This window comes from Streptomyces sp. Ncost-T10-10d (genome assembly GCF_900091955.1).
In the GTDB taxonomy this organism is placed as follows: Bacteria; Actinomycetota; Actinomycetes; order Streptomycetales; family Streptomycetaceae; genus Streptomyces.
Genome location: NZ_FMDF01000183.1, coordinates 1 through 105,049 on the forward strand (window position 1 = coordinate 1; position 105,049 = coordinate 105,049).

The 105,049-nt window shown below is 69.6% G+C and carries 101 protein-coding genes, 3 pseudogenes and 1 riboswitch; of the genes and pseudogenes, 34 read left to right on the forward strand and 70 right to left on the reverse strand.

All coding sequences use genetic code 11. The annotated features are described in order from the left end of the window. From GA0115254_RS33620 to GA0115254_RS33655, 8 genes and pseudogenes are all read right to left on the reverse strand, one after another. Positions 1-756: carbohydrate binding domain-containing protein (locus GA0115254_RS33620; RefSeq protein ID WP_176740393.1), on the reverse strand; the 756-nt coding region annotated here is incomplete at its 3' end. Between the two features lie 186 nt (positions 757-942). Continuing rightward, positions 943-1,352, reverse strand: a pseudogene (locus GA0115254_RS46825) (hypothetical protein); the annotation flags it as partial. A 61-nt stretch (positions 1,353-1,413) separates the two neighbouring features. Then, on the reverse strand, positions 1,414-2,829 hold the full coding sequence (locus GA0115254_RS33630) for an NAD(P)/FAD-dependent oxidoreductase (RefSeq protein WP_093899057.1): 1,416 nt from the start codon (positions 2,827-2,829) through the stop codon (positions 1,414-1,416). A 24-nt stretch (positions 2,830-2,853) separates the two neighbouring features. Further along, positions 2,854-3,654: an ABC transporter permease gene (locus tag GA0115254_RS33635; protein WP_093899058.1), complete on the reverse strand. Its 801-nt coding sequence runs from the start codon at positions 3,652-3,654 to the stop codon at positions 2,854-2,856. Further along, a complete protein-coding gene (locus GA0115254_RS33640) occupies positions 3,654-4,583 on the reverse strand; it encodes an ABC transporter permease (protein ID WP_093899059.1) in 930 nt (309 codons plus the stop codon). Before GA0115254_RS33640 ends, GA0115254_RS33635 begins: the two co-directional genes overlap by 1 nt. After that, on the reverse strand, positions 4,580-5,728 hold the full coding sequence (locus GA0115254_RS33645; RefSeq protein ID WP_093899060.1) for an ABC transporter ATP-binding protein: 1,149 nt from the start codon (positions 5,726-5,728) through the stop codon (positions 4,580-4,582). The genes GA0115254_RS33640 and GA0115254_RS33645 overlap by 4 nt, the downstream gene beginning before the upstream one ends. 55 nt (positions 5,729-5,783) lie before the next feature. Continuing rightward, the gene (locus tag GA0115254_RS33650; RefSeq protein WP_093899061.1) at positions 5,784-7,034 is read right to left on the reverse strand and encodes a polyamine ABC transporter substrate-binding protein; all 1,251 of its coding nucleotides are present in this window, start codon (positions 7,032-7,034) and stop codon (positions 5,784-5,786) included. Positions 7,035-7,076: 42 nt separating this feature from the next. Further along, positions 7,077-8,591 (reverse strand): gamma-aminobutyraldehyde dehydrogenase, encoded by a 1,515-nt coding sequence (locus GA0115254_RS33655; RefSeq protein WP_093899062.1) that lies wholly within the window; start codon positions 8,589-8,591, stop codon positions 7,077-7,079. Between the two features lie 215 nt (positions 8,592-8,806). Between GA0115254_RS33655 and GA0115254_RS33660 the strand changes: the two genes are divergently transcribed. Beyond that, positions 8,807-9,346 carry an NADAR family protein gene (locus tag GA0115254_RS33660; RefSeq protein ID WP_093899144.1) on the forward strand — a complete coding sequence of 180 codons (540 nt, stop codon included), beginning with the start codon at positions 8,807-8,809 and terminating at the stop codon, positions 9,344-9,346. Positions 9,347-9,622: 276 nt separating this feature from the next. On the opposite strand, the gene GA0115254_RS33665 is transcribed toward GA0115254_RS33660, so the two are convergent. Further along, positions 9,623-10,348, reverse strand: coding sequence for a DUF4190 domain-containing protein (locus GA0115254_RS33665; RefSeq protein ID WP_093899063.1), 726 nt, complete (start codon positions 10,346-10,348; stop codon positions 9,623-9,625). Positions 10,349-10,482: 134 nt separating this feature from the next. On the opposite strand from GA0115254_RS33665, the gene GA0115254_RS33670 reads away from it, so the two are divergent. From GA0115254_RS33670 to GA0115254_RS33695, 6 genes are all read left to right on the forward strand, one after another. Continuing rightward, positions 10,483-11,517 (forward strand): adenosine deaminase, encoded by a 1,035-nt coding sequence (locus GA0115254_RS33670; RefSeq protein WP_093899145.1) that lies wholly within the window; start codon positions 10,483-10,485, stop codon positions 11,515-11,517. 22 nt (positions 11,518-11,539) lie between these two features. Then, positions 11,540-12,244, forward strand: coding sequence for a glycerophosphodiester phosphodiesterase (locus GA0115254_RS33675; RefSeq protein WP_093899064.1), 705 nt, complete (start codon positions 11,540-11,542; stop codon positions 12,242-12,244). A 68-nt stretch (positions 12,245-12,312) separates the two neighbouring features. Next, on the forward strand, positions 12,313-13,119 hold the full coding sequence (locus GA0115254_RS33680) for an SAM-dependent methyltransferase (RefSeq protein WP_093899065.1): 807 nt from the start codon (positions 12,313-12,315) through the stop codon (positions 13,117-13,119). A 12-nt stretch (positions 13,120-13,131) separates the two neighbouring features. Next, a complete protein-coding gene (locus tag GA0115254_RS33685; protein WP_093899066.1) occupies positions 13,132-14,325 on the forward strand; it encodes a sensor histidine kinase in 1,194 nt (397 codons plus the stop codon). Further along, positions 14,322-15,014, forward strand: a complete 693-nt coding sequence (locus GA0115254_RS33690) for a response regulator (protein ID WP_093899067.1) — start codon at positions 14,322-14,324, stop codon at positions 15,012-15,014. Before GA0115254_RS33685 ends, GA0115254_RS33690 begins: the two co-directional genes overlap by 4 nt. A 109-nt stretch (positions 15,015-15,123) precedes the next feature. Then, on the forward strand, positions 15,124-16,317 hold the full coding sequence (locus GA0115254_RS33695) for a serine hydrolase domain-containing protein (RefSeq protein WP_093899146.1): 1,194 nt from the start codon (positions 15,124-15,126) through the stop codon (positions 16,315-16,317). Position 16,318: 1 nt separating this feature from the next. Here the strand turns inward: GA0115254_RS33695 and GA0115254_RS33700 are convergent, their stop codons facing one another. The 3 genes from GA0115254_RS33700 to GA0115254_RS33710 form a co-directional block, all read right to left on the reverse strand. Next, entirely contained in the window at positions 16,319-16,864 is a 546-nt protein-coding gene (locus GA0115254_RS33700; protein WP_176740395.1) for a hypothetical protein, read from the reverse strand. 54 nt (positions 16,865-16,918) lie between these two features. Continuing rightward, a complete protein-coding gene (locus GA0115254_RS33705) occupies positions 16,919-18,082 on the reverse strand; it encodes an ABC transporter substrate-binding protein (protein ID WP_093899069.1) in 1,164 nt (387 codons plus the stop codon). Positions 18,083-18,285: 203 nt separating this feature from the next. Continuing rightward, complete coding sequence (locus GA0115254_RS33710) at positions 18,286-19,725, reverse strand: gamma-aminobutyraldehyde dehydrogenase (protein WP_093899070.1); 1,440 nt, start codon at positions 19,723-19,725, stop codon at positions 18,286-18,288. Positions 19,726-19,903: 178 nt separating this feature from the next. On the opposite strand from GA0115254_RS33710, the gene GA0115254_RS33715 reads away from it, so the two are divergent. The 5 genes from GA0115254_RS33715 to GA0115254_RS33735 all read left to right on the forward strand — a co-directional run bounded on the left by GA0115254_RS33715 (position 19,904) and on the right by GA0115254_RS33735 (position 25,178). After that, a complete protein-coding gene (locus GA0115254_RS33715) occupies positions 19,904-20,395 on the forward strand; it encodes an Lrp/AsnC family transcriptional regulator (RefSeq protein WP_176740396.1) in 492 nt (163 codons plus the stop codon). Further along, positions 20,380-21,759 carry an aspartate aminotransferase family protein gene (locus GA0115254_RS33720; RefSeq protein WP_093899072.1) on the forward strand — a complete coding sequence of 460 codons (1,380 nt, stop codon included), beginning with the start codon at positions 20,380-20,382 and terminating at the stop codon, positions 21,757-21,759. The genes GA0115254_RS33715 and GA0115254_RS33720 overlap by 16 nt, the downstream gene beginning before the upstream one ends. 335 nt (positions 21,760-22,094) lie before the next feature. Next, complete coding sequence (locus GA0115254_RS33725; RefSeq protein WP_093899073.1) at positions 22,095-22,832, forward strand: ABC transporter ATP-binding protein; 738 nt, start codon at positions 22,095-22,097, stop codon at positions 22,830-22,832. Next, on the forward strand, positions 22,814-23,998 hold the full coding sequence (locus GA0115254_RS33730; protein WP_176740397.1) for a hypothetical protein: 1,185 nt from the start codon (positions 22,814-22,816) through the stop codon (positions 23,996-23,998). The genes GA0115254_RS33725 and GA0115254_RS33730 overlap by 19 nt, the downstream gene beginning before the upstream one ends. 55 nt (positions 23,999-24,053) lie before the next feature. Next, entirely contained in the window at positions 24,054-25,178 is a 1,125-nt protein-coding gene (locus tag GA0115254_RS33735; protein WP_093899074.1) for an LOG family protein, read from the forward strand. 12 nt (positions 25,179-25,190) lie between these two features. Here GA0115254_RS33735 and GA0115254_RS33740 read toward each other — a convergent pair whose 3' ends face one another. From GA0115254_RS33740 to rpsB, 10 genes are all read right to left on the reverse strand, one after another. Beyond that, entirely contained in the window at positions 25,191-25,643 is a 453-nt protein-coding gene (locus tag GA0115254_RS33740) for an SRPBCC family protein (RefSeq protein ID WP_093899075.1), read from the reverse strand. A gap of 207 nt (positions 25,644-25,850) precedes the next feature. Further along, positions 25,851-26,876, reverse strand: a complete 1,026-nt coding sequence (locus tag GA0115254_RS33745) for an ABC transporter ATP-binding protein (RefSeq protein ID WP_093899076.1) — start codon at positions 26,874-26,876, stop codon at positions 25,851-25,853. A gap of 2 nt (positions 26,877-26,878) precedes the next feature. Further along, on the reverse strand, positions 26,879-28,492 hold the full coding sequence (locus GA0115254_RS33750) for an ABC transporter permease (RefSeq protein ID WP_093899148.1): 1,614 nt from the start codon (positions 28,490-28,492) through the stop codon (positions 26,879-26,881). A 158-nt stretch (positions 28,493-28,650) separates the two neighbouring features. Then, complete coding sequence (locus tag GA0115254_RS33755) at positions 28,651-29,763, reverse strand: thiamine ABC transporter substrate-binding protein (protein ID WP_093899077.1); 1,113 nt, start codon at positions 29,761-29,763, stop codon at positions 28,651-28,653. A 74-nt stretch (positions 29,764-29,837) separates the two neighbouring features. Then, positions 29,838-29,954: riboswitch (TPP riboswitch) on the reverse strand. A gap of 41 nt (positions 29,955-29,995) precedes the next feature. Beyond that, entirely contained in the window at positions 29,996-31,102 is a 1,107-nt protein-coding gene (rlmN, locus tag GA0115254_RS33760) for a dual-specificity RNA methyltransferase RlmN (protein WP_093899078.1), read from the reverse strand. A gap of 101 nt (positions 31,103-31,203) precedes the next feature. Next, entirely contained in the window at positions 31,204-32,289 is a 1,086-nt protein-coding gene (locus tag GA0115254_RS33765) for a phosphatidate cytidylyltransferase (protein WP_093899079.1), read from the reverse strand. Beyond that, positions 32,289-32,846 (reverse strand): ribosome recycling factor, encoded by a 558-nt coding sequence (gene frr, locus GA0115254_RS33770; RefSeq protein WP_093899080.1) that lies wholly within the window; start codon positions 32,844-32,846, stop codon positions 32,289-32,291. The genes GA0115254_RS33765 and frr overlap by 1 nt, the downstream gene beginning before the upstream one ends. Before the next feature lie 180 nt (positions 32,847-33,026). Beyond that, entirely contained in the window at positions 33,027-33,803 is a 777-nt protein-coding gene (gene pyrH, locus GA0115254_RS33775; RefSeq protein WP_093899081.1) for a UMP kinase, read from the reverse strand. 159 nt (positions 33,804-33,962) lie between these two features. Continuing rightward, on the reverse strand, positions 33,963-34,799 hold the full coding sequence (gene tsf, locus GA0115254_RS33780; RefSeq protein WP_093899082.1) for a translation elongation factor Ts: 837 nt from the start codon (positions 34,797-34,799) through the stop codon (positions 33,963-33,965). 102 nt (positions 34,800-34,901) lie between these two features. Next, positions 34,902-35,798 (reverse strand): 30S ribosomal protein S2, encoded by an 897-nt coding sequence (rpsB, locus tag GA0115254_RS33785; RefSeq protein WP_093899083.1) that lies wholly within the window; start codon positions 35,796-35,798, stop codon positions 34,902-34,904. A 277-nt stretch (positions 35,799-36,075) separates the two neighbouring features. On the opposite strand from rpsB, the pseudogene GA0115254_RS47955 reads away from it, so the two are divergent. Then, positions 36,076-36,582: pseudogene (locus tag GA0115254_RS47955) on the forward strand (peptidoglycan DD-metalloendopeptidase family protein); the annotation flags it as partial. Between the two features lie 215 nt (positions 36,583-36,797). Here the strand turns inward: GA0115254_RS47955 and GA0115254_RS33795 are convergent. The 18 genes from GA0115254_RS33795 to proS form a co-directional block, all read right to left on the reverse strand. Beyond that, entirely contained in the window at positions 36,798-37,364 is a 567-nt protein-coding gene (locus tag GA0115254_RS33795) for a TetR/AcrR family transcriptional regulator (RefSeq protein ID WP_093899084.1), read from the reverse strand. 117 nt (positions 37,365-37,481) lie between these two features. After that, positions 37,482-38,318 carry an RNA polymerase sigma factor WhiG gene (gene whiG, locus GA0115254_RS33800; RefSeq protein ID WP_093899085.1) on the reverse strand — a complete coding sequence of 279 codons (837 nt, stop codon included), beginning with the start codon at positions 38,316-38,318 and terminating at the stop codon, positions 37,482-37,484. A gap of 242 nt (positions 38,319-38,560) precedes the next feature. Further along, positions 38,561-39,805, reverse strand: a complete 1,245-nt coding sequence (dprA, locus tag GA0115254_RS33805; protein ID WP_093899086.1) for a DNA-processing protein DprA — start codon at positions 39,803-39,805, stop codon at positions 38,561-38,563. After that, entirely contained in the window at positions 39,802-41,427 is a 1,626-nt protein-coding gene (locus tag GA0115254_RS33810; protein ID WP_093899087.1) for a YifB family Mg chelatase-like AAA ATPase, read from the reverse strand. Before GA0115254_RS33810 ends, dprA begins: the two co-directional genes overlap by 4 nt. After that, a complete protein-coding gene (locus GA0115254_RS33815) occupies positions 41,427-41,786 on the reverse strand; it encodes a YraN family protein (RefSeq protein WP_093899088.1) in 360 nt (119 codons plus the stop codon). Before GA0115254_RS33815 ends, GA0115254_RS33810 begins: the two co-directional genes overlap by 1 nt. A gap of 136 nt (positions 41,787-41,922) precedes the next feature. Then, on the reverse strand, positions 41,923-42,231 hold the full coding sequence (locus GA0115254_RS33820; protein ID WP_003965949.1) for a DUF2469 domain-containing protein: 309 nt from the start codon (positions 42,229-42,231) through the stop codon (positions 41,923-41,925). A 64-nt stretch (positions 42,232-42,295) separates the two neighbouring features. Then, complete coding sequence (locus tag GA0115254_RS33825; RefSeq protein ID WP_093899089.1) at positions 42,296-42,784, reverse strand: NUDIX hydrolase; 489 nt, start codon at positions 42,782-42,784, stop codon at positions 42,296-42,298. Next, positions 42,774-43,520, reverse strand: coding sequence for a signal peptidase I (lepB, locus tag GA0115254_RS33830; RefSeq protein WP_093899090.1), 747 nt, complete (start codon positions 43,518-43,520; stop codon positions 42,774-42,776). Before lepB (GA0115254_RS33830) ends, GA0115254_RS33825 begins: the two co-directional genes overlap by 11 nt. Before the next feature lie 51 nt (positions 43,521-43,571). Next, a complete protein-coding gene (gene lepB, locus GA0115254_RS33835; protein WP_093899091.1) occupies positions 43,572-44,486 on the reverse strand; it encodes a signal peptidase I in 915 nt (304 codons plus the stop codon). After that, entirely contained in the window at positions 44,386-45,462 is a 1,077-nt protein-coding gene (lepB, locus tag GA0115254_RS33840) for a signal peptidase I (RefSeq protein WP_093899092.1), read from the reverse strand. Before lepB (GA0115254_RS33840) ends, lepB (GA0115254_RS33835) begins: the two co-directional genes overlap by 101 nt. Next, positions 45,455-46,225, reverse strand: a complete 771-nt coding sequence (lepB, locus tag GA0115254_RS33845; protein ID WP_093899093.1) for a signal peptidase I — start codon at positions 46,223-46,225, stop codon at positions 45,455-45,457. Before lepB (GA0115254_RS33845) ends, lepB (GA0115254_RS33840) begins: the two co-directional genes overlap by 8 nt. Positions 46,226-46,270: 45 nt before the next feature. After that, complete coding sequence (gene rplS, locus GA0115254_RS33850) at positions 46,271-46,621, reverse strand: 50S ribosomal protein L19 (protein ID WP_093899094.1); 351 nt, start codon at positions 46,619-46,621, stop codon at positions 46,271-46,273. Positions 46,622-46,751: 130 nt separating this feature from the next. Beyond that, positions 46,752-47,573 (reverse strand): tRNA (guanosine(37)-N1)-methyltransferase TrmD, encoded by an 822-nt coding sequence (gene trmD, locus GA0115254_RS33855; protein WP_093899095.1) that lies wholly within the window; start codon positions 47,571-47,573, stop codon positions 46,752-46,754. Next, positions 47,573-48,157, reverse strand: a complete 585-nt coding sequence (rimM, locus tag GA0115254_RS33860) for a ribosome maturation factor RimM (RefSeq protein ID WP_093899096.1) — start codon at positions 48,155-48,157, stop codon at positions 47,573-47,575. The genes trmD and rimM overlap by 1 nt, the downstream gene beginning before the upstream one ends. A 79-nt stretch (positions 48,158-48,236) precedes the next feature. Beyond that, positions 48,237-48,476 (reverse strand): RNA-binding protein, encoded by a 240-nt coding sequence (locus tag GA0115254_RS33865; RefSeq protein WP_005311361.1) that lies wholly within the window; start codon positions 48,474-48,476, stop codon positions 48,237-48,239. A 2-nt stretch (positions 48,477-48,478) separates the two neighbouring features. Continuing rightward, positions 48,479-48,922, reverse strand: coding sequence for a 30S ribosomal protein S16 (gene rpsP / locus GA0115254_RS33870; RefSeq protein ID WP_093899097.1), 444 nt, complete (start codon positions 48,920-48,922; stop codon positions 48,479-48,481). 157 nt (positions 48,923-49,079) lie between these two features. After that, entirely contained in the window at positions 49,080-49,673 is a 594-nt protein-coding gene (locus GA0115254_RS33875; RefSeq protein ID WP_030928573.1) for a hypothetical protein, read from the reverse strand. Positions 49,674-49,888: 215 nt separating this feature from the next. Beyond that, positions 49,889-51,304 carry a proline--tRNA ligase gene (gene proS / locus GA0115254_RS33880; protein WP_093899098.1) on the reverse strand — a complete coding sequence of 472 codons (1,416 nt, stop codon included), beginning with the start codon at positions 51,302-51,304 and terminating at the stop codon, positions 49,889-49,891. Positions 51,305-51,541: 237 nt separating this feature from the next. Here proS and GA0115254_RS33885 point away from each other — a divergent pair, with 237 nt between their 5' ends. Continuing rightward, positions 51,542-52,402 (forward strand): methyltransferase domain-containing protein, encoded by an 861-nt coding sequence (locus tag GA0115254_RS33885; protein ID WP_093899149.1) that lies wholly within the window; start codon positions 51,542-51,544, stop codon positions 52,400-52,402. Positions 52,403-52,433: 31 nt separating this feature from the next. Here GA0115254_RS33885 and ftsH read toward each other — a convergent pair whose 3' ends face one another. Continuing rightward, on the reverse strand, positions 52,434-54,347 hold the full coding sequence (gene ftsH, locus GA0115254_RS33890) for an ATP-dependent zinc metalloprotease FtsH (RefSeq protein WP_176740398.1): 1,914 nt from the start codon (positions 54,345-54,347) through the stop codon (positions 52,434-52,436). A gap of 166 nt (positions 54,348-54,513) precedes the next feature. Here ftsH and yhfZ point away from each other — a divergent pair, with 166 nt between their 5' ends. From yhfZ to GA0115254_RS33930, 8 genes are all read left to right on the forward strand, one after another. Continuing rightward, positions 54,514-55,452, forward strand: coding sequence for a GntR family transcriptional regulator YhfZ (gene yhfZ, locus GA0115254_RS33895; RefSeq protein ID WP_093899100.1), 939 nt, complete (start codon positions 54,514-54,516; stop codon positions 55,450-55,452). Positions 55,453-55,538: 86 nt separating this feature from the next. Then, positions 55,539-55,925, forward strand: a complete 387-nt coding sequence (locus GA0115254_RS33900; RefSeq protein ID WP_093899101.1) for a PRD domain-containing protein — start codon at positions 55,539-55,541, stop codon at positions 55,923-55,925. 67 nt (positions 55,926-55,992) lie between these two features. Then, entirely contained in the window at positions 55,993-56,349 is a 357-nt protein-coding gene (locus GA0115254_RS33905) for a DUF2620 domain-containing protein (protein ID WP_093899102.1), read from the forward strand. 41 nt (positions 56,350-56,390) lie between these two features. Continuing rightward, positions 56,391-57,725 carry a YhfT family protein gene (locus GA0115254_RS33910; RefSeq protein WP_093899103.1) on the forward strand — a complete coding sequence of 445 codons (1,335 nt, stop codon included), beginning with the start codon at positions 56,391-56,393 and terminating at the stop codon, positions 57,723-57,725. A gap of 35 nt (positions 57,726-57,760) precedes the next feature. Then, positions 57,761-58,717: a phosphotriesterase family protein gene (locus GA0115254_RS33915; protein WP_093899104.1), complete on the forward strand. Its 957-nt coding sequence runs from the start codon at positions 57,761-57,763 to the stop codon at positions 58,715-58,717. Between the two features lie 2 nt (positions 58,718-58,719). Beyond that, complete coding sequence (locus GA0115254_RS33920; protein ID WP_093899105.1) at positions 58,720-59,835, forward strand: aminotransferase class V-fold PLP-dependent enzyme; 1,116 nt, start codon at positions 58,720-58,722, stop codon at positions 59,833-59,835. A 2-nt stretch (positions 59,836-59,837) separates the two neighbouring features. After that, the gene (locus tag GA0115254_RS33925) at positions 59,838-61,001 is read left to right on the forward strand and encodes an alanine racemase (RefSeq protein ID WP_093899106.1); all 1,164 of its coding nucleotides are present in this window, start codon (positions 59,838-59,840) and stop codon (positions 60,999-61,001) included. A 26-nt stretch (positions 61,002-61,027) separates the two neighbouring features. Further along, positions 61,028-62,269 (forward strand): phosphopentomutase, encoded by a 1,242-nt coding sequence (locus GA0115254_RS33930; RefSeq protein WP_093899107.1) that lies wholly within the window; start codon positions 61,028-61,030, stop codon positions 62,267-62,269. Positions 62,270-62,326: 57 nt separating this feature from the next. Here GA0115254_RS33930 and ffh read toward each other — a convergent pair whose 3' ends face one another. The 5 genes from ffh to GA0115254_RS33955 form a co-directional block, all read right to left on the reverse strand. Further along, positions 62,327-63,877 carry a signal recognition particle protein gene (ffh, locus tag GA0115254_RS33935; RefSeq protein WP_093899108.1) on the reverse strand — a complete coding sequence of 517 codons (1,551 nt, stop codon included), beginning with the start codon at positions 63,875-63,877 and terminating at the stop codon, positions 62,327-62,329. A 132-nt stretch (positions 63,878-64,009) separates the two neighbouring features. Further along, positions 64,010-66,469, reverse strand: coding sequence for a [protein-PII] uridylyltransferase (locus GA0115254_RS33940; protein ID WP_093899109.1), 2,460 nt, complete (start codon positions 66,467-66,469; stop codon positions 64,010-64,012). A 29-nt stretch (positions 66,470-66,498) separates the two neighbouring features. Further along, the gene (locus GA0115254_RS33945) at positions 66,499-66,837 is read right to left on the reverse strand and encodes a P-II family nitrogen regulator (RefSeq protein WP_093899110.1); all 339 of its coding nucleotides are present in this window, start codon (positions 66,835-66,837) and stop codon (positions 66,499-66,501) included. After that, positions 66,834-68,192 (reverse strand): ammonium transporter, encoded by a 1,359-nt coding sequence (locus GA0115254_RS33950; RefSeq protein WP_093899111.1) that lies wholly within the window; start codon positions 68,190-68,192, stop codon positions 66,834-66,836. Before GA0115254_RS33950 ends, GA0115254_RS33945 begins: the two co-directional genes overlap by 4 nt. Before the next feature lie 370 nt (positions 68,193-68,562). Continuing rightward, the gene (locus GA0115254_RS33955) at positions 68,563-70,038 is read right to left on the reverse strand and encodes a transcriptional repressor NsdA (protein ID WP_093899112.1); all 1,476 of its coding nucleotides are present in this window, start codon (positions 70,036-70,038) and stop codon (positions 68,563-68,565) included. A gap of 422 nt (positions 70,039-70,460) precedes the next feature. On the opposite strand from GA0115254_RS33955, the gene GA0115254_RS33960 reads away from it, so the two are divergent. Further along, the gene (locus tag GA0115254_RS33960) at positions 70,461-71,120 is read left to right on the forward strand and encodes a bifunctional DNA primase/polymerase (RefSeq protein WP_093899113.1); all 660 of its coding nucleotides are present in this window, start codon (positions 70,461-70,463) and stop codon (positions 71,118-71,120) included. 165 nt (positions 71,121-71,285) lie between these two features. Here the strand turns inward: GA0115254_RS33960 and ftsY are convergent, their stop codons facing one another. Continuing rightward, positions 71,286-72,497, reverse strand: coding sequence for a signal recognition particle-docking protein FtsY (gene ftsY, locus GA0115254_RS33965; protein WP_093899114.1), 1,212 nt, complete (start codon positions 72,495-72,497; stop codon positions 71,286-71,288). A 109-nt stretch (positions 72,498-72,606) separates the two neighbouring features. Here ftsY and GA0115254_RS33970 point away from each other — a divergent pair, with 109 nt between their 5' ends. Together GA0115254_RS33970 and GA0115254_RS33975 are read left to right on the forward strand one after the other, a co-directional pair. Next, the gene (locus GA0115254_RS33970) at positions 72,607-74,007 is read left to right on the forward strand and encodes a purine-cytosine permease family protein (RefSeq protein WP_093899115.1); all 1,401 of its coding nucleotides are present in this window, start codon (positions 72,607-72,609) and stop codon (positions 74,005-74,007) included. A 58-nt stretch (positions 74,008-74,065) separates the two neighbouring features. Then, positions 74,066-75,031, forward strand: a complete 966-nt coding sequence (locus tag GA0115254_RS33975) for an LLM class flavin-dependent oxidoreductase (RefSeq protein ID WP_093899116.1) — start codon at positions 74,066-74,068, stop codon at positions 75,029-75,031. Positions 75,032-75,106: 75 nt separating this feature from the next. Here the strand turns inward: GA0115254_RS33975 and GA0115254_RS33980 are convergent, their stop codons facing one another. The 4 genes from GA0115254_RS33980 to GA0115254_RS34000 form a co-directional block, all read right to left on the reverse strand. Beyond that, positions 75,107-76,525, reverse strand: a complete 1,419-nt coding sequence (locus tag GA0115254_RS33980; RefSeq protein ID WP_093899117.1) for a sugar porter family MFS transporter — start codon at positions 76,523-76,525, stop codon at positions 75,107-75,109. Between the two features lie 230 nt (positions 76,526-76,755). Further along, a complete protein-coding gene (gene smc, locus GA0115254_RS33985; protein WP_093899118.1) occupies positions 76,756-80,376 on the reverse strand; it encodes a chromosome segregation protein SMC in 3,621 nt (1,206 codons plus the stop codon). A 317-nt stretch (positions 80,377-80,693) separates the two neighbouring features. Then, positions 80,694-80,906, reverse strand: coding sequence for a hypothetical protein (locus tag GA0115254_RS33990; RefSeq protein ID WP_018551753.1), 213 nt, complete (start codon positions 80,904-80,906; stop codon positions 80,694-80,696). Between the two features lie 438 nt (positions 80,907-81,344). After that, positions 81,345-81,626: an acylphosphatase gene (locus GA0115254_RS34000; protein ID WP_093899119.1), complete on the reverse strand. Its 282-nt coding sequence runs from the start codon at positions 81,624-81,626 to the stop codon at positions 81,345-81,347. Positions 81,627-81,771: 145 nt separating this feature from the next. Between GA0115254_RS34000 and GA0115254_RS34005 the strand changes: the two genes are divergently transcribed. Together GA0115254_RS34005 and GA0115254_RS34010 are read left to right on the forward strand one after the other, a co-directional pair. After that, positions 81,772-82,707, forward strand: a complete 936-nt coding sequence (locus GA0115254_RS34005; RefSeq protein WP_093899120.1) for a CAP domain-containing protein — start codon at positions 81,772-81,774, stop codon at positions 82,705-82,707. A gap of 74 nt (positions 82,708-82,781) precedes the next feature. Beyond that, positions 82,782-83,210: a winged helix-turn-helix transcriptional regulator gene (locus tag GA0115254_RS34010; protein ID WP_093899121.1), complete on the forward strand. Its 429-nt coding sequence runs from the start codon at positions 82,782-82,784 to the stop codon at positions 83,208-83,210. Here GA0115254_RS34010 and mutM read toward each other — a convergent pair. The 9 genes from mutM to GA0115254_RS34055 all read right to left on the reverse strand — a co-directional run bounded on the left by mutM (position 83,183) and on the right by GA0115254_RS34055 (position 92,427). Then, positions 83,183-84,052, reverse strand: a complete 870-nt coding sequence (mutM, locus tag GA0115254_RS34015; protein ID WP_093899122.1) for a bifunctional DNA-formamidopyrimidine glycosylase/DNA-(apurinic or apyrimidinic site) lyase — start codon at positions 84,050-84,052, stop codon at positions 83,183-83,185. The genes GA0115254_RS34010 and mutM overlap by 28 nt on opposite strands. A 93-nt stretch (positions 84,053-84,145) precedes the next feature. Next, positions 84,146-84,970, reverse strand: a complete 825-nt coding sequence (gene rnc / locus GA0115254_RS34020) for a ribonuclease III (RefSeq protein WP_093899123.1) — start codon at positions 84,968-84,970, stop codon at positions 84,146-84,148. Between the two features lie 19 nt (positions 84,971-84,989). Beyond that, a complete protein-coding gene (gene rpmF / locus GA0115254_RS34025) occupies positions 84,990-85,163 on the reverse strand; it encodes a 50S ribosomal protein L32 (protein ID WP_003965982.1) in 174 nt (57 codons plus the stop codon). Positions 85,164-85,165: 2 nt separating this feature from the next. After that, positions 85,166-85,843 carry a YceD family protein gene (locus GA0115254_RS34030; protein WP_093899124.1) on the reverse strand — a complete coding sequence of 226 codons (678 nt, stop codon included), beginning with the start codon at positions 85,841-85,843 and terminating at the stop codon, positions 85,166-85,168. Between the two features lie 141 nt (positions 85,844-85,984). After that, positions 85,985-87,058 carry a cell division initiation protein gene (locus tag GA0115254_RS34035; RefSeq protein ID WP_093899125.1) on the reverse strand — a complete coding sequence of 358 codons (1,074 nt, stop codon included), beginning with the start codon at positions 87,056-87,058 and terminating at the stop codon, positions 85,985-85,987. A gap of 99 nt (positions 87,059-87,157) precedes the next feature. After that, positions 87,158-87,637, reverse strand: coding sequence for a pantetheine-phosphate adenylyltransferase (gene coaD, locus GA0115254_RS34040; protein WP_218105600.1), 480 nt, complete (start codon positions 87,635-87,637; stop codon positions 87,158-87,160). A 26-nt stretch (positions 87,638-87,663) separates the two neighbouring features. Next, a complete protein-coding gene (gene rsmD, locus GA0115254_RS34045) occupies positions 87,664-88,248 on the reverse strand; it encodes a 16S rRNA (guanine(966)-N(2))-methyltransferase RsmD (protein WP_093899127.1) in 585 nt (194 codons plus the stop codon). Positions 88,249-88,344: 96 nt separating this feature from the next. Further along, on the reverse strand, positions 88,345-90,615 hold the full coding sequence (gene recG / locus GA0115254_RS34050; protein WP_093899128.1) for an ATP-dependent DNA helicase RecG: 2,271 nt from the start codon (positions 90,613-90,615) through the stop codon (positions 88,345-88,347). A 198-nt stretch (positions 90,616-90,813) separates the two neighbouring features. Then, on the reverse strand, positions 90,814-92,427 hold the full coding sequence (locus tag GA0115254_RS34055) for a DAK2 domain-containing protein (protein WP_093899129.1): 1,614 nt from the start codon (positions 92,425-92,427) through the stop codon (positions 90,814-90,816). A 258-nt stretch (positions 92,428-92,685) separates the two neighbouring features. Between GA0115254_RS34055 and rpmB the strand changes: the two genes are divergently transcribed. After that, on the forward strand, positions 92,686-92,871 hold the full coding sequence (gene rpmB / locus GA0115254_RS34060) for a 50S ribosomal protein L28 (RefSeq protein ID WP_030928661.1): 186 nt from the start codon (positions 92,686-92,688) through the stop codon (positions 92,869-92,871). 172 nt (positions 92,872-93,043) lie between these two features. Here the strand turns inward: rpmB and GA0115254_RS34065 are convergent. Continuing rightward, positions 93,044-93,296, reverse strand: a pseudogene (locus GA0115254_RS34065) (bifunctional hydroxymethylpyrimidine kinase/phosphomethylpyrimidine kinase); the annotation flags it as partial. 10 nt (positions 93,297-93,306) lie between these two features. Then, positions 93,307-94,278, reverse strand: coding sequence for a thiamine-phosphate kinase (locus tag GA0115254_RS34070; RefSeq protein WP_093899131.1), 972 nt, complete (start codon positions 94,276-94,278; stop codon positions 93,307-93,309). A gap of 336 nt (positions 94,279-94,614) precedes the next feature. On the opposite strand from GA0115254_RS34070, the gene GA0115254_RS34075 reads away from it, so the two are divergent. After that, entirely contained in the window at positions 94,615-94,848 is a 234-nt protein-coding gene (locus GA0115254_RS34075; RefSeq protein ID WP_093899132.1) for an Lrp/AsnC family transcriptional regulator, read from the forward strand. Positions 94,849-94,867: 19 nt separating this feature from the next. After that, positions 94,868-95,356 carry a DUF3515 domain-containing protein gene (locus GA0115254_RS34080; RefSeq protein WP_256102911.1) on the forward strand — a complete coding sequence of 163 codons (489 nt, stop codon included), beginning with the start codon at positions 94,868-94,870 and terminating at the stop codon, positions 95,354-95,356. A 52-nt stretch (positions 95,357-95,408) separates the two neighbouring features. Here the strand turns inward: GA0115254_RS34080 and GA0115254_RS34085 are convergent, their stop codons facing one another. The 3 genes from GA0115254_RS34085 to GA0115254_RS34095 form a co-directional block, all read right to left on the reverse strand. Then, positions 95,409-96,566, reverse strand: coding sequence for a D-alanine--D-alanine ligase family protein (locus GA0115254_RS34085; RefSeq protein WP_093899134.1), 1,158 nt, complete (start codon positions 96,564-96,566; stop codon positions 95,409-95,411). Positions 96,567-96,683: 117 nt separating this feature from the next. Continuing rightward, positions 96,684-97,694, reverse strand: a complete 1,011-nt coding sequence (locus GA0115254_RS34090; RefSeq protein ID WP_093899135.1) for an NAD(P)H-dependent glycerol-3-phosphate dehydrogenase — start codon at positions 97,692-97,694, stop codon at positions 96,684-96,686. Next, complete coding sequence (locus GA0115254_RS34095) at positions 97,691-98,443, reverse strand: lysophospholipid acyltransferase family protein (protein ID WP_093899136.1); 753 nt, start codon at positions 98,441-98,443, stop codon at positions 97,691-97,693. The genes GA0115254_RS34090 and GA0115254_RS34095 overlap by 4 nt, the downstream gene beginning before the upstream one ends. A gap of 149 nt (positions 98,444-98,592) precedes the next feature. On the opposite strand from GA0115254_RS34095, the gene cofC reads away from it, so the two are divergent. Beyond that, positions 98,593-99,276 (forward strand): 2-phospho-L-lactate guanylyltransferase, encoded by a 684-nt coding sequence (gene cofC, locus GA0115254_RS34100; protein WP_093899137.1) that lies wholly within the window; start codon positions 98,593-98,595, stop codon positions 99,274-99,276. Positions 99,277-99,286: 10 nt separating this feature from the next. Next, on the forward strand, positions 99,287-99,490 hold the full coding sequence (locus tag GA0115254_RS34105; RefSeq protein WP_093899138.1) for a hypothetical protein: 204 nt from the start codon (positions 99,287-99,289) through the stop codon (positions 99,488-99,490). Positions 99,491-99,581: 91 nt separating this feature from the next. Here GA0115254_RS34105 and GA0115254_RS34110 read toward each other — a convergent pair whose 3' ends face one another. From GA0115254_RS34110 to leuC, 4 genes are all read right to left on the reverse strand, one after another. Continuing rightward, on the reverse strand, positions 99,582-100,250 hold the full coding sequence (locus GA0115254_RS34110) for an HU family DNA-binding protein (RefSeq protein WP_093899139.1): 669 nt from the start codon (positions 100,248-100,250) through the stop codon (positions 99,582-99,584). 143 nt (positions 100,251-100,393) lie between these two features. Beyond that, positions 100,394-100,621, reverse strand: coding sequence for an SCO5555 family protein (locus GA0115254_RS34115; protein WP_072487271.1), 228 nt, complete (start codon positions 100,619-100,621; stop codon positions 100,394-100,396). A 104-nt stretch (positions 100,622-100,725) separates the two neighbouring features. Continuing rightward, positions 100,726-101,319: a 3-isopropylmalate dehydratase small subunit gene (leuD, locus tag GA0115254_RS34120; protein WP_093899140.1), complete on the reverse strand. Its 594-nt coding sequence runs from the start codon at positions 101,317-101,319 to the stop codon at positions 100,726-100,728. A 5-nt stretch (positions 101,320-101,324) separates the two neighbouring features. Further along, positions 101,325-102,749 (reverse strand): 3-isopropylmalate dehydratase large subunit, encoded by a 1,425-nt coding sequence (gene leuC, locus GA0115254_RS34125; protein WP_093899141.1) that lies wholly within the window; start codon positions 102,747-102,749, stop codon positions 101,325-101,327. Positions 102,750-102,923: 174 nt separating this feature from the next. On the opposite strand from leuC, the gene ndgR reads away from it, so the two are divergent. Continuing rightward, a complete protein-coding gene (gene ndgR / locus GA0115254_RS34130) occupies positions 102,924-103,640 on the forward strand; it encodes an IclR family transcriptional regulator NdgR (protein WP_030928691.1) in 717 nt (238 codons plus the stop codon). A 54-nt stretch (positions 103,641-103,694) separates the two neighbouring features. Here ndgR and GA0115254_RS34135 read toward each other — a convergent pair whose 3' ends face one another. After that, positions 103,695-104,192, reverse strand: a complete 498-nt coding sequence (locus GA0115254_RS34135; RefSeq protein ID WP_093899142.1) for a DUF4188 domain-containing protein — start codon at positions 104,190-104,192, stop codon at positions 103,695-103,697. 92 nt (positions 104,193-104,284) lie between these two features. Here GA0115254_RS34135 and GA0115254_RS34140 point away from each other — a divergent pair, with 92 nt between their 5' ends. After that, positions 104,285-104,926, forward strand: a complete 642-nt coding sequence (locus GA0115254_RS34140) for a MerR family transcriptional regulator (RefSeq protein ID WP_093899143.1) — start codon at positions 104,285-104,287, stop codon at positions 104,924-104,926. The last annotated feature ends 123 nt before the right edge of the window (positions 104,927-105,049 follow it).

Here is a 105,049-nt window from a genome sequence, read left to right on the forward strand (position 1 = left end):
GGACTTGGCGGACTCGCCCGCGGAGTTGGCCGCGGCGACCTGGAAGCTGTACGCGGTCGACGCGGCCAGGCCCGTCACGGTGGCGGAGGTGCCGGTGACCGAGAGGACCTTTGTGCCGCCCTGGTAGACGTTGTAGCCAGTGGCCCCCGTGGAGCCGGTCCAGGAGAGGGCGACCGAGGACGCGGTGGTCGTGCCGGTCTTCAGTCCGGTGGGGGTGGCCGGAAGCGCGACCGGGTCGCCGCCGGGGCCGACCAGGGTGAGGTCGTCGGCGTAGTAGGCGGGGGTGCCGTACCAGCCATGGGTGTAGACGGTCACCGAGGTGGTGGACGGGCCGGTCTTGAACGTGGTCGTGAGCTGCTGCCAGCCGGCCGCCGACTGCGTCCAGGTGGACACGTCGGTCGTGCCGGTGCCGTCCGCGCCGAGGTAGACGTAACTGCCCTGCACCCAGGCGCTCAGCGTGTACGTGGAGTCCGGCTTGACGGTCACGGACTGGGAACACTTGGCGTTGTCGCTGCCGGCCGGGGTCGCCCTCAGCGCCGAAGTGCCGCTGTGGACCGGTGTGCTGACGGCGGCTCCGCTACCGCCGGTACAGCTCCAGCCGTCCAGGCCGGCCTCGAAGCCACCGTTGCGCGCCAGATCGGAGTCGGCAGCGGCGGCGGACGGTGCGGTGGCGGCCAGGCCGCCGGCGGCGAGCAGGACCGCCGAGAAAGCGGCCAGAAGTCCGGTAAATCGGGCGGGGGGTCCCGTGCGTTCCACAACGGCCTCCGTGCATGGGGGAATCGAGTGCGGCGGCCACAACATGGTCCAGACCAATCAGGTTGTCAAGACCTCTGGCAGCATCCCGGGCCCGCCGGGGTGCCGGCGGCGTCCGCCGTTCCCGATGCCCGATCCCCCGCGGCCCCTGTCTCCGGCCCCGCCGTTCCCCGTCGATCCCCGTCGGTCCCCGGCGCTCTCGGCCCTCCCGGCCGCCGCCTCATGGATCACAAGCTCCGGAAGTGTCGCGTCGGTGAGCGTTCCCGAGCCGTCCGACGGGATCATCCGGCGCACCCCGCCCGCGGCCTCCCGCCCTGGATACGGCACGACTGTCCAGGTCCCCCGCCCCGCTCCCCGTACACCGGTGCCGACCCAGCGGGTGACGGCGCCCGGCGGCATGAAGAAGGCCATGCGGGCATCGCCGAGATCGGCGAGAAGCGGCCCGGGGCGGTCGATGAGACGGGTGAGCACATCGAGCGTGGGACAGCCCAGCTCCCCGGAAGAATCAGCACGTCCCGGCGCCGGCCGACGGGAAGGAGCGCGACCCCCTGGGGATCGCGCTCCCACTCCCGCCGCCAGGCGTCCGGCTCCGGTGCCACCGATGCGAGCCACTCGACCGCTGCTTCGACCCCCGCCCCTGAGGGCGGGGGTCCGCCGTGCTCAGCTGTCGAAGCCGAGCCCCAGCCGGTCCATCGTCCGCAGCCACAGATTACGGTGCCCGCCGTTGCTGTCCGCCCTGGCCAGGGACCGCTTGGTGAGCTCGATCCCGGCCCAGGCGAAGGGCTCCGGCGGGAACGGCATCGGCTTGCTGCGGACCATTTCCAGAGCGGTCCGCTCATTCTGTTCGCCCGCCAGCAGATCGAGCATCACATCGGCGCCGAACCGGGTGGCTCCGACACCGAGTCCGGTATATCCGGCGGCATAGGCGACCCGGCCCTGATGGGCTGTACCGAAGAATGCGGAAAAGCGGGAACAGGTGTCGATCGCCCCGCCCCAGGCATGGCTGAAACGGACACCGGCCAACTGCGGGAAACAGTCGAAGAACTGGCCCGCGAGCTTGAGGAAGGTCTCCGGGCGCTGATCGAGATCTGCGCTCAGCCGCCCCCCGTAGGGATAGATCGCGTCATATCCGCCCCACAGAATCCGGTTGTCGGCCGACATCCGGAAGTAGTGGAACTGATTGGCGCTGTCGCCCAGTCCCTGCCGGTTCTTCCAGCCGATCGAGGCGAGCTGGTCGGCGGTGAGAGGCTCGGTCATCAGCGCGTAGTCGTAGACCGGCACGGTGTACGGGCGTACCCGCTTGACCAGCGAAGGGAAGATGTTGGTACCGAGGGCGACACGGCGTGCGAAGACCCTCCCGTACGGCGTGCGGACCGCCATTCCGGTGGTCGACCTGGCCAGTTCGAGGCCCCGGGTGTGCTCGTACATCCGCACCCCGAGACCGAGGCAGGCCTGCTTCAGCCCCCAGGCCAGCTTCGCGGGATGCAGCATGGCGACTCCGCGCCGGTCCCAGAGCCCGCCGAGGAAAGTGGGCGAGTCGACCTCGGCGCGCAGCGCGTCCCGGTCCAGGAATTCCACCCCCGTGAAGCCGAGCCTTTCGGCCTCCTGGTGCCATTCCTGAAGCTCTGCCAGCTGGTGGGGTTCGGTGGCGACATCGATTTCGCCGGTGCGCTCGAATTCGCAGTCGATGGAGTAGCGGGCGACGGCGGCCTCGATGGCGTCGAGGTTCCGCTCGCCCAGCTCCTCCAGCTTCCTGATTTCGTCCGGCCAGCGCTCCAGGCCGTTGGGCAGGCCATGGGTGAGGGAGGCGGCGCAGAATCCGCCGTTGCGGCCCGAGGCGGCCCAGCCCACCTCGTGGCCCTCGATCAGTACGACGTCCCGCTCCGGGTCGCGTTCCTTGGCGATCAGCGCGGTCCACAGTCCGCTGTAACCGCCACCGATGACGAGGAGATCGCAGTGCTCGTCGCCGGTGAGCGCGGGCAGAGCTTCGGGCCTGCCGGGGTCGTCGAGCCAGAACGAGACCGGCTTGGCGTCGGAGAGTGATTGTGCAGCAGTACGCATGGCAGCTGGGGCCATGGTTTCCAACTCCTTCAGGGCTTTCTATCGTGCGGTGTTCTTCCGCCGGTTCGCGATGAGCTGACCGACGACAACCACCAGTACCGCAATGATGAACATCGCCGTACCGATGACGTTGATCTGCACGGGCGTGCCGCGCTGTGCCGATCCCCAGACGAACATGGGGAAGGTCACGGTGGAGCCCGCGTTGAAATTGGTGATGATGAAATCGTCGAAGGAGAGCGCGAAGGCGAGCAGCGCTCCCGCCGCGATTCCGGGGGCGGCGATCGGCAGCGTCACCCGCAGGAAGGTCTGCACGGGTCCCGCGTACAGATCGCGGGCCGCCTCCTCCAGCCGTGGGTCCATCGACATCACACGCGCCTTGACGGCCGTCACCACGAAGCTCAGGCAGAACATGATGTGCGCGATCAGGATCGTCCAGAAGCCCAGCTGCGCGCCCATGTTGAGGAAGAGCGTGAGCAGCGAGGCCGCCATGACGACCTCGGGCATCGCCATCGGCAGGAAGATCAGCGAGTTGATCGCGCCGCGCGCCCGGAAGCGGTAGCGGACCAGCGCGAAGGAGATCATCGTGCCGAGGACGGTCGCGCCGACGGTGGCCCAGGTGGCGATCTGCAGGGACAGGGAGAGCGAGCCGCACATGTCGGCGACGCCGCAGGGGTCCTTCCAGGCGTCCAGCGAGAAGTGCTGCCAGGCGTAGTTGAAGCGCCCCTTCGGCTTGTTGAACGAGAACACCATCACGACGATGTTCGGAAGGATCATGTAGGCGAGGGTCAGCAGACCCGCGATGACGATCAGATTCCGGCGGATCCAGCGCAGTACGGGCATCAGACCAGGTCCTCCGTCCCGGAGCGGCGGATGTAGACGGTGACCATGATCAGGACGACCGCCATGAGGATGAAGGAGAGCGCGGCCGCCGTCGGATAGTCGAGGACGCGCAGGAACTGGGTCTGGATGACGCTGCCGACCATCTTGGTGTCGGTGGAACCCAGCAGTTCCGCGTTGACGTAGTCACCGCTGGCCGGGATGAAGGTCAGCAGCGTTCCGGAGACGACACCCGGCATGGAGAGCGGGAAGGTCACCTTGCGGAAGGTGGTGGCGGGGGTGGCGTACAGATCGCCGGCCGCCTCGTGCAGCCTGCCGTCGATCCGCTCCAGCGAGGTGTAGAGCGGCAGGATCATGAACGGCAGGAAGTTGTACGTGAGACCGCAGACCACCGCCATCGGCGTGGCCAGCACCCGGTTCGACTCGGTCCAGCCGAGCCAACTGGTGACGTCCAGGATGTGCAGGGTGTTCAGTACGTCGACGACCGCGCCGCCGTCCGCGAGGATCGTCTTCCAGGCGAGCGTACGGATCAGGAAGCTGGTGAAGAACGGCGCGATGACCAGCACGAGGACGACATTGCGCCAGCGCCCGGCCTTGAAGGCAATGAGGTACGCGAGCGGATAGCCCAGCAGCAGGCACAGGATCGTGGCGGTGCCCGCGTACAGCAGGGACCGGATGAACTGCGGGTAGTAGTCCTTCAGCGCGTCCCAGTAGGTCTGAAAGTGCCAGGTGACCTCGAATCCCTTCTCCAGGGATCCCGTCTGTACGGAGGTCGATGCCTGGTAGACCAGCGGCAGCGCGAAGAAGACGACGAGCCACAGGATGCCGGGGAGCAGCAGCCAGTAGGGGACGAGGCGCTTGCGGGTGGCGGCCTTGCGCACTTTCAGCTCTGCGGCGGGCGCGGCGGGTGGCGCCTCCTTGGTGACGGTCACGCCGCGTCCTCCACCGTCTCCACACCCGCGTCGATGTCCTGGGCGGCGTCCAGACCGAAGGTGTGGGCCGGGTTCCAGTGCAGGACGACCTCGGCACCGGGGACGAGCCGGGTGTCGCGCTCGATGTTCTGCTCGTACACCTGCAGCGCCTTGCCTGCGGGGCTCTCCACCACGTACTGCGTGGACACTCCGATGAAGCTGGAGTCGACGATCCGGCCGGTGACCCGGTTGCGGCCGTCGGCTATCGCGTCCGCGTCGTCGGCGTGCGCGAGCGAGATCTTCTCCGGGCGTACGCCGAGCAGCAGCTTGCCGCCGTCGGCGGTCGGGGCCGAACATCGCTCGGTGGGCAGCCGCAGCTTTCCGCCGCCGGCCGCCACGACGATGTCCGTGCCCGCGGAGACGATCTCGCCCTCGATGAGGTTGGACGTGCCCAGGAAGTTGGCGACGAAGGTCGTCTTCGGGTTCTCGTACAGATCGGCGGGGGCGCCGAGCTGCTCGACCCGGCCCCCGTTCATCACCGCGACGGTGTCGGCCATGGTCATGGCCTCCTCCTGGTCGTGGGTGACATGGATGAACGTGATGCCGACCTCGGTCTGGATGCGCTTGAGCTCCAGCTGCATCTGGCGGCGCAGCTTGAGGTCGAGGGCGCCGAGCGGCTCGTCGAGGAGGAGTACCTGCGGGTGGTTGATCAGGGCGCGGGCGACGGCGACGCGCTGCTGCTGGCCGCCGGAGAGCTGGTGCGGTTTGCGCTTGGCGAAGTCGCCGAGCTGGACGAGCTCCAGCATCTCGTCGACCTGCTTCTTCACCGACTTGATGCCGCGCCGGCGCAGACCGAAGGCGACGTTCTCGCTGATGTCGAGGTGCGGGAAGAGCGCATAGCTCTGGAAGACCGTGTTGACGGGCCGCTTGTACGGGGGCAGGTCGGTGATGTCCCGGCCGCCGAGCGAGACGGTGCCGGTGGTCGCCTCCTCCAGGCCCGCGATCATCCGCAGGGTGGTGGTCTTGCCGCAGCCGGACGCGCCGAGCAGCGCGAAGAAGGAGCCCTGCGGGACGGTCAGATCGAGCGGTTTGACGGCGGCGAAGGAGCCGTACGTCTTGCTGATCCCGGTGAGGCGGACGTCGCCGCCGGTCTGCTGCTGTGTCATGGATCGCGGTCCCATTGGTGTCAGGGGAGATCGGGGATAGGAAAACGCGCGGCGGTCAGGCACCGATGAGCTTGGCGAACTTCTCCTCGTACGCCGTCTCTTCCTCGGCCGTCAGGGAGCGGAAGGCGTGCGACTTGGCCGCCATCTCCTTGTCCGGAAGGATCAGCACGTTGTCGGCCATCGCCTTGTCGATCTTCGCCAGTTCGTCGCGGACTCCGTCGACCGGACAGACGAAGTTGATGTACGCGGCGAGCTGGGCGGCGACCGTCGGCTCGTAGTAGTAGTCGATGAGCTTCTCGGCGTTGGTCTTGTGTCTGGCCTTCACCGGGACGAGCAGGTTGTCGCTGGATATGACGTATCCGGCGGCCGGGACGGCGTACTTGATGTCCGGGTTTCCGGCCTGGAGCTGGATGATGTCACCGGCCCAGGCGACACAGGCGGCGATGTCACCCTTGTCGAGGTCGGCCGTGTAGTCGTTGCCGGTGAACCGCCGGATCTGGTTCTTGTCGACGCCCTTCTGGAGCCGGCCGATCGCGGCGTCGTAGTCGGCGTCGGTGAAGGTGCCGGGGTCCTTGCCCATGTCGAGCAGGGTCAGACCGATGGAGTCGCGCATCTCCGAGAGGAAGCTGACCCGTCCCTTGAGCTTCGGGTCGTCGAGCAGCTGGCTGACGGAATCGACCTTGCGGCCGCCGGTCGCCTTGGAGTTGTAGGCGATGACGGTGGGAATGCCCGCCCACGGGTACGAGTAGGCGCGGCCGGGGTCCCAGTCCGGGGAGCGGAACTGGGCCGAGAGGTTGGCGTAGGCGTGCGGCAGGTTCGACGCGTCGAGCTTCTGCGCCCAGCCGAGGCGGACGATGCGGGCGGCCAGCCAGTCGGTGACGCAGATCATGTCGCGGCCGGTGTCCTGGCCGGCCGCGAGCTGCGGCTTGATCTTGCCGAAGAACTCGACGTTGTCGTTGATGTCCTCGGTGTACTTGACCTCGATCCCGGTGCGTTTCGTGAACGCCTCCAGGGTGGGCCGGTGCTTGCCGTCGTCGGTGACGTCCATGTACTCGGTCCAGTTGGAGAAGTTGACCTGCTTCTCCTTGGCCGAGTGGTCGTCGGAGGCCGCCGCGGCGTCCCCCTCCCGCTTCGCCGGCGGGATGCCGCAGGCACTCAGCGTGCCGAGACCGCCGATCGCGAGCGCCCCCAGGCCGGAGGCGCGCAGCAGCGATCGGCGGGTCAGGGCGCCCCGGCCCCCGGTCAGACTGCGTCGCATCGCGGCCAGTTGGGCCGCGGAGAGACGCTCGGGCTCGTACTGCTCCATGTGCGTTGCCCTTTCGGGTGTGTGTGGCCGGGGTCGGCCGGGTTATCGGTCCCCGAAGATCGTGCGGTGCCAGTCCTTCCGGGCGACCGCGGTGTTGTCATACATGACGTGCTTGACCTGCGTGTACTCCTCGAAGGAGTACGACGACATGTCCTTGCCGAAGCCGCTGGCCTTGTATCCGCCGTGCGGCATCTCGCTGATGATCGGAATGTGGTCGTTGATCCAGACGCAGCCCGCCTTGATCTCGCGGGTGGCGCGGTTCGCCCGGTACAGGTCGCGGCTCCAGGCGGAGGCGGCGAGTCCGTACGGGGTGTCGTTCGCGAGGCGGATGCCCTCGTCGTCGGTATCGAAGGGCAGCACGACCAGGACGGGGCCGAAGATCTCCGACTGGACGATCTCACTGTCCTGGGCGGCACCGGCGACCAGGGTCGGCCGGTAGTAGGCACCGGCCGCCAGTTCGCCGCCGGGGGCCTCGCCGCCGGTCACGACGGTGGCGTAGGCGCGGGCTCGCTCGACGAATCCGGCGACCCGGTCCCGCTGGGCGTGGCTGATCAGCGGGCCGAGGTCGGTCGACGGGTCGAAGGGGTCGCCGAGCCGGACGGTTTCCATCAGCTCGGCGACGCCCTGCACGAAGGCGTCGTAGAGCGGGCGCTGGACATAGGCGCGGGTGGCGGCGGTGCAGTCCTGGCCGGTGTTGATGAGCGCTCCGGCGACCGCGCCGTGGACCGCGGCTTCGAGGTCGGCGTCGTCGAAGACCACGAAGGGAGCCTTGCCGCCGAGTTCGAGGTGGAGGCGCTTGACGGTGGAGGTGGCGATCTCTGCGACCCGCTTGCCGACAGCGGTGGAACCGGTGAATGAGGTCATGACGACGTCCGGGTGGGCGACGAGATGCTCGCCGGCCTCCTTGCCCGCTCCCGTGACGATGTTGATCACGCCGTCGGGGATACCCGCCTCCGTGGCCGCCTGGGCGAACATCAGCGAGGTCAGCGGGGTGATCTCGGCGGGCTTCAGCACGATCGTGTTTCCCGCGGCGATGGCCGGGAGGATCTTCCAGGCGGCCATCTGGAGCGGGTAGTTCCAGGGCGCGATGGAGCCGACGACGCCGATCGCCTCACGGCGTACGTACGAGGTGTGGTCGCCGTCGTACTCGGCGGCCGACTTGCCCTCCAGATGGCGGGCGGCGCCCGCGAAGAAGGAGGTGTTGTCGACGGTGCCGGGCACATCGAACTCGGTGGAGAGCTTGATCGGCTTGCCGCACTGGAGGGACTCGACGTGGGCGAAGTCGTCGGCCTGCTCGGCGAGGACGGCTGCGAAGCGGTGCATCGCCTCGGCCCGCTCCGCCGGAGTCGCACCCGACCAGCCGGGGAACGCCTCGCGTGCGGCGGCGACGGCCGCGTCGACATCGGCGGTGCCCGCCAGTTCGTAGGTGTAGACGGTCTCACCCGTTGCCGGGTTCACCACCTCGTGATGACGTCCCGATGTGCCGGACCGCAGCTTTCCGCCGATGAATTGTGCGCCGTCCGCGAAGCGGTCCCGCACCTGGATGCCGTTGCCCATGACGCTCTCCTCCGCCGCAGTCCCTGGAATGTGGGGCGGCGTAGCCTTTGCTCGATTTGAGTGCCGATCCTGACAGAGCGGATCGACCCCAACAAGTGATTCCGTTGTTGCCTTTTGGTTACGCGACGGAATCTGTCGACCATGTGTCGCGTTCTTGCGGAATTCCCCGTACGGAGTGTCAGTGGCGGATGTCAGACTCGCGTGTCATGGAACACATGCACGATCTCCTGGCTCGGACCGAGCGCGGCGAGAAGGTGAAGTATCTGCGCTTCTGGGGACACCGCCCGCGGCCCGACGGCAGCATCGGTGCGAGCTGTCTCAGTCAGTGGTGGCCGGCCCCCTTCACGGTCGACGGGGTGACGTATGCGTCGGCCGAGCACTGGATGATGGCCGCCAAGGCGCGGCTCTTCGGCGACGCGGAGTCGGAGGCCGAGGCCGTGTCGGCGAAGAGCCCGGCCCAGGCGAAGAAGGTGGGCCGGCTGGTCCGCGGTTTCGACGAGACGGTGTGGGCGCGCGAGCGGTACGCACTGGTGGTGGTCGGCAGCGTCCACAAGTTCGCCCAGGCACCGGAGCTGCGGGAGTTCCTGCTGAACACCGGGGACCGGGTGCTGGTCGAGGCGAGCCCGACGGACCGGATCTGGGGGATCGGGCTGGCGGCGGACGACCCGCGTGCGGAGAATCCGGCGACCTGGCGGGGGCTGAATCTGCTGGGGTTCGCGCTGATGGACGCGCGGGCGGAGCTCCGCGCTCCCTGAGAGCCTGTCGGGTGACCTTCGATCGGATAGCGGACGCGGTCTGGTGCGTGCGATTCCAAGGCGGCGGGATGCCCTCGTAGCGGAGCTACTAGGGCATTTCGGTAACGCGGGAAGCGTGCGTGCCAGGGCGTGGCCGCCCGATCAGAGGTCACCCGACAGGCTCTGAGGCGGCCGGAATGACCGACGGCCGGGCGGGCCGGAGTCCGGCCCGCCCGGCCGTCGGGTGGGATACGGCACCGGCGCCGCAGCGGTTCCGGCACCGGCGCTCGACGTCGGCTATCGCGCGACGTCGACGACCAGAGACGTGGAGTACGGGTCGTCGTTGTACGTGTTGTCGTCGAATTCATCGGCGTGGGTGACGAACAGCCAGATGAAGAAGCTGATGATCGCCACACCGAAAACGATGCCGATGGACCCCATGATGATCCCGGCAAGCGCCTGACCGCTGTTGGTCGCCTCACCGCGCTGCGCCCGCTTGCGGCCCAGGATGCCGAAGATCAGGGCGAGTGCGCCCAGGATCAGGCTGGGTATCCCGTAGATGCAGAACAGGCAGACGGCCAGGATGCCGAGCACCATGGCCGCCGTACCCATGCCGTTGGACGGCGTGGTTCCGCCCCAGGGTGCCTGGTTGTAGCCGGTGTACCCCGGGTAGCTGCCGTACTGCGGGGCCGGCGGGGCCGGGTAGCCGTACTGCCCCGCGGCCGGCGGGACCTGCTGGCCTGGACCATTCGGTGCGATCGGCGGCGGCGGCACCTCACCGGGGCCGAACCCGGCCCCGTAGCCGGACACCGGCCCGGTCTGTCCTGCCGGACCGAACCCCGGTCCCGTGGCCGGCGCGGGACCGTCCTCCGCACCCGGCATCGAGGCCATGGTCGGCTGATCGTGCACAGCAGGCGGCCGGGGATCACCGGCCGGCTTCTCCAGCGGCACCCTGCTGTCCGGCGGAGCCCACGGATCGCGCGGCGCGGCCCCGCCCGCGGGCTGCTCTGTGTTGTCTGACATGGGCCTCCCCCATCGTGATCCCGTCATGCTACGGCCCACCACCGTCCGGCAGGACCCGGCCTACGATGATCCCCGTCCCCTGCCCGGCCGACCGCGCCCGGCATCCGAACCGTCCCACGCCCCCGGAGTATCCGATGACCGATCTGCACCCCTTCATCGCGGGGCTGCCCAAGGCGGAACTGCATGTCCACCACGTCGGGTCCGCCTCGCCCCGTATCGTCGCCGAGCTGGCCGCACACCACCCCGACTCCAAGGTCCCCACCGACCCCGAGGCGCTGGCCGACTACTTCACCTTCACGGACTTCAGCCACTTCATCGACGTGTATCTCTCCGTCGTGGACCTGATCCGCACCCCGGAGGACGTCCGGCTGCTGACCTTCGAGGTCGCCCGTGACATGGCCCGGCAGAACATCCGTTACGCGGAGCTGACCGTCACCCCGTTCAGCTCGACCCGGCGCGGCATCCCGGAGCAGGGGTTCATGGAGGCGATAGAGGACGCCCGCAAGGCCGCCGAGGCCGAGCTCGGGGTCGTTCTGCGCTGGTGCTTCGACATTCCCGGCGAGGCCGGGCTCGAAGCAGCCGAGGAGACCACCCGGCTCGCCGTGGACCTGCGTCCCGAGGGGCTCGTCTCGTTCGGGCTCGGCGGCCCGGAGGTCGGCGTGGGGCGCCCGCAGTTCAAGCCCTACTTCGACCGGGCGATCGCCGAGGGCCTGCACTCCGTGCCGCACGCCGGGGAGACCACCGGGCCGCAGACCGTCTGGGACGCGCTGACCCATCTGCGCGCCGAGCGCATCGGCCACGGCACCAACTCCGTCCAGGACCCGAAGCTGCTGGCCCACCTCGCCGAGCACCGCATCCCGCTGGAGGTCTGCCCGACGTCGAACATCGCGACCCGCGCGGTGGCCGACATCGAGCAGCACCCGGTCAGGGAGATGGTGCAGGCGGGCGTCCTGGTCACCATCAACAGCGACGACCCGCCGATGTTCGGCACGGACCTCAACAACGAGTACGGGGTGGCCGCCCGTCTCCTCGGTCTGGACGAGCGGGGTCTCGCGGCGCTGGCGAAGAACGCGGTCGAGGCGTCGTACCTCGACGCGGCCGGCAAGCGGACGCTGGCCACCGAGATCGACACGTACACGACGAACTGGCTGGAGCGCACCGGCCGCTGACCCCCATGGCCACAATGACCTCATGGCCACCACTGTCACCGCCGTAGCCCATCGCGGCGATCCGTACCGTGTCCGCGAGAACACGCTGCCCTCGATCCGCTCCGCCCTCGAACGGGGGGCGGACGCGGTCGAGGTCGATGTGCGAGTCACCCGCGACGGTGTACCGGTCCTGCTGCACGACTCCACGCTGCAGCGCCTGTGGGGCCATGACGTGCGGCTCGACCGACTGACCCACGAGGAACTCACCGAGCTGACGGCGGGCGGTGTGCCCACATTGCGCGACGCGCTGCTCGCCGCCGGGACGCACCGCGTCATGGTCGATCTGCCCGGCTCCACCGATGATTCGGTACGCAGGATCGTCGGCGTGGTGCGCGAGTGCGGGGCCGGTGAGCGGGCGTACTACTGCGCGGGCCCGGATGCCATGCTGCGGGTGCGCGCCGCCGACCCGTCCGCGGAGATCGCCCTGACCTGGACGACACTCGCGCCACCACGCGCCGCACTGCTCGACGCGGTGCGGCCGAGGTGGCTGAACTACCGGTTCGGCCTGGTGGACCGAAAGCTGACGGACCGTCTCCATCAGGACGGACTGCTGGTCTCCGCCTGGACGGCCGACACCAGGCGCACCATGCGCCGCCTCGTCCGGCTGGGGGTCGACTCGATCACCACCAACCGGGTCGACGCCCTGCAGAGGGTGCTCACCAACTTCTCGGCCACCGGCTCCACTTGATCGGTCCGGCATCATGGACAGCGCCGCATCCGCCGTGATGCCAGGCCGGGAGCCAGAGGAGCAGAGACGTGACCGAAGCCCGCACCACCCCTCTCAACGACCGCATCCGTTCCGACATCGCCCACAACGCGCGGGTCTGGAACTACTGGCTCGGCGGCAAGGACAACTACCCGGTGGACCGCGCTGTCGGCGACCGGGTCACCGGCATGTATCCGAGCATCGGCGAAGTGGCGCGCGCCGACCGGGCGTTTCTGGGGCGGGCCGTCCGGTATCTCGCCGGTGACGCGGGGATCGGCCAGTTCCTCGACATAGGCACCGGCCTGCCGACCGCCGGCAACACACACGAGGTCGCCCAGCACACCGCCCCCGGCTCCCGCATCGTGTACGTCGACAACGACCCGACCGTGCTGGTGCACGCCCGCGCGCTGCTCACCAGCTCACCGGAGGGCGCGACCGAGTACATCGAGGCGGACGCGCACCACCCGGAGCGGATCCTGCGGGCCGTCGAACCGACGCTGGACCTGAAGAAGCCGGTCGCGGTCATGCTGCTCGGCGTCCTCAACTTCGTCCTCGACACGGACGAGGCGCAGCGCATCGTCAGGACGCTGATGGACGCGATGCCGTCCGGCAGCCATCTGGTGCTCACCCACCCCACGCTGGAGCTGGGCGGCGAGGGCAACGAGGCGGCGATGCGGTTCTGGAACGAGAACGCCACCCCGCCGATCACCGCCCGCAGCCGCGCCGAGTTCGCCGCGTTCCTGGAGGGTCTGCAGCTCGTCGATCCCGGCATCGTGTCGTGTGCGCGCTGGCGCACCGGCCCGGGCTCCAGCGCGGCCGAGGTCGCCCAGTTCGGCGCAGTGGCGCGGAAGCGCTGACAGCGCCGCCCGATGCGGATACGGGACATCGGAGAGAGGGTGCTCGGGGACGGCCCCCGGGCCGTCGACCTCCTCATCGCTCTGTTGGTACAGGCGGCCATGACCATGCCGTTCGTCGTGCCGCGCGCGCCGGAGCTGCCCGACGCCACGTGGACGGCGTACGGGTTGACGACCCTGATGGTGCTGCCGCTGGTCGCCCGCCGCCGGGCGCCGGTCGCGGTCCTCATCGCCGTGCTCGCGGCCGGCGGTCTGTACAAGTTCACAGTCGACGGCCCGGGCCAGCCGCTTCCGTACACCGGCCTCGTGGCGTTCTACACGGTGGCCGAGCTCTCCTCGCCGCGGAAGCGGACCGGGATCGCCGTGCTCACGACACTGGCGGTGCTGTGCTCGGTCGGGCTCGACAGCAACGACATCAGGGAGCTGCTCTTCTCCCTCTTCGTGTTCGCCGCGGCCTACGCCTTCGGCCGGCTCGCCGTGACGCGCAAGGCCTATCTGCGTGCGGTGGAGGACCGGGCCCGTCAGCTGGAGCTGACGCACCGTATCGAGGCCGAGCAGGCCGCGGCGCGCGAACGGGCCCGGATCGCACGGGAGATGCACGACATCCTCTCCCATGCGGTGAGCCTGATGATCGTGCAGGCGGAGGCCGGCCCGGTGGCGGTGCGCACGGCACCGGAGCGCGCCGAGGCTGCGTTCGACGCGATCTCGGAGACGGGGCGGGACGCCATGGTGCAGCTGCGCCGGATGCTCGGCGTGCTGCGCGAGAACGAGAGCGCGCCGGGCGCACCGCGCGAGCCTCAGCCCGTACTGGACGAACTGCCCGGACTGGTCGAGCGGGTACGCGGCAGCGGTCTGAAGATCTCGTACGAGGTCACGGGCCCGGCCCGCCCGCTCGGCCTGGCTGTCGAGGCCACCGTCCACCGGATCGTGCAGGAGGCCCTGACGAACGTGGTCAAACATGCCGCCGCCGACACGGTCTCCGTTCGCCTGGATTACGGGACGAGAGCGTTGACCATCACGGTCACCGACGACGGGTGCGGTTTCGCGGGCGGCGTCGGCATGGGTCTGATCGGCATCGGGGAACGCGCCGCCGCACACAGCGGCACGGCCGAAACCGGCCCGGGCCCGGGCGGCCGGGGGTTCCGGGTCCGGGTGACGATTCCGCAGACCCAGCCCCAGACACAGACACAGACAGGAGTGGGAAGTTGACGATCCGCGTGGTGGTGGCCGACGACCAGGAGCTGGTGCGCAGCGGCTTCGCGATGATCCTGGACGCGCAGCCGGACATCGAGGTGGTGGCCGAGGCGGGCGACGGGGCCGCGGCGGTCGACGCGGTGCGGCGGCTGGGCCCCGAGGTGGCGCTGCTCGACATCCGGATGCCCGGCACGGACGGCATCGAGGCCTGCCGCACCATCAACGCCGAGACCGGCTGCCGGACGGTCATGCTGACCACGTTCGACTCCGACGAGTATGTCTACGAGGCGCTGCACGCGGGCGCGAGCGGTTTCCTGCTCAAGGACGTGCGCCGCGACGACCTGGTGCACGCGGTACGGGTGGTGGCGGCCGGGGACTCGCTGCTGGCGCCGTCGGTGGCACGGCGGCTGATCGAGGAGTACACCTCGCGTCCGGTCGCCTCGGCCGTGGGACCGTCGGCGCGCCTGGACATACTGACCGCCCGGGAGCACGAGACGCTGCTGCATCTGGCCCGCGGGCTGTCGAACGCGGAGATCGCGGCCGCGCTGGTCGTCAGCGAGCACACGGTGAAGACCCATGTCGGCAATGTGCTGTCCAAGCTGGGCCTGCGCGACCGGATCCAGGCGGTGATCTGTGCGTACGAATGCGGTGTCGTGACTCCCTCTGCGGCGGGACAAGCGCCCCCGTCTCCCCCGCACAGGTGAGAGGAGCTCGTGCCGAGGACCGCTCGGCCGGGTGATCCGCCGGGGCCTTCGGATCAACAGGATGGAGTCCAGCAGCAGTTACGGATTCCACGCCCAGGAGGCCCCGGACATGAACACCCGCACTTCCCGTACCGTCGCCGCCGCCGCTCTGGTCCTCGGCATGGCCGCCGTCCCGGCCGGACCGGCGCTCGCGGCGGCCAGCGCTCCGGTGTCCGCCGTCACGGCCATCCAGGAGGCCCCGGACGCCGAGGTGTTGCGCGCCGCGATCGCCGGGCTGCCGAAGGCCGACGCCACGGCCGCACTCGTCCGGGTCGCGGGCACCGACGGCAACTGGCGGGGCAGTTCCGGCGTCCACGACCTGGAGTCCGACCGTCCGGCGGACCGGGACGGCCGCTTCCGGGCCGGTTCGGTCACCAAGGTCTTCACTGCCGCCGTCGCGCTCCAGTTGGCAGGTGAGGGCAAGCTCGACCTGAACCGCCCTGCCCGGCACTATCTGCCGGAGCTGATCCCGGCGAGCTATCGGAAGGTCACGGTGCGCCAGCTGCTGAACCACACCAGCGGCATCCCGTCCGTAGGCTCCGGCGGCGACACTCTCGACGAGTGGTACGCGCACCGCTTCGACCTGCACGACGCGGCGGACACGGTACGCGAGGCCACGTCCCACGAGCCGGACTTCGCGCCCGGTACACAGCAGCACTACGCCAACATCGGATACACCGTGGCGGGCCTGCTGATCGAGAAGGTCGCCGGCCACCCCTACGCGGCGGAGGTCTCCCGCCGCATCCTGGAGCCTCTGCATCTGAAGGACACGTACTTCCCCGGCACCGACCCGACGATCCGCGGCCCGTACAACCACGGCTACCAGCTCTTCACCGGGACCGACGGGACCGGCGAGCTGCGCGATGTGTCGGTGTGGGGGGCGACGGACGCCTGGGCGGCGGGTGACCTGATCTCCACCACCGCCGACCTGGAGCACTTCACCCGGGCGCTGTTCCGCGGGCAGGTGGTGCGCGGTCCGCTGCTGGAGGAGATGTTCACGCTGCCCGGCGCCTCGGTGCACGAGTACGGTACGGGCGGCCCTGCCGCGTACAGCGTGGGTCTGTCGGTGATGAAGCTGGGCGGGCGCGAGGTCTGGGGCAAGACGGGTGGCCGCTGGGGCTACAACACGGCCATTGCGGCCACCCGTGATCTCTCCCGGACACTCGTCTACAGCGTCAACGCGACGGACGCGAAGGGTGAGGGCATGAATCCCACGGCGATGAACATCGTGGTGGCCGCCTTCGGCGCCCCGTCGTCCGGCTGACTCAGACCGCCGGTTCGGCCGTCGGGGCGGGCACCGGCTGCGGTGCCCGCCCCATGGCCTCCAGCCGCTTGATCTTGCGGTGCACCACCAGCAGCGGAATCACCCCGAAGACGCCGAACGACATGTCGATGACCGACCACCAGAAGGGAATGTCGCGGATCGGTCCGCAGATCAGGGCGAGCGGGATGATCCCGGCGCAGGCGATCATGCCGAACTCGATGACCCAGGTGTTGCGGACCGGATCGCGGTACGGACCGTAGAAGGCGACCGCGATGACCAGATGGGCGAAGGCCAGCCAGTCGGTGCCGTACAGCACGAAGGGGTACTTCGCGTCGGCCTCGTCGAGTCCGGTCCGGACGCGGGTGATCCACTCCATCAGGGCGGGGAAGTGCTCGGGGACGGGCGAGGCCGAGGAGCTCAGCAGCTCCTCGGCCCAGCGGAGTTCGTGGACGAGCGGGAAGGCGGTCAGCCCGCTCAGTACCAGACAGACGATGAAGACGACCAACCACACGCGTATACGCCTCTGCAGGGCGCGTCGCTCGCTCATGTCCGCAGCGTACGCCGGGATTTACTGGCTCTTTACGCCACCCCTGGCAGGGCTTCACAAGCCGACGATGGAGTTCCACTTCTTGGCGAACTCGGTGCGTTCCTCCGAGGTGATGTCCCGGGCGATCGCCAGCCGTTTGCGCATGGCGTCGTCGGGGAAGATCAGCGGGTCCTCGGCGAGCGCGGCGGCCTCCTCGTCCTTGGAGGAGGCCAGCACCTCGCGGGCGGCCGGGACGGGGCAGACGTAATTGACCCAGGTCGCCAGCTCCGCGGCCACCTCCGGCTCGTAGTAGTAGTCGATGAGCTTCTCGGCGTTGCGCTTGTGGCGGGCGAGGTTGGGGATCATGAGGGACTCGGCCCAGAGTTCGGCGCCCTCCTCGGGCACCACGAACTCGATCTCCGGGTTGTCCGCCTGGAGCTGGATGACATCGCCGGAGTAGGCCTGGCATGCGAGCACATCGCCGGTCGACAGGTCCTTGATGTAGTCGTTGCCGGTGAAGCGGCGGATGTGCCTCTTCTTCACCAGCTTCTCCACCTGGTCGCACACCTCGTAGAAGTCGTCCCGCTTCCAGCGGGTGATGTCGACACCGTTGCTCTGCATCAGAAGGGCGAAGGACTCGTCGAGTCCGGACAGCAGCGTCACCTTGCCGCGCAGATCGTCCGCCCACAGATCGCTCAGGTGCTTGATCTCCCGGCCGAGCTTCTTGCGGTTGTACGCGATGCCGGTGATCCCGGACTGCCAGGGCACGCTGTGCATCCGGCCCTTGTCGAAGGCGGGGGAGCGCAGCTGCGGATCGAGGTACTTCGCCACGTTGGGCTGCTTGGCCCGGTCCATCTCCTGGACCCAGCCGAGCCGGACGAACCGTGCGGCCATCCAGTCGCTGATGACGATCAGGTCACGGCCCGTCTCCTGATGGTTCATCAACGCCGGGCTGATCTTCCCGAAGAACTCGTCGTTGTCGTTGATCTCCTCGGTGTATGTGACAGAGATCCCGGTCCGCTTGCTGAAAGCGTCGAGGGTGGGCCGCTTCGACGTGTCCTCGTCGTCGGTGTCGATGTACAGGGGCCAGTTCGCGAAGTGCAGGGTGTGGTCACGCGCCGATGTGTCGCGTCCGGCGCGGTCACCGGGTTCCACATAGGCGGCGGGCACTCCACAGCCGGCCAGCGTGACACCGGCCGCTGTGGCCCCGAAGGCGCGCAGCAGGGACCGGCGGGACATGGGGTTCTTCGGGGTTCCTCGCACCTGCGCAGGATGCCGGTCGGCCGACGGCGCGGGCAATGGACCAACCGTCCAGCGGTACACGCTCCGTCCGCACACCCTGTCGATGCCGTCGCAGGTGCGGCTGTCGATGACGACGTCGACGCCGGACGGAAACGGCCCCGGGCTCATGCCCGGGGCCGCACACCGCAACTGACCGTGGATCAGTCGTCGAGCGAGGTCATGACGTGCTTGATGCGGGTGTAGTCCTCGAAGCCGTACGCGGAGAGGTCCTTGCCGTAGCCGGACTTCTTGAACCCGCCGTGCGGCATCTCGGCGACGAGCGGAATGTGGGTGTTGATCCACACGCAGCCGAAGTCGAGGTTCTTGGACATCCGCATGGCGCGGGAGTGGTCCTTGGTCCACACCGAGGAGGCCAGGGCGTACTCGACACCGTTGGCGTACGCGACGGCCTGGGCCTCGTCCGTGAACTTCTGGACGGTGATGACCGGGCCGAAGACCTCGTTCTGGATGATCTCGTCGTCCTGCTGGAGGCCGGAGACGACGGTCGGGGCGTAGAAGTACCCCTTCTCGCCGACCCGGTGGCCGCCCGCCTCGACCTTGGCGTGGGCGGGGAGCCGCTCGATGAAGCCGCTGACCTGCTTCAGCTGGTTGGCGTTGTTGAGCGGGCCGTACAGCACGTCCTCGTCGTCCGGCTGCCCCGTCTTGGTGTCGGCGGCGGCCTTGGCGAGGGCGGTGACGAACTCGTCATGGATGGACTCGTGGACCAGGACGCGGGTCGCGGCCGTACAGTCCTGGCCCGCATTGAAGAAGCCCGCGACGGAGATTCCCTCGACGGCCTTGGCGATGTCGGTGTCCTCGAACACGACGACCGGGGCCTTGCCGCCGAGCTCCAGGTGCACCCGCTTGACGTCCTTGGCGGCGGACTCGGCGACCTGCATGCCGGCCCGCACCGAACCGGTGATGGAGGCCATCGCCGGGGTCGGGTGCTCGACCATCGCGCGGCCGGTGTCGCGGTCGCCGCAGATGACGTTGAAGACGCCCTTGGGGAGGATCTGGCCGATGATCTCGGCGATCAGCACGGTCGACGCCGGGGTGGTGTCGGACGGCTTGATGACGACGGTGTTGCCCGCGGCGAGCGCCGGGGCGAACTTCCAGACAGCCATCATCATCGGGTAGTTCCACGGCGCGACCTGCGCGCAGACGCCGACCGGCTCGCGGCGGATGATCGAGGTGAGGCCCTCCATGTACTCGCCGGCCGAGCGGCCTTCGAGCATCCGAGCCGCACCCGCGAAGAAGCGGATCTGGTCCACCATCGGCGGGATCTCTTCGGTGCGGGTGAGCTCGATCGGCTTGCCCGTGTTCTCCGACTCGGCGGCGATGAGGTCCTCGGCGCGCTCCTCGAAGGCGTCCGCGATCTTCAGCAGGGCCTTCTGGCGCTCGGCGGGCGTGGCGTCGCGCCAGGCGGGGAAAGCGGCCGCGGCGGCGTCCATCGCGGCATCGACATCGGCCTGGCCGGAGAGCGGCGAGGTCGCGTAGACCTCTTCCGTCGCCGGGTTGACCACGTCGATGGTCCGCCCGTCAGCGGCGTCCCGGAACTCTCCGTTGATGTAGTTGCGCAGACGGCGCACCTCGGTGGTCACAACCACCCCTCCTGTCGACACGTCCAATGGATGAGATGACCAGCCTAGTCGCTCAGGTGTCGCTTTCGACATGCCCAACCGCCGTGAACTTCGGATTCAGTGAGATCTAGACCCTCAGACAACGAATTTCATCGATTTGGGGTTGCCAGACAGACGAGTCCCGGTGCACAGTGGATGCGTGGCCAGTCGCAGCGCAGACTCCAGGACCGGGAACGGATCGTCCCCAGCAGTCGATGCCGTATCCCTCGCAATCATCGAGCAGCTCCAGGAGGACGGGCGTCGCCCGTACGCCGCGATCGGCAAGGCCGTCGGCCTCTCCGAGGCGGCCGTACGGCAGCGCGTCCAGAAGCTGCTCGACCAGGGCGTGATGCAGATCGTCGCCGTCACGGACCCGCTCACCGTGGGATTCCGACGACAGGCGATGGTCGGCATCAATGTCGACGGCGACCTCGATCCCGTCGCCGAGGCGCTGTCGGCCATGGCCGAGTGCGAGTACGTGGTGATGACCGCGGGCTCCTTCGACCTGATGGTGGAGATCGTCTGCGAGGACGACGACCACCTGCTGGAAACGATCAACAAACGCATCCGGGCCATCCCCGGTGTGCGCTCCACCGAGAGCTTTGTGTACCTGAAGCTCAAGAAGCAGACCTATATGTGGGGAACCCGATAGCCGTGAGCAAGGACCTCAGCCGAACCGCGTACGACCACCTGTGGATGCATTTCACCCGCATGTCGGACTACGAGAACGCGCCCGTTCCCACCATCGTGCGTGGCGAGGGCACCTACATCTACGACGACCAGGGCAAGCGCTACCTCGACGGCCTGTCCGGCCTGTTCGTGGTCAACGCCGGTCACGGCCGTCACGAGCTCGCCGAGGCGGCGTACAAGCAGGGCCAGGAGCTGGGCTTCTTCCCGGTCTGGTCCTACGCCCACCCGAAGGCCGTCGAGCTCGCCGAGCGCCTCGCCGACTACGCACCGGGCGACCTCAACAAGGTCTTCTTCACCACCGGTGGCGGCGAAGCCGTGGAGACCGCCTGGAAGCTGGCCAAGCAGTACTTCAAGCTCCAGGGCAAGCCGACCAAGTACAAGGTCATCTCGCGTGCGGTCGCCTACCACGGCACCCCGCAGGGCGCCCTGTCGATCACCGGCCTGCCGGCCCTGAAGGCCCCCTTCGAGCCGCTGGTCCCCGGCGCGCACAAGGTGCCGAACACGAACATCTACCGTGCCCCGATCCACGGCGACGACCCGGAGGCCTTCGGCCGCTGGGCCGCCGACCAGATCGAGCAGGAGATCCTCTTCGAGGGCCCGGACACCGTCGCCGCGGTCTTCCTGGAGCCGGTGCAGAACGCGGGCGGCTGCTTCCCGCCGCCGCCCGGATACTTCCAGCGCGTGCGCGAGATCTGCGACAAGTACGACGTGCTGCTCGTCTCCGACGAGGTCATCTGCGCCTTCGGCCGTCTCGGCACGATGTTCGCCTGCGACAAGTTCGGCTACGTGCCGGACATGATCACCTGCGCCAAGGGCATGACCTCGGGCTACTCCCCGATCGGTGCCTGCATCGTCTCGGACCGCATCGCCGCGCCGTTCTACGAGGGTGGCAACACCTTCCTGCACGGCTACACCTTCGGTGGCCACCCGGTCTCCGCGGCGGTCGGCCTCGCCAACCTCGACATCTTCGAGCGCGAGGGCCTCAACCAGCACGTCCTGGACAACGAGAACGCCTTCTACACGACGCTGCAGAAGCTGCTCGATCTGCCGATCGTCGGCGACGTCCGCGGCAACGGCTTCTTCTACGGCATCGAGCTGGTGAAGGACAAGGCCACCAAGGAGACCTTCACCGACGAGGAGACCGAGCGCGTCCTGTACGGCTTCCTCTCCAAGGCGCTGTACGACAACGGCCTGTACTGCCGGGCCGACGACCGTGGCGACCCGGTCGTCCAGCTCGCGCCGCCGCTGGTCTCCGACCAGTCGACGTTCGACGAGATCGAGGGCATTCTGCGGACCGTCCTCACCGAGGCGTGGACCAAGCTCTGACCGGCCGTTCGATCGGCTGACCGGCCACGGACCGGGCAGCCGATCGACACCCGTCCGCCCGTCCGCCCGACGGGCCGGGATCCGTCCGGCCGTGATCGGCCGGACGGCCCTGCGGCTTGACCACCGGTTGACCACCGCTTGACCGGCTTCCATCGGTCATTTCATACGGTCCACACGGCCCGGATGCGCCCATTCGAGTGGGATGGAGCGCACCCGGGCCGTGTGCTGTGCCCACACCGCGGTTCGGATCCTTACGGTGCCGAGTGACCGATCGGCCCCCTCTTCGTTCCCCCGTAAGCGGGACGGGACATACGATCTGAACCGAGGTGTACGCCATGGTGGCCCCGCCGGACAACGACGTGATCTGGGCGCGTTCCCTGCACCACTCCCACAACGGCTCACCCGCGCTCGGTGGCGTCTCCATGGGTGTCCACGACGGCGAGATCCTCGCCGTGACCGGCCCCAGGGGCAGCGGCAAGACGACCCTGCTGCACTGCCTCTCCGGTCTGCTGGTGCCCCAGCAGGGCGAGGTGTGGTTCAACAGCGTCCCCGTCCACACCATGGGCCCCCGCTTGCGCGAACGGCTGCGCCGCGACAAATTCGGCTGGATCGCCCCCGAGCCCCAGCTCGTACCGGAGCTGAACACCTGGGAGAACGTGGCTCTTCCGCTGCTGCTGCGCGGCGCCACGAACCGGGAGGCGAAGAAGGCCGGCCTGGAGTGGCTGGAGCGGCTGGACATCGGCGCGTGCGCCAAGAAGCGACCGCACACGCTGCTCCAGGGGCAGCGCCAGCGGATCGCCGTGGCGCGCGCGCTGGCCGCCTCGCCCTCGGTGATCTTCGCCGACGAGCCGACCGCGACCCTGCACCGCACCGACCGGACGCATGTGCTGCGCACCCTCACCAGCGCGGCCCGCTCGCACGGCATCACGGTCGTGCTCGCCACCCACGACGCGGAGATCGCCACCCTCGCCGACCGCACGGTCCCGCTGCTGGACGGCCGCCCCGTCGCCACCGTCGCCCTGCCCGGCGTATCCGATGCGGAGGGCAGGGCGGCGTGCTCGCTCTCCGTCTGACCCGGGGTACCCATCCGCTGGTCCTGATGCGGCGGCTGCTGGTCGCGGCCGCCTCCGCCGGGGTCGGCTTCCTGCTGCTGTGCTCCCTGGGCTACGCATCGGGGCACCCGGCGCACTCCACCGCGGCCGTGCTGCGGCTGCTGTGGTGCTTCGTACCGCTCGCCGCCACCGTGCAGCTCGCGGTCGCGGTGGCCCGTACGGACCCGAGCACCCGGCCACGCTCCGGGCTGTCCGCCGTGGGCCTCGGGCCGGTCAGGCTCACGGTGCTCGCCGCGGTCTCCACAGCCGTCTCCTGCACCCTCGGGTCGATGGTGGCTCTGCTGTTCTTCCTGCATCTGCGCGGCGATCTGTCCGGGCTGCCGTTCGACGGTGCGGCGGCAGGGCTGCTCGACGCGGACGCCCCGCTGCCGCTCGCGGCCGTACTCGTGCTGCTGGCCCTGGTCCCGGTGGCCGCGGCCACGGCGAGCGGGCTGGCGCTGCGCACCCGGCCGGTCTCGGCGACGGTCCCGGACGGCGACTCCTCGGACGACGTGCCGGAGGAGCGGCCGGCCGCTTCGGCGACGCCCCCGACCGGGCTGCCGTGGGGGGTGGCACTGATCGCGGTCGGCCTCGCCGTGGAGGCGTACCTGAGCCACGGCGACGGGCGCAGCCTGCTTCCGCTCCCCGGCCGGTTCGACGCCACCCCGGCCGGAGTGCTGGCAGGGTGGACGCTGACGGCGATCGGCCTGGCCATGGCCGGACCCGGCCTGGCATATCTCTGCGGGCGGCTGCTCCAGGCGGTGCGCCCCGGCGCCGTACGGCTGCTGGCCGGCCGCGTGCTGATGGGCGAGGCGCGCCGGATCGGCGGGCCGCTCGGTGTGGTCTGTGCGGTGCTCTCCGCGGTGATCGCCGCCTACGCGCTGTACGGGGCAGGGCCGCGCCCCTTCGGCCCGCTCACGGCACTGGGCGCGGTGCTCGTCCTCGGCTGTACGTCGGCGACGCTGCTGACCTCGGCGCTGGAGGCGAAGCAGGACCGCACCCGGACGGCGCGGGCGCTGCTGCGGCTGGGTGCCCCGGCCTCGGTGCTGTGGGCCGCGACGGCCCTGCGCGCCGCCGTGCTGCTGGTCGTCTTCGCCCCGTTGACCTTGCTCGTCGCCGAGCTGGCGGCGCTGCCGCTGACGGCCTGAGGACGCCGTGTCCCGGCCACGTCCGTGCGTCTCGGCCGCTACGTAGCATGACAACGTGGACAACCCGGACGACAGCAATCCCGTACCCGGCCCGGAGATCGAGTCGCTCGCCGAATTCGACGCGGTGGTCGCCTCCGGGAGGCTGGCCGGACACCGGGTCCAGTCCGTCGACCTGACGGACCGGGGCGCCGCCCTGCTGGCCGCCGATACGGCCGGTGCCGTCTTCCTCGGCTGCCTGATGGCGCCCGGAACGGCGGCGAAGGTACGGGCCGACGGCGCGTTCGTCTTCCCGCCGGTGCCCGGACTGCCCTTCGATCCTTACCGCGGCCTGCTCTACTCCCCCGACGCGCTCTACGAAGGGCTGACGGACGGCGGCTACGCCGCGACGCCCGATGCCCGCGCGTACCGCTGGTTCCAGGAGACCCGGGCGAGCGGCGACACCTTCGCGTCGATGCTGCGTGCGCTCCACGACGACGCGATCTCCGACGCGCTGGACGAACAACTCGCCGGCGCTTTTGTCGTCGGGGTGATGGGCGGCCATACGACGGCCCGCGGCAGCACGGAGTACGCGGCCGCGGCCCGGCTGGGCCGGGCACTGGCCCGGAGCGGCCTGACGGTGGCCACCGGTGGCGGGCCGGGCGCGATGGAGGCCGCGAACCTCGGGGCGTACGCGGCGCCGCACCCCGATCCGATGCTGGACAATGCCTGCGAACTCCTGGCCGCCACCCCCTCGTTCACCCCGTCGGTCACCGACTGGGCGCTGGCCGCCTTCGCCGTACGGGAGCGCTGGCCGGGCGGCGGCGGTTCGGTCTCGATCCCCACCTGGTTCTACGGACATGAGCCGCCGAACCCGTTCGCGGACCACGTCGCCAAGTACTTCGCCAACGCGCTGCGCGAGGACGGGCTGCTCGCCCGCTCCACGGCGGGCGTGATCTTCCTGCCGGGCGCGGCCGGCACTGTCCAGGAGATCTTCGACAACGCGACACCGAACTACTACGGCTCCCGCGGCGGACCGAGGCCGATGGTGCTGGTCGGCCGCGCCCACTGGACGCGGGATCTGCCCGCGTGGCCGCTGCTGCGCACGCTGGCCGACAGCCGGCCGATGGAGTCCCGCATCGCGCTCGTCGACACGGTCGACGAGGCACCCGAAGCACTCGCCCGACTGACGGAGCAACGGTAGGCCGAAGCCGGCTCAGAGAGACGCGAGACGGGCCACGAGCGCGTCGAAGAAGGCCTCCCAGCCGTCCTCCGCGGCCGCGTACTGTTCTGCCGTGAGGTTGCCGCCGCGCTGCTTGAAGACCATTTCGGTGGTCTTGTCGCCGCGGTCGGTGAAGGTGACGGTGACGGTCTCGCCCTCGGTGTCGGCGGGGGCGGTGGCGTCCTTCAGCGTGAACACCAGCCGCTCAGGGGCAAGGACCTCGCGGTAGACCCCGTGGAAGGGCATCTCGGTGCCCGGCACCACGATGACCAGGCTCCAGGCGCCCCCCGGCCTGACGTCCATCGACACCCGGTCGAGCGGCACCTCGGCGTCCCCGCCGTACCAGGCGGCGAAGTGCTCGGGCGTCGTCCATGCCTCGAAGACCAGTTCCCGCGGGGCGTCGAGGATGCGGGTGATGTCGATGCCCTCGCGTGCTGACTCGGTCATTGTTCCCGTCCTTCTCGGAGTCGTTCCGGATCTGCCGCATGTCCTCCCCCAGCTTGCCCGGACACCCCTGCGCAGACCCGCCGCGTGTGATCGGTCCGGGGCGCTCCAGCAGTTCCGGACACCGGGAGACGGCGGGCACGACCGTCGGATGCTGCTCGGCCGGTCGAGTGAACCTGGCTGCGCCCTCCGCCGGACGCGCGAGGCCGGTCAGAAGACGGCGGGCAGGACGACGGTCTCCGCCGCGTCGAAGCCGACCCCGACCGTAGCGCCCTCGTCCGGGGCGTCCCGCAGCGCACACTCCGCCTCCAGGACCGGACCGCCCACCGGCATCAGCTGTACGGCGACATGGTTGCCCCGGAACGTACGCGTCCCGACCGTGCAGCGCAGCCCCCCGTCCGGGGAGCCGATCCGGACCCCGGCCGGGCGCACCAGCAGATCGCACGCTCCCTGTGGCGATCCCTCGGGCACCGGCACCTTGCCCCACACCGTGTCGGCGGCCGTGCCGGCCACCGTCGCCTCCACCACGTTGTCGAAGCCGAGGAACCGGGCGACGAAGGCGGAGGCGGGCTGCTGCCAGACCTCCAGTGGGGTGCCCACCTGGGCGATCCGCCCGTCGCGCATCACCACCACCCGGTCGGCGAGGGCGAATGCCTCACCCTGGTCGTGGGTGACGGCGAGCACCGTCGTACCCAACCGTCCGAAGAGCGTGCGCAGTTCGACGACGAGCCGTTCACGCAGCCCGCGGTCGAGCTGGCCGAGCGGCTCGTCCAGCATCAGCAGCTTCGGGCTCGGCGCAAGCGCCCTCGCGAGGGCGACACGCTGCTGCTCACCGCCGGACAGCGCGGCAACGGCCCGCCGTTCGGAGCCGGGCAGGCCCACCAGGTCGAGGAGTTCACCGACCCTGCGCTCCTGATCTCGCCGCGACACCCCGCGCATCCGCAGCCCGAAGGCGACGTTGGCGCCGACATCCCGGTGTGGGAAGAGCTGGTGGTCCTGGAACATCAGGCCGAGTCCGCGCCGGTGCACCGGCACCCCGGCCTGGTCCGCGCCGTCCAGCAGTACCCGGCCGCCGTCCGGCGGGTGCAGTCCGGCGACCACCCGCAGCAGGGTCGACTTGCCGCTGCCGCTCGGCCCCAGCACGCACACGATCTCGTGCTCGGCGACCTCCAGATCCACTCTGTCGAGTGCCGCCCGCTCACCGAAGCGGACCGTGGCCGATTCCAGTGTCAGCATCTCTAGAACTCCCCGGATCGGTCCGTGCGGATACGTTCGAGCAGCAGCAGCGAGAGGGCGCAGACCGCCATCAGAATGGTGCTGAGGGCCATCGCCTGGCCGTAGTTGAGCTCTCCAGCCCGCCCGAGCAGCCGGGCCACGGCCACCGGCAGCGTCGGGCGGTCGGGCCGTGCGATGAACACCGTCGCGCCGAACTCACCGAGCGACACGGCGAACGCGAACCCGGCCGCTACCAGCAACGCCCGCCGCACCAGCGGCAGATCGACCTCCCGCCAGGCCCGCAGGGGTGACGCCCCGAGCACCGTGGCCGCCTCCCTCAGCCGGCCGTCCACCGCCCGCAGGACCGGCAGCATGGTCCGTACGACGAAGGGCACACCGACCAGCGCCTGGGCGAGCGGCACCAGAATCCAGGAAGTCCGCAGATCCAGCGGCGGCTTGTCCAGGGTGATCAGAAAGCCGAAGCCGACGGTGACCGCGGACACCCCGAGCGGCAGCATCAGCAAGGCGTCGAAGCCGCGGACGAGCCGCCCCGCGCGCCGGGTCAGCGCCGCGGCGGCGAGCCCGCCGATGACCAGCGCGATGACGGTCGCGACCAGCGCGTACTGCAATGAGTTCCAGATCGCTTCGAGCGGGGCGACCAGGAACGTGCCTCCGCCGGCGTCGGCGGACCGCAGGGCGCGGTAGAAGTCGAAGCCATGGCCGCCGGGTGTGTCCAGCGAGCGCTCGACCAGCACCCCGAGCGGCACCAGTATCAGCACGAGCACGGTCAGCAGCACCCCGCAGAGCAGCGCCCACTGCCCGGCGCCGTGCGGCCTGCGAGCGGTCTGTGCCGGGTCGACCAGCTTCAGCGCGGTCTCCCTGCGCCGTACGGTCCACGCGTGTACGGCGAGGATCGCGCCGACCGCGGCGAACTGCACCAGCGTCAGCACGGCGGCTGTCGGCAGGGCGAGCAGTTGGGCGGTCTGCCGGTAGATCTCCACCTCCAGCGTGGAGTATCCCGGGCCGCCGAGGATCTGCACGACCCCGAAGGAGGTGAAGGTGAAGAGGAAGACCATCAGCGCGGCGGCGGCCACGGCGGGCGCGAGGGCCGGCAGGGTGACCCGCCGCCAGGCGGCGAGCCGTCCGGCGCCCAGCACCCGGGCGGCCTCCTCCTGGCGTGGGTCGAGCTGTGACCACAGCCCGCCCACGGTCCGCACGACCACCGCGTAGTTGAAGAAGACATGGGCGAGCAGAATTGCCCAGACGGTGGTGTCGAGCCGTACGCCCCAGAGTTCGTCGAGGAACCCGCCGCGTCCCAGCAGCGCCAGGAAGGCGGTCCCGACGACGACGGTCGGCAGGACGAACGGCACGGTGACGACCGCCCGCAGCAGTTGTTTGCCGGGGAAGTCGAAGCGTGCGAAGACATAGGCGCCGGGCAGCGCGATCAGCAGGGTCAGCGCGGTCGAGGCGAGCGCCTGCCAGGTGGTGAACCAGAGGACGTCGCGAATGTCCGGCCGGGTCAGCACCTCGCCGATCCGGCCGAACTGCCAGACGCCGTCGGCCTTCAGCCCTCGGCCGACGATCGCGGCGACGGGATAGGCGAAGAACAGCGCGAAGAACGCGACGGGCACGGCCATCAGGCCGAGCCGCACCGCGCTCCCCCGCCACGCCTTTGCGCGCGCCGAGTTCGCGTGCCCGGAGCGGGCGCGCGGCCTCTTCCCGCGCGGTCCCTCCCCGTGCTCGCTCTTCCCGTGCTCGCCCCCGCCCGCGTCCGTTCCGCGTACGGGAGTCTTCGCTACTTCACTACGAGCGAGGACCACGACTGGACCCACTGCTCACGGTTCTTGGAGATGTTGTCGGGGGCGACGGTCGCCGGCCTGTCCACCGTCGCGCCGAACTTCGTGAAGAGTTCCGGCAGTTCCGCGCTCTTGGTGACCGGGTTCACGAACATGTTCAGCGGCATGTCCTCCTGGAACTTCTTGCTGATCAGGAAGTCCAGCAGGGCCTTGCCGCCCGCCTCGTTCTTCGCGCCGTCCAGCAGACCCGCGAACTCGATCTGCCGGAAGCAGGTCCCGGTGGCGACCCCGGTCGGGGCCTCGGCCGGCTGCGGCTTCGCGTACAGCACCTCGACGGGCGGGCTGGAGGCGTACGAGACGACGAGCGGCCGGTCGGCCTTGGCCTTCTTGCCGCCCGCGGAACCGGAGAACTCCTCGTTGTACGCCTGCTCCCAGCCGTCCACGACCTTGACGCCATTGCTCTTCAGCTTCTTCCAGTAGTCCTGGTAGCCCTTCTCGCCGTAGGTGGCGACGGTGCCGAGGAGGAAGCCGAGGCCGGGCGAGGAGGTCGCGGCGTTCTCGGTGACGAGGAGGTTCTTGTACGCGGGCTTCGCCAGGTCGTCGAAGGACTGCGGCGGCGCGAGCTTCTTGTCGGCGAAGTACTTCTTGTCGTAGTTGACGCAGATGTCGCCGGTGTCGATCGGGGTGACCCGGTGCTCGGCGCCGTCCAGCTGCGTGTCGGCCGCCACCTGATCGATGCCCTTCGCCTCGTACGGCGTGAAGAGGCCGCTGTCGAGAGCTCGGGAGAGCAGGGTGTTGTCGACGCCGAAGAACACATCGCCGCGGGGGGAGCCCTTGGTCAGGATCTCCTGGTTGAGCGCGACACCCGCGTCGCCGCTCTTCAGCACCTTGACGGTGTAGCCGGTCTCCTCCGTGAACTCCTTGAGCACATCCTTGGAGGCGTTGAAGGAGTCATGGCTGACGAGAGTCACGGTCTTCGAACCGGAGCTCTTCGTGCCGCCGGAACCGGCGCCCGCGGTGTCGGAACTCCCGCATCCGGCAAGTGCCGTGACGCCGAGCGCGGAGGCGACAGCCGTCGCCGCGAGCCGCTTGGTTCTGCGCGTGGTGCTCATTGTGGATTCCTCCTGGGTTTTGGCCAGGAAGAGACGCGGCCCCGCCCCTGGAGAAGCGGGCAGGGCGCAACAGCATGAGTTGATGACCGAACTTCCTACCCGGAATGACCCGGGCGAGGTTCAGAGGGTCTGCGGCCGACCTGTTCTCGGTGCCGCACTCTCAGCGCTGTGGCGCTCCCCTGTCGGAATATGAAGTTGATTTCGGGCCCAGGTTACACGGGCCGTTCCGGCCTCAGCGCTCGGCCGCCGCCAGCTGCCCACAGGCCCCGTCGATCTCCTGGCCGCGGGTGTCCCGCACGGTGACCGGCACTCCATGTGCTGCGATCGCCTCGACGAAAGCCTTCTCGTCCTCGGGCCGCGAGGCGGTCCACTTGGAGCCGGGCGTCGGGTTCAGCGGGATCAGATTGACGTGCACCCGCTTGCCCTTGAGGAGCCGGCCGAGCCGGTCACCGCGCCAGGCCTGGTCGTTGATGTCCCGGATCAGCGCGTACTCGATGGAGATGCGACGGCCGGACTTCTCCGCGTATTCCCACGCGGCGTCCAGCACCTCGCCCACCTTCCAGCGTGTGTTCACGGGGACGAGCGTGTCGCGCAGCTCGTCGTCCGGTGCGTGCAGGGAGACGGCGAGGCGGCACTTGAAGCCCTCGTCGGCGAAGCGGAGCATCGCGGGCACCAGGCCCACGGTGGAGACGGTGATCCCGCGCTGCGAGAGCCCCAGCCCGTCCGGCTCCGGGTCGGTCAGCCGGCGGATCGCGCCGACCACCCGGTTGTAGTTGGCGAGCGGCTCGCCCATGCCCATGAAGACGATGTTGGAGAGCCGCGCCGGACCACCGGGGACCTCCCCGTCGCGCAGCGCGCGCATGCCGTCCACGATCTGGTGGACGATCTCCGCGGTCGACAGATTGCGGTCGAGACCGGCCTGTCCCGTGGCGCAGAACGGGCAGTTCATCCCGCATCCCGCCTGCGACGAGATGCACATCGTCACCCGCTCCGGGTAGCGCATCAGGACGGACTCGACGAGCGTCCCGTCGTGCAGCTTCCACAGCGTCTTACGGGTGGTGTCGTCGTCACAGCTGATGTGGCGGACCACCGACATCAGGTCGGGGAACATCGCCTCGGCGAGCTTGTCCCGCGAACCGGCCGGGATATTGGTCCACTCGGCCGGGTCGTGCGCGTACCGCGCGAAGTAGTGCTGTGAGAGCTGCTGGGCGCGGAACGGCTTCTCGCCGATCGCGGCGACGGCTTCCTTGCGCTCGGCGGGCGTGAGGTCGGCGAGGTGCCGCGGCGGCTTCTTGGCTCCGCGGGGCGCGACGAAAGTGAGTTCTCCGGGCTTAGGCATGGTTCATCCAGTGTCGCAGACAGAACAGTGAGGGCCCGCCGCCCTGTGGACAACGGACCCTCACGCACAAAAGCCCAGGTCAGGACGGTAGAGCTCGGGGGTCAGCCGGAACCCACGAACAGCACCATCAGCAACCAGACCACCGGGGCGGTCGGCAGCAGCGAGTCCAGCCGGTCCATGATGCCGCCGTGGCCCGGCAGCAGCGTGCCCATGTCCTTGATCCCGAGGTCCCGCTTGATCATCGACTCGCCCAGGTCACCGAGAGTGGCACTGGCCGCGACCGCGAGCCCCAGCAGAAGTCCCTGCCACCAGGAACCACCGTCGATCAGGAACTGCATGCACAGCGCACCGGCGACCATCGCGAAGGCGACGGCCCCGAACAGGCCCTCGCGGGTCTTTCCGGGACTGATGCGCGGCGCGAGCTTGTGCTTGCCGAAGCGCCAGCCGACGGCGTACGCACCCGTGTCGCTGACCACGGTCAGCAGCAGGAAGGTGAGCACCCGCTGCGGCCCGTCGTCCGCGGTCAGGAGCATGGCGACGAAGGTGGCCAGGAACGGTACGTAGAACGCGGCGAACACGCCGGCCGTGACGTCCTTGAGGTAGTCCTCGGGCGGCTCCGTCATCCGCCAGACGAGCACCGCGAGCGCGGTCAGCGCCATCGCGACCCAGGCGCCCTCGGCGCCCCGTGCGTATCCGGCCACCACCATCGCCGCGCCACCGACCGCCAGCGGGATGAGCGGCGCCTTGATGCCCTTGCGCTCCTCCAGCCGGGAGGTGAGCTCCCACAGGCCCACGACGACGGCGACGGCGACCACACCGACGAAGACGGCCTTCACGATGAACAGCGAGGCGACGATGACGGCGCCGAGCCCCACACCGACCCCTATTGCGGATCGCAGATCACGGCCCGCACGTTTCTTCTGCGGGGGCGGTGGCGCGGTGGACATGGGCTCCTGCGGCTTCTCGTCACGGAACAGGGGGCCGCCGCTCAGGCGTGCGGCCCCCTGGTCCCGGTCGTCACGATCGTCAGCGTCTCTACCTGCGTCGGGAACGTCCGGCACTATGGGCATGGGCCGAGTCTGCTGGGCGTCATGCACATCGTATGCAGGACCCGCCGGGGCGGCCTGCGTCTCGGGCGCATCCCAGCGGCCGGCTCCCTGCGGGGCGCCCCAGGAAGAGTCGTTCATCAGACTTCGAGCAGCTCGGCTTCCTTGTGCTTGAGCAGCTCGTCAACCTGTGCGACGTACTTCGCGGTGGTGTCGTCGAGCTCCTTCTCGGCGCGACGCACCTCGTCCTCGCCGGACTCCTTGTCCTTGACCAGCTTGTCGAGCGTCTCCTTGGCCTTGCGGCGCACGGCCCGGATGGAGATCTTGGAGTCCTCGGCCTTCGTCTTCGCGACCTTGATGTAGTCGCGGCGACGCTCCTCGGTGAGGTCCGGGAAGGTCACCCGGATGATATTGCCGTCGTTGCTCGGGTTGACGCCGAGGTCCGAGTCGCGGATGGCCTGCTCGATGTTGCGCAGCGCGCTCTTGTCGAACGGCGTCACGACGGCCATGCGCGGCTCGGGCACCGAGAACGAGGCGAGCTGGTTGATCGGGGTCAGCGCGCCGTAGTAGTCGGCGACGATCTTGTTGAACATCGCCGGGTGCGCACGGCCGGTACGGATCGCCGCGAAGTCCTCTTTCGCGACGACAACGGCCTTCTCCATTTTCTCCTCGGCCTCAAGGAGGGTTTCTTCGATCACCACGTGCTCCTGCGTGTCTTGAGTGGGCCCGGCGTGCTCGGGCCCGGCGGGTCCTGCGTCGCGTCCTCACCTGCACGGTGTCCGACCGGCAGGCCGTTGTCCATCCTTCGGGACCTGTCCAGGGGTGTTCCCCGCAGGCCCCGGACCTTCCCTCGGCTTCCAGGGAAGGTCCCCCGGTTCTCAGGCCCGGGTGCCCTGGTCACTCACGAGCGTGCCGATCTTCTCACCCTTGACCGCGCGGGCGATATTGCCCGTGGCGGTCAGCTCGAAGACGAGGATCGGCAGCTGGTTGTCACGGCAGAGCGTGATGGCGGTGGCGTCGGCGATCTTGAGATCGCGGGCGAGCACCTCGCTGTACTCAAGGGCGTCGAACTTCACCGCGTCGGGGTTGGTCTTCGGGTCGGAGTCGTAGACCCCGTCCACCCCGTTCTTGCCCATCAGCAGACCCTGGGCGTCGATCTCCAGGGCGCGCTGGGCGGCAGTGGTGTCGGTGGAGAAGTACGGCATCCCCATGCCGGCGCCGAAGATGACGACACGGCCCTTCTCCAGGTGGCGCACGGCGCGCAGCGGGATGTACGGCTCCGCGACCTGCCCCATGGTGATGGCGGTCTGGACGCGGGAGTCGATGCCTTCCTTCTCCAGGAAGTCCTGGAGCGCCAGGCAGTTCATGACCGTGCCGAGCATGCCCATGTAGTCGGAACGGGCCCGGTCCATGCCGCGCTGCTGGAGCTCGGCACCGCGGAAGAAGTTGCCGCCGCCGATGACGACCGCGATTTGCGCACCGCCGCGGACGACTGCCGCGATTTCCCGGGCGATGGCGTGTACGACGTCGGGGTCGACACCGAGACCCCCGCCACCGGCGAACGCCTCTCCGGACAGCTTCAGCATGAAGCGCCCGGGTACCTTGCCGTCGTCGCGCTTGTGGTCACCTGTTGCGGCGTCCGCGCCCTTGTTCATGGAGATTCTCCTCGTGCACATACGAAGAAGGCCATTGCCGGTGGGTCTGGTGTCCCTCAGCGGCAATGGCCTCCTCGTCAGATCTGCGGTCGTACGGCATGTGTGCGGCCGACGACTGCACCAGACCCTATCGGGGTCCACCGTTGTTCGCGGACGGACTCAGATGCCGACCTTGATGCGCGAGAAGCGCTTCAGGGTGACACCGGCCTCGTCCAGAACCTTCTGGACGGACTTCTTGTTGTCCTTGGCGAACGCCTGCTCCAGGACGACGACGTCCTTGAAGAAGCCGTTGACGCGACCCTCGACGATCTTCGGAAGGGCGGCCTCGGGCTTGCCCTCCTCGCGAGAGGTGGCCTCGGCGACACGACGCTCGTTCTCGACCGTCTCGGCCGGGACCTCGTCGCGGTTGAGGTACTTCGGGGCGAAGGCGGCGATGTGCTGCGCGACGTCCTTGGCGACCTCGGCGTTCTCCTTGTCGAGCTCGACCAGGACGCCGACCTGCGGCGGGAGGTCGGGCATCGTGCGGTGCATGTACGCAGCCACGTAACCGCCGGTGAACTGCGCGAAGCGGTCCAGGACGATCTTCTCGCCGAGGTTGGCGTTGGCCTCGTCGACGTATGCCTGGACAGTCTTGCCGGCCTCGATCTCGGAGGCGAGCAGCGTGGCCAGGTCGGCCGGGGAGGTCGCGGCGACGTGGGCGGCGAGCGTGTTGGCCACGGCCTGGAACTTCTCGCCCTTGGCGACGAAGTCCGTCTCGCACTTCAGCTCGAGCAGAACGCCGGAGGTCTTGTCCTCGGAGATGAGGGAGACGACGGCGCCGTTCTCGGCAGAACGGCCCTCGCGCTTGGCGACGCCCTTCTGACCCTTGATACGGAGCGCCTCGACGGCCTTGTCGACGTTGCCCTCGGCCTCGTCGAGCGCCTTCTTGCAGTCCATCATGCCGGCGCCGGTCAGCTCGCGGAGCTTCTTGACGTCAGCGGCGGTGTAGTTCGCCATGAGTCTGTGTTTCTCTCTCGAAGTCTGAAAGATCTACGGGTGGACGGCGGGGGCGGCGCTCGTGGCACCGGCCCCCGCCGTCATTCAGCCGTGACGGAGGTGTCAGGCCTGCTCGGCGTCCGCGGCCGGAGCCTCGGCAGCGGGGGCCTCGGCCGGCGTCTCGGCGGCGTCCGCGACCTTCTCGGTCTCGGCAGAGGTCTGCGCCTCGGTGTCGGCCTTCTTGTCGCCCTCGAGCAGGTCGCGCTCCCACTCGGCGAGCGGCTCGCCGGCGGCCTTCTCGCCCGGCTTCGAGTCACCGGTGGCGGCACCGGAACGGGCGATGAGGCCCTCGGCGACGGCGTCGGCGATCACGCGGGTGAGCAGGGTGACGGAGCGGATCGCGTCGTCGTTGCCCGGAATCTTGTAGTCGACCTCGTCGGGGTCGCAGTTGGTGTCGAGGATCGCGACGACCGGGATGTGGAGCTTGCGCGCCTCACCGACGGCGATGTGCTCCTTCTTGGTGTCGACGATCCAGACGGCGCTCGGCACCTTCTGCATCTCGCGGATACCACCGAGGGTCTTCTCCAGCTTGGCCTTCTCGCGGGAGAGAACCAGGAGCTCCTTCTTCGTGAGGCCGGAGGCGGCCACGTCCTCGAAGTCGATGAGCTCGAGCTCCTTCAGACGCTGAAGGCGCTTGTAGACGGTGGAGAAGTTGGTGAGCATGCCACCGAGCCAACGCTGGTTGACGTACGGCATGCCGACGCGCGTCGCCTGCTCGGCAATGGCCTCCTGGGCCTGCTTCTTGGTACCGACGAACATGATGGAGCCGCCGTGGGCGACGGTCTCCTTGACGAACTCGTAGGCGCGGTCGATGTACGACAGCGACTGGAGCAGGTCGATGATGTAGATGCCGTTGCGCTCGGTGAAGATGAAGCGCTTCATCTTCGGGTTCCAGCGACGGGTCTGGTGACCGAAGTGGACGCCGCTTTCCAGCAGCTCCCGCATCGTGACGACGGCCATGGCCGTACTCCTTGAGGTGCTCGGTTGTCGCGACCGCAGGATTGCTGTCGCGCCTGACGCCCCGACGCGCCGTGCCACAAGGGACCGAGGAGCGCGGCCACCGTCCGCAGAGAGGGAGGTGGCGGGGCGTGCGAAGTCGACCCGGTGACCCGGATCGCCATAGGAAGTGTACGGGACAGGTCGGGTGCCGGGTGACGGCGCTGTCCACAACCGGTCGGTAGTCCACAGATCCGGTTCATGATCCCCGCGATTCCGAGCGCTGCGGGACGGTTCTGCCATGCGATGCACACCGGATCCGACCGTTTCCCTTCACCGGCACAGATTCCGCTTCTGCGAGGCCGCGCTCGTGGCAGTGCCGGCCCTTCTCGCCGTGCTGTGCGGCGCGCCGGTCGCGGCAGCCGAAGAGTCGGCGCCTGCTCCCACACCTGCCGCCGCCCCCGCACCCGCTCCCTCACCGGCGCCCCGGCCGGACGGTGCCCGGTTGTGGCCGCTTGCCGGGCGGCCTGCGGTCGTACGGGGATGGGAGCCGCCGGCCAGCGCCTACGGACGGGGCCACCGGGGGGTGGATCTCGCCACAGAGCCGGGCACGGCGGTTCTCGCCGCGGCCTCGGGCCGAGTCTCGTTCGCAGGGCGTGTGGCGGGGCGTGGGGTGGTGGCGATCGAGGTGGCCGGAACCGGCGATCCGCCGCTACGGACCACGTACGAGCCGGTGCGCGCGCTGGTCGCCAAGGACGAGAAGGTGACGGCAGGACAAGTGGTGGCGGTCGTGGAGGCGGGGCCCTTCCACTGCGCATCGGGCTGTCTGCACTGGGGGCTGCGGCGCGCCGACGCATATCTGGATCCGCTGTCGCTGCTGCCGCCGGAGCTGCTGCGACGGGGTCCGTCCCGGCTGCTGCCGGTGTTCGGCGTGCCGGAGTCCCGGCCCTCGACCGAAGGGACCGGGGACGGGCTCGCCGCCCCCGGCGCTCTGTTCGTCGTTGCCGCGGCGCGGCAACGACGTCAGTCCTGTACGCCCTGCACGCCTCGCAGGACCATGGCGACGGCGGTGTCCGCGATCACGGCCGGCTCCTCCGCCACGCCGAGTTCGATACGCCGCACCGCGGCGTCCACCGAGCCCTGCAACAGCATCGCCGCCAGCCTCGGCTGCTCGTGGCCGAGATCGCCGAGCGCCTCGACGATCATGGCGATCAGCCCGCCGTGCGCGGCCCGGATCTTCTCGCGTGCGCCCGCGTCCAGCTCGCTCGCCGAGATCGCGACGACCGCCCGGTGGCGGCGGTCTCCGACGAGGTCGAGTTGCCGTCGTACGTAGGCCTCGATCTTGCCCACGGGCGTGGTGGCCTGCTCCATCGCGTTCTCGACCTCGGCCGCCCAGACGGGGAAGTCAACGGCGCAGAGCTCTTCGACGACAGCCGCACGGGAGCGGAAGTACTCGTAGACGGAGGACCGGGCAAGGCCCGTACGTTCGGCGAGGGCGGGGAAGGTCAGCGCCTCCGTACCCCCCTCGGACAGCAGGGAGCGGGCGGCGTCCAGGAGGGCGCCGCGCTGCATGGTCCGGTGCTCGGCCACCGAGGCCGCTCGAATCCTGGGCACGCGTCCACTCTACGGCGACTGGTGCTCAAGAGGGTGGGTGCGGCCCCGATCAGTGGCCGAAGCAGCCATGGGCGGCAGCGGTCACCGGTGGTATCAGCGTCCGGCGTCGGCCAGTTTCGCGCGCAGTTGCAGTACCGACTTGGTGTGGATCTGGCTCACACGGCTCTCGGTCACCCCGAGCACATTGCCGATCTCGGCGAGGGTGAGGCCCTCGTAGTAGTACAGCGTGACAACCGTCTTCTCGCGCTCCGGAAGCGTATTGATCGCCCGGGCGAGCAGCCGTCTGAGCTCACGGTCCTCGGCGACCTCCACCGGATTGTCGGCGGCGGTGTCCTCCAGCGTGTCCATCAGGCTCAACCGGTCACCGCCCTCGCCGCCGACATGCAGCAGTTCCTCCAGCGCGACAACGTTCGCCAGCGACAACTGGCTGAAAACCGCGTGCAGTTCCTCCAGTGCGATGCCCATCTCCGCAGCGACCTCCGGCTCGGAAGGGGTGCGTCGCAGCTGCGCTTCCAGCGTGGCATAGGCGCGTTCCACGGCCCGCGCCTTCTGGCGCACCGAGCGTGGGATCCAGTCCAGCGCACGGAGTTCGTCGATCATCGCGCCACGGATGCGGGTGATCGCGTACGTCTCGAACTTGATCGCGCGCTCGATGTCGAACTTCTCGATCGCGTCGATCAGTCCGAACACCCCTGAGGAGACGAAGTCCGCCTGCTCGACATTGGAAGGCAGGCCCACACTCACCCGGCCCGCGACGTACTTCACCAATGGCGAGTAGTGCAGGATCAGCTGCTCCCGCAGCCGCTCGTCGCCCGTGGACTTGTATGAACGCCACAACTCGTCGAGCGAGGAGGGGGCAGGGGGGCGCACAGTGCCACGCGCAGCCGGTGGTACTGCCGCGCGGTCAGACCCGGAGGTGTGCTGGGGCATGTGGTGCCTTGAGCCGTTCTGCTGTGAAGTGCTGGGGGACTTGTGTCGGAGTCGGAATTCATGTGAGCGTAGCGTGACTGAGGTATCGCGGTCCGCGCAGGACAATGGATCGGCGCAGTGCGATTCCGGCCGATCGAACATGACTGAGGTCCGGGGCCGTCGCCATGCGCGTCGGCCCCGGAGGCGTCGCTGAAGGATCCGCCGAGGTCATCGGCATCACCTTTTCACCCGAATGCTCCAGGTCAAGTACCGCCTCGCCGTGCGTCGTCATTGCATGTCGGTCGCGGCGTCAACCGCCATCCATCGCCATCACGTTCGACGAACCCCAGTGAGTGCAGTTCGTACAGTCTGCCGAGCGCTTCATCGATGCTGGTGCCCGCGCCGCGGGCCACATCGCGCCCGCCGACGGCGCCGCGGAGCGGCAGCGCGTCGAGAACCCTGGCGGAGACCGCGTCCAGCAGGTCCCTGGGGTGCACGGGGCCGCGTCTGGCCGGAGCGAGTTCACCGATGTCCCCCACCAGTTCGGCGACTTCCGAGGCATCCGTCACCAGGACGCCCTCCCCGCGGAGGAGTTCATGGACTCCTGCTGACAACCCGCTGGTGGCGGGGCCCGGCACGCCCATGGTGAAGCGGCCGAGCCGCTGCGCGCTGCGTGCGGTGACCAGTGAACCGCTGCGGTATTCGGCCTCGACCACGACCGTCCCACGCGTCAACGCGGCGATGACCCGGTTCCGCAGAATGAATCTGCTGCGGGTCGGATGATCGGACGGCGGTAATTCGCCGATGACGAGCCCCTGTTCCGCCATGCGTCCGATCAGCTCGGCATGTCCCCGGGGATAGGCGACGTCCACCCCGCAGGCCAGGACCGCCATCGTCGCCCCGTCAACGGCGAGCGCGCCACGATGGGCTGCCGCGTCCACCCCGAACGCCGCTCCCGACACGACCACCCACCCCAGCTCCGCGAGCCCCGCGCCGAGGCTCGCCGCCATATGGGATCCGTACGGTGTGCAGGCACGGCTGCCGACCACGGCGACCGAGCGCAGCGCCCAGAGCCGCAGATCGCGCGGCCCCCGCACCCAGAGGCCGGTCGGCCTGGCGTCGGCCAGGTCGTCGAGCTGGCTGGGCCATTCCCGGTCGCCGGGGCAGACGAACCGCCCGCCGAGCACGGCGACCGCCGCCAGGTCCCGCTCGGGCTCGGCGCTCTCGGCCCGTAGCCGGTATCCGTCCAGGCGTTTCGGAGTCATTCCGCTCAGCCGCTCCGCGGCTCCGTCCCTGGTGGCGATCCGGCGTAGCAGTTCGACGGCACCGACCTCGCGCAGCCAGCGGCCGCCGCGCTCGTCCCCCGGCTCCAGGATGCGGGTCAGTGCAGCCCGCGCCAGCCGTTCCCGATCGCTCACCACCACCCCCGGCCCCACGCCCCGCTCCGGGTCCCGCGCCGGAAGGCACCCCGGTTCCTGTCCCTGCCCAGGGCCCGTCCGCGGGTTCATGACGCTCCGGCCTTCGTCAAGGCGCCCCGTGGGATCCCGGTCCGCAGTTCCAGCGCCACCGCGATGTCGGAGGCCTCCGGGCGGTCGGCACCGCGCAGATCGGCAACCGTCCACGCCACCCTGAGCACCCGGTCCAGGCCCCGTGCGGTGAGCGCGCCCCGTTCCATGTCCCGTTCGGCCTCCATCAGCGCGCCCGGCGCCACGACCAGCCGGGTCCGCAGCTCATGGCCGGGCACTTCGCTGTTGGTGGTCCACACGGTGCCGGCCAAGCGGTCCGCCGCCCGCGCCCTGGCCTCCCGGACCCGGGCCGCGACGGTGGCCGTCGACTCACCCCTGCCGCCCTGCCCCATCAGGTCCTCGCGCCTGACCGGGTCGACAACCACCCTCAGATCCACCCGGTCCAGCAACGGCCCGGAGAGTCTCGCCTGATAGCGCCGGACCGTCGAGGGCGCGCAGTCGCAACCGGCACCGCTGAGGGTGTGCCGGCCACAGGGGCAGGGATTGGCGGCCAGCACCATCAGGAATCTGGCGGGCAGCCGCACCACCCCGGCGCTGCGTGCCACCACCACATGCCCCGACTCCAGCGGCTGGCGCAGCGCGTCCAGCGCCCGCACGGAGAATTCCGGCGCCTCGTCCAGAAAGAGAATCCCCCGGTGGGCCAGAGAGACCGCACCGGGCCGCGGCAGCCCGTTTCCCCCGCCCACCAGCGACTGCATGGTCGCCGAGTGGTGCGGTGCGCAGTACGGCGCCCGGGTGACCAGTGGTTCCCCCGGCGGCAGAATGCCTGCCACCGAGTGCACCGCGGTGACTTCCAGGGACTCCTTCCTGGTCAGCGTCGGCAGAATCGCCGGCAGCCGCTCGGCCAGCATGGTCTTGCCGGCGCCCGGCGGTCCGGAGAGCAGCAGATGATGACCGCCTGCCGCGGCAACCTCCAGCGCCTTGCGGGGCCGCTCCTGCCCCGCCACATCCGCCAGATCCGGTGGGTTGCCATCACCTTGCCCGGGCACCCGGGCGAGCCCTGTGCCGATACCCGCGCCCGGCACCATCAGCCCGGCCAGCATGGTGTCGGGGCGCCCCTCGTCGTGAGCCTGCCGCTCGTCCGGCACCGGCTCGTCGCAGAGCACCGCGAGCAGCTGCCGCAGGCTTCGTACCCCGAGGACCGAGACCCCGGGCACCAGCGCCGCCTCCCCCGCGGTCTGCTCGGGCACGACGACCTGGCGGTACCCGGCCTCCGCCGCGGCGAGCACGGCAGGCAGCACGCCGCGCACCGGCCGCACCCGGCCGTCCAGCCCGAGCTCACCGATCATCACCACATCCGCGATGGAGGCCGGGTCGATCCGCTCGGCCGCGCCCAGCACGGCACAGGCAACCGCCAGATCGAAACCGGAGCCGCCCTTGGGTACGGAGGCCGGTGACAGGCCCACCGTGAGCTTCTTCTGCGGCCACTCGGCCCCGGAGTTCACCACCGCGGCCCTGACCCGGTCCCGGCTCTCCACCAGGCTCTTGTCCGGCAGCCCCACCAGGGTGAATGCGGCCACCCCCGCCTCCAGGTCCGCCTGGACCTCCACCACGACGCCCTCGACGCCGACAAGGGCCACCGAACATGCCCGCGCGAACCCCATCAGGCCACCCCCCGCGCATGCTGGGCCACGGGTGCTCCGCGCCTGGGCAGCACCACGCCGACCAGGTCGATCCGGACCCCACCGGGCGGCGGGCCGCCGTGCCGGTGGAGCCAGATCCCGGCCAGTCGTCGCAGCCGCTCCGCCTTGACCGGTGTGACGGCTGCCATCGGATGCTCGAAGGCACCCGCCCTGCGGGTCTTCACCTCGCAGACCACCAGTGCGTCGCCGTCCATCGCGACGATGTCGATCTCACCGGCACGACAGCGCCAGTTCCGTTCCAGTACGGACATGCCGGCATCGGTCAGCAGCCGCGCCGCCAGATCCTCGCCGTACCGCCCGAGTGCCCCCCGTGCGTTCATATCGGCACCACCTCCGGCACCGACTCTGACGCGTCCGGTCCCAGCTGGTGGATCTTGGTGGACAACTTCGGGATTGTGGATAACTCAGCCACCCGGAAGTGGGAATCCATCCCGCTGAAGAGCACGCAGAGCGGGCTCAGCCACCCGGAAGTTCGAGATCGCTCTTGTTGAGCTCCTCGATGTTGACGTCCTTGAACGTCAGCACCCGTACCTGCTTGACGAACCGTGCGGGCCGGTACATGTCCCAGACCCAGGCGTCCGCCATGGACACTTCGAAAAACACCTCACCCTGAACCGAGTGCACCTGCATCTCGTAGTCGTTGGTGAGGTAGAAGCGCCGTTCGGTCTCGATCACATATTTGAACAGACCGACGACATCTCGGTACTCCCGGTAGAGCTTCAGCTCCATCTCGGTCTCGTACTTTTCGAGGTCCTCGGCGCTCATTGGCATGTTCCCCTTCAGCCGTGCGTGCCCCCATTGTGCGCCAGGCTCCGGCACCCCTGGGCGCTTAGGCGATTTCGGGGGCCAGAACCAGTGGCGTACGCGGAGGACCCTCGTCGAGCAGCGTGCGCAGCAGCTCGGCGAGTCTGGTCGGGTACACCGTCTCACGCGCCACCGACAGTTCGGCGGAGGTCCACCACCTCAGACCCGCGACGCTGCGCTGCTCCAGCCCGGTCAGCCCACTGGTATCGGTGGCGATCTGCGTCGTACGTGCCAGGAAGTACCACTCATCCTGCTTCCAGCGACGCCCGTCGAACGGGAACGAGCACATCCGCTGCCAGAGCAGCGGGCCCAGCTGGACATCGGTGATCCCGGTCTCCTCCGCGAGCTCCCGCAGCGCGGCCTGTTCCCGGGTCTCGTCGCCCTCCAGACCGCCGCCGGGGGTGAACCACCAGGTGCTCTCGGGGTCCTCCGGCTCGAACCCATGCATCAGAAGAATGCGGTCGTCGGGGTCCAGGAGCACCACCCTGGCGACCTTCCGCTCCTCAACGCGCACCGGCAGGCACCCTTTCGCGCTTGTTCCGTGCCGACCGCGCGGACCGTGCCGCGATCGGGCCGGATGCGGCACCACCGAGGATGAGCACCACACCCGCCACCACGGCCCAAAGCTGCAGTCGCAGCGGGCCGGGCGACGACACCCCACCGGGGAAGGAAGCGAAGGTCTGCGGCCGTTGAACCATGCCGCCCAGCGGCCAGGCGATGGCGTCCACCCGGGCCTGCACCGCGCTGCGCGGCACGGAACCCTGCCCCGGGTCGTCCAGGTGGACCCGGGAGTCCAGCGAGGCGCTGCGCTCGTCCCCGAGCAGGAAGAGCTGCCCCTTGGGAACATCCGCGGTGAAGTCGTTCGCCGAGGCGAGGCCCTTGGTCCGCAGATACGGTTCCTCAATGGGTTTGCCGTTGACGGTGAGCCGGCCCTTGTCGCAGCAGGCGATCTTGTCGCCGCCGATCCCGACGACCCGCTTCACCATCGGCATGTCACCCCACACCGGATCGGTGAAGACCACCACGTCGCCCCGGTGCACCTCGCTGCCGTCGATCCGCTGTGCGAGCACCCGGTCGCCGGCGTGCACCGTCGGTGTCATCGACTCGGTCGGCACGGTGTACGGCTTGTACACCACGGCTCCCCAGGCGAAGCCGCCGAGGAAGAGCACACAGCCGACGGCCACGGCCAGCCCCGACAGCATGCTGCCGAGCCGGCCATGGCCGTCATCCGTACGTCCTGTTCCACTCATCCCAGCGTCCCCCACCTCGGAGATCGACAATCGCTGATCCGAGTCGGCACCCTACCCGGCGGTACGCCCGCTGGTCAGCCTCCTGCGACGCCACAACACGAGGGGCAGCGCTCCGGCTGCACCGAGTGCTCCCGGAGCCAGGCCCATCGCCGTGTTGATCCCCGACTGGTCGTTGATCCCCGGCTGGTCGAAGGTCTTCGGGACGGGCAGGGTCGCCCAGCGGTTGATCGGCCACGCCACGACGATGGCCCGGCCGACGACCTCGTCGTTGGAGACCGTGCCGCCGCCCGGCAGCTCCTGGTGATAGCGGGAGTCGAGGGAGTTCTGGCGGTGGTCGCCCATCACCCAGATCCGGCCCTCGGGCACCTTGATCGGGCCGAACGGCTCGTCATTGCAGGGGGTGTTTCCCGGGAAGATGAACGACGGGTCGTCCAGTGCCTTGCCATTGACGGTGACCGGGCCGTTCTTCTTGCACTCCACCGTGTCGCCGCCGACTCCGATGACCCGCTTGATCAGGTCCTTCTCCTCGACGGACGGCATCAGTCCGATGAAGCTGAGGAACTTCTGCACGACATTCGGATTGGGCGTCTGGGTGTCCTCCAGCCAGCCGCCCGGGTCGTGGAAGACCACGACCTCGCCGCGCTTGGGCTCCGCGCCGAACCAAGGGGTCAGCTTGTCGACCAGCACGCGGTCGCCCCGCTGGAGCGTGTTCTGCATCGAGTCCGAGGGGATCGAGAACGCCTGCACCAGAAACGTCTTGATCAGCAGCGCGAGAACAAGCGCGATGCCGATGAGCAGGGGCAGCTCCTTCCAGAAGGAGCGTGGCTTCTTCTGGGACGTACTGCCGCCGTTCGAAGAGTCGCCGTCACCCTCCGCGCTGTCCGCCGCCCCGGCGGACTCGACGCTCTCCGGATTGTCCGGCCGGTCCTCGGGTTCGTCGTGTCCGGATCGTGCGCCGACCGCCAAATCCCCCACATCCACTCCTTACTCCGTGCCACCGCCTGCGCCCTAGCCGGTGCAGGCCCACCACTCCCATAACGAGCGGGAGTTCCGCAGGGGTCGGGAGAGGGATCACTCCGTTGGGATCCTTGGACGACACACTATTCGACAGGCCCGACGCAGCAGCCGTCCCGGCGCGCGCGTCAGGGACCGAGTCGAATGTCGCCGGTTCCTCCAGTTTTCGCCAGTGCCCGAAGGGCCAGGCGATCACCACAGCCCGTCCCACGACCTCGTTCTCGGAAACCGTGCCGTGTTCCGGCTCGTCCAGGTGATAGCGCGAATCGGCCGAATTGGACCGATGATCGCCCATCACAAAGATCCGGCCGGCCGGAACCTTTACCTCGAATTTGATGAGGGAGGGCGGATTACCGGGATGCAGATATGACTCGTCCAGCGGTACGCCGTTGACGGTGATCCGGCCGTCCTTGTCGCAGCACTTCACGGTGTCACCGCCGACCGCGACCACCCGCTTGATCAGATCCTGTTCGTCGTCGGACGGCAGCAGCCCGATGAAGGTCAGCGCCTCCTTCACCTGCTTGACGACGACGGGCGAGTCCTTCTTTCCGACGTTCTCCTGCTTCAACCAGCCACCCGGGTCCTTGAAGACGACGACATCGCCGCGCTGGGGCCTGGATCCGAACCAGGGCGTCAGTTTGTCCACGAGCACCCGGTCGCCGATCCGGATGGTCTGCTCCATCGACCCCGACGGGATCACGAAGGCCTGCACCAGGAAGGTCTTCAGCACGAGCGCGATCAGCAGCGCCACGGTGATGAGGAGGGGGATCTCCCGCACGGCCGACCTGCGCCGCCGCCGCTTGACCTTGCGGGCCAGCTTGCGCCGTTCCGCCCTGGTCGGCAGGGAGCGCGCGGCGGTCGGCCGACTGCCGGTCGGCAGCGGTATCCCGGGGTCGGACCCGTCCTGTTGCCGCCCGCGGTTACCCATGGGCCCCGCCCGTCACCCGTACGCCGGCGAAGGCGGCACTGTCCGGCAGCGAGCCCAGCCTGCCCGGCGGCCAGCCGATCCAGTCCACCCTTCCGATCACCATGTCGACCGGGACCATGCCACCGCCCGGCTCTCCCAGGTGGTCACGCGAATCGCGCGAATTGCTGCGGTGGTCGCCCATCATCCACAACGTGCCGTCGGGCACGACGATGTCGAAGCGCACCCCGGACGGCGCATCTCCCGGATACAGATAGTCCTCGTCGACCGGCCGGCCGTTCACCTCGACCCTTCCGCGCTTGTCGCAGCAGACCACCCGGTCGCCTCCCACGCCCACCACCCGCTTCACGTAGTCGGTCTCGGCAGGTTCTGCCAGCCCCAGGGACGCTGCCACGCCGTGCAGCAGCCCGGTGACGGGATTCTCCTGGGGGGCTTCCTGCACGAACGATCCGGTGCCGTCGAATACCACCACATCGCCGCGCTGCGGTACGGAGCCGAAACGGTACGCCAATTTATTGACCAGCACCCGGTCCCCCACTCGCAGTGTCGGCTCCATCGAGCCGCTGGGAATCAGGAAGGGCTGCACCACGAAGGCGCTGAGGAGCAGCACGAAGACCGAGCAGACGGCTCCGAGTGCGGCCGTCCGCCGCCACGAGATCGAGGCGGTCAACCGGTCCGGGATACGCGAAGAGCGCGGCCTCTCCTCCGACCCTGCTGCGGGTGCGGAGGAGCGGTCGCGCTCCGAGGGCTTGGCTTCCGTGTCCATCGGGGCCAGAGCTTATCCGGCCGTCCTGTGGACCTGGGAGTTAGCTCAGTTGTCGCGCTTCTCCTTGATCTTCGCAGCCTTGCCGCGCAGCTCACGGAGGTAGTACAGCTTGGCGCGACGGACGTCACCGCGGGTGACGAGCTCGATCTTCTCGAAGATCGGGCTGTGCACCGGGAAGGTGCGCTCGACGCCGACGCTGAAGGAGACCTTGCGGACCGTGAAGGTCTCGCTGACGCCCGAACCCTGGCGACGGATGACTACGCCCTTGAACTGCTGGATACGGGAGCGGTTGCCCTCGATCACTCGGACGTGGACGTTGACGGTGTCGCCGGGGCGGAACGCCGGGACGTCGGTACGCAGCGATGCGGCGTTGACGCCATCGAGCAGGGAAGCCATGTTGTCTGCTTTCTTCGCCGATGCCACAGGTCATCGACGGGAGATAGTGAGGAGATGAGGGGTGCTGATCGCGTCGGGCGGGCGTCGTTCCCCCTGTGGCAGGGGCGCACGCCGGACGTACAGCAGCGGCCTATTCTTCCACGGCCTCGGGCCTGCGCCAAAATCGGCCACCGGGCTCCGGCGACCAGCCGAGGATGGAGAGGATCTCGCGGTCCTTCTTGTCGAAGCCGCTCGCCTCGCAGCGCTCGATGAGATCGGGCCGGTTGAGCGCGGTACGACGGAACGCCTCGTCCCGCCGCCAGCGTGCGATCTTCCCGTGGTGACCGCTGAGCAGGACGTCCGGGACACCCCTGCCGCGCCACTCGGGCGGTTTGGTGTAGACGGGCCCCTCCAGCAGATTGGCCATCTCGCCGGGGGCGAAGGAGTCGTCCTGGTGCGACTCGGCGTTGCCGAGCACACCGGGCAGCAGCCGGGCCACCGCCTCCGTGATCACCAGCACCGCGGCTTCCCCGCCGGCCAGCACATAGTCCCCGATGGACACCTCGACGACCGGCATGCGGGTCGCGTACTCGTCCATCACCCGCCGGTCGATGCCCTCGTAGCGGGCCGGCGTGAAGATCAGCCAAGGCCGCTCGGAGAGCTCGACGGCGAGCTCCTGGGTGAACGGACGGCCACTGGGTGTCGGCACCACGAGGACCGGGGAGTGCGCCCCGGCCTCGTACCCGCCCGCCAGGGCGTCGTCCAGTGCCTCGCCCCACGGCTCGGTCTTCATGACCATGCCGGGGCCGCCGCCGTACGGGGTGTCGTCGACCGTGTTGTGACGGTCGTACGTCCAGTCCCGCAGGTCGTGCACGTGCACATCGAGGCGGCCGCGCGCGCGGGCCTTGCCGACGAGGGAGACGTTCAGCGGTTCCAGGTACTCCGGGAAGATCGTGACGACGTCGAGGCGCATCAGGCGTCCTTCCCGGACTCGGACGCCTCGTCCTCGTCGCCCTCTTCGTCGCGCGAGGAGGCGATCACGGCCTGGCTCTCGTCGATCAGACCGGGCGGCGGGGTGATCACCGCGCGCTGCTCCTCCAGATCGATCTCGGTGACGATCTCCTCGACGAAGGGGATCATCACCTCGCTGCCGTCCGGCCGCTCGACGATGAAGAGATCCTGGGACGGCAGATGCGTGATCTCGGTGATCCGGCCGATCTCGGTGCCGTCGGCGAGAACCACGTCGAGGTCCATGAGCTGATGGTCGTAGAACTCCTCGGGGTCCTCGGGGAGTTCCGCCGGGTCGACCTCGGCGATCAGGAGTGTGTTGCGCAGGGCCTCGGCAGCCGTACGGTCGCGTACGCCCTCGAAGCGGAGCAGCAGACGTCCGCTGTGCACCCGGCCGGTCTCGATCGTCAGCGGTCCGGCGCCGGCCGGTTCGGTGGCGAGTACGGCCCCGGGCGCGAGCCGCAGCTCCGGTTCGTCCGTACGCACCTCGACGGTGACCTCGCCCTTGATGCCGTGGGCACGGCCGATCCGCGCGACTACCAACTGCACCTTGTGTCTCTCCTGTCATACGACGACGGGCCGGGGTGGGCGCATGGCCCTCCCCGGCCCGTGCCGGTGTTCAACTCTGTCAGCGAACCTGATCCACATCGACGAGGTCGACGCGGATGCCACGGCCGCCGATGGCGCCCACGACGGTACGCAGTGCTCGTGCGGTGCGGCCGTTGCGGCCGATCACCTTACCGAGATCATCGGGGTGAACCCTGACCTCGAGTACGCGACCACGGCGCAGGTTGCGCGAGGCGACCTGCACATCGTCGGGGTTGTCGACGATGCCCTTCACGAGGTGCTCGAGAGCCTCCTCGAGCATGCTCAGGCCTCGGTCGACTCGGTGGACGCAGCCGCGTCAGCAGCCTCGTCCGCCTTCTTGTCGGCCTTCTTCGCCTTCTGCGTGATGGCCTCGCCCTTGGACTCCTCGCCGGTGTCCTTGGCCAGGGCCTCGAACAGGGCGCGCTTGTCCGCCTTGGGCTCCGGCTGCAGCAGCGGCGCGGGGGCCGGAAGACCCTTGTGGGCCTGCCAGTCACCGGTGAGCTTCAGGATCGCGAGAACCGGCTCGGTCGGCTGGGCGCCGACGGACAGCCAGTACTGCGCGCGCTCCGAGTTGACCTCAATGCGCGAGGGGTTCTGCACCGGGTGGTACAGGCCGATCTCCTCGATGGCCCGGCCGTCACGGCGGGTACGGGAGTCGGCGACGACGATGCGGTAGTGAGGCGAACGGATCTTGCCCAGACGCTTCAGCTTGATCTTGACTGCCACGGAAGTGGTGTCTCCTGGTCTATGACGTGGTTGGGCACAACGAAGATGCCACGTGGGGTTGCGGTACTCGGGTGCCCGATGGACGCGTCAGCCGGAGGAGAGAGGGGTCCTGTGCGACTGTCGAGTACAGCTAGCCATTGTGCCACACCACATCGGGTCACCCCACCGCGACCGCGGCTTCCGGGATACGGAACGGCTTTCCGCAGCCACCGCAGACGATCGGCGCCTGCGCCAGGACCGACGGGACGACTCGCACATTGCGTCCGCAGTCGCAGACGGCCTTGACGCGGACGCCTCCTCCGGAGGAGCCGTGCCGGGCGGCCGGGCCGCGGAAGGAACGCTTGGTGTCGGCGGCGGTGGCGACCGTATGCGCCTTGAGGGCGCGCTGCAGCCGCTCGATCGTCGGGCGGTACCTGCGCTTCGCCTCAGGATTGAGCGTGACCAGCGAGAAGCCACTGCTGGGGTGGGGCTCCTCGGCATGGTCGAGGCCCAGCTCCTCGGCGATCGCGAGGAATCTGCGGTTGTGGTAGCGGCCGGCGCGGGAGGTGTCGCGGACACCTCTCGCGGCGGCGATGCCATGGACTGCCTCGTGCAGCAGTCGTTCGAAGGAGAGCTCGGCGCCACAGGCGGACGAGGACTCTCCGATCAGGGACTCGGGCGCGGCTAGATCCGGCAGCTCGGGGTGGTACCGCTGAATGTCGGCCCACGCCTGCGCCAGCTCTGCGGCAAGTACAGGTGGTGTCGTGCTCACGTCGTGACAACGAGCGCGAGTGCCCAGGTGTTCCGATTCCGGGCCATCCCAAATAATTTGCACGTACCAGTCAGTTGCCGTTGATGCGTCTCGACGAGGGCGGGTGCGCAGATCTGCGGAGAAGTCTCACAGCTCACACCAAGGTGGTACGTAGCGACCCGTACGCCCGGACGTGTAGGCGGCGACCGTACGCCGGTGTGCCGAGCGGCTTCGCGTCAGTAGGCGCGCGCCACCAGAGCGACAGTACCGGGGGCATCGTCCGCGTCCGGCACCGACCCGTCCTCGGCGACCAGACACCGTACGGACACCCCGTGCTCCGCGAGCCGGGCCTCCCCCGCCGCACCGAGGGCCGACCAGTCGATACGCGCCCAGCCGCCCGCGGCCGCCGCCTCCACGGCCTCGTCGACGGACGCGACCTCGCTGGTGGACGACTCGCGCCGGCTCCGGGACTCCCTCAGCAGCGTCGCCTGGTCCTCCTCGAGGACCGCCGGAAGCAGCGCGGGCAGGGCCTCGATCGCGACCGGCGCCTTCCCGCCGGGGATGCGCCGGGCCAGCATCGCGGTGCCGTTCTCCAGATCGCGCGGGCCGATCTCGATCCGTACCGGCACGCCCTTCAGCTCCCAGTCGACCGCGCGGCGGCCGAACGGGGTGTCGGTGCGGTCGTCGACCTCGGTCCTGATCCCCGCGGCGCGCAGCCGCTCCCCGGTGGACCGGACCGCGGCCAGCACCGCTTCGTCCCCCTTGATCGCCAGGACGACCGCCTGGACGGGCGCGAGCCGCGGCGGCACCCGGAGGCCGTGATCGTCGCCGTGCGCCATGATCAGCCCGCCGACCATACGGGTCGACGAGCCCCACGAGGTCTGCCAGACCAGTTCCTGCCTGCCTTCCCTGGACAGGTAGCTGGTGTGGAAGGCCTGGGCGAAGTTGGTGCCGAGCTCATGGCTCGTACCCATCTGCAGGGCCTTGCCGTCCCGCATCATCCCTTCGAGCGTCAGGGTGTTGACGGCCCCGGCGAACCGCTCGGCGGGGGTCTTGCGGCCGAGGACCACATCGATGCCCAGCACATTGACCATGAAGTCCGCGTAGACGTCCCGGTGGATGTACGCCGCGTACTCCCGCGCCTCCTCGTAGGTGGCGTGGGCGGTGTGGCCCTCCTGCCAGAGAAATTCCGTCGTGCGGAGAAAGACCCTCGGGCGCATCTCCCAGCGCACGACGTTCGCCCACTGGTTGATCAGCAGCGGCAGATCCCGGTAGCTCTGCACCCACTTCGAGAAGTACTCGTTGATGATCGTTTCGGACGTCGGCCGCACCACCACTGGCTCTTCGAGCTCTTTTCCACCGGCGTGGGTCACGATCGCGAGCTCCGGCTCGAAGCCCTCGACATGCTCGGCTTCGCGTGTCAGGTAAGACTGGGGGATGAAGAGCGGGAAGTAGGCGTTCCGGGCGCCCGCCTGTTTGATACGGGCATCCATCTCCTGCTGCATCCGCTCCCACAGACCGTATCCGTACGGCCGGATGACCATGGTGCCGCGCACCGGACCGTTGTCCGCGAGTTCGGCCTTGTTGATCAGATCCTGGTACCAGCGGGGAAAGTCCTCGGCCTGGGGCGTGAGAACGGGTGCCTTTGCCATGGCGCGCATCGTACGGCGACACCGCCCACCACACAGGGCGACGGGCCCTGCTTCCACGGGCCGTCCCCATGGGCGCACCACCGGAGCACGCAAGCATTGCCATCAGACCCCTGGACGCGGGCGCGGATGCGCAGTTCTCTGACATACGGGGGGAGCGGCGCACACGCACAGGGGGACATCCACTCGGGGAACGACCGATCGGACATGACCGACCTCTCGGCGGATTGGGGCGCTTCCATGACACCAACGCTCGTCCGGCACCACAGCTACGCGCGCACGGCCACCCCGGTGAACTCCGGTGACCGTGCCCGGGACTGGGCCGAGATTCAGGAGCGGATGCTCGCACCGCTGTACGAAGCGGTGTACGAACGGCTCGAGGTGGGAAGCGGCACCCGGCTGCTCTCCCTCGGCTGCGGCTCCGGTCTCGCGCTGCTGATCGCGGCCGCGCGCGGGGCACTCGTCACCGGCGTCGACGCCGACCCCGAACGACTGGCCCTCGCCCGGGCCCGGCTGCTGCCCGGTCCGGGGAGTGACGCCGGGCCGTCGGCCGGGCATCCGCGGCTCCTGGACGGCGATCCGTCCGCAGCCGCCCCTGCCGACGGAACGCCGTACAACCTGCTCACCGCGTTCACCCCGATCGGCTGCTCGTCCGGCGACGGGGAAGAACTCGTGGACGCGCTGCGGTCCGCCGTACCGCTGGCCGCCCGGGGCAGCACGGTCGTACTGACCGGGTGGGGTCCGCCGGAGCGGTGCGCGACGGCGCCGGTGCTTCGGGTGGCGGGCCGGCTCTCCGACGGGTCGCGGGCGCCGCGCACGGGCGGCTGGCGGCCATGGAGCCGGGACGATCTGGAAGAAGTGGCGTTCCGGGCCGGACTGAATCCGGACGGCTCCGGCCGGGTCGCGTGCCCGTTCGGGTACGCGGACATGGACAGTGCGGTGCGGGGGCTGCTGTCGACGCGGCTCTTCGACACGGCGGTGCGGGCGACGGACCGGGACCAGGTGGCCGAAGAGGTCGCGGAGGCCCTGCGTCCGCACCGGCGCCGGGACGGCACGATCTGGATGCCGAACGTCTTCCGCTATCTCGTGTGCACCACCTGAGCCATTCCGTGAACCGCGTGTGCACCGGCCGCTACTTGCCCGGACGGGTGATGCCGGCGGCACGGTAGGCCGCGGCCTCGTCCAGCGTCTCGCTCTCCAGCAGCGCCGCGGCCAGCGAGTCCAGCCTGTCCCGGTTCTCGCTCAGGAGCCGGCACGCCACCTCGTAGCACTCGTCGACGATGCGCCGCATCTCGCCGTCCACCGCGTCGAGCGTCGCGGGGGCCGCCGACAGCCCGTACGCCTGCTGAGCATCGCTCGGGATCGCCGTCAGCCTGCCCACCTTGTGGCTCATGCCCCAGCGGCCGACCATGCCCCTGGCCAGGTTGGTGACCTGTTCCAGGTCGCTCTCCGCGCCGGTGGTGACCACGCCGAAGACCACCTGCTCGGCGGCCATGCCGCCGAGCGCACCGATGATGCGGCCACGGAGATAGTCCTCGGTGTAGGAGTACTTGTCGGCGTCCGGCGTCGAGAGGGTGACGCCCAGGGCCCGGCCGCGCGGCACGATGGTGACCTTGCGGACCGGGTCGGCGCCGGGCTGGACCATGCCGAGCAGGGCGTGCCCGCTCTCGTGGTACGCGGTCCTGCGGCGTTCCTCGTCCGACATGACCAGTGAGCGCTCCGCCCCCAGCTGGACCTTCTCCAGGGCGTCCGAGAGATCGGACTGGCTGACCTCGGACTGCCGGCGCTTGACCGCGAGCAGCGCAGCCTCATTGGCCAGGTTGGCGAGGTCGGCGCCCGTCATACCGGGGGTCGTACCGGCGACCTGGGCCAGGTTCACATCCTCGGCGAGCGGGATCTGCCGGGTGTGGATCTCCAGGATCGCTTCCCGGCCGCCCCTGTCCGGCGGGCTCACCTGAACGATCCGGTCGAAGCGGCCGGGCCGGGTGAGGGCGGGATCGAGGACGTCGGCGCGGTTGGTGGCGGCGAGGACGACGACGCCCTCCGAACCGGAGAAACCGTCCATCTCGGTGAGGATCTGGTTGAGTGTCTGCTCGCGCTCGTCGTGGCCGCCCATGCCGGAACCGCCGCCGCGGGCCCGGCCGATGGTGTCGATCTCGTCGATGAAGACGATGGCGGGGGCGACCTTGCGTGCCTCGGCGAAGAGTTCCCGCACCCGGCTCGCGCCGACGCCGACGATCATCTCGATGAATTCGGAGGCCGATGCCGAGAAGAACGGCACTCCGGCCTCACCCGCGACGGCTCGTGCGAGCAGTGTCTTGCCGGTGCCGGGCGGTCCCGCGAGGAGCACTCCCCCGGGCATCCGGGCACCCATCTTCCGGTACGCCTGCGGGTTCTTCAGGAAGTCCACGACGTCGTTGAGCTCGCCCTCGACCTCGTCGATCCCGGCCACGTCCTGGAAGGTGGTGCGCCTGGCGCCCTCCAGCTCGACGGGCTTGGGCGGCGCCTTGCGCCCGAAGCCGCCCATCCCGCCACCCATGCCCCTGGACATCCGCCGGGCGATGAACACCCAGAGCAGGACGAGCAGCAGCATCGGGGCCAGCGAGATCAGCAGATTGGCGAGGAAGCTGCGCTGCTGGACGACCGGCTCGGCGGTGACCGTGACATCTTCCTTGACCAGTTCGGCCCAGAGGTTGTCGTCCGCGAAGGCAGGCCGCTGAGTGACGAACTTGGTGTATTTCTCGTCGCTCCCCGGGACCTTCGCCTCCTTCTTGAGCTGCCCCTGGATGGCATCGCCCTTGGAGTAGATCTTGGAGACATTGCCCGAGGTGACCTGCTTGCTGAACTCCGTGTACGCGATCGTCCGCTCCTGTGCCCCGTTGAAGAAGGACAGCACCAGATTGGCGAGCAGATAGACGGCGAGCGCGGTCAGCAGCAGTCCGCCCCAGCCTCCCGGCATCTTGCGGCCCGGCGGCGGAGGCGGCGGGGCGCCCTCGGAGCGCCACGGCTGGTCGGTTCGATCGCGGGGAGGTACGGGGGTGGTCACGCGTGCTCCTCTGCCGACAGCCAGTGAATGTGACATTAGACGAGAAACCGACCCAAAGCCCCCTGTGGGCCCCTCCAGTGGGCCCACAGGGGGAAGTGGCGGCCGGCGGATGAACCCTTCGCGAGACTCCTTGTCAATATCCAGAATCCTGTTTACTGTTTGATTCGTGAACGATCTCGATGACCGCTTCCTCACCCGGAACGGCCTCGCCGCCCGGCAGCTCGCCGTCCTGCTGCTCAACCACGAGCCGGACACCCGCCTGCCCCGCGTACGCGACTTCGCCGAGGAACTGGGCTGCGGAAACGGGACCGTTCAGGCGGCCCTGCAACTACTGGAGGATTCCGGGGCGATCGAGACGACCGCCCGCGGCCATCTCGGCACGTTCCTCGTCCGCTCGGACCGCTCCATCCTCTGGCGGCTGTCCGGACTCGGCACACTGCTCGCCGCGATGCCGCTCCCGTACTCACGCAGGTACGAAGGCCTGGCGACCGGGCTGCGCAGCGCCTTCGAGGAGGCGGGCGCCCCATTCGCGATCACGTTCATGCGGGGCGCCGGAGCCCGTACGGCCGCACTGCTGGAGGGCAAGGTCGATCTCGTCGTCCTGTCCCGCTTCGCGGCCGACCAGCTGATCGCCGAGCACCCGGTGGAGCTGGTCGCCGACCTGGGCCCCGCCACCTACGTCGGTGCGCACGGCATGCTGCTGCGACACGGCGTCGACCTGGAATCCCCCGGGCTGCGGGTGGCCGTCGACCACACATCCGAGGATCTGCGGATGCTCGTGGAGCGGGTCTTCGCCGGCCGGAAGGACGTCGAGTGGCTGGAGGTCTCGTACATGCAACTGCGCGACCTCTTCGCCCGCAACGAGGTCGACGCCACCGTCTGGAACCTGGACGAGGTGCAGGACCGGCTCGGGCTCGGCGTCGACGTGCTCCCGCTCGGCGACGAGGTCACCCGGGAGCTGTCGCTGCGCAACTCCCGTGCTGCCGTCATCGGGCGGACCGACGGGGCGAAGGCCCTCGCCGCGGTCCGGGACTCACTCGATCTGTCCCTGGTGACCCGGCTGCAGAGCGAAGTACTGCGGGGCGAGCGCGTGCCCTCGTACTGACCGGCGGGTCGGGTGACGTAGATCTCGCGCGACGCCCGTGATCAAAATACAGAATCCTGGTTACTGTTGTTTTTGGGAGGATCACCATGGACGACCAGCTCGCACTGCGGATCCAGCTCTTCCGCGAAGGCGGTCAGGTCCGGCCCGAGGTGGCCGACTTCGTCACCGCCGAGCTGACCGCCCTCGAAGCCGACGGCCGCACCGTCACCGAAGCGACCGCGGGCATGCTGACCAGCCATCTGATGATGGCGCTCACCCGGCTCCTCGACGGCGAACCGATCGAACAGTTCCTCACCGACGACCAGGTCGCCGCAGAACTGGCCGGACACCCCGACGCCGTCGAACGCGCCCGCGCCGTGTCCGCGCGGGCCGAGCGGGAGCTCGGCGCCGCGCTTCCCGACTCGGAGGTCAACTTCCTCGGCATGCACCTCGCCGTCCTGGCCCAGCAGTCACCGGCCACCCCCACCTCCTGACCGGCCCCGTCGCGCGGAACAGACACGTCCCGGCACGCGGAAACAGACACAGAGAGAAGAGACAGCCATGACGAAGATCCTCACCGGTGGAGTCGGCAAGGTCGAGGTCGCCCGGGCCATCGGCAAGCTCGGGATCGACTCCCTCGACGTCGTTGCCTCCAGCGACATGGACGCCGCGATGAAGCTCCGTGTCGGGCAGGCCGACTTCTACCTCGGCACGTGCCACACCGGTGCCGGTGCCTCCCTCGGCGTCCTCGTCGGCCTCATGGGCAGCGCCGCCTGCCACACCTTCGGCCGCAGCGTGCCCACCGAGGAGGCGATCAGCGCCCTGATCGCCGACGGCAAGAAGGTCTTCGGCTTCTCGATGGACCAGATCGACGCCATCGCCCCACTCATGGCGCGCGCCATCGCCGCCCGCGGCTGATCCGGCCGCATCTCCCCGTCCCGGGCACGAAGGAGTGATTCGTGAGCACCACACTCGCCGCCGGTACCAGCCTTGATTTCACGCTGGCCCAGCAGCTGACCGTGATAGCCCTCTGTGCGCTGACCGCGTACATCTCGCACATGGCTCTGGCCGTCTTCAACGACGGCGTACGTCCGTTCCTGCTGGACTTCATCCAGGGGCGCACCACCCGCAGCGCGACGACGGCGGTCTCCTTCGGCCTCTCCGCCGGGTTCATCTTCGGACTCGGCGCCCCGATGGCACTCTCCACCGGCGTGCTCAACCCGTGGCTCGTCTTCCTGCCCACCGACATCCTCGGCATGCTGGCGCCGAAGAAGTGGCTCGCGCCGATCCTCGGCGGCGCCTGGGGCGCGGTCGTCGTCTTCGGACTGAATGGCGCCAACAACGTCGCGCACGACCTGCCCGTCGACTTCATCACCGCCATGCAGCAGATGTCGACGCCGATCCTCTTCCTCTTCACGCTGTTCCCGGTGCTCGCCATCACCAAGCAGTTCGGCCGCAAGTGGGGCGCCATCGCCGGAGTCCTGGAACTCGCCCTGGTGGTCATGACCATGAAGGTCTGGCCGAAGATGTTCGCCGGGGCGCTGGCCATGGCCGTCGGCGTGCTGATGCTGATCGCCCTGGCCGTCGCCAAGGACATGAAGCAGCGCAGGGCCGACCGGGCCGCGGGTGTCAGCGAGATCGTCCTGGAGGACGACCCGATGGCCTCGCTCTTCAGCGCCAGTGCCGCCCGCCTGCGCAAGTACCTCCCGCTGTTCATGCTGCTCGGCGCCGGAGTCTGCGTGCTGGCCCAGATGCACATATTCGGCGGCGGCGAAGCGACCAGCTTCCTGATCGCCAAGGGGCAGTACGCCGAGGCCGCCCAGGTCGACTTCTACCGGGTCTTCGGCTTCATCCCGCTGATCGCGACGACCGCGCTGGCCTCCGGCGCGTACGGCATCGCGGGATTCACTCTGGTGTACCCGATCGGCTATCTGATGCCGAACCCGTTCCTGGCAGCGGTCGTCGGCGCCGCCGTCTTCGCCGCCGAGGTCCTGGCCCTCTCGTACATCGGCAAGGTCCTCGGCAAGCTCCCCAGCGTCCGTGACTCCTCGGAACACCTGCGCAGCGCGATCGGGGACACCCTGCAGCTCGCGATCCTCTTCGGTTCGCTGATGGCCGCCAACGCCATGGGCGGCGGTCTCGGCATCCTCGTCGTCGGCGGGCTCTACCTGATGAACGAGGCGATGGGCCGGCCGGTCGTGAAGATGGCCGCCGCACCCGCCGCGGTGATCGTCGGCGGCATCCTCCTCAACGTCCTGTACTGGCTCGACCTGTTCACCCCGATCAAGGGCTGAGGCCGGGTACGTACACGAAGAAGGAACCCCCCACGATGAACCACCCCGCACCGCCCGTCCTGCGCACCGTCGTCGGCGATCTCGCAGTCGATTCCGTGACCGGCCCCGTCCTCGCCCATGAGCACCTCGTCCTCGATCTGGACCACAGGGGCGACGGCGCGGCCGTCCTCGACCCGGGCCTCCACTCCGCGGCGGTCACCGCCGAGCTCGCAGCCCTGCGCGCCGAATTCGGTCTCTCGCTCGTCGTCGAACTGACCTGCCGGGGCATGGGCCGCGACGTCCGCACCCTGGCCCGCATCGCCCGGGAAACGCGGATCGCGGTCGTGGCCGCGACCGGCTGGTACTACGAGCCGTTCCACACCCCCGAGATCGACGGCAGCAGCGTCGATGAGCTCACCCACGCGCTCGTCCGGGAGATCGACGGCGGTATCGGCGCCACCGGCATCCGCCCCGGTGTTCTCGGCGAGATCGGCAGCCACGGCGACACCCCGACCGCGCCCGAGACCAAGGTGCTGCGCGCCGGTGCGCGGGCCGCCCTCGCCACCGGCCTCTCCGTCGCCACCCACGCCCAGCTCGGCCGCGGCGGACTCGCCCAGCTGGAGCTGCTGACCGGGGAGGGTCTGCCGGCCCATCGCATCAGCATCGGCCACCAGGATCTGCTCGACGACCCCGCCGTCCACAAGGAGCTCGCGGCGAGCGGGGCGTACGTCGCGTTCGACACCGTCGGCAAGGACGGCTATCAGAGCGACGACACCCGACTGCGGCTGCTGCTCGCCCTCGTCGAGGCCGGACACGCCGACCGGGTGCTGCTCAGCTGCGACATCTCCCGCCACGGTTACCTCCTCGACGAGGGCGGCCGGGGATACGGGCATCTCTTCAGGAGCTTCCTGCCCGAGGCCCGTGCGGCCGGTGTCGACGACGACCTGATCGACCTGATGACGCGCCGCAATCCGCTCTGCTTCCTGACCGGCGCGCGCGTGGAGGAGTTCTGACCATGAGCCCTGTACTTCCGCAGACCTTCCCGCTCGCGACGGTGGGGCTGGACGACGCGATCGCCAGACAGTTCCGGCTCCTGGAGGCCACCGCCGCGCACTTCGAGGGCCCCCAGCTCTTCGAGGCGGACGCCGGCGTCGTCCCCGGTCTCGGCCGCCCGCGCACCACCGCCCGCGTCGAAGCCGTACTCGCGGACTTCTTCGGTGCCGAGGACGCCGCCTTCGTCCAGGGCGCGGGCACCGGCGCGATCCGCGCCGCCCTGGGCGCCGCCGTACGGGCCGGCGACCCGCTGCTCATCCACCGGGCCCCCGTGTACCGCACCACCGAGGTCACACTGCGCGGCATCGGTGTACGGACCGTCGAGGTCGACTTCAACGACGCGCGGGCGCTGCGCGAGGCCCTGGAGTCCGGCCGGTTCCGGTGGGCCCACGTCCAGCACACCCGGCAGCGGCTCGCCGACTCGTACGACCCCGCGGAGGTCCTCGCCGCCTGCCGGGCCGCCGGAGTCCGCACTCTCGTCGACGACAACTACGCCGTCATGCGCACCCCTGCCTCGGGAGTGGAGCTCGGCGCCGACGCCTCCTGCTTCTCCCTGTTCAAACTGCACGGCCCCGAAGGCGTCGGCATCGTGGTCGGCGCCCGTGATCTGGTCGGGCGCATCCGCCGCGACAACTACTCCGGCGGCGGACAGGTCCAGGGCCATCAGGCGCTCGACGCCCTGCGCGCCCTCACCCACGTACCGGTCATGTGGTCCGTGCAGTCCCGGGTCGGCGCCGAGGTCGCCGAGCGGCTGGCCGCGGGCGAAGTGGACGGCGTCGCCGAGGTACGGATCGCCAACGCCCAGGACCGCTGCCTGCTCGTCCGCCTCGACCGGCCGGTAGCGAAGGAACTGCCCGCCGTCGCCGCCCGCTTCGGAGCCGCCCCCTACCCCGTCGGCTCCAACTCGCGCTACGAGATCGCGCCGCTCTTCTACCGGATGTCCAGCTCCGCCCTGGACGACTCCCCCGAGCTGGCCGACTGGACCGTACGCATCAACCCGATGCGGGCGGGCGCGGATCTCGTCATCGACATCCTGCGCCGCTCGCTCGACGTGCTGAACGACCCGAAGGACGACTGACCGTGTTTCTCGACACCGTGCTCACCCGCAACCCCGAGCTCGTCGATGCCGCGGCCACCCTTCACCGGCGCGGCGAGATCCCGCCCGACACCTACGTGATGGACCTCGACGCCGTCGAGGCGAATGCCGCGCTGCTGGCGGCCGAGGCCGAACGGGTCGGCATCGGTCTCTGGTTCGTCGTCAAACAGCTGGGCCGCAACCCCGAGCTGATCAGGGCCGTCGCCCGGCACATCCCCAGGTTCGCCGCCATCGACCCGCCCGAGGCCCGCACCCTGCACGCCGCGGGCGCACAGGCCGGCAACCTGGGCCACCTGGTCCAGATCCCCCGCCGCGCACTGCCCGAAATGCTGGCCTGGCGCCCCGAGACCGTCACCGTGTTCGACCTCGCCAACACCCGGGCCGTGTCCGAGACCGCCGAGCGGCTCGGCTTCGTCCAGGACGTTCTCGTACGGCTCGAAGGCGCCGAGGGCGCCGTCTACCCCGGCCAGGAGGGCGGCGTCCCGCTCGGCCGCATCGACTCGTTCGCCGAAGCGGCCGAGCAACTGCCCGGCATCCGGATCGCGGGCGTCACCGCCTTCCCCTGCGTCCTGTGCGACCCGACGACCGGCATCCCCGGCGCCACCCCCAACTTCGCGCTCGCCCTCAAGGCCCGCGAGGTCCTGGCCTCCCGGGGACACGAACACCTGAAGCTGAGCGCCCCCAGCGCCACCTCGATGGCGTCCCTCCCGCTGCTCGCCCGACTCGGCGCCACCCACGGCGAACCCGGCCACGCCCTCACCGGCACCACCCCGCTGCACGCCCTCGACCCGCAGCAGCCCGAGAAGCCCGCGTACGTGTACGTCAGCGAAATCGCCCACACCCTCGACGACGGCCGCCCGGCGATCCGCGGCGGCGGCTTCTACGCCCGGTCCCACATCCGCAGCGCCCTGCTGCCGCGCACCGGCGCACGCCTCGGCGTACAGGACGCACCCGCCGAGAACATCGACTACTACCGGCTGCTCGACGCTCCCTCCGACGGCCAGGACATCCGGCTCGGCGACACCGCACTGCTCGCCTTCCGTACTCAGATCTTCGTCACCCGCTCGACCGTCGCCGTCGTCTCCGGACTCGCCTCCGGCACACCCCGGCTGAGCGGGCTGTACGACGCCCAGGGCCGGGCCCTGTAAGGCCGACCCCTGAACAGGAGACACCCATGGCCAAGACCGTCATCGTCGTCATCGACGGATTCGGCATCGGCGCCATGCCCGACGCGGGCACTCTGCGCCCCGGCGATCTCACCGCCGACACCTGCGGACACGTCCTCGACCACTGCCGCACGGCCCTCGGGCGGCCGCTGCGCCTGCCGGTGCTCGGCGCGCTGGGTCTCGGCCTGGTCCACCCGCATCAGGACCTCGCCCGCCGTACCCGTCTGCCCGTCGCCGCGGGCCGCGCCGCGCTCGGCTATCCCGGTGCCGACACCTTCGCGGGCCACCAGACGATGATGGGCGCCGACTTCAGCCGGGTCACCGTGGCTCGGCTCGCCGACCATCTGGCCGAGGTGGCCGCCGCCCTCGAAACAGCCGGCCACCGTGTCGAACCGCTGGACGGCAAGCCGCTCCTCGTCGTCGACGGCACGGTCCTCGTCCACGACAACCTGGAGGCCGACCCCGGGATCAACTGGAACGCCTCCGGCCGGCTGGAGGACCTGCCCTTCGACGGCCCCGGCGGAATCCTCGCTGTCGCCCGTACCGTCCGCGCGGTCGCGCCCGTCGCCCGGGTCATCGCGGTCGGCGGCCATGCGGACGGCCCGCTGAGGCAGTTCGTGCGCCCCGGCGATGCGGGAACCGTCGGACTCGACACCCCCGCCACGGGCTTCTACCGCAACGGAGGCCTGGAAGTTCAGCACCTGGGCGCCGAGCTCGACCACACTCGCCAGCTCCCCGGTCTGGCCGCCCGCGCGGGCATCCCGGTCACCCTGGTGGGGAAGGCCGCCGACATCCTGGCCTGCGAGGCGGCGCGGCGGCACCCGGCCGTGAAGACCGCCGACGTGCTCTCCCGCACCCTCGAAGCGGTACGCGCCCCCGGCGACGCGCTCGTCGTCACCAACGTCCAGGAGACCGACCTGGCAGGGCACCAGCAGGACACCGAGCGCTACGGACACCTCCTGGAGCAGGTGGACTCCGGGCTCGCCGGGCTCGTGGCACTGCTCGACAGCCCCGGCGACCGGCTGATCGTCACCGGCGACCACGGGAACGACCCCACGATCGGGCACGCCCACCACACCCGCGAGTACGTGCCGGTACTGATCCACCGGCCCGGCACGGACGGCGTGGAACTGCTGCCGGACGCGGACAGCCTCGCGGATGTGGGCGCCACCGCGGCCGTATCGCTGTCCCTGGACCCGACGGGGCTGGCCAACGGCACGACGCTGCGGCCGGGACAGCACGCCGCATAGGAACATGCGCAGGGGCGCCCACCGTCGGTGGGCGCCCCTGCGCATGTCGTCGGGCGATCAGCCCATGAACTTCTTGAACTCGTCCGGCAGCTCGAAGTTCTTGTCCTCCTGCGCCGGCAGACCGAACGCACCGCCCTGCGCCGCCGCCTGCTCGCGACGGGCCGCCGCGGCCTGCTCCTCGGCCTTGCGCTTCATCGGGTTGCCGCTCTTGCGCTTGCCCTTGGCCTGCTTGACCTGCTTCTTCTGCCGGCCGGGACCGCCACCCATGCCCGGCATCCCGGGCATCCCCGGCATGCCGCCGCCCTGCGCCATCTTCGACATCATCTTGCGCGCATCGAAGAACCGCTCCACCAGGTTCTTCACGGCGCTGACCTCGACACCGGAGCCCTTGGCGATACGGGCGCGGCGCGAGCCGTTGATGATCGTCGGCTCGGCGCGCTCCTTCGGGGTCATCGACTTGATGATCGCGGCGGTACGGTCCACGTCGCGCTCGTCGATGTTGTTGATCTGGTCCTTGATCTGCCCCATGCCGGGCAGCATCCCGAGCAGCTTGGAGATGGAGCCCATCTTCCGGACCTGCTCCATCTGGGCCAGGAAGTCGTCGAGCGTGAAGTCCTTGCCCTTGCTGGACGCCAGCTTGGAGGCCATTTTGGCGGCCTCTTCCTGGCTGAAGGTCTTCTCCGCCTGCTCGATCAGGGTGAGCAGGTCACCCATGTCGAGAATGCGGGACGCCATGCGGTCGGGGTGGAAGGCGTCGAAGTCCTCGAGCTTCTCACCGTTCGACGCGAACATGACCTGCTTGCCCGTGACGTGGGCGATCGACAGGGCGGCACCACCGCGGGCGTCACCGTCGAGCTTGGAGAGCACCACGCCGTCGAAGCCGACGCCGTCGCGGAAGGCCTCGGCGGTGTTGACCGCGTCCTGGCCGATCATCGCGTCGACGACGAAGAGGATCTCGTCGGGGCTGACGGCGTCGCGGATGTCCGCGGCCTGCTGCATCAGCTCCTGGTCGATACCGAGGCGGCCGGCGGTGTCGACGATCACGACGTCGTACTGCTTGGAGCGGGCGTGCTCGATCGACTCCTTGGCGACCTGGACCGGGTCGCCGACGCCGTTGCCCGGCTGCGGCGCGTACACCGCGACACCGGCGCGGTCGGCGACGACGCTGAGCTGGTTCACGGCGTTCGGGCGCTGGAGGTCACAGGCGACGAGCAGCGGGGAGTGGCCCTGACCCTTGAGCCAGAGGCCGAGCTTTCCGGCGAGGGTGGTCTTACCGGCACCCTGGAGACCCGCCAGCATGATCACGGTGGGCGGGTTCTTGGCGAACCGCAGCCGCCGGGTCTCGCCGCCGAGGATGCCCACGAGCTCCTCGTTGACGATCTTGACGACCTGCTGGGCGGGATTCAGCGCCTGGGAGACCTCGACGCCGCGCGCCCGCTCCTTGACGTTGCCGATGAAGGCGCGGACGACGGGCAGCGCGACATCCGCTTCGAGCAGGGCGATACGGATCTCGCGGGCCGTGGCGTCGATGTCCGCCTCGGACAAGCGGCCCTTGCCCCGGAGGTTCTTGAAAGTCGCGCTAAGGCGGTCGGAGAGAGTATCGAACACGGCGCTCGTCGGTCCTCAGGGTCGGGGGCGGGGCAGGTCAGTCGTCCCCAAGGGTATCCGGACCCCGGGAAACGCAAAGCCCTCGTCCGATTCTCATGGGCGCACGAGGGCCTGTGGGCGCGGCAGCGGGGCTCAGCCCAGCGCCCTCTCGACCTCCCGGGCCACCTCCGCGGCCCGTACCGCGGGCAACGGCTCACCGTCCGTATCCGTGACGTAGAACGCGTCCACCGCGTTCGCCCCCAGCGTCGAAACATGCGCACTGCGCACCCTTACCTCGCACTGTTCCAGCGCCCGGCCGATCCGGTGCAGCAGTCCCGGGGCGTCCTGGGCCCGTACCTCGATCACCGTCGCCAGCTGTGAGCCGGCCGCCGCGACCGTCACCCTCGGCGGCGGCGCCTTCACCCCGCGCCGCCTCGGATAGGCGGCCTCGCGTTCGGCGAGGCGGGCCCGGATGTCCAGGGAGCCGTCCAGGGCGCGTACGAGGTCGGCGCGGAGGCGGGTGGCCTGCGGCAGGGAGCCGTACTCGGCCGCGACCCGCCAGCTGAGCAGCAGCAGGTCGGCGGCTTCGCCCTCGCCGAGCTCGGCGGGGAGTTCCACGGCCCGCAGATCGGCTGCTCGCACGGTGAGGCGGTGCAGGGCGAGGACGCCCGCCGCCGCGGGCAGCACGCCGGGGCGGTCGGGCAGGGCGATGAGGAGTTCGACGCCGAGGGGTTCCGGTTCGCCGTCCTCGTTCGGGGTCTCGGCCTGGGCGTGCAGGGCGAGGACGGGTTCGCCGGTGCGCAGGGCCTCGATGGCGAGGCGTTCCTGTTCGGCACTGGGTGCGGCGGGTTCCGGTTCCTCCGGGGCCTGGCCGGCGAGCACGGCGGCAACGCGTTTGACGAGGTCGGCGACGAGGGAGGCGCGCCAGGCGGACCAGGCGGCGGGCCCGGTGGCGAGTGCGTCGGCCTCGGTGAGGGCGTGCAGGAGCTCCAGGGTGGAGGTGGTGCCGACAGCGGTGGCGACGGAGCGCACGGTCGCCGGGTCGTCGAGGTCGCGGCGGGTGGCGGTTTCGATGAGCAGCAGATGGTGGCGTACGAGGGTGGCGATGACGCCCACGTCGTGCTGGTCGAAGCCGATCCGGGCCGCCATGTCGCGGGCGATGACCTCCCCGGCGACGGAGTGGTCGCCGGGCCAGCCCTTGCCGATGTCGTGCAGGAGTGCGGCGACGAGGAGGAGGTCGGGGCGGCCGACGCGGCGGGTGAGGAAGGAGGCCCGGACGGCCGCTTCGACGAGATGGCGGTCGACGGTCCAGGTGTGGACCGGGTTGCGCTGGGGGCGGCAGTGGACGCGTTCCCAGTCGGGGAGCAGCCGGGTGATCAGTCCTTCCGCTTCGAGGGCTTCCCAGACGGGGATGGTGGCCTCGCCCGCGCCGAGGAGGGTGACGAGTTCCTCACGCGCCTCGGCGGGCCAGGGCACCGGCAGCGGGCGCGCGGCACCGGCGAGGTGGCGTACGACGTGGCGGGAGAGCGGGAGTTCGGACTGGGCGGCCGCTGCGGCGGCGCGCAGTACGAGCACGGGGTCGCGTTCGGGACGGGCGGAGCGGGCAAGGACGACTTCGCCGTCGGCCTCGACGACGCCGTCGGAGAGCGGGGTGCGTTCCGGGGAGGCCACCTTGCCGCCGCCGAGCATGGCGCGCAGCCGGGGGCGCGTGGACCGGGAGCGGAGCACGCGGTTGACTTCGCGCCAGGTGACGTCGGTTGCGTAGGAGACGGTGCGGGCGGCCTCGTACACCTGGCGCAGCAGGGCGTCGGCGTCGAGGAGACCGAGGGCGGTGGCGACCTGGTCCTGTTCCTGAAGGGCGAGGCGGTCGGTGGCACGGCCGGTGGTGAGGTGGAGCGCGTCTCGGGCGTCGAGGAGGACACGACGGGCTTCGGCGAGGCCTTCGCGGGGGGCGTCGGCGACCCAGGAGGCGGCGACGGCGCGCAGGGCGGTGGCGTCTCGCAGTCCGCCGCGGGCCTCCTTGAGGTCGGGTTCGAGGAGGAACTGGAGCTCGCCCTGGCGTTCGGCGCGTTCGCGGCAGAGCTCGTCGAGTGCGGGGAGGCGTTTGGGGGCCTGGTTGCGCCAGTCGGCGAGGATCGTGGTGCGCAGGGCGGCGACGAGACCGAGGTCTCCGGCGACGGGCCGGGCGTCGAGCAGTCCGAGTTGGACCTTGAGGTCCTCGCCTGCTGTTTTCCGGGCTTCGGCGGGGGTGCGTACGGAGTGGTCGAGGGCGAGGCCGAGGTCCCAGACGGGGTACCAGATGCGGTCGGCGAGGGAGGCGATGGACCCGGCGTCGGCGTTGCCGTCGTGCAGGAGCAGGAGGTCGAGGTCGCTGCGTGGGGAGAGTTCGCCGCGGCCGTAGCCGCCGACGGCGACAAGGGCGGCGCCGCGGACGCCGGTCTGTTCGGCCGCGGCGGTGAACAGCGCGGTGAGCCAGTCGTCGGTGAGCGATGCGAGGGCCGCACGCCGCGGCGGCCCGGACTGCGCCTTCTCCTGGAGGAGGCGCAGCCGGGCCGCCGCGTAGCTGCTGGGTTCCGAGTCTTCGGATTCGGTGGTCACTTCGGTGCTCGTCACCCGGCTGCCTTTCGTTTCGGGACCGTGGGTCAGAGTGCGTCCGGGCCGCGTTCGCCCGTTCGTACGCGAATCGCGGTGTCGACCGGCACGCTCCAGACCTTGCCGTCTCCGATCTTGCCGGTTCGGGCCGCCTTCACGACAACGTCGATGAGCTGTTCGGAGTCCTCGTCCTCGACGAGTACCTCGATACGGATCTTGGGTACCAGATCGACGGTGTACTCGGCGCCCCGGTAGACCTCGGTGTGTCCGCGCTGGCGCCCGTAACCGCTGGCCTCCGTGACCGTGAGGCCCTGGATGCCGAAGGCCTGGAGGGCCTCCTTGATCTCGTCGAGCCGGTGCGGCTTCACAACTGCGGTGATGAGCTTCATGCGTCCACCTTCTTCGTCTGCGGTGCTGCCGTCGTGCCCGGTGCCGGTGCGGAAGCCGTGGTGCGCAAGGCCGCGCCGCCGCCCGCTCCGCTGAAGTCGTACGCGGTCTCCGCATGTTCGACCTGGTCGATGCCGGAGATCTCGTCGTCCTCGTCGACCCGCATCCCGATCGTCCTGTCCAGGATGAAGGCGAGGACCGCGGAGACGACCAGAGAGTACGCGAGGACGGCGAAGACACCGACGGCCTGCTTGCCGAGCTGGTCGAGGCCGCCGCCGTAGAAGAGGCCCTTGGCGTCGGACTGGACACCACCGGTGGCGAAGAAGCCGACGAGGAGGGAACCGGCGACACCGCCGACAAGGTGGACGCCGACGACGTCCAGGGAGTCGTCGTAGCCGAACTTGTACTTCAGGCCGACGGCCATGGCGCACAGGACACCGGCGATGGCGCCGACCGCGATGGCGCCGAGCGGGCTGACCGCGCCGCCGGAAGGCGTGATGGCTACGAGGCCCGCTACCGCCCCGGAAGCCGCACCGAGGGTGGTGAAGGAGCCGTGGCGGAGTTTCTCGTAGCCGAGCCAGGCGAGCATCGCGGCAGCGGTGGCGACCTGGGTGTTGACGAACATGACCGCGCCGACGCCGTCGTCGTTGCCGAGCCACGAGCCGGCGTTGAAGCCGAACCAGCCGAACCAGAGCAGTCCGGCACCGAGCATGACGAGCGGCAGGCTGTGCGGCCGCATCGGGTCCTTCTTGAAGCCGACGCGCTTGCCGATGACGAGGATCACGCCGAGCGCCGCGGCACCTGCGTTGATGTGGACGGCCGTGCCACCGGCGAAGTCGATCACGCCGAGCTCGAAGAGCCAGCCGCCCGCGCCCCAGACCCAGTGGGCGACGGGGAAGTAGACGACGGTGACCCAGAGCGTGATGAACAGGGCCCAGGAGGTGAACTTGACCCGGTCGGCGAGGGCGCCGCTGATCAGTGCGGGGGTGATGACGGCAAACATCAGCTGGAAGACGGCGAAGACGTAGACGGGGATCGTGTAGCCGTCCCAGAGCTGCGTGATGCCGATCCCGCTGAGGCCGACGTAGTCCGAGCTCCAGCCGATGACGGAGCCGATGTCGGTGCCGAAGGCGAGGCTGAATCCGTAGAGCACCCACAGGATCGTGACGATCCCGAGGCTGATGAAGCTCATCATCAGCATGTTGAGGGTGCTCTTGACGCGGACCATGCCTCCGTAGAAGAAGGCCAGGCCGGGGGTCATGAGCATCACCAGGGCGGAGCAGATGAGCATGAACCCGGTGTTGGCGGCAGACAGCGTCGGGGCGTCTGCGGCTAGCGTCGTGATGCCTGGGGGCATCGGCGTCTCCTCGTCGTCGGTGCGGCCGCGTGCGGGCGATAAGAGCGGGACCACGTGCGGGACCACTGGGGAAAAGGTGCGGGCCGGTTATGCGCCATGAGATTCGCCCAGCACGGTTTCCGCCGATGCCGCACGGTGTTTCGCGGTAGTGACGAAGAGGTCCGGAGTGTTACGTCGCCATGAACCGGCCGTGGCGTACCCGGGACCGGGCCTACTCTGCCGCCGGGGCCGCATACGGTGCGGTTACGACTCTCCCGTACGGGAACGGCAACGCGAACCGGCCACGCCGACCACCCGCTGACCTGGCAATTGGGGGAGCCGAAGTCGGTCTGTGCGGGGTGGTCGCCGTGGCCGGGGACTGGGGGGCGGCTCAGACCGCTTCTGCGGTCTCGGGCAGCTGCTCGGTGAGGAGATCGGTGAGTCTGGCCACTTCGGGAATGTCCCCGAAGTCCCTGGCAGCGGTGTCGACGGTCTTGCGGAGCCGGGTGTTGACGCGCTCGGAACGGATCTTCTTGGCCACGCGCAGCGCCTTCTCGGCCAGCACCGTGGACTGCTCGGGCTCGCGCTGGAGGAGGTGGACGGTGGCGAGGCCGACCAGGTTGAGTGCGTACGACCGCTGGTGCTCGTCGTCCTCGCCGAAGAGCTGGACGGCCTTCTGCATGAGGGGTTCGGCGAGCGTGGCGTACGTGGGGCTGCGGCCCGCGACATAGGCGAGGTCGCGGTACGAGTGGGAGTTCTCGCCGTTGAGCTCGGCCTCGGAGAAGAAGCGGATCCAGTCGGGCTCGGGCTCGCCGTCGATCCCGACATCGAGGAAGGTGTCCTCGGCCATCCGGACGGCTCGTTTGCACTTGCTGGGCTGGCCCATGTTGGCGTACGCACGAGCCTCCATCGCATACAGCATGGCCTGGGTGCGCGGAGTGGCGCAGTCCCGGCTGCCGTACTGCGCGAGATGGATCAGTTCGAGGGCGTCGTCGGGCCGTCCGAGGTGGATCATCTGCCGGCTCATACTGGACAGAACATACGAACCGAGCGGTTTGTCGCCGGCCTCTTTCGAGGCGTGGAGCGCGAGGACGAAGTACTTCTGGGCGGTGGGCTGGAGGCCGACGTCGTAGCTCATCCAGCCCGCCAGTTCGGCCAGTTCGGCCGCGCAACGGAAGAGCCGCTTGGCGGTGGCCGCCGGCTGCGGTTCCTGCAGCAGGTCGGTGACCTCGTGGAGTTGGCCGACGACGGCCTTGCGGCGCAGTCCGCCGCCGCACTGCGCGTCCCACTGGCGGAACATCGCGGTGGTGGACTCCAGAAGGTCGAGCTCGGGGCCGGAGAGCCGGGAGGGTCGGCGGGCCGCGGCGGCCGACTCCGGCTGTGCGGGTCCGGTGGCGGCGACGGGCACCAGCCAGCGCTGCATGGGTTCGATCAGGGCGGGTCCTGCGGCGAGCGTGAGCGAGGAGCCGAGAAATCCACGGCGGGCGAGCATGAGATCGCTGCGGGAGAACTCGCTGAGCAGGGCGACGGTCTGCGGGCCCGCCCAGGGCAGGTCGACGCCGGACACGGACGGTGACTGATGCGCCGCGCGCAGTCCGAGGTCCTCGATGGCGACGACGGAGCCGAAGCGCTCCGAGAAGAGCTCGGAGAGGATGCGCGGGATCGGCTCGCGCGGCTGTTCACCGTCGAGCCAGCGCCGCACCCGGGAGGTGTCGGTGCTGATGTGGTGAGCACCCATCTGGCGCGCCCGGCGGTTCACCTGCCGCGCCAGCTCGCCCTTCGACCAGCCGCTGCGCACGAACCATGAGCCCAGTTGCACATTGGGGCGCTTGCCGGCATTCGTATCGCCTGCGCCGCTGCCACTCACTGGAACGCCCCCATCCGCTGAATTCTGTCGCGCGAACCACTATCAGATTGCCCTGATCCGATGCCGCCCATCCGGAGGTTGCGCCCGATCGAACAGGAAATCGGGTTGCCTCCGGCATACCCATGGGCGCACATACTTCCATGGTTCGTGTACCGACGGTAATCCTACGATCACCGCCTCTGCGAGGGCGATTACAGAAACGCCACCATTCGCCACCCCTTCGAATGAACGCCACCACCGTCGGGCGCGATTCACTTGACACACGGCGATCAGCAGTGGGCGCAGTGACGCACGACGGGGCGCATGGGACATGCCGCAAGACCCCGAGTGCACCGGCGCGCCATGGATCGACTGCGACGACGGAGCGTCACGATGGGAATCCACGTCGTAACCACTGGCGAGTCGGACACGTTGGAGGGGGCATGGGCTTCACGATCGGCGGCATCCGCGAGATGCGCACCGGCTCACGGCGCCGCGGCCGTGCGGCCGAGTGCACGGCAGTGGCCGAGTACACAGGGCTGTGGGGCTGGGCCGTCGTGCCGGGCGCGCGGGCCGTGGCCGGCCGCTGCTCGTGCGGGGAGGCGCAGTGCCCCTCCCCCGGCGCCCATCCGCTGGACTTCGCCCGCGAGGTCCCCGCAGGGGCCACGCTCGACACGGCGGCGGACGCCTGGGCCCAGGTGCCGGGCGCCTCGATGCTGCTTCCGGTGGGCCGCACCTTCGACATCCTCGACGTCGCCGAAGCGGCCGGGCGCCGGGCTCTGGTCCGCATGGAGCGCATGGGGCTGCCGCTCGGCCCGGTCGCGGTGACACCGGCCGGGCGGGCCCAGTTCTTCGTGGCCCCGGGTGCCGCCGCCGAGCTCCCGCAGCTGCTGTACCGGATGGGCTGGGACGACGCGGGTCTGGACCTGCGGGCGCTGGGGCCCGGCTGCCACATCACCGCCCCGCCGTCCGACGAGGGCGGCCTGGGCCCGGTCCGGTGGCTGCGCCCGCCCGTGCTGGACACGGCGGCCGCACCGCCGCAGGCGCGGCTGCTGCTGGGCACGCTGGCCTACAGCTGCCATCGTGCGCCCCTCTGCGGCTGAACCGTCGCCGCTTTAGCGGAGGTGGGGTCCCGCCGTCGGGGTTGCTCAATCGGTGGTCGCCCTCGCACGGAGAGCCCGGTAGTCCCGGGCGCAGAGCCCGACAGGACGAAGAGCCCGACCGCAGTTGCGTCATGCGGTCGGGCTCTGTTGCGGGCGCGCGAGGCGTCAGTCTCCGATCAAGGCGTCCACGAACGCCTCCGGCTCGAATGGAGCCAGGTCGTCCGGTCCCTCGCCGAGACCGACCAGCTTCACCGGTACGCCCAGTTCACGCTGGACGGCGATGACGATGCCGCCCTTGGCGGTACCGTCCAGCTTGGTCAGCACGATGCCGGTGATGTCGACGACCTCGGCGAACACCCGGGCCTGCACCAGACCGTTCTGCCCGGTCGTGGCGTCGAGGACGAGCAGGATCTCGTCGAGCGGTCCGTGCTTCTCGACGACACGCTTGACCTTGCCGAGCTCGTCCATGAGCCCGGTCTTGGTGTGCAGCCGTCCCGCGGTGTCGATGAGGACGACATCGGCGCCCTCGGCGATCCCTTCCTTCACCGCGTCGAAGGCGATCGACGCCGGGTCGCCGCCCTCGGGTCCTCGCACGGTGCGGGCGCCGACGCGCTCACCCCAGGTCTGGAGCTGGTCGGCGGCGGCGGCCCGGAAGGTGTCGGCGGCGCCGAGCACGACGCTGCGGCCGTCGGCGACGAGCACTCGGGCCAGCTTGCCGGTGGTGGTGGTCTTGCCGGTTCCGTTGACGCCGACGACCATCACGACACCGGGGGTGTCGAGACCGCTCTCCGTCTTGACTGCGCGGTCGAAGTCGGTGCCGAGCAGGGTGAGGAGCTCCTCGCGCAGCAGCGAGCGCAGCCCTTCGGGGGTACGGGTGCCGAGAACGCGGACGCGTTCACGGAGCCGCTCCACCAGTTCCTGCGTGGGTGCGACGCCGACGTCGGCGGTGAGGAGGGTGTCCTCGATCTCCTCCCAGGTGTCCTCATCGAGGTTGTCGCGGGACAGGAGCGTGAGCAGCCCCTTGCCGAGGGAGTTCTGCGAGCGGGCGAGCCGGGCACGCAGCCGTACCAGACGGCCCGCGGTGGGCTCGGGCACCTCGAGGGCGGGGGCGGCGGGCACCTCCGGCTCGACGGCCTCGGGGGCTTCCTCGGCGGGAGCCTCGGCCGAAGGGGGAGCGACCTCCTCGATGGTGCGGCGCGGTTCCTCGCGCGGCGTCTCGGCTTCCTCGCCGACATGGGGCTCGGCGGGAGGAGTGATGGTCGGCGTGCTCGACGGCGCCGGGGGCAGCTGCTTCTTCTTGCGGCTGCTGACCACGAGCCCGCTGATCACGCCGACCGCGACCAGGGCGATGACTACAGCAAGGATGACGAATTCCATAACCCATCCAGTATCAGTCACGTCCGCCGCGGGGGGCCGCCCCGAAGGATCACCCCCGCACCCCCTTGGACGTTATGCACCTTTTGGCGGTAAAGGTACGATCCCGCCTGTGGAGACCCGTGGCCTGGAACCCGTCCCCGACAGCGAGCGCACCGGCCGGGTCAGGAGCCTCTTCCCCACCTGGGTCGGCGCGAACCTGACCGTGCTGCTGCTCACCATGGGCGCGGGGCTTGTCGTCTTCAACGGGCTGAACTTCTGGCAGGTGCTGGCCGTCGCCATCACGGCGCCGGTCATCGGTTTCGGACTGGTCGGCCTGGTCTCCATCGCGGGCAAGCAGGGCGGGGCTCCCGGCATGGCACTCTCCCGGGCCGTCTTCGGCCAGCGCGGCAACCTGCTGCCCGGTGCGCTGATCTGGATCGCCCGCTGGGGCTGGGAGACGGTGAACGCGGGAACCGGCGCCTACGCCCTGCTCGCCGTACTGAATCTGCTCTTCTCCATCGAGAGCAACAACACCCTGATCATGGCGACCCTGCTCGCCTTCGTGGGGAGCAGCTTCCTGGTGTCGGGGCTGGGCGTGCACGCCCTGCGGGTGTGCTGCACCTGGTCGGCGTATCTCTTCGGAGGCTTCAGCGTCCTCGTACTGATCCACCTCATCGGCCGGACCGAATGGCGGGACGTCCTGAACAGGCCTGCCGGGCCCACGGCGATGGTGATCGCCGGAGCCGGCACACTGGCGGCCGGCGGGATCAGCTGGGTTCCGGCCGGTCCCGACTTCGCCCGCTATCTGCCGCGCACCGCGTCCGGCCGGGCGATGATCGTGGCGACTGTGGGCGGCGCCGGGATCGTGTTTCTGCCGATGGTGCTGATGGGCTCCGTGATGGCGGTCGCCACGCCGGGCCTGGCCGTCACCCAGGATCCGGTCTCGTTCATCGGCCCCCTGCTGCCGGGCTGGCTCTCGGTGCCGTATTTACTGATCGCCGTCGTCGGCATGGTGCTGATCAATGCGATGTCGATGTATTCGGCCGGATTCACCGCACAGACGCTGGGATTCATGATCCCCCGCGCGTGGGCGGTCGGGGTGAATGCCGCCATCAGTCTGTTTCTGGGCTCATTGCTGATGATGACGGCGGCGGGTTTCCTGGATACCTTCGTATCTTTTCTGACGCTGCTCGCGGTGACGTTCTCGGCATGGATCGGTGTCTTCGGTGCGGATCAGCTGCGGGGGCGTACGTACGACCCCGCGGCACTCATGGACACCACACCGGCCAGTGCCTACTGGTACACCGGCGGTTTCGCCCTGACCGCCGTGACCGCGTGGACCGTGGGCCTGGTGGTGGGCCTGCTCTTCACCGGCGTGGAGTGGTTCTCCGGCCCCCTCGCCGCCACCTGGGTCGGGCGCCACGGACTGGGCTGGGCGGCCACGATCGCCGTGTCCGCCGCGCTGTACGCGATCCTGCCGCGTCCCGCCGGCCGGGAACGGCCCGGGGGCGTCACGCCTCTACACTTCTGACGCCACGTCAGCTAACGTCCCGCCTCGCCGAGTCCGCCCGACGCAGGGGACAAGTGTGATGGCCTTCACAGTGATCCGGTTCAATCTCGTCGATCCCGACGCCACCCCCGAGTCGCTCTCGGCCCGGTACCGCGCCGCGCTGGAGATGGCCGCGTACGCCGACGAGCACGGCGTCGACACCGTACAGACCGAGGAGCACCACGGCGCCGCCAACTCCTGGCTGCCCTCCCCCTTCGTCTTCGCGGGTTCGGTCTTCGGCGCCACCCGCCGGATCGCGGTCACCGTCTCGGCGATCATCGGCCCCCTGCACGACCCGCTGCGGCTGGCCGAGGACATCGCGGTCCTGGACCTGCTGAGCGCGGGCAGGCTGGTCACGGTGGCGGGGATCGGCTACCGACCCGAGGAGTACGAACAGGCGGGAGTCGAATGGGGCAGGCGCGGCCGTCTCCAGGACGAACTCCTGGAGACGTTGTTGCAGGCGTGGACCGGGGAACCGTTCCCGTACCGGGGCCGTACGGTCCGGATCACGCCACGCCCGTACACCCAGCCGCACCCGCTGCTGCTGGTGGGCGGCAGCTCGCGGGCGGCGGCGCGGCGGGCGGCCCGGTTCGGGCTGCCGTTCTTCCCGAGTGCGCATCTGCCAGAACTGGAGGCGTACTACCACGAGCAGCGTGCGGAATTCGGGACGGACGGCTTCTGCATGATGCCGTCCGCCGAGACGCCGCTGCTGCATGTGTCCGAGGACCCGGACCGGACCTGGGCGGAGTACGGCGAGCACTTCCTGCACGAGGCTCGTACGTACACCTCCTGGCAGTCCAAGGACATCCGCTCGGCCGTGCGCTCGGCGGCGACGACGGTGACGGAGCTGCGGGACGAGGGGGTCTACCGGGTCATCACGCCGGACGAGTGCGCCGGGGCGGCCGGGGAGCTGGACAGCCTGGTGCTGCATCCGCTGTGCGGCGGGATGCCCATCGAGGAGGGGTGGCGCAGCCTGCGGCTGTTCTGCGAGGCGGTCGCGCGTTGATGGGGCCGCCGGAACTGCCCCGGCGCGCAGGTGCGGGCCGGGGCATTCCGTGGTCGAGGAGAGGGGCAGCGGGGATTAGCCCATCTCCTCCAACGCCTTGCCCTTGGTCTCCTTCACGAACTTGAGCACGAAGGGGATCGAGAGCGTGGCGAAGCATGCGTAGATGATGTATGTGCCCGACAGGTTCCAGTCGGACAGGCTCGGGAAGCTCGCCGTGATCGCCCAGTTGGCGATCCACTGCGCGGACGCGGCGACGCCGAGCGCGGCGGCGCGGATCTTGTTCGGGAACATCTCGCCGAGGAAGACCCAGACCACGACACCCCACGACAGGGCGAAGAAGAGCACGAACACATGGGCCGCGACGAGCGCCACGATGCCCTGGGTGTGCGGCAGTTTGCCGTCGACCAGGTGCGCGGAGAAGGCCCAGGCCTCGAAGGCGAGGGCGATGGCCATACCTGTGGAGCCGACCAGCGCGAGCGGCTTGCGGCCCACCCGGTCCACCAGCACCATCGCGATCACGGTACCGACGATGTTGATGATCGACGTGGTGAACGAGTAGAGGAACGAGTCCGAGGGGTCGATGCCGACGGACTGCCACAGCGTCGCCGAGTAGTAGAACGCCACGTTGATGCCGACGAGTTGCTGGAAGACCGACAGGCCGATACCCACCCAGACGATCGGCAGGAATCCGAAGCGGCCGCCGAGCAGATCCTTGAACCTGGACTTGTGCTCACGGTGCATGGCGGTCTCGATCTCGGCCACCCGGGCGTCGAGGTCGACGTTCTTGCCCTCGACCTCCTCGAGGATCTGCCGGGCCCGGTCCTTCTTGCCGGCCGAGATCAGGAACCGCGGCGACTCGGGGATCGCGAACGACAGGAGTCCGTACAGAACGGCGGGAACGACCATCACGCCGAGCATCCACTGCCAGGCCTCGATGCCGCCGATCTTGCCGCGCTGATCTCCGCCGGCGAGCTGCAGAATGCCGTAGTTGACCAGCTGGGAGATGGCGATGCCGATGACGATCGCCGCCTGCTGGAAGGAGCCGAGCCGGCCGCGGTAGGCGGGCGGTGAGACCTCGGCGATGTATGCCGGGCCGATCACCGAGGCCATACCGATGGCGAAGCCGCCGATGATGCGCCACATCGCCAGGTCCCAGAGCGCGAACGGGAGCGCGGAACCGACGGCGCTGATGGTGAAGAGCACGGAGGCGATCTGCATGCAGCGGATTCGGCCGATGCGGTCGGCGATGCGCCCCGCCGTGGCCGCGCCGATCGCACAGCCGATCAGGGCGATGGCGATGACCTGGGCGAGCGTTCCCGAGCCGATGTCGTACCGGCTGCGGATCGCCTCGACGGCGCCGTTGATGACGGAACTGTCGTAGCCGAACAGGAAGCCACCCATCGCAGCGGCTGCCGTGATGAAGATGACATGGCCGAGGTGGTCCGGATGGGCCGCTCGGGCCCCGGACGCCGGTCCCTGCGATGTGCTGGTCACATGTACTCCTGATGCCTGGCCGCGTCGTCAGGTGTGGGGGGGGAGCGAGCTCTTGTGGGAGAGCAAGTTCTTCCAAGTGGCACATAACTTCACGACTGACACCACTTGAACATAAAGACGACGTTTCAGAGAGTATGCCTTCAAGTTTCGAAGTCAAGATTTCGCATTGGCGCACATCTACGCAGTAACGCTCAAAAGGTACGTCGAAGTGTTGAAGATTGAGTAAAGACTCAGCGCAACCGCTGGCTGATGACCTTGGAAACTCCGTCGCCCTGCATCGAGACGCCGTACAGCGCGTCGGCGACTTCCATCGTCCGCTTCTGGTGCGTGATCACGATCAGCTGAGAGCTCTCCTGGAGCTCCTCCATGATCCGGATCAGCCGCTGCAGATTGGTGTCGTCGAGCGCCGCCTCGACCTCGTCCATCACATAGAACGGACTCGGCCTGGCCTTGAAGATCGAGACCAGCAACGCCACCGCCGTGAGCGACCGCTCGCCGCCGGACAGCAGGGAGAGCCTCTTGACCTTCTTGCCGGGCGGCCGGGCCTCGACGTCCACACCGGTCGCGAGCATGTTGCCCGGGTCGGTCAGGACGAGCCGCCCGTCGCCGCCCGGGAAGAGACGCGAGAAGACGCCCTCGAATTCACGGGCCGTATCCCGGTACGCCTCGGTGAACACCTGCTCGACCCGCTCGTCGACCTCCTTGATGACCTGTATCAGATCGGCCCGGGTCTTCTTCAGATCTTCGAGCTGCTCGGAGAGGAACTTGTGCCGCTCCTCCAGCGCCGAGAACTCCTCAAGGGCAAGCGGATTCACCTTCCCGAGTTGCTGATACGCCCGTTCGGCCGACTTCAGCCGCTTCTCCTGCTCGGTCCTGACGAACGGCCTCGGCTGATTGCGCGGATGCTCCGGGTCCTCCGGCAGCTGCTCGCCCTCGGCGGCCGGTGACGGCGGTACGAGCTGGTCGGGGCCGTACTCGGCGGCCAGCCCGGCCGGCTCCACTCCCAGTTCCTCCAGCGCCTTCGCCTCCAGCTGTTCTATCCGCAGCCGCTTCTCGGCACCGAGCACCTCGCCTCGGTGGACGGAGTCGGTGAGCTTGTCCAGCTCGCTCTTGAGCTCGCGGCCCTGGTTGCGCTCGGCCGCCAGTTCCCGCTCCCGCTCCGTCTTCGCCGTTTCGGCCGCGACCCGCTCCTGCTCGGCCTGTACGACGGACACCTCGACATGGGCCAGCAGCTGACGGGCTCCGGACGCGACGGCGGAGGCCACCGCCGCCTCGTGCCGCAGTCGGGCGCGGCGCTGCTCGGCGCGGGCACGGGCCTCGCGCTCGGCGCGGGCGCCCCGGTCGAGGGAGTCCGCGCGGCCCGCGAGTCCTTTGACCCTCTCCTCGTGGGTACGCACCTGGAGGCGGGCCTCCATCTCGGTCTGGCGGGCGTTGGCACCGTCGGCGGCGAGCCGGTCGCGCACGGAGGTGTCCGGCTCCTCCTCGACCGGCATCTCCTCGGCGACGAGCAGCCGCTCGGCCAGCTCCTCGGCCTCCTCCGTCGCCCGCTCCAACGCCTCCTGGGCACGGGCGGCGGACGCGGTCATCCGCTCGGCCTCGCCCGCGGCGCCACGGGCCTGCCCGGCGAGCCGCCCGAGCTGCTGAGCCACCCCGGACTTCTCCCGCTCGGCGGCCCGACGCCGCTCCCCCAACTCCTCGACCAGCCCGGCGCTCGCGCTGCGCCGCTCCCCCGCGTGCCGCTGGTCCTCGCTCAACTCCGCGCACCGCACGCCCAGTTCCTCCAACTGGGCTGCGGCCTCATCGACCGAAGCCTGAACTTCGAGGAGGCTCGGCGCCCCGGCGGAACCGCCGTGCGCGAAGTGGGCCGAGAGGATGTCCCCCTCGGCGGTCACGGCCGTCAGTTCCGGGTGTACGGCAACGAGATCCTCGGCATCCTCCAGGGTGCCGACGACCACCATGTCCCGCACCAGCCTCCGTACGGCGCCCACCAGTTCGGCGGGCCCGCGGACGAGGTCGGCCACTGCGGGCGGACCTACGGCGGGCGCTCCGGCCCCATCGACACCAGAGGCACCAGAGGCACCAGAAGCACCACCGATCCGACCGGCAACATCCTGATCGGGCAGCCCATCCCACGCCCCGCCCAACAGCAGCGCCGCCCGCCCCGCGTCCTGCTTGCGCAGCAGCCGGATCGCGTCCGCTGCCGTGGCCGGGTCCGTCACCGCGACCGCGTCCGCCGCCGCGCCCAGTGCCGCCGCCACCGCCACCTCGTGCCCCGGCGCCACCGTCAGGAGTTCCGCGGCCGGGCCCAGCAGGCCCGACAGGCGGTCCCGCGCGCCGAGCAGCACACCGGTGCCGTCCTTGCGGCGCAGACCGAGGGCAAGTGCCTCATGGCGGGCCGCGACCGCCGCCCGCTTCCGTTCGGCGGCGGTGGCGGCCTCCCGGGCCGCGGAGAGCGCCGCCTCCGCCTCCGCGAGTTCCCGCTTGGCGGCCTCGTGCCGCTCGCCCAGCTCCGCGTCGCCCGCGTCCAGGCCCTCGACCTCGGCCTTGAGCTGTTCGTACTCCTCCTGGGCGGCAACCGCCCGCTCCTGCGCCTCGTCGCGCGAGGCGGCAAGCCGGTCGATCTCCGCCTGTGCCGAACCGGCCCGGCTGCGGGCCGCGTTGACCTGTCCGTTCAGCCGGGCGAGCCCCTCTCGGCGGTCCGCGATGGCGCGGGCGGCATCCTTGAGCCTGCGCTCCTCGGCCGCCAACTCCCTTTCCAGTTCGGCGCGGTGGGCGGCGGTGTCCTCCAGTGCGTGTTCCGCCGCCTCCAGCGCTGCCGCCAGCTCCGCCTCCTGCTCACGGATCCGGGCGGCCTCGCGCTCCATGTCCTCCGGGTCCCGGCCACGCCGCTCATCCAGGGGGGCGGCGCCGGCGCTCTTCACCCGGGCATCGGCCAGCGAGATCGTGCCGCGCACCCGCTCGGCCAGCTGCGACAGCTCGTACCAGGTCTGCTGGGCCCGCTGGAGCCGCGGCGCCAGCCGCCGTACCTCGTCCTCCAGCTCCGCCTCGCGCGCCAGGGCGGACTTGAGCTCCGCCTCCGCGGCCTCCCTGCGCTCCTTGAGCGCCGCTTCGTCGGCGATCTCGCTGCGCAGCGCGGTGTGCAGCCGCACCAGGTCGTCGGCGAGCAGCCGCAGCCTGGCGTCGCGCAGGTCGGCCTGGATGACGGCGGCCCGGCGCGCCACGGCCGCCTGCCGGCCCAGAGGTTTCAGCTGCCGTCGCAGCTCGTCGGTCAGGTCCTGGACGCGGGCGAGATTGGCCCCCATCGCGTCCAGTTTCCGCAGTGCCTTCTCTTTCCGCTTGCGGTGCTTGAGCACGCCCGCGGCTTCCTCGATGAATGCGCGCCGCCCCATCGGATCGGCATGGAGCACGGAGTCCAGCTGACCCTGGCCGACGATGACATGCATCTCGCGGCCGATACCGGAGTCCGAGAGAAGTTCCTGGATGTCCAGGAGCCGGCAGGTGTCGCCATTGATCTGGTATTCACTGCCGCCGTTGCGGAACATGATCCGAGTGATCGTCACTTCGGCGTACTCGATGGGGAGTGCGCCATCGGAATTGTCGATCGTCAGCGATACTTCCGCCCGCCCGAGCGGCGGCCGCCCGGTGGTGCCGGCGAAGATCACGTCTTCCATCTTGCCGCCGCGCAGGGATTTGGCACCCTGCTCCCCCATGACCCAGGAGAGCGCATCCACCACATTGGACTTGCCCGACCCATTGGGACCGACGACGCACGTGATACCGGGTTCGAACCGCAGCGTCGTGGCGGAGGCGAACGATTTGAAACCACGCAGGGTCAGGGCCTTGAGGTGCACGCCGCCGGACTCTACCTTTCACTCTCGGTTTCGCTGATGAAGGTGCAGGGCACATCAGACGGTAAGGGAAGGGGTGCAGGTCCGGGGCGGGTCCCGCACAGGTCCGAGCGGAAAAGAAAGAAGGGACGCCGAAGCGCCCCTTGTAAACCTTGTGCGGTATTGCGTGTGCGGTGTTGCTGGTGCAGCGCATGACGGATCAAGGACATGTCACTGTAGTGACAGATCAAGAGCAGTGATCTTCAATGATCCGGCGACGATCCGGGTGATGATCTCGGACGGCTGACGCGGGCAGCCCGACCGGCCCTGGGGGCCATCGGTCAGGTCAGCGCCGGCTCCGCCTGAGGTACGTCGATGTCGATGCTGTCGAGCAGCGACTCTTGGTGCTGGGCGGCGGCATTGAGTGCGTCGTTCTCATCCTGAATCCGTACGAGCTCGGATTCGAGGTCCTGGACGCGCTGCTGGAGCCGTCGCATCTCGGCGAGGAGTCGCGGGTCGGAACCGCCGACGTAACCGAGAAGCGCCTTTGCCATGATGGATGGTCCTCCACACTGAGTGACCGACCGATGCGGTGTGGGTCGTGAGGGAATCGCACCCGCGGTGCTCGGCAGTGCTCTGTATCCACTGCTGTTCTGCTGCCAAACAGCTCTGCCAAACAGCTAAGGTGCGCGGGGATTTCAGCGTCTCACCAAAAAGTTTGACGGTCAACACGATCACGCCCTGTAGAGACGGGCGGCCCGGGGCGCGCGGCTTGACGATCATGCGGCGCGACTCTCCTGCGGGACCCTCGGGGGCGTGGAGATCATCCTTACTGCCGCAGCCTGGCACGCCGACCGAATCTTGGCAACCACCCGGTCATTCCGCAGGTCATTTCATGTGTACGCAGATGAGCGTCCACTCCGTCACCCCGCGCCGCCCGTCGAACACGGTCCGAACACGGCCTCCCGGGACAGCCCTGGACCGAGCCCGGATCAGCGGATCGCGAAACCCTCGTATCCGCCGCGCGGGGTGTCCCAGATCTCAGTGACTCCGTCAACGTGCCCGGGTGTGTCGTCCGAGCGCAGCCACTCCAGCAGACGGTGGCAATTCTCACGTCGACCCTCGGCGACGACCTGCACCCTGCCGTCGTCGAGATTCAGGGCGAATCCGGTGAGGCCACCGATCTCCAGAGCGTTTGCCCTGGTGAACCAGCGGAACCCTACTTGCTGTACTCGGCCGCGTACCCAGGCGGTGAGTCGTACTTCTTCATTCATGCCCGAACGCTAACCGGCCAATTGCTTTCGGAGTACTTCCTGCCGATAGGGCATGGGCTACAGTCCCGTCGCAATAGCTTCACCCCATCGGGTGAATCATGTTGACGCCGAGAGCGGCGTCCAGACCCCCAGAAGGGCTCAGCAGATGGGACGCCATCGACGCTCCGCCGCAACTCCTGCCGCTGAGTACCACGCGGTGGGGGACGCGGGTCGGCACCGGGGTGCGCGCCGCAGGAAGCGGCCCGGAACACCTGTTCGTACCGGACTGATCGGCGTGTCCGCGGCCCTTGCCGTGGGGGCCGTGGCGGTCGCCTCCGGTCTGCTGCCCGGCGGCGACACCTACACGGTCGGCGGCGGCACTGCTGCCGACCATGTGCGTACCAAGGGGGCCCCGGACCTGCTGACCCAGGGCGCCTCCACCACCGCCCCCGCCGACCGCGGCGCCGCGTCCACCCCGGCCGGCCGCGGCGTCGGGCGGGCCGACGGCTCGACGAGACCGGAGTCCCCCACCGGGTCCCCGTCGAAGACCTCCGGACCGACCGGGCGGGCGAAGCCGTCCGAATCTCCGGCGTCGTCCGAGTCCGCTGCGACGGAAGCCGGGAAGAGCACCGCCCCGGCCGAGGTCGAGAAGTCGTCGGCCGCGCCGACGGCCGCTGCCTCCACTCCGGCCGCCCGCAGGTCCATGGAGCCGACACCGGCCGCCGCCGGCTCCGCGCAGGCCGCTGTGCTCGCCCTGGTCAACCAGGAGCGCGCGAAGGTCGGCTGCAGCCCCGTGACGGCCAGCGCCTCGCTGACCTCGCTGGCCCAGGACTTCAGCGACGACATGGCTGCCCGCGGCTTCTTCGACCACACCGACCCCGATGGCCGGACCCCCTGGGACCGCGCCTCGAAGGCCGGTGTGCAGGGACTCGGCGGCGAGAACATCGCCCGCGGCCAGGCCGACGCACAGGCCGTGATGGACTCCTGGATGAGCAGCGACGGCCATCGGGCAAACATTCTCAACTGCGATTACAAGACGCTCGGCGTCGGCGTGCACTTCGGTGCGGGCGGCCCCTGGTGGACCCAGGACTTCGGCTTCTGAGCACTCCCGGGACGTGCCGACCCGGAGAAAGCGCGCCCCATTGGTAAGCGCTGTGCGGGCGTACGCTGGTCGGCATGGACGAGAACACCCGTCTGGACGCGCTCGCTTTTGATGTGTTCTCCAGACAGTGCCCCTCGCGCGGCACCCTGGAGCATGTCACCGGGCGCTGGGGCAGTCTGACGCTGGGAGCGCTGTACGAGGGCGGCTTCCGCTTCAATGAACTCCGTCGCCGGGTCGACGGGGTGAGCGAGAAGATGCTCTCGCAGACCCTCCACGCCCTGGAGCGGGACGGTCTGGTCCACCGCGAGGCCCAGCCGACCAATCCGCCGCGCGTCGACTACGAACTGACACCTCTGGGCCGGCAGGTCGCCGAGCGGCTGCTCGGGCTGATCGAGCTCGTCGAGGGCCGGATGCCCGAGGTACTCCAGGCCCGTGACCGTTACGACGAGGCCCACCCGAGTCCGGAGGCCGGCGCTCAGGAAGCCGTGCGCGGCGGTCGCTGACAGCGCGGGCAGAAGTAGCTGGAGCGGTTCATCCACGGGCGGCGGCGCATCGGCGTACCGCAGCGGTGGCAGGGCTCGCCCTCTCGCCCGTATGCGTCGAGCGAGCGGTCGAAGTAGCCGGACTCGCCGTTCACATTGACGTAGAGGCTGTCGAAGCTGGTGCCGCCCTGGTCGAGCGCCGCGGTCATCACGTCGCGGACATGGCCCAGCAGTTCGGCCGACGTGGGGCGAGTGAGGGTCGCGGTCGGCCGGTCGTAATGCAACTTGGTGCGCCAGAGCGCCTCGTCCGCGTAGATGTTGCCGACTCCGCTGATCAGCGACTGGTCGAGCAGGGCACGCTTGATCGTCGTACGGCGCAGTCGCAGGGCCGTGTGGAACGCCGCGTCGTCGAAGGCCGGGTCCAAGGGGTCGCGGGCGATGTGTGCGATGGCGTCGGGCAGCCCGTCCATGCTGTCGGCGGCGCATTCGTGGAGGGAGAGCCCTCCGAAGGTCCGCTGGTCGACGAAGCGCAGCTCGGTGCCGAGCGAGTCGTCGAAGCGGATCCTGATGCGCAGATGCTTCTCGTCAGGGGTGTCCTGCGGCTGTACGAGCAGCTGGCCGCTCATGCCGAGATGGCCCAGCAGTGAGCTGGACGCATCGTTCAGCGGCACCCAGAGGTACTTGCCGCGGCGCATGGCCGTTCCGAAGCGGGCGCCGGCGAGCCGGGCCGCGAAGTCCACGCCGCCCGCGAAATGGCGGCGGACCGCGCGTGGGTGCAGCACCTCGACGTCGCCGACCGTGCGGCCGGTGACCCAGCGCTCAAGACCGCGTCGTACGACTTCGACCTCGGGCAGCTCGGGCACGGTGTCGCTCCTGGAGATGTGGACTGGGGAGATGAAAAGAATATCCGGGCAGGACAAACCCCTCGGCGCACAGGGCACCGAGGGGTTCTCGGGTCAGGCCGGAGCGATGTCCGTGGACGGCGACGGGTTGGCAGGGGTGTCGGCGGCCCCTCCGTCGGCAGCGGCCTTCGCCGCCGCCTCCCGCGCTTCCGCGGCGGCGCTGATCTCGCGCCAGGCGGACTCCGCCGCCTGCTGCTCCGCTTCCTTCTTGCTACGGCCGGTGCCGGTGCCGTACGAGACACCACCGACGCGAGCAGCAGCAGTAAAGGTCTTCTCGTGGTCCGGGCCGGCCTCCGTGACGAGGTACTCGGGGACGCCGAGGCTCTCGCTCGCGGTGAGTTCCTGGAGGCTGGTCTTCCAGTCCAGGCCGGCGCCGAGGTTCGAGGACCTGTCGATCAGCGGATCGAAGAGCCGGTGGACCAGCTCCGAGGCCGCGCTGAGACCCTGGTCGAGGTAGACCGCGCCGATCACCGCTTCAAGGGTGTCGGCGAGGATGGACGCCTTGTCCCTGCCGCCCGTGCCCTCTTCACCGCGGCCGAGCCGGATGAAGGAGCCGAGTTCGAGGCCGCGGCCCACCTCCGCAAGTGCACGCGAGTTGACCACCGCGGCCCGCAACTTGGCCAGCTGGCCTTCGGGCAGGTCGGGGTGGGTGCGGTACAGCGTGTCCGTGACCACCAGGCCGAGCACCGAATCCCCGAGGAATTCGAGCCGCTCGTTGGTGGGCAGACCGCCGTTCTCGTATGCGTACGAACGATGGGTCAGCGCACGCACCAGAAGGGCGGACTCGAGGTGATACCCGAGCCGCCCTTCCAGAAGCGTGTGGGACGAGGCTGTGTTGATGTTGTCTGCCTGCTTCTTGGCGTTGGACAACTCAGACATCGGGCCTCTCACCAGCCGCTCAGACCTCGAGGACCTGGCGCTTGTTGTACGTGCCGCAGCTGGGGCACGCGATGTGCTGCAGCTTCGGCTCCTGGCAACGCTCACACGAAACCAGGGTGGGGACCGCAGCCTTCCACTGCGACCGGCGGTGGCGCGTGTTGCTGCGCGACATCTTCCGCTTCGGAACAGCCACGGCTACTTCTCCTGCTTCTCGTCGACGCCCGCTTCGGCGCCGCCCATGTTGTCCTTCTCGCCGTCCTGAACGGTGTCGGCGAGTCCTTGCAATGCCGCCCAACGGATGTCGACGGCATCGTGGTGGTGACCGGGGTTCTCGTCCAGCCTGATTCCGCATTCGGAACACAGACCGGCACAGGACTCCCGGCACACCGGCTGCATCGGCAGTGCGAGCACCACCGCATCGCGCAGCACTGGTTCGAGGTCGAACAGGCCGTCCTCGATGAAGAGCCTGTCCTCGTCGTCCTCGGCGTCGTCGGCCGGTTCCGCCTTGCTGCTGCGGCCCCGGTCATCGGCGTCAGGGTACGAGAACATCTCCTGGAAGTCCGCCACAACCTCTTGGCGCAGCGGCTCCAGACACCTTACGCACTCCCCCTCGGCCGACGCACGGGCGGTGCCTGTGACAAGCACCCCTTCCATGACCGATTCGAGACGGAGGTCCAGCTCCACGGGTGCACCTTCCGGCACCCCGATGACCCCGTCGATGCCGAGGGCCGGTGAACCGGGTGCGTCCACCGAGCGGGTCAGCCGCTGGAGCGCACCGGGACGCCGACCCAGCTCGTGCGTGTCGAACACGAGGGGGTTTCGGTGGTCGAGGTGGCCGTTCAGGGCTTTTCCTGCTTTCGAAATCAAGTGCATCGCGCATCGTGGGGAGGGCCGACCTGATTCGGATTCGAAACGGGCAGCCGGGATCGCGGACATACGCGCGACCGAACAGCCAGGATACTGGACGCGCCGCCCAGCTCCCAATCCGGTCCGCCCCGCCTCCGTACCGCCCGGTCAGCGCTCCTGTTCGTACCGGCGGAGCTGGTCCAGATCGATCATGCTGGTGTCGAACAGGCTGGTCTCGTCGAGGGCGCTCTCGCCCTGCGGCTGGAGCGCCTGCTGGGACTGCATGGGCTGCTGCTGCCAGCCGTCGTACCCCTGGACCGGGATCTGGGCCTGGCTCTGGTCGTAGCCCTGTTGCTGATAGGCGGCGTACGGGTCCGGCTGCTGCTGGTACCCGTAGACGTCCTGCTGCGGCTGCTCCTGGTACGCGTACGTCTCCGCGTAGCTCGGCTGGGCCTGGGCGGGGAAGTGCGGCTGGACCTGCTGGTGCACCGGCTGCGGCTCCGGGGTGGCGAGCCCGGCGAGGCCGGCCCAGTGGTCCTCGTCGCTCATGTGCCCCTGATTGCCCGCCGCGTCCTGGGCGGCCACGTGCGCGCCGAGTTCGTCGGTGGCGACCCGGCCGTGCAGCTTCTGCCGGCCGCGGCCGACCGCTTCCAGGGTCTTGGCGAGCACGGCCTCGAAGGCGCCGAGCTTGGTGTCGACATACTCGTCCGCACGGCGCTGGAGCGTGGCCGGGTCGGTGCTGCGCTCGGGGGCCTCGGCGAAGTCCGGGTCCTCGTACCCCTGCTCGTCGAAGGTCTGGCCACGGCCGAGGAGCTTCTCGCGGCCCCGGTCGACGGAGCCGATGGTCTTGGTGAGGACGACCTCGAAGTTGGCGAGCTTGCTGTCGACGTACTCGTCGGCCTCGGCACGGACCTCCTCGGCCTCCCGACGGGCCTCGCCGAGGATGCGGTCGGCCTCGCTGCGGGACTGCATGGCGACCTCGGTCCCGGAGATCAGCGAGGTGCGTTCGGCATGCGCGGTCTCGATGATCCGCTCGGCCTCCTGACGGGCCTGCTCGACCATCTGCTCCCGGCCGCCGATGAGCTCCTGGGCATGGGCGAGCGAGCCGGGCAGGGCCTCGCGCACCTCTTCGAGCATCGCGAGCAGCTCGGCGCGGTTGACCACGCACGAAGCCGACATGGGCATGGACCGGGCGCTCCCGACCGCCTCGACGATCTCGTCGAGCTTCTTCTGCACGTCCACCGTGTGCTCGCCACTCTCTACAGCCGATTTGGAGACGGACGGGACGACTGTACGGCCAGTCGGCGCCCGCCCGACACCTGGTGACGGTTCGTCAGTTCCTCAGCGCTGAGCGAGGCGTTCGGTGAGGGCTTCGTGGACCACCGGGGGCAGCAGGTGGGAGACGTCGCCGCCCCAGGTCGCGACCTCCTTGACCAGGGAGGACGACAGGAAGCTGTAGGTGGGATTGGTCGGCACGAAGAGCGTCTCGACGCCGGAGAGACCGTTGTTCATCTGGGCCATCTGCAGCTCGTAGTCGAAGTCGCTGACGGCCCGCAGGCCCTTCACGATCGCCGGGATGTCGCGCTGCTTGCAGAAGTCGACGAGGAGGCCGTGGAAGGACTCGACCTCGACGTTGCCGAAATCGGCGGTGACCTGGCGGATCAGGTCGATCCGCTCGTCGATCGTGAACAGGCCCTTCTTGGACTGGTTGATCATCACCGCGACATGCACGACGTCGTACAGCTTCGAAGCACGGCCGATGATGTCGAGGTGTCCATTGGTGATGGGGTCGAATGACCCCGGGCAGACGGCGCGGCGCAACTTGGTTCCCTCGCTCTCCGGTCCGGTCATCGTGCGTCTTCGCACGTAGAGGCGGCGCGACCGTACCAAAGCGTCCCCTCGCCGTAGCGACGGGCCCGCAGTGGCTCGAATCCCTTGGGCCAGTTGAATTCTCCGCCTCTGGTGCTGCGTTCCACGGTGACGAGGGCGTCGGCTGTGAGCCACCCCTGGGCACGGAGTGTGAGCAGTATCTCGCCAAGATCGTCGTCGGTCACGGCGTACGGCGGGTCCAGGAACACCACGTCGTACGGCTCCGCGGGCGCCGGTCCCGTCACGATCTGTTCGGCTTTTCCGGTACGGACTTCGGCGCCGGGCAGGCCGAGTGCGCGGACGTTGTCCCGGACGATGCGGACGGCCTTGTGGTCGGCCTCGACGAGCAGGGCATGGACCGCGCCGCGGGAGAGTGCCTCCAGGCCGACGGCGCCGGAACCCGCGTACAGATCCGCGATACGGGTGCCGTGGAGGCTGCCCAGGAGGGCTTCCCAGGTGGAGAAGAGGCCCTCGCGTGCACGGTCGGAGGTGGGGCGGGTGCCGGTGCCGGGCGGGACGGCCAGGCGGCGTCCGCCGGCCGAGCCGGCGATCACGCGGGTCATGGGTGTCTGGTCCTCGGTTCGTGGGTGGCCCACAGGATGCTGCGGTGCCGTGCCACCCACGATATGGCGTCGTGGCGGATGGGGCCCGCGCACCCGTCACCCCTTGTCGAGGTACTGTTCGCGCTCCTTGTCGAGCAGCGCGTCCAGCGTGATCCGCAGCTCGGGCAGGTGTTCCAGCTCCGGGTCGGCGGCGACGATCGTGGCGGCCTCCTCGCGGGCGGCGGCGATGACCTCCTCGTCATCGATGACGGTGAGCATCCGCAACGAGGAGCGGACCCCGGACTGGGCCTGGCCGAGGACATCGCCCTCGCGGCGCTGTTCGAGGTCGATCCGGGACAGTTCGAAGCCGTCGAGGGTGGCGGCGACGGCGGAGAGGCGGGCGCGGGCGGGGCTGGCCTCGTGGGCCTCGCTGACCAGCAGACAGAGTCCGGCGGCGGAGCCGCGGCCGACCCGGCCGCGCAGCTGGTGGAGCTGGGAGACCCCGAACCGGTCGGCGTCCATGATCACCATGGCGGTGGCATTGGGGACGTTGACCCCGACCTCGATGACAGTGGTGGCGACGAGGACGTCGACCTGGCCCGCGGCGAAGCGGCGCATCACGTCGTCCTTGTCGTCGGGGTTCATCCTGCCGTGCAGCACCTCGACGCGCAGACCGGCGAGCGGGCCCTTGGCGAGCTGTTCGGCGATCTCCAGGACGGCGAGGGGCGGGCGCTTCTCGCCGTCTTCCTCTGCCGGCTTCTTCTTCCCCTTCTTGCCCGCCGCCTCGTCCTCGGCGTCGTCGCCGATGCGGGGGCAGACCACATAGGCCTGATGCCCGTTCTCCACTTCCTCGCGGACCCGTTCCCAGGCACGGCTGAGGAAGTGCGGCTTGTCCTTGGCGGGTACGACATGGCTGGCGATCGGCGAGCGGCCGGCCGGCAGCTGGTCCAGTACGGACGTCTCCAGATCACCGAAGACGGTCATGGCGACCGTACGGGGAATGGGGGTCGCGGTCATGACCAGCAGATGCGGCGGCTGTTTCCCCTTGGAGCGCAAGGCGTCGCGCTGTTCCACCCCGAAGCGGTGCTGTTCGTCGACGACGACCAGGCCCAGGTCGTGGAACTGCACCTTGTCCTCGATCAGCGCATGTGTGCCGATCACGATCCCGGCCTCGCCCGTGACGAGGTCGAGCAGCGCCTGCCGGCGGGCCGCGACGCCCATGGAGCCGGTGAGCAGCACCACCTTCGTCCCCTGCTCGGAGCCGCCGACCGCCCGCCCGTCGCCGGACCGCCGTCCCTCCTGAGGAGGCGCTTCGCGCCACAGTCCCCAGTTCTCGGCCAGCTCGCCCATCATTTCGGTGATGGAGCGGTGGTGCTGCTGAGCAAGCACTTCGGTGGGCGCGAGCATGGCGGCCTGCCCGCCCGCGTCGACGACGCCGAGCATCGCGCGCAGCGCGACCATGGTCTTCCCGGACCCGACCTCGCCCTGGAGGAGCCGGTGCATCGGGTGCTCGGTCGCCAGGTCGTCGAAGATCTCCTTGGAGACCTTCTGCTGTCCCTCGGTGAGGGTGAAGGGCAGCTTGGCGTCGAAGGCGTCGAGCAGTCCGCCGGGCCTGGGTCTGCGGGCCACTGCCGGGAGCTGGGTGTCGGCGTATCTGCGGCGGGCCAGCGCGACCTGGAGAACGAAGGCCTCGTCCCACTTCAGCCGGTCCCTGGCCTGCGCGATGTCCGCCTTGGTCTGCGGGCGGTGGACCTTCAGCAGCGCCTCCGGGAGCGGGGTGAACCCGCGGCCCTCGCGCAGACTCGCCGGCAGCGGGTCGACGGCCTCCCGCGCGCTGGGCAGCACGGTGTCGACGGCCTTGGCGATCCGCCACGAGTCCAGCTGCTTGCAGGCCGGGTAGATCGGCAGCAGCCGCCCGGCGAACGCATCCACCGCTTCCGTGGCCTCGTCCCCGTCGATGGACTCGACGTCCAGCAGCTGGTAGGTGGGGTGGGCCAGCTGCATCTTCCGGTTGAAGACGGAGACCTTGCCCGCGAACATCGCCCGCCGGCCCGGCAACAGCTCCTTGTGCGGTTTGTGGACGCCATGACCGAAGAAGACCAGCTGGAGGCGGCCGTTGCCATCGGTGAGAGTCACTTCGAGGCGCTTGCCGCGGCCGTTGTTGAACATCACGACGCGCGCGTCGGCGACCTGGGCGACCACCGTCACATGCTCGTCCAGAGGAAGGTCGGTCAGCGCCGTGAGCCGACCGCGCTCCTCGTACCGCCGCGGGTAGTGGTGCAGCAGATCACCGACCGTGTGCAGGTCGAGGTGTTCGGCCATCACCTTCGCGGTGGCTCCGCCGAGCAGCTTCTTGAGGGGTTCATCGAACGCAGACACGCGATCCATTGCACACCACACCACTGACAGATGTCCGCCGGGCACCACGCGGAACACCGGAATCCGCTGGTCCGAATTTCCGAATCATCGCCACGCCTCCAGGATCGGCTCCCACGCCTCCGGCTCGCCATCACCTCTCACGGGATCGCCCGACCCGGCTTCGCGGAGGCCGGGCCCGACGTCCTCGCCCTGCGCACGGCCGCCGGCCTACTCCACCCCGATCAGCAGCGGAGCACATGGGGGGCCGCCCCGGTACACCACCGTGTCGACCGCCAGATAGCCCTCGCGCACATGCTCCTCCAGCTCGTCGGCCAGGGTGTCGGGGACGTCATCGCCGAGGACGAGGGTGACCAGTTCGCCGCCCGCCGCCAGCATGCGGTCCAGCACGTTCCGGGCCGTTTCCGGTACGTCCTCGCCGATGACCGCGACATCGCCGTCGATCAGGCCCAGGATGTCGCCGGCCTGGCAGATGCCCGCCATGGTCCAGGACTGCCGTTCGGCGACGGCCAGTTCGGCGTAGCGGGTGGCACCGGCCGCGGCAGTCATCGCCACCACGTCCTCGTCGAAGCTGCGGTCGGGTTCGTGGACGGCGAGGGCGGCGATGCCCTGGACGGCGGCCCGGGTCGGGATCAGGGCGACCCGGACACCCTCCGCGCGGGCCTGTTCGGCGGCGGCAGCGGCGGTGTGGCGCAGCTCCGCGTCGTTGGGCAGCAGAACCACCTCGCGGGCATGCGCCCGGCGGATCGCGTCGACCAGTTCGCCACTGGCGGGCGGCTCCCCGGGGCGCGCCAGGACCGTCGTCGCCCCGGCCTCCTTGCACAGGCCGCGGAGCCCGTCGCCGGGGACCACCACGACGACAGCGCGCTGCACGGGTTCGGTGTGGGGGTGCACCCGGTCCGCGCCGAAGTGGGTGATCCGGATGCGGTACGGCCGCCCCGCCTCCACACCGGCCTCCACCGCCGCACCCGCGTCGTCAACATGCACATGCACGTTCCACAGCCCGTCGCCGCCCACCACCACGAGCGAGTCGCCGAGCCCGTCGAGCCGGGTCCGCAGCCGGTCCACGGCGCCGTCCGTGGCCTCCAGCAGGTAGATGACCTCGAAGGCCGGTCCGCCCTCCGCGCAGTCCTGCGGCGCAGGGACGACGGTCGCGGGCACCGTCGCGTACGTGCGCTCGGGAGCCCGCCCGGAGACCGCTTCGACGAGTGACCCGAGCACCGTCACCAGACCCCGTCCGCCTGCGTCCACGACGCCCGCCCGTCCGAGGACGGCGAGCTGTCCGGGGGTCGCTTCCAGGGCCGTCCGCGCTCCCTCGTACGCCGCCTGTGCGACCGCCGCGGTCCCGGCGTCGTCCGTCGTGCGCCCGGCGGCCTCGGCGGCCGCGGTGGCCACGGTCAGCACGGTGCCCTCGACGGGGTGGGCGACGGCCTGCCGGGCGGCTGCGGCGGCCCTGGTGAGCGCCCGGCGCAGATGGTCCGCGTCGTGCCCGTCGGCCAGCACCCCCGCCATTCCCCGCAACAGCTGGGCCAGGATCGTGCCGGAGTTTCCGCGCGCACCGATCAGGGCCCCGTGCGCCATGGCCCGTACCGCGTCGGCGGCGACGGGCACGGTGGTACCGGTCTCATGGGCGGCGAAGACCGCTTCGACGGCCTGGGTCGCGGACTCCACGGTGAGATAGAGGTTCGTACCGGTGTCCCCGTCGGCGACGGGGTAGACGTTGATCGCGTTGATTGCCTCGCGCTCCCGGCCCAGTGCCTCCAGGGCCAGTGAGCACCAGGTACGCACCGCGACGGCGTCCATGTCGTCGGCGGTCTGCGGCACCTGTCGGTCCTCCTCGAGATCGGCCGTGGGCGGCCGGCTGCACCGCAGAGTAGCGCCGTGCGCCGGTTCCGGCTGGGACAGGGGCGGGACAGGGGGCAGCGGAACCCATGGTAGTTTCGTTCCATCGACGCAGCCGTTGTATGCTGCTTCGGTTGCCCGATGAGAGTCGGGCCATTCCTCCGGTGCCGCCACTTCAGTCAAATGATTCCGGCGCGCCGGAATTCACTGTAAGTGCATCTGAAGTCTTTGGAGTGACCCGTGGCTGCCAACTGCGACGTCTGCGGCAAGGGGCCGGGCTTCGGCAACAACATTTCGCACTCGCACCGCCGTACGTCCCGTCGCTGGAATCCCAACATCCAGCGCGTGCGTGCCGTGGTCGGTCGGACGCCGAAGCGGCTCAACGTCTGCACCTCGTGCATCAAGGCCGGCAAGGTCGCGCGCTGACGTTCCCGTCGTAGCGCAGCCTTCCGGTTGCCCAAAAAGCCGGTCCACCTCGGTGGACCGGCTTTTTGCTGTGCTCCTGGGGCCCTCACACGGCGCGCGTCCGCCGGCCGTGGTCGACGGGCTCGCCGGGCAGATGCCCGCGCTCGGTGGAGACCCGGCGCGGCCCGAAACCCAGTACCCCGGTAGCGGCCTGCCGTATTCCGGTCGTCCACCACGCTGCGGCACTGGGTTCGACGGCATCGACGGGCACCTCAGGCGCCCTGCACCCGCGGCGAGTTCCGGGCCGTGATGGCGGTCAGCAGACTCATTCCGTGCACACCGGGTGTCGGCTTCGTCTTCGAATCGGCCTGAATGCCCGCACCGCCGCCGGGATCGGAACCGGCGGCGGTGAGCACGCGGGCGGGTACAGCAGCAGATACGGGCACACGCCGAAATCTACGGGGCGTCCTCTATGCCCCCGAAATGGTCCCAGCCACCCTTGCTGGTCCAGGGCGCCCCGTCGACCGTCACCTGCGGCAGCGCCGAGGGGTTGAGGACTTCGCCGATCACCTTCCAGCGGGCGGGCAGCTTCACGTCCGGCGGGAAAGTGGCGACGATCGCGTGATCCTCTCCCCCGGTCAGCACCCACTGCAGCGGGTCCACGCCGACTGCCTGCCCGATGTCGGACATCTGCGAGGGGATGTCGATGAGTCCGGAGCGCAGATCGATCCGGACCTTGCTGGCCTCGGCGATGTGCCCGAGGTCGGCGACGAGTCCGTCGCTCACGTCCGTCATCGCGGTGGCGCCGAGTCCGGCGGCCGCGGGGCCTGCGTGGTACGGCGGTTCGGGGCGCCGGTGGGCCTCGACGAAGGCGCGGGGCGAGCGGAAGCCGCGGGAGAGCACGGCATATCCGGCAGCGGACCAGCCGAGCCAGCCGGTGACGGCGACGACGTCGCCGGGCTGGGCGCCGGACCGGGTGACCGGTTCATGGTTGCGCAGATCGCCGAGTGCGGTGATCGAGACGGTGATCGTCTCGCCGCGCACCACATCGCCGCCGACCACGGCCGCGCCGGCGACCTGGCACTCGTCACGGATGCCGTCCATCAGCTCGCCGGCCCAGGTGACCGGGAGTTCGGCAGGGACGACCAGGCCGAGCAGCAGCGCGGTGGGCACGGCGCCCATGGCGGCGATGTCGGCGAGATTCTGGGCGGCGGCCTTGCGGCCGACGTCGTACGCCGTCGACCAGTCGCGACGGAAGTGCCGTCCCTCCAACAGGATGTCCGTACTGGCCACGACCCTGCGGTCGGGAGCGGACACGACCGCGGCGTCGTCGCCGGGGCCGAGCCGTACCGCCGGAGTGGTGGTGAGCCGGGAAGTGAGCTCCCTGATGAGCCCGAACTCCCCCAACTCGCCCACGGTTCCCTTCACCGAGTCTCACCTCTCATCTATCGCCCCGGACGATCGTCCGGGCTGCTTCAGCGGCCGGGGGTCCGGATCGTGGACCGGCCGCCGCCGCAGGGAGCAGTCTGCACCGGTTCTCATCGGCATGCCTGTCCCCCTCCCGCCACGCTCTTCCGCACCGCCGCACATGCGGTCGCGGGCCGTCACTGCTGTCGGTACTGTCAAGAGATACGTCAACTTGTGTCTTGCGTACGCCACGCTGTGGACGTCAACCGCCCCGTAGGTCTCCCCGCGGCCCGCGGCAACGCGATACCGTGGCGTCCCTTTCCCCCACATGATCCTCGTGGCCGCCCTGGAGGTTCCGTGGTACAGGCGTACATCCTTATTCAGACCGAGGTGGGCAAGGCGTCGACCGTCGCCGAGACCATCGCCAAAGTTCCGGGAGTGATCCAGGCAGAGGACGTCACCGGCCCCTATGACGTGATCGTGCGAGCCCAGGCCGACACGGTCGATGAACTCGGCCGCATGGTGGTCGCCAAGGTCCAGCAAGTGGAAGGCATCACCAGAACCCTGACCTGCCCGGTCGTTCATCTGTAGCCCCGTCTACGCTGGGCCGGTGACATCATTGCGCCGCCGGTTCCGCCACCCCGTGCTTCTCGGTCCGTCCGTTGCCGCGCTGCTGCTGGCCGCGGCGGGCTGCTCCTCAACGGACGCCGCGGCGTCGATCACGGTTCCCACGCCATCACCGGAAGCCGCAGCCTACTGCCGTGCACTGCACAAGGAACTGCCGAAGACCGTTGCCGGACTCGACCGCGGTGACACCGGGACGAAGTCCGAACTGACCGCCGAGTGGGGGGACGGAGCGATCGTACTGCGCTGCGGTGTCCCCCGGCCCGCGAAGATGGACGACCCCATGGCGAAGGGGACCGAGGCGGACGGCGTCAACTGGCTGCTGGAGGAGCCGCAAGACGCCGGTCCGCGCTTTACGACGACCTACCGCAAGGCGTACGTCGAGGTGAGTCTCTCGAAGGCGTACGTCCATGACGCGACCCCGTTGGCCGCGTTCGGCCCGGCCGTCCGCAAGACGGTTCCCAGCAGCCCGTAGGGCGTGCGCTCCCGTTGCGGAGCACACGCCCTGCGGCGCGGGTCCCGTCTTCTCAGCGCAGGCCGGTCGGCCGGTTCAACGCGGCCTGGATCAGCCGGTCCACCAGCTCCTGATAGCTCACGCCGCTCTCCTGCCACATCCGCGGGTACATGGAGATCGGGGTGAAGCCCGGCAGCGTATTGATCTCGTTGATGACGAAGCTGCCGTCCTCGGTGAGGAAGAAGTCGGCCCGCACCAGGCCCTCGCAGGACACGGCTTCGAAGGCGTCGACCGCCAGCCGCTGAACCTCGGCCGTCTGCTCCTCGGTGAGCGGCGCGGGCACGATCCCGGAGGCCGAGTCGATGTACTTGGCCTCGAAGTCGTAGAAGTCGTGCGAGGTCACCGGCGGGATCTCGGCGGGCACGCTGGCGCGCGGCCCCTCCTCGAACTCCAGCACCCCGCACTCGATCTCGCGGCCGCGCAGCAGCGACTCGACCAGGAACTTGGGGTCGTGGCGGCGGGCTTCCTCGATCGCGTCGTCGAGACCGGAGAGATCGTCGACCTTGGTGATACCGATCGACGAGCCGGCCCGGGCGGGCTTGATGAAGAGCGGCCAGCCGTGGTCACCGGCGAAGTCCACGATGCGCTTGCGGGCAGCGGAGGGGTCCGTGTCCCATTCGCGGGGACGTACCACGACGTACGGGCCGACCGGCAGCCCGAACGAGGTGAAGACCCGCTTCATGTACTCCTTGTCCTGGCCGACCGCCGAGGCGAGCACCCCGGCGCCGACGTACGGCACACCGGAGAGCTCCAGGAGCCCCTGAAGGGTGCCGTCCTCGCCGTACGGGCCGTGCAGCACGGGGAAGACGACGTCGACCTCGCCGAGCGCCTTGGGAACCGAGCCGGGCTCGCTGTACACCACTTCACGGCTGCCGGGGTCGACGGAGAGCACCACGCCGCCCTCGGTGGACTCGGCCAGCTGGGCCACGTCCGGCATCTTCCGGTCCGTGATGGCCATGCGCTCGGGCTCGTCGGCGGTGAGCGCCCAGCGGCCGTCCGTCGTGATGCCGATCGGCAGGACGTCGTACTTCGTCCGGTCGATGGCGTTCAGGACGGCACCCGCCGTGACGACCGAGATGCCGTGTTCGGAGCTGCGGCCGCCGAACACGACGGCCACGCGCGGCTTGCGGAGCTGCTGCTCCGGGCTCTGGGGGAGGTTCTCGCTGCTCATATCGCGTTGAGCGTACCTGCTGGTACCACTCGCGTCAGCGTGGCCGGGGCCGCTGGAGCGACGGCCGCGAACGTTCACCGGCTTACGTGCCCTTCAGGTCCTCCCCCGGTGAACCCGTCAGCGTCGCTCGGGTTTCGCGCTGCGCGACATCAGCTCACCCAGTGCGACCATCGGCGGCTTGCCCTCGTGGACGATGCCGACGACCGTCTCGGTGATGGGCATGTCGACGCCGTGCCTGCGCGCCAGATCGAGCACTGATTCACAGGACTTGACGCCCTCGGCGGTCTGCTTGGTGACGGCGATGGTCTCTTCCAGCGTCATTCCGCGGCCGAGGTTGGTGCCGAAGGTGTGGTTGCGCGACAGCGGCGAGGAGCAGGTCGCCACCAGGTCGCCGAGGCCCGCGAGTCCGGAGAACGTCAGCGGGTCGGCGCCCATGGCGAGGCCGAGACGGGTGGTCTCGGCCAGACCGCGGGTGATGAGCGAGCCCTTGGCGTTGTCACCGAGACCCATGCCGTCGGCGATACCCACGGCGAGACCGATGACGTTCTTGACGGCGCCGCCGAGTTCGGCTCCGACCACATCGGTGATGGTGTACGGGCGGAAGTACGAGGTGTGGCAGGCGGTCTGGAGTCGCTGGGCCACGGACTCGTCCTGGCAGGCGACCACGGCCGCGGCGGGGCGGCGTTCGGCGATCTCCTTGGCCAGATTGGGGCCGGTGATGACGGCGACGCGGTCCGCGGAGACCTTGGTGACGTCCTCGATGACCTCGCTCATCCGCTTCGCGGTGCCGAGTTCGACGCCCTTCATCAGCGAGACGAGAACGGTGTCGGAGCCGAGGTGCGGGGCCCATTCGGCGAGATTGGCGCGCAGTGTCTGCGAGGGCACCACGAGCACGGCGAAGTCGGCGCCGTGCAGCGCCTCCGCTGCGTCGGTGGTGGCCCGGATCGACGTGGGGAGTTCAATTCCCGGCAGATAGTCCGGGTTGGTGCGGGTCGTGTTGACGGCCTCGGCGACTTCGGCGCGACGGCCCCAGAGGGTGACCTCGCAGCCGGCGTCGGCGAGAACCATGCCGAAGGCCGTACCCCATGAGCCGGTTCCGAAGACGGCTGCCTTTGCGGGGTGCGTCACTTGGGTCCCTTTCCTTCGGCCTTGCGCCGCTGTTCTGCACGGGCCTTGCGGTGGTCGTACGGCTCCACGGGCGCCTTCTCGCCCCGCACGATCTCCAGCTGCTCGGTCACCGCAGCCATGATGGCCTCGGTCGCCTCGCGCAGGACGTCCGGCGTCGGATCCTTGTCGTAGAACCGGGAGAGGTCGACGGGCGGTCCCGCCTGCACCTGAAGGGTCTTGCGGGGGAAGAGCCGGAGCTTGTTCTCCCTGGCGTACGGCGGCATGGCCAGGTTGGCGCCCCACTGGGCGACCGGGATGACCGGGGCCTTCGTCATCAACGCGACACGGGCCGCACCGGTCTTGCCGGCCATCGGCCACATGTCGGGGTCGCGGGTGAGGGTGCCCTCCGGGTAGAAGGCGACGCATTCACCGCGCTCGATGGCGCCGACGGCGGCCCTGAAGGCGTCCAGCGCATTGGTCGTCTCGCGGTACACGGGGATCTGTCCGGTGCCGCGCAGCATCATTCCGACGAAGGGGGTCTTGAAGAGGCCCGCCTTCGCGAGAAGCCGCGGCACCCGTCCGGTGTTGTACTGGAAGTGACCGTAGGAAAGCGGGTCCAGATACGAGTTGTGATTGACCGCAGTGATGAATCCGCCGTCGGCCGGAATGTTTTCCATCCCCCGCCAGTCACGCTTGAACAGAACCACCAACGGCGGTTTTGCGATGACCGCCGCCAGGCGGTACCAGAAGCCGATTCTGCGGCGGGACACTCGGACACCTTCCTCTAAGGACCTGGCTGCTGCCTGGCTACCGACGGTCAAGTCTCGCCCCAGGCCCCTGCTCTGTCGAGAACACCGTACGCCCCGCTTTCGGGACCGAACCTCCGGGTTCTCGCACCGGCAGGCGAGAATAAGCGGCGATGCGCATCGAGAGGCAGATCGCCACGAACACCGACCCGGCCGGTCCTTGGTCGCTGGTCGTCCCGTTGAAGCCCTTGGCACGGGCCAAGAGCAGGCTCGCGCCTGCGACGGGTGCCGCGCTGCGCCCGCGGCTCGCCCTCGCGTTCGCCCGGGACACCGTGGCCGCCGCCCTGTCCTGCCCGGCGGTACGGGATGTGGTGGTCGTCACGGACGACACGGAGGCCGGAGCGGCTCTCGCGGCCCTCGGGGCGCGGATCGTTCCCGACGAACCGGACCACGGGCTCAACGCCGCCCTCGCGCACGGTGAGCGGACTGTGCGGGCCGCGCGGCCGGGGGCGGCTCTCGCCGCTCTCAACGCGGATCTTCCCGCGCTGCGCCCCGCAGAATTGTCCCGGGTACTCAATTTTTCCGCCGCATTTCCCCGCGCATTTGTCACCGATGCGGCAGGAATCGGTACAACATTTCTGTCGGCTGCGCCGGGAGTGGAATTGCGTCCGACTTTCGGCGGTTCTTCCCGGGCCCGGCATCTGGACTCCGGAGCGGTGGAAATCCACCTGACCGGCATCGATTCGGTCCGCCAGGACGTGGACACCGGCGACGATCTGCGGGCGGCCCTGGCCCTGGGCGTCGGCCCGCACACGGCGGAGCGCTGGGCCGCCGGAGCGCCCCTCGGGGACCGATAGGCTGCCGTTCATGCAGGCGACCTCGTACACGTACGACCCCGAGACCCGCACCGGCAGTGTGCTGCTCGACGACGGCACCCCGGTGGAGTTCGACGCCCGGGCCTTCGACGCCGGCGGTCTGCGGCTGCTGCGTCCGGGGCAGCGGGTACGGATCGAGGTCACCGGCGAGGGCGCGGATCTACGGATCACGCTGGTGACGCTGCAGACGTTCTGAACGGCTCCGCACACTGCCCACAACAGCCCGCGGGCCGGGCTCCCCGAGGGGAGCCCGGCCCGGCGCGTGAGTGGCCCTGCGCTGCTCGGCCTCACTTCTTCCGTGCAGTGGCCTTCTTCGCCGTGGTCTTGCGTGCCGTGGCCTTCTTCGCGGGCGCCTTCTTCGCCGTGGCCTTCTTGGCGGGCGCGGTCTTGCCGGCGACGGCCTTCTTGGCGGCCGTCGTCTTCTTCGCCGCCGCGGCGGTGGTCTTCTTCGCGGCCGCGGCCGTGGTCTTCTTGGCCGCCGCGGTGGTCTTCTTCGCGGTGGTCTTCTTGGCCGCGGTGGTCTTCGCCGCGGTCACGGCCTTCTTGGCGGTGGCCTTCTTCGCAACAGCCTTCTTGGCGGTGGCCTTCTTGGCCGCGGCCTTGGTCGTCGCACGGGCAACACCGCCCGTGAGGCTGCCCTTGGGCGCCTTCTTCACGGCCACATCGTGCTTGGGGAGCTTCTTCGAGCCGCTCACCAGGTCCTTGAAGCCCTGTCCCGCGCGGAAGCGGGGCACCGAGGTCTTCTTGACCCGCACCCGCTCGCCCGTCTGCGGGTTGCGGGCGTAGCGGGCAGGGCGGTCGACCTTCTCGAACGAGCCGAAGCCGGTGACCGAGACACGGTCCCCCGCGACAACCGCACGGACGATCGCGTCGAGCACCGCGTCGACGGCGTCTGCGGCCTGCTGACGGCCGCCGACCTTGTCGGCAATCGCTTCTACGAGCTGCGCCTTGTTCACGTCTTCCCCTTCGGAGACATTGCCAGAACGAAAGTGTTCAAGCGTTTTCGCACGTTAGGCAGATATATACCGCAAATCAAACACGAAACGGGCTAATCACCCTAGTGCCGCAACGAAGTCGACTGCTGCGCAGTTCCGCAGAGTCAGTCACCTTCGGGGAATCGGCCCTCATCGAGGTCCTTCATCAACCGGTCCAGACGCCTTGCCGCATCCGGGAGATCGTGCTTAGCCGCGGCCGTGATGACCAACAGCTTCCGGGACAGCGCCATCCTTACGCCCTCCGGGACTTGCAGTGCGCGCACTCTTGTGTGCGCTTCCTTCAATCGGTCGGCGACTTGGCCGTAAAGCTTGAGTTGGCTGTCGCGTTCCATGCACCGATTGTGCCATCTGGGGCGAGTTGTCGCCCGACGGGGTCTCAACAAGCGACTGCGCCCCCTACCAGATGGCAGGGGGCGCAGTCCTGGAAACGCGCTGCTCAGGCGTTAATTGTACGCGGCTTGAAGGTCGGCCTTGCCACCTCATAAGTCGCGATGTCCGCTTCGTTCTGAAGGGTGAGGCTGATGTCGTCCAGCCCGTTCAGCAGTCGCCAGCGGGCGTTCTCGTCGAGCTCGAAGTCGGCCGTGATGCCCTCGGCACGGACCTGGCGCGCCTCCAGGTCGACGGTGATCTCGGCGGTCGGGTCGGCCTCGGTCAGCTCCCAGAGCGCGTCGACGACCTTCTGGTCGAGGACGACGGTCAACAGGCCGTTCTTCAGCGAGTTGCCCCGGAAGATGTCGGCGAACCGGGAGGAGATGACGGCCTTGAAACCGTAGTTCTGCAGCGCCCACACGGCATGTTCGCGGGACGATCCGGTGCCGAAGTCGGGACCGGCCACCAGCACCGTGGCGCCGCTGCGCTCCGGGCGGTTGAGAACGAAGTTCTCGTCCTTGCGCCAGGCCTCGAAGAGTCCGTCCTCGAAGCCGTCGCGGGTGACCTTCTTCAGCCAGTGGGCGGGGATGATCTGGTCGGTGTCGACGTTGCTCCGGCGCAGCGGGACGGCCCGGCCGGTGTGTGCGGTGAAAGCTTCCATGATTCTCAGACTCCGGCGGGCGTACGGGCGTCGGACAGGTCGGCCGGCGAGGCCAGGTGGCCCAGCACGGCGGTGGCGGCGGCGACCTGCGGGGAGACCAGGTGCGTACGGCCGCCCTTGCCCTGCCGTCCCTCGAAGTTGCGGTTCGAGGTGGAGGCGGAGCGCTCACCGGGGGCCAGCTGGTCGGGGTTCATGCCGAGGCACATCGAGCAGCCCGCGTGCCGCCATTCGGCGCCTGCGGCGGTGAAGACCTTGTCCAGGCCCTCCTCGACGGCCTGCAGGGCGACCCGGACCGAGCCCGGGACGACCAGCATCCGTACGCCTCTCGCGACTTTGCGGCCGTCCAGGATCGCGGCGGCGTTGCGCAGGTCCTCGATCCGGCCGTTGGTGCAGGAGCCTACGAAGACGGTGTCCACGTTGATCTCGCGCAGCGGCTGGCCGGCGGTCAACCCCATGTATTCCAGGGCCTTTTCGGCGGCGTTGCGCTCCGAGGCGTCCTCGTACGAGGCCGGGTCGGGGACGTTGGCCGACAGGGGCGCGCCCTGGCCGGGGTTGGTGCCCCAGGTGACGAACGGGGCCAGTTCTGCGGCGTCGATGACGACCTCGGCATCGAAGACCGCGTCGTCGTCCGTGCGCAGCGTCTTCCAGTACGCGACGGCGGCGTCCCAGTCCTCGCCCTGCGGGGCGTGGTCGCGGCCCTCGAGGTAGTCGAAGGTGGTCTCGTCCGGGGCGATCATGCCCGCTCGGGCGCCGGCCTCGATCGACATGTTGCAGATGGTCATCCGGGCTTCCATCGAGAGCTTCTCGATGGCGGGGCCGCGGTATTCGAGGATGTAGCCCTGGCCGCCGCCGGTACCGATGCGGGCGATGATCGCCAGGATCAGGTCCTTGGCCGTGACGCCGTCGGGCAGTTCGCCGTCGATGGTGATCGCCATGGTCTTCGGGCGGGCCATCGGCAGGGTCTGGGTGGCCAGGACGTGCTCGACCTGGCTGGTGCCGATGCCGAACGCCAGGGCACCGAACGCACCGTGCGTGGAGGTGTGGGAGTCGCCGCAGACCACCGTGGTGCCGGGCTGGGTCAGCCCCAGCTGCGGGCCGACCACGTGCACGACGCCCTGCTCGACGTCGCCCAGCGGGTGCAGCCGTACGCCGAACTCCGCGCAGTTCTTGCGCAGCGTCTCCAACTGGGCACGGGAGACCGGGTCGGCGATGGGCTTGTCGATGTCGAGGGTCGGGGTGTTGTGATCCTCGGTGGCGATGGTGAGGTCGAGGCGCCGCACCCGGCGTCCGGCCTGACGGAGGCCGTCGAAGGCCTGGGGGCTGGTCACCTCGTGCAGCAGGTGCAGATCGATGAAGAGGAGGTCGGGCTCACCTTCGGCGCGCCGGACGACATGGTCGTCCCAGACCTTCTCCGCGAGTGTCCTACCCATCGCTTTCCCTCCGGCCGGCGTCTTCGCCGGCCCAACTAGAGATTTGGTGCGCCGCCGTCCGGACCCCCGTGCGGGGCGGTGGCTACGGGCCGTTGTGTGGCCGCCCCTACAGGTTCGCAACTTCCGCCGAAAATTGAACTTGCGTTTCACAGAGTGAGACGGGAGTATCGTCGTATGGACAACTCTAGCGGCGTCGGCGTTCTCGACAAGGCAGCTCTGGTATTGAGCGCCCTGGAGTCCGGTCCGGCCACCCTCGCCGGGCTGGTCGCGGCGACCGGGCTCGCACGACCCACGGCTCATCGACTGGCCGTGGCACTGGAACACCACCGCATGGTGGCGAGGGACATGCAGGGCCGTTTCATTCTCGGCCCCCGGCTGGCGGAACTGGCGGCGGCGGCGGGCGAGGACCGCCTGCTGGCCACGGCGGGACCGGTGCTCACCCACCTCCGCGACATCACGGGCGAGAGCGCGCAGCTCTACCGGCGCCAGGGCGACATGCGGATCTGCGTGGCGGCGGCGGAGCGGCTGTCCGGTCTGCGGGACACCGTGCCGGTCGGCTCCACGCTCACCATGAAGGCCGGCTCGTCGGCCCAGATCCTGATGGCCTGGGAGGAGCCGGAGCGCCTGCACCGCGGCCTCCAGGGCGCCCGTTTCACGGCGACGGCGCTCTCGGGCGTACGGCGCAGGGGCTGGGCCCAGTCGATCGGCGAGCGCGAGCCGGGCGTCGCCTCGGTCTCGGCGCCGGTGCGCGGCCCCTCGAACCGGGTGGTCGCCGCCGTCTCGGTCTCCGGACCGATCGAGCGGCTGACCCGGCACCCGGGCCGGATGCACGCCCAGGCGGTCATCGACTCGGCCGCCCGGCTCAGCGAGGCACTGCGCCGCAACGGCTGACGTCCCCGTACACCTCCTGGCCGCCCCAGCGTCGTGGCGGCCCCTGCCAGAACCTCACTCCGCGGACGAACGGTGTGCGAGCCGGTCCGCCGCCCGTCGACCGCGCCTCTCGACGGGCAGCACGCCGGTGGCCGCGGCAAGTCCGTAGGCCGGCATATCGGCGTAGATCGATTCGTAGCCGCCCTCGGGCACCACGTACGTCTCGTGCCACAGCCCCACATGCTGCCTGGACTTCTTCTCCTTGCGGTTGATCATCGCCCACGCCTTGCGGTGGAACATGTCGGGAGCGCTCGCGTACGCGTACAGCTTCTCCTTCGACTCCCAGTACTGGACGACGTAGTACGTCCTGGGCGAGCCGGACAGCAGCGTGTAGCCGAGCAGCCCGCGACTCCTGTCCCGGCTCAACTCCCGCAGCATGCGCGGCATTGCCGCGAAGACGGGCAGCCAGTGGCGCACTCCCCAGAAGTGGTTGATGCGCATCCCGATGAGCAGGACGACCGCGTCCCCCTCGGCTGCCGCAGTCATCCGCCCCGGTATCGGCTTCGTGAACATGTCATGCCCCCTGATCCCTGTTGGAGAGTGCCACTATCCAATGGTTGGATAGTGGCACTGCCCAAGAGGTGGCGCAAGGGAAGGCACGGCACATGCGGCTCTCGGAACTGAGCGAGAAGAGCGGCGTCAAGACCGCGACGATCAAGTACTACCTGCGCGAGGGGCTGCTGCGCCCCGGCCTCCGGGTCAGCGCGACACAGGCCGAGTACGACGAGAGCCATCTGCGCCGGCTGCGTCTGGTGCGGGCCCTGATCCAGGTGGGCCGTCTTCCCGTGGCCACGGCCCGGGAAGTCCTCTCCCATGTCGACGACGAGTCCCTGGGCCGGACGATCCGCCTGGGCGCCGCACTGTGGTCCCTCCCTCACGGCCCGGACCCGGACGAGGAGGCACCGGAGACGGCCGCGGCCCGCGAGGAGGTCGAACGACTCCTGGACCGGCTCGGCTGGGCGACCTCCCAGGAGCTGGGCTCCCTGTCCCCCGCACATCGCGCGCTCGTGTCGTCGGTGGCCACCCTCATCCGCCTCGGCTATCCCTGCGATGTCGAGTACCTGAGCGAGCAGGCGCGGCTCATGCACCAAGTAGCCGTCCAGGACCTGGACATGATGGAGACACACCCCACGGAGGCGGAGCAGGTGGAGACGGCGGTCGCCTCGGCCGTGCTCTACGAACCGTTGCTGATGTCGCTGCGCAGAATGGCCCAGGAGGAGGAGTCGGCCCGGCGGTACGGGATCTGAGGGAGCGACAGAGAAGGGCCCCTCACCGGAGTGAAGGGCCCTTCTCTGTCGTTCTGTTGTACCCCCGACCGGATTCGAACCGGCGCTACTGCCGTGAGAGGGCAGCGTGCTAGGCCGCTACAC

Coding starts and splice junctions, on each gene's coding strand:
- GA0115254_RS33630 (WP_093899057.1), bottom strand. CDS start 2,829: ATGGCCCCAGCTGCCATGCGTACTGCTGCACAATCACTCTCCGACGCC.
- GA0115254_RS33635 (WP_093899058.1), bottom strand. CDS start 3,654: ATGCCCGTACTGCGCTGGATCCGCCGGAATCTGATCGTCATCGCGGGT.
- GA0115254_RS33645 (WP_093899060.1), bottom strand. CDS start 5,728: ATGACACAGCAGCAGACCGGCGGCGACGTCCGCCTCACCGGGATCAGC.
- GA0115254_RS33650 (WP_093899061.1), bottom strand. CDS start 7,034: ATGGAGCAGTACGAGCCCGAGCGTCTCTCCGCGGCCCAACTGGCCGCG.
- GA0115254_RS33655 (WP_093899062.1), bottom strand. CDS start 8,591: ATGGGCAACGGCATCCAGGTGCGGGACCGCTTCGCGGACGGCGCACAA.
- GA0115254_RS33660 (WP_093899144.1), top strand. CDS start 8,807: ATGCACGATCTCCTGGCTCGGACCGAGCGCGGCGAGAAGGTGAAGTAT.
- GA0115254_RS33665 (WP_093899063.1), bottom strand. CDS start 10,348: ATGTCAGACAACACAGAGCAGCCCGCGGGCGGGGCCGCGCCGCGCGAT.
- GA0115254_RS33670 (WP_093899145.1), top strand. CDS start 10,483: ATGACCGATCTGCACCCCTTCATCGCGGGGCTGCCCAAGGCGGAACTG.
- GA0115254_RS33675 (WP_093899064.1), top strand. CDS start 11,540: ATGGCCACCACTGTCACCGCCGTAGCCCATCGCGGCGATCCGTACCGT.
- GA0115254_RS33685 (WP_093899066.1), top strand. CDS start 13,132: ATGCGGATACGGGACATCGGAGAGAGGGTGCTCGGGGACGGCCCCCGG.
- GA0115254_RS33695 (WP_093899146.1), top strand. CDS start 15,124: ATGAACACCCGCACTTCCCGTACCGTCGCCGCCGCCGCTCTGGTCCTC.
- GA0115254_RS33700 (WP_176740395.1), bottom strand. CDS start 16,864: ATGAGCGAGCGACGCGCCCTGCAGAGGCGTATACGCGTGTGGTTGGTC.
- GA0115254_RS33705 (WP_093899069.1), bottom strand. CDS start 18,082: ATGTCCCGCCGGTCCCTGCTGCGCGCCTTCGGGGCCACAGCGGCCGGT.
- GA0115254_RS33725 (WP_093899073.1), top strand. CDS start 22,095: ATGGTGGCCCCGCCGGACAACGACGTGATCTGGGCGCGTTCCCTGCAC.
- GA0115254_RS33740 (WP_093899075.1), bottom strand. CDS start 25,643: ATGACCGAGTCAGCACGCGAGGGCATCGACATCACCCGCATCCTCGAC.
- GA0115254_RS33745 (WP_093899076.1), bottom strand. CDS start 26,876: ATGCTGACACTGGAATCGGCCACGGTCCGCTTCGGTGAGCGGGCGGCA.
- GA0115254_RS33750 (WP_093899148.1), bottom strand. CDS start 28,492: ATGGCCGTGCCCGTCGCGTTCTTCGCGCTGTTCTTCGCCTATCCCGTC.
- GA0115254_RS33755 (WP_093899077.1), bottom strand. CDS start 29,763: ATGAGCACCACGCGCAGAACCAAGCGGCTCGCGGCGACGGCTGTCGCC.
- rlmN (WP_093899078.1), bottom strand. CDS start 31,102: ATGCCTAAGCCCGGAGAACTCACTTTCGTCGCGCCCCGCGGAGCCAAG.
- GA0115254_RS33765 (WP_093899079.1), bottom strand. CDS start 32,289: ATGAACGACTCTTCCTGGGGCGCCCCGCAGGGAGCCGGCCGCTGGGAT.
- pyrH (WP_093899081.1), bottom strand. CDS start 33,803: ATGAACAAGGGCGCGGACGCCGCAACAGGTGACCACAAGCGCGACGAC.
- tsf (WP_093899082.1), bottom strand. CDS start 34,799: ATGGCGAACTACACCGCCGCTGACGTCAAGAAGCTCCGCGAGCTGACC.
- rpsB (WP_093899083.1), bottom strand. CDS start 35,798: ATGGCCGTCGTCACGATGCGGGAGCTGCTGGAAAGCGGCGTCCACTTC.
- whiG (WP_093899085.1), bottom strand. CDS start 38,318: ATGCCCCAGCACACCTCCGGGTCTGACCGCGCGGCAGTACCACCGGCT.
- dprA (WP_093899086.1), bottom strand. CDS start 39,805: ATGAACCCGCGGACGGGCCCTGGGCAGGGACAGGAACCGGGGTGCCTT.
- GA0115254_RS33810 (WP_093899087.1), bottom strand. CDS start 41,427: ATGGGGTTCGCGCGGGCATGTTCGGTGGCCCTTGTCGGCGTCGAGGGC.
- GA0115254_RS33815 (WP_093899088.1), bottom strand. CDS start 41,786: ATGAACGCACGGGGGGCACTCGGGCGGTACGGCGAGGATCTGGCGGCG.
- GA0115254_RS33820 (WP_003965949.1), bottom strand. CDS start 42,231: ATGAGCGCCGAGGACCTCGAAAAGTACGAGACCGAGATGGAGCTGAAG.
- lepB (WP_093899090.1), bottom strand. CDS start 43,520: ATGAGTGGAACAGGACGTACGGATGACGGCCATGGCCGGCTCGGCAGC.
- lepB (WP_093899092.1), bottom strand. CDS start 45,462: ATGGGTAACCGCGGGCGGCAACAGGACGGGTCCGACCCCGGGATACCG.
- lepB (WP_093899093.1), bottom strand. CDS start 46,225: ATGGACACGGAAGCCAAGCCCTCGGAGCGCGACCGCTCCTCCGCACCC.
- rplS (WP_093899094.1), bottom strand. CDS start 46,621: ATGGCTTCCCTGCTCGATGGCGTCAACGCCGCATCGCTGCGTACCGAC.
- trmD (WP_093899095.1), bottom strand. CDS start 47,573: ATGCGCCTCGACGTCGTCACGATCTTCCCGGAGTACCTGGAACCGCTG.
- GA0115254_RS33865 (WP_005311361.1), bottom strand. CDS start 48,476: ATGCTCGAGGAGGCTCTCGAGCACCTCGTGAAGGGCATCGTCGACAAC.
- proS (WP_093899098.1), bottom strand. CDS start 51,304: ATGGCAAAGGCACCCGTTCTCACGCCCCAGGCCGAGGACTTTCCCCGC.
- GA0115254_RS33885 (WP_093899149.1), top strand. CDS start 51,542: ATGACACCAACGCTCGTCCGGCACCACAGCTACGCGCGCACGGCCACC.
- GA0115254_RS33900 (WP_093899101.1), top strand. CDS start 55,539: ATGGACGACCAGCTCGCACTGCGGATCCAGCTCTTCCGCGAAGGCGGT.
- GA0115254_RS33905 (WP_093899102.1), top strand. CDS start 55,993: ATGACGAAGATCCTCACCGGTGGAGTCGGCAAGGTCGAGGTCGCCCGG.
- GA0115254_RS33915 (WP_093899104.1), top strand. CDS start 57,761: ATGAACCACCCCGCACCGCCCGTCCTGCGCACCGTCGTCGGCGATCTC.
- GA0115254_RS33920 (WP_093899105.1), top strand. CDS start 58,720: ATGAGCCCTGTACTTCCGCAGACCTTCCCGCTCGCGACGGTGGGGCTG.
- GA0115254_RS33930 (WP_093899107.1), top strand. CDS start 61,028: ATGGCCAAGACCGTCATCGTCGTCATCGACGGATTCGGCATCGGCGCC.
- GA0115254_RS33945 (WP_093899110.1), bottom strand. CDS start 66,837: ATGAAGCTCATCACCGCAGTTGTGAAGCCGCACCGGCTCGACGAGATC.
- GA0115254_RS33950 (WP_093899111.1), bottom strand. CDS start 68,192: ATGCCCCCAGGCATCACGACGCTAGCCGCAGACGCCCCGACGCTGTCT.
- GA0115254_RS33960 (WP_093899113.1), top strand. CDS start 70,461: ATGGGCTTCACGATCGGCGGCATCCGCGAGATGCGCACCGGCTCACGG.
- ftsY (WP_093899114.1), bottom strand. CDS start 72,497: ATGGAATTCGTCATCCTTGCTGTAGTCATCGCCCTGGTCGCGGTCGGC.
- GA0115254_RS33975 (WP_093899116.1), top strand. CDS start 74,066: ATGGCCTTCACAGTGATCCGGTTCAATCTCGTCGATCCCGACGCCACC.
- GA0115254_RS33990 (WP_018551753.1), bottom strand. CDS start 80,906: ATGGCAAAGGCGCTTCTCGGTTACGTCGGCGGTTCCGACCCGCGACTC.
- GA0115254_RS34000 (WP_093899119.1), bottom strand. CDS start 81,626: ATGAATGAAGAAGTACGACTCACCGCCTGGGTACGCGGCCGAGTACAG.
- GA0115254_RS34005 (WP_093899120.1), top strand. CDS start 81,772: ATGGGACGCCATCGACGCTCCGCCGCAACTCCTGCCGCTGAGTACCAC.
- GA0115254_RS34010 (WP_093899121.1), top strand. CDS start 82,782: ATGGACGAGAACACCCGTCTGGACGCGCTCGCTTTTGATGTGTTCTCC.
- rnc (WP_093899123.1), bottom strand. CDS start 84,970: ATGTCTGAGTTGTCCAACGCCAAGAAGCAGGCAGACAACATCAACACA.
- GA0115254_RS34030 (WP_093899124.1), bottom strand. CDS start 85,843: ATGCACTTGATTTCGAAAGCAGGAAAAGCCCTGAACGGCCACCTCGAC.
- rsmD (WP_093899127.1), bottom strand. CDS start 88,248: ATGACCCGCGTGATCGCCGGCTCGGCCGGCGGACGCCGCCTGGCCGTC.
- recG (WP_093899128.1), bottom strand. CDS start 90,615: ATGGATCGCGTGTCTGCGTTCGATGAACCCCTCAAGAAGCTGCTCGGC.
- GA0115254_RS34085 (WP_093899134.1), bottom strand. CDS start 96,566: ATGAGCAGCGAGAACCTCCCCCAGAGCCCGGAGCAGCAGCTCCGCAAG.
- cofC (WP_093899137.1), top strand. CDS start 98,593: ATGCGCATCGAGAGGCAGATCGCCACGAACACCGACCCGGCCGGTCCT.
- GA0115254_RS34105 (WP_093899138.1), top strand. CDS start 99,287: ATGCAGGCGACCTCGTACACGTACGACCCCGAGACCCGCACCGGCAGT.
- GA0115254_RS34115 (WP_072487271.1), bottom strand. CDS start 100,621: ATGGAACGCGACAGCCAACTCAAGCTTTACGGCCAAGTCGCCGACCGA.
- leuD (WP_093899140.1), bottom strand. CDS start 101,319: ATGGAAGCTTTCACCGCACACACCGGCCGGGCCGTCCCGCTGCGCCGG.
- leuC (WP_093899141.1), bottom strand. CDS start 102,749: ATGGGTAGGACACTCGCGGAGAAGGTCTGGGACGACCATGTCGTCCGG.
- ndgR (WP_030928691.1), top strand. CDS start 102,924: ATGGACAACTCTAGCGGCGTCGGCGTTCTCGACAAGGCAGCTCTGGTA.
- GA0115254_RS34135 (WP_093899142.1), bottom strand. CDS start 104,192: ATGTTCACGAAGCCGATACCGGGGCGGATGACTGCGGCAGCCGAGGGG.
- GA0115254_RS34140 (WP_093899143.1), top strand. CDS start 104,285: ATGCGGCTCTCGGAACTGAGCGAGAAGAGCGGCGTCAAGACCGCGACG.